The sequence below is a fragment of the Paenibacillus humicola genome (genome assembly GCF_028826105.1).
Classification (GTDB): Bacteria; Bacillota; Bacilli; order Paenibacillales; family Paenibacillaceae; genus Paenibacillus_Z; species Paenibacillus_Z humicola.
The window spans coordinates 887858-1002527 of record NZ_JAQGPL010000001.1 but is presented as its reverse complement, the minus strand read 5'-3'; the positions used below and the strand labels follow the sequence as shown (position 1 = coordinate 1002527).

Sequence of the window (114670 nt, the reverse complement as noted above, 5' to 3'; positions counted from 1 at the left end):
ACTGCCCCTGAAGCTTCGTCATCGCCTCTTTATTGTTCAAATCCATCGCACAATGGACCTCGGTGATATTCCCCGCCTCCTCAACCAAAAGATGGAAAAACGGGCTGCCGTTTCTCATCTCCAGTTTGATGCCCGCCTTGGAATTGACCAGCTCGACGGCGATTTTATCGTTGTTCGATTGAACCGGGCAGTCCAGTTCGACAATCGTGCTTCTGATCTGATTTCGGATCTGCAGGATGCCGACCGCGGCGTCCCCTTTTAACCAGCCGATCATTTTACCCTTTTCAAAAATGGCGATCCGGTCGAATTTCAAGGTGCCCTTTTGTTCGATCCGGATGCCGCTCAGAGCGAAATCCCCCAATCCGCTCAGCGCCGAGACGACCTCCCGGACCTGCATCGTGACGTTATGCGCCCATACCGACTTCGTGACCCGGAGGCGCTTCGCCAATCCATCCGCGGTAACCTTCTCCAGCGGAGTTACTCGCTCCAGTACGTTTTCCGCGGTTGTGCCCTCGGCAACGATGACCGGCGTGTTCAGCCGGAATTCGTGCGCCCGGTCGAAAAAATCGAACAGCTTTTCGATCCCCTGCCTGGCCATATCTTCCCCGACCACGAGCAGCTGGGTGTGAGAAAAAAACAGCTGCCGGGACACCTTCCGGGACGTTTTGCGAAGCGAGCCGAACAACGTATCGCCGTTTTCCGAGTAGACGACGATCGGCTTGTCTCCGGTTCCGCCGCCGCCGTTGACCCCTGTCGAGACGCTTCTCGGATTCACGACTTGAAAGGAGAGCCGGTACTGCTTCGATTGAGGCAGCCAGTCGATGCCCATACCGGTTACGATCGCCAAATCGTTCAGCTCCCTGCCGTTCCAGCAGCCCGAAACCGGAAGCGTCAAACTGAGCAGGGCGATGATGCCGATCACCTTCACCAGCCGCTTCATTGCGGTTCCTTTCCGGAAGGCTCCTGCCGGACCTGATTTTCGCTGTTTGCAATATCGGGCCGTGACAGCAGCTTTCGCCACGGGAGCCGGACGAGCACGTCCTTCTGGTCGTTCAGCTTGAACGGCGTTATAGGCGCGAGATACGGCACTCCGAAGGAACGCAGCGCGCACAGATGGGCAAGGATGATAATGCTCAGAATCGCAACGCCGTAGAAGCCAAGAAAGGCCGAAGCGACCATGAGGGCGAAACGGATGATCCGGGCCGACAAGGCCAAATCGTACGACGCCGTCGCAAAGCTCGAAATGCCCGTAATGGCGACCACGATGACCATAGCGGAGGAGATCAGCCCCGCTTCGACGGCAGCCTGGCCGAGCACAAGCGCGCCGACGATCGAAACCGCCTGGCCGATCGCGCGCGGCATCCGGAGGCCGGCTTCCCGTAAAATTTCAAAGGAAATTTCCATTATGGCCGCTTCGATAAAGGCCGGAAACGGGACGTTCGTCCGCTGGGCCGCCAGGCTGATCACGAGCTGCGTCGGAATCATTTCCTGGTGAAAGGTAATGGCGGCGATATAGATCGAAGGCGCAAACAGCGAAATGAGGTACGCGCCGTAGCGGAGCAGGCGTATGAGCGAGGCGGCCTGGTAATTTTGATAATAATCCTCCGCCGCTTGAAAAAACATGACAAACGAAGCCGGAGCGACCAGCACGAACGGCGTGCCGTCCACAAAAATCGCGATCCGTCCCTCCAGCAGGTTGCCCGCGACCGTGTCCGGCCGTTCGGAGTTGTACATGATCGGAAAAGGCGTGTACGTGCTGTCCTGGATGAGCTGCTCGATATAACCGGATTCGAGAATTGAGTCGGTCTCGATTTTTTTCAGCCGGCTGATGACTTCCTGGACCACTTCATCCTTCGCCAGCCCATTGATATACATAATGGCGACGTCTGTGTGCGTAACTTTGCCGATCTGCATCGTCTCGAGCCAAAGGTTCGAGCTGCGGATTCTGCGGCGGACCTGCGCGATGTTCGTGCCGAGCGTTTCCGTAAAGCCTTCCTTCGATCCGCGAATGACCACCTGGGAGTTCGCTTCGGAAATCGCTCTCACTTTGCCGCCCCTGGAGCCGCAAATCATGGCCTTCTCGCAGCCGTCCACAAAAATGACGGTATCCCCCGACAGAATGGACAGAATCGTTTTGTTCCATTTCGCCTGAACCTCGATTTCGCCGACGGCCGTGCCGTTCGTTTTGATGTAATCGAAGAGATCCTCTCCCGGCTTCATCTTGTCCAGATCATCCTGCTTGTTGGTGATCGCCAGCGGTTTCAAGATGAATTCGTTAACGATTTTTTTATCGGAAATGCCGTCGGCATACACAACGGCGATCTTCTTGCCGGACCGTCCGTATTCGAATTCGCGGATCGTAATGTCGGGGCTCTCGCCGACGATCGCCCGGACGTAATCCAGGTTATCCTTGATTTGCGCGTCGATCGTAATCTTAGCCGGCAGGGCACCCGCAGTTCCCGAAGAACCGCCTCCGGACGGCTGCTTGCGATATCCAAAGCCAAACACAGCTCCCACTCATTTCTGCTTCGTCATAAGATGTCAGGATTGTATTATTATTCCCCGTGCGGTAAAAAACAAAACGGCGGCGGGGACGGCTTATCCGGAAGTATAAGTGCAGCGAGCGGCGGAAACGCCACCTGCCCCGAGCAATACCGGATCTCCTTCTCCGGCATGTCGCCCTGAGCCCCATAGACGGGTTCGAGCCCGATAAAATGAAAAATCGAAGAGGCCCGTCGGTCAGCCTCTTCGATAAGGTGAAAAGCGTGGGTGTTTCGCGGTCTCGTTAAAAATTGAGAATGAGCTTTTCCAGCAGGCTTTGCGGAAGAAATGGCGCGAGCTGGGCCAAATGCCCGGGATGCAGGCCGTCCGGCGAGCTTTCGATCAGCAGGACCAGATCGGACTGCTCGAGAAAAGGAGCCAGGCCCAAAATTTGCTCCAGGTCGATCGTCCCGTCGGCCGCTCTCCTTACGAGCCTGGACAGCGTCTCCCTGGAAAGAAACGGCGCGAGCCCGGAAATGACGTCCCCGTGCAGCACTCCGTCTTCGACCAGATTGACCAGACGGTCCAGCGACTCGTGACCCAGAAACGGAGCAAGAGCGAGCAGCTTGCCCGGCTCGACGATGCCTTCGACCACCTTATCCACGACCTTCTCCAGGGTGGCCCGCTCGAGAAAAGGCGCCAGGCTGCTCACTTGATCTAAAGTCAGCCGCTGCCCGGCCGAAATGGGTTTTTCCAGAGCGGCTGCCGTTTCCATCGGCTCCGCTGCTACTATTTGCTGCGGTGCTGCCGATACCGTCGACTCTGCCGCTGCTACTGGATGCGGCGCTGCCGTTTCCATCGGCTCAACCGCAATGATTGGTTGCGGCACTGCCGTTTCCATTCGCTCCGCAGCTTCCATTTGCTGCGGCGCTGCCGTTTCCGCCCGGTCCGCCGCTCCCGCTGCAGCCGCCTTTTGAACCATGGCGCGTTCCCCGTTTAACAGCTCGTCGACCGTTACGCCGAGCAGCCGGGCCGCCGGCGGCAGCAGGCCGATGTCCGGCAGCGACTCGCCGCGCTCCCATTTCGACACCGCCTGGTGGGTGACGTTCAGCGATTGGGCGAGCTCCGCCTGCGTATAATTGTTGTTTTTTCTTAACTCCGAAATAAAGGCACCGATTTTACGTATATCCATGAACCGTTCCTCCTGCTTCTTCAATTGCAGATCGGCCGATTTGCTGTATTCAACGTATCATAGGCGCAGGCGCCCAGCCAATCGGCGGTTGGTTGAATCGCTTTCATGAATCGCGTGCAACCGGCGGTTGAATGCTCCCGGGGCCGGCAAGCCGGAATCAAAAATCGACCTGCCGCTCCAATCGGATCTCCCGCACTTTTCGTTCGAGATAAGGGGCGCCCGGTACGAACGAAAACGCCAGTCCATCCAGCGATTCCGGCAGCGGCGGCGAAACGATGAACTCCATCTTCGTTTGCGGGCCGCCTCCGTGCATGCCGCGCCGTCTAACGGTATAATCGCCGCCGATAATTGCGAGCATCAAATTGGGCTTTAGCCGAATCTCATCGCAATCCTCGTCCAAATAGTTGAATTCCGCGAAAACGATGCTCGCGCGCTCGTGGTTCATCGCGTGCGTCAGCATATATTCGCAATTTTCTACAACCGTCCGTTTCATGAGCGGCACCACCTGCCGCAGCTCGCCGGGTTCGTGCCAAACCGCTGCGCGTATTTTCTCGTTCATACTATCCAAAATATAACGAATTTCCGCGGCCTCGATTCCCAGCGACGCCGACCATGCTTCCACCGTCTCCGCCGGCGGAAAAAACCGCTTGCCCTTCGCCAGCCGTCTTCGCTCCTGCACCAGGCGCAACAGCTCGGTATCGATTCGTTCGGCCGCTTCGTTATATTCGTTCGGAATTTGTCTCAGCTCCGACCACGCCATTTGAACGTCAGCCCCTTTCGCATCCCGCTGCAATTCGCTACATTTCCCCCGACCACTCGCGGTAAAAACGCTCGACATACTGCTCCATAAACGCATGCCGCTCTTCGGCGATCGCCCGGGCCGACGGCGTGTTGATCAAGGCGCTCAGCTTGAGCAGCTTTTCGTGAAAATGGTTGATCGCCGTGCTCCGGCCGCGCCGGTACTCCTCCGCCGTCATCGTTTCGCGCGGCGGAAGCTGCGGATCGTGGATCGGATCGCCCTTCCAGCCGGCATACAGAAACGTCCGGGCAATGGCGATCGCTCCGATCGCGTCGAGCCGGTCCGCATCCTGGACGACCTTGCCTTCCAGCGTGCGCATTGGCGGGTTGGCGCCGCCGCGATAAGACATCGTCGCAATAATATCCGTCACATGAGCCCTGTCCGCGTCCGTCATCGCCTGCCGCTCCAGCCAGCCGCTCACTTTGCGGAGCCCCGCTTCCTTCGATTCGTTCAGCTTCTCATCCGCCACATCGTGCAGCGCGGCGGCGGCGATGCAGACGAAGACGTCCGCCCCTTCCGCCCGGGCGAGCCGCTCCGCCATCGTGACGACACGGTGAATGTGCCACCAGTCGTGGCCGGTCGCATCATGCTCCAGCTCCGAGCGGGCAAATTGCCTGGCGGCTTCCATGATTCGTTCGCGTTCGTTTTCCATCGTGGTATCCGGTTCCTTCCTGATCGACATAAATATAGGATAACAAGTTCGCGCCCGGCCGGGCCGATTCCTGTTTACTTCCCTAAAAGCGTATGATATCGTATAATTCAATGCATCTAGAAATAACGAAACGACAAGGGTGAGCGGCAATGATGGAAGAAACGGCGGAGATCAGGCAAGCGGTCAAAATCTACAAGGCGCTCGGGGAGCCGACCCGCCTCAAAATCGCCTTGCTGCTCACGGGAGAGCGGACGCTCTGCTGCTCGGATATCGGCAGCAAGCTGGAATCGGTCGCCGGGTCGACGCTGTCCCATCATTTGAAGCAGCTGACGGAGTGCGGCCTGCTCGACCTGCGCAAGGACGGCACCTACATTTATTACAGCATGAACCTCGACGTCGCCCGGAAATACGCGCCGTATTTGCTCCAGTGAATTTTATCAATGCGTTTTTTTCACTCTTGTTTCTATAATTGTAGAAATATAAAATGTAAGCGGCCCGGAAAGGCCGCTTGTTTGCCGTTTTCAACAAATCGGCAAACAAAAGCCCCGTCCTTGGACGGGGCGGAGCTTAACCTCGCAAATATTTAGTCCAGTTTGATCTCCAGCAGCTCGTACTGCAGAGTGCCCACAGGCGCCTCGACGCTGATCGTATCGCCGACCTTCTTGCCCAGGAGCTCCTTGCCGAGCGGGCTTTCGTAGGAAATTTTATTGTCGGCCACGTCCGCCTCTGCCGGGCTGACGATCCGGTACTCGACCTTCTCGGCGAATTCGATGTCGTTCAGCGTGACGACGCACCCGATGTTCACTTCGCTGAGATTCATGCCGGCCGTATCGACGACACGGGCGTTTTTCAGCATCCGCTCCAGCATCTGAATCCGCGATTCCATAAACGCCTGGTCTTCCTTGGCCGAATGGTATTCGCTGTTTTCCTTCAGGTCGCCATAGCTGATCGCCACCTTGAGCCGCTCAGCCAGCTCCCTCCGCCCGGTGCTTTTAAGCACCCGCAGCTCATCCTCGATTTTTTTGAACCCTTCCGGCGTCAAAATGGTTTGTTCGTTCTCCATACGCTCACCCTCGTTTCCTGTCGATCACATCTTGTTCCAGCCTCGATTCGGCACCTGCGGCGCCGGATTAACGGACCATTCCGCCCCGAAGCGCGGCGACGACCACCTGCGTCCGGTCCTCGCAGCCGAATTTCTGCAAAATCCGGTGGACATGCGATTTGACCGTTCCTTCGGCGATCATCAGCTTTCGGGCGATCTGGTCGTTTCGAAGGCCATAAGCCATCTCCTGCAAAATTTCCCGTTCGCGCTCCGTCAGCGGCTCGAGAAGCGGTTCCTGCGGCTCCGAACCGGGGAAAACCAGGCCGGTGGAAACGACGCGCGACAACGCTTCGGCGGCCAGCCCCGTCTTGTAAACAGCTTCGCCGCGGTGCGCCGAGCGGACGGCCGCGAGCATTTCCTCCACATCCGCATCCTTCAGCAGGTAGCCGATCGCCCCCGCTCGGATTCCGAGGTAAATATACTCTTCATCGTCAAAGGTCGTTAAAATGACGATCTTGGCGCCCGAAGCCTTCTTCGCGATTTCGCGCGCCGCTTCGATTCCGGACATGCCGGGCATCCGGATATCCATCAGGATCACGTCGGGACGGCGCCGCTCGGCAAGATGAACCGCTTCTTTCCCGTCGGCCGCTTCGCCGACGAGCGTCATATCCGGCTGCAGGCCAATGACATAGGCAAAACCCTGCCGGATCATCGTCTGATCGTCCGCGAGCAGCACCTTGATCGTGTCGTCCGAAGTCATCGTCATCCATCCTATTCCGTGTCGGCTGACGGCTTCTCCCCGCCGGCCGGAATTTCGGCCGTAATTTCAAAGCCGTGCGGGGGCAGGCTCGCATAACGCAGCCGGCCGCCCTTCTCCTCCAGGCGCGCCTTCATCGTCTTCAGGCCGAAGCCTTCGCGGATCGGCCGGCCGGGCTCGGCGGCGCCGTCGTCGCGAATGCGCAGCACCAGGTATCCCCGCTCCTTCGTCAGACGAACCTCCACAGAGGACGCCCGCGAATGGCGGATAATATTCGTGATCGCTTCCTGCAGCACGCGGAACAGCACGCCGAACACGGCCGGATCTGCGTTGTCCTCCGCCGCTTCGTCTTGAAACGTATACGGAATCGAAGCCGACGCTTCCATTTGCGAGAGCAGCGCCTTCATCGGCGCGGTGCCCGATACCTGGCGGTCGTCCGCCAGCGAATGAACGGACGCGCGGATATCGTGCAGGCCCTCGCGGGCAACGGTCAGCATTCCTTCCAGCGCCTGCTGCGCCCGCTGCGGATCGTTGCCGATCATATACCGCAGCGCCTGCATTTGGACGATCAGCGACGTCAGGCTGTGGCCGACGTCGTCGTGAATCGCCCTGGCGATACGCGTCCGCTCCTCCAGCATCGCCACCTGCATCGCCGCCGCGGACGCCTCCTGCAGCTGCTCGTAGGCTTCCTGGAGCTCGGCCAGGTGCCGCTTATTGAGCTCGTACATTTCGTTTCGCTGCATCCGGCTGCGGATGTTGAGGTACATGACAGCCGCCACGAGAATGAACGAGAGGATGCTGATCAGGTCCGCGCGGCCGAGCCGGCTGTAAACTCCCGCCGTCACGGCCAGCACCGCAAGCGCCGGCAGCGGCGATTTGGACATGGACAGGCGGATGATAGCGGCAAAAACAAGGACTCCCAGAAAATACACCAGCTTCGTCTCGTGAAACCAGATCAAGCCCGCCGCGCACTCGGCCGCGACGATGCCGATTGCCGTCAGCAGCCGCGCCCGGGTCCACCACGATGTCGGGGAAAGCAAAATAAGCGAGAAGGTTGCTCCAACGAGCAGATTCAAGCCGGCTCTCGGCAGCGGTCCGCTGAACAGGCCGCCCAGCTGCATAATCAGCAAAATGATCACGCCGCTGGCAAGCCGTCTTCCAAATGCCAAGACATCTTTCACCGTCCCATTACCCCCATCGGCCGCTGCGAGCAATCGATTGACTGCGCCGGGCGTCTCCCTATCGTTTATTTTAGAGTTGTGCGCCGGGAAATTCAATCGCGGCTGAATGGTACGTTCGTTTTCTATCCGGAGATAGAGGAACGGCGGGGGAAATTGTATCCGGGGTTAGTCGCCGAAGCCGGAGAAAAGCCATAAGCTTAAACCGTCGGATCCGGCAGCGAAAATGAGGCTCATATGCGCAGGCATATCCATCCCTCGCTGCGACCTTGATTATTGTCGACGTCATCGTTGTCCGAATCGGACTTTAGGTTTATCGCAGCAGGAAAAATGAATCGGAAGGCAGGTCCCTTGATGAACTCGCAAAACCTGATCATTGCGCTTATCGGCGCTTTTATCGTCTACCGGCTTTATTTGCGCATCCGCCGGAATCTCGGCTGGCAGCCGCTGAACAGCGGCCGAATGAAATTCGTCATGACGCTTTCAACGGTCGTCGGATGTTTGTTCCTGGCCGCGGGGGCGGGTCACCCCGTCAGTCTCGTGTCGGATCTGGCAGGTATAGCGCTCGGCATCGCTCTCGCCTGTCTCGGCGCGGCCGCCACCCGCTTCGAGCGGCGCGGCGTCCTCTGGCATTACCGGCCGAATACGTGGATAGGCGGCCTCGTTTCCGTGCTGTTCCTCGGGCGGATCCTGTTCCGGATTTATGAAATGACCGCGCTCGGCAGCCCCGATGCGGCGGCTCACGGCGCGGCGGCGGCGGGCGGGCTTTCCGCCGTCGGGTACGATCCTTCCGCTCCCTGGTCATCCGGACTGATGCTCATTATGTTTGCCTATTATACCGTCTACAGCGCCCTCCTTTTTCGTAAAATGAAAAACCGGCCGATGTCCGTGCGATAAGCGCGGCTTCCGCCCGGTCATTTTCGTTTAACGGTCGCTGCATCCCTGCATAAGGTTTCGCCGGGAGCATTTCGGTCAGATCGAGAAAAACGTCAGCGCCGACAGCAGCACCGAGGCGGCGGACAAAGCGGCGAGCGCCTTCAGCTTGCCAGCGCGCAGGCCGCGAAGGTTGACGTTCAGACCGAGGCCCGCCATCGCCATCGTCAGCAAGAACGTCGTCAGCACCGCCAGTCCGTTCATGAACGAGCCCGGAAGCGCTGCGGCTATTCCACCTCCGCCAAAGCCGTATGTGCCGAACAGGCTCATCAGTATAAAGCCGATCAAAAACCACGGAAACTCGATTTTCGCCGCCGGTTCGGCATTCCTCCCTTTCCTTCGCATCCAGGCCATCAGTCCGAAGCTGAGCGGCACGAGCAGGAGCACGCGTCCCAGCTTGGCGAGCATCGCCACCGCCAGCGCATCCGGTCCGGCCGGCGCGGCGGCAAGCGCAACGTGGGCGATTTCATGCAGGCTGACCCCCGACCATATGCCGTACTCCCCGTCCGTCAGCGGCAGCAGGGGGCGGACGACCGTGTAGCCGACCGCAAACACGGTGCCGACAAGGGCGATCAGCCAGGCGCCGACGGCGGTATCCTCCTCCTTCGACCGCAGGATCGGCGATACGGCTGCGATCGCTGCCGCCCCGCAGATGCCGGTGCCGATGCCCAGCAGCAGCGACAAGGGCATATCGGCCCGCAGCTTTTTGGCGATCAGCAGCGTTACGGCAATCGCGAAAGCGACCGTTCCGATATCGCGCAGAAGCAGCCCCAGCCCCTGATGCACGATGACACTGACGTTCAGCTTCAGGCCGTACAGGACAATCGCGGCCCGCAGCAGTCTTTTCCCGGCGAACTGGATGCCGGGGCGCAGCTGCTCGGGGTATCCGAACAGCTGCCGAAACAGCACGGCCAGCAGGATGGCGCATGCGAGCTGACCGACCCGGTCGAGCCCGGGAATCCGGGAGAGCCCGTAGCCGGCCAGTGCGACGAGCAGTGTAAAGGCGATCCCTCCGGCCATTGCGGCCGCTGGCGGATGAAGCCGTTTGCGTTCGAAAGGCAGCCCGGTTTTGGTTGGAACGGCGTCCATGATCATGACCTCGATTCGGTTTGTGATGGGTTGATCTCATGATACGGCGCTCGACCGGATAAGGAAAATAAATTATCATTATATTTATAATAAGCAATAACTTATGATCAAAAGGAGATGAACATCCGGTGCTGGATCAATCACTGGCCGTTTTTATCGCTGTTGCGGAGAAGCGCAATTTCACCCGTGCGGCCGAAGCGCTGCATATGACGCAGCCGGCCGTCAGCCAATATATCCAGGCGCTTGAGCGGACCGCCGGAGCCGCCCTGCTGGAACGGACGAACAAATACGTCCGGCTGACGAAAGCGGGGGAAATCGTGTACCATCATGCGAAGGAAATCGCGGGGCTGCACGAGCGGATGCTCGCGCTTGTGGCGGATTTGATGCACGTGCCGGGCGGGGCGCTGACGATCGGCGCCAGCTACACATTCGGCGAATACGTGCTGCCGCACGTCATCGCCGGGCTGCACGAGCGTTATCCCGCCATCCAACCGGCGATCACAATCGGCAATTCGACCGAAATCGCCGCGGGGGTGCGCGAGCAGCGGCTCGATGTCGGCGTGATCGAAGGCCGCGCGCCGGAGGGCGGCCTGATCACCGAACCGTTTGCCGAGGATCGGCTGGAAATCGTAGCCGCGGCGGACCATCCGCTTGCCGGGGACGAAGCTGCAGCGGCCGGGCGGCTGTCCGCGCAAACCTGGATCGTCCGGGAAAGCGGCTCGGGCACGCGCGAGGCAGCCGACGCCATGCTCCGGGAGCTCGGGATTGTTCCCGAGCGGCTGATGGAATTCGGCAGCACGCAGATCATCAAAGAATCCGTCGAAGCCGGGCTCGGCGTCTCGTTCCTGTCGCAGTGGGCGGTGCGCAAGGAACTGGCGCTCGGCACGCTGCGGATCGTGAAAGCCGCCGGACGGGAGGCTCCGTTCGCGCGCCGATTTTCCATTGTAACGCGGGAAACCCCGTTTCGCACGAAAGCGGCCGAAGCGTTTATCGGGCTGCTGCGAAGCGGGGACTGGCTGGCCAAGGGCCGCCTGCCCTGAGCGCCCGGGAAGCGGCGGCGGTACGGCCTTAAATATCGAACAAGCCCCCTGCGGCGCAGGAGGCTTGTTTTTGCATCAGGGCTGCCGCGCCGTATTGGCGCCGGGGGGCATAGGCATAACGCCGTTTCCGCGGTCAGTCGCGAATTTCGGCGATCAGCTCGATTTCGACGGGCGTATGGAACGGCAGGTCGCTCGTACCGATCGCCGAGCGCGCATGCTTGCCGTTCTCGCCGAAAACGTCGACGAGCAGGTTGGATGCGCCGTTCATGACATAAGGCTGATCGGCGAAGCCCGGGGCGCTGTTGACGAAGCCGAGTATTTTCACGATCCTTACCACCCGGTCCAGATCGCCGAGATAGCCTTTCATGACGGCCAGGCAGTTGATGATCGTCTGGCGCGCGGCTTCCTGGCCTTGTTCGATCGTCAGCCCGGCGCCGAGCTTGCCTTCATACATCAGCTTGCCGTCGATGCGGCAGTCTTGTCCGGACAAATAAATCAGATTCCCCGTGCGGCTGCACGGAATGTAAGTAAAGCGCGGCTCCGGAGATGGCGGCAGTACGATGCCGAGCTCCTGTAAACGTTGTTCGATTTGTCCCATTACGGGCACCTCCTGAATGATAAATGAATTAATGGCTGCAGCGGTGCTGCGCCCGGATGAGATCGCCTTCCCGGGCATGGGTGTGGCCGCCGTTTAGCAGCGTCGGCGAGCCGTTCACGAACACGTGCGAAATGCCTTCGGGATGACGCCTCGGATCCTCGTAAGTCGCCGCGTCCTGGATCGTGTCCGGATCGAACACGACGAGATCGGCCAAATAGCCGGGCACGATCAAGCCGCGTTTGCCGAGCTTGAACCTCTGAACCGGAAACGAAGCGACCTTGCGGACGGCCTGCTCCAGCGTAAGCGTCTTTTCCTCCCGGACATATTTGGCAAAAACGCGCGGAAACGTGCCGTACAGTCTCGGGTGCGGCTTTCCTGTTTCGCAGGTCAGGCTGTCGGAGGCAATCAGCGATTTGTCGTAACCGACCACCTGACGCACGTCCTCGTCCGACATATGAAAATAAACGATGGAAATGCGGCCCTGCTCCTCAAGCAGCAGATCGAGGACGCAGTCCACGGGATGCTGCGAACGCGTTTCGCTGATTTCGGCGATATGCTTGCCTTCCAGCCCGCGGTTCGTTTCGGAATGGACGGACGAAATAAAGACGCTTTGCCAGCCGGTGGAGCAGACGAGATTATCCCAGTCCGTCTGTTCCCGGCCGAGCTCCTCGCGAATCCGCGCGCGGAGGCTTGGGTCCCGGACGATTGCGAGGAGACGGTCGATACCGCCTTCCAGCGTCCACGGCGGCAGCACCGTCGTCAGGCTTGTGGAGCCGGCATTGTACGGGTAGACGTCGCACGTCACATCCATGCCGCGGGCTCTGGCATCCTCAATCAGCTCCAGCGCGTCCAGCACCGTCCCCCAATTACGACGGCCCGCCGCCTTCAAATGGCTGATATGCAGGGAAACGCCGGCCTTCTCGGCGATCCAGATTACCTCGCGGACGGACGGCAGCAGGTTGTTGCCTTCGCCGCGAATATGCGTGGAGAAGAGGCCGCCGTATTTCGGCAGCACCGAGCAGAGCTCGGCGATTTCCTCCTTGGCCGTGTAGCTGCCGGGCGCGTAAAGCAGTCCGATGGACAGCCCGATAGCACCTGCTTCCATGCCTTCCTCAAGCAGCTGCTTCATCTGCTGCAGCTCGGCGGGCGTCGCGGGCCGGTTCTCAAAGCCCATGACGGCGATGCGCAGGGCGCCGTGCGCGACGTAAGTGGCGATATGCTCGGACGGCCGGGACGCGGCGATGATCTCCATATAGTCCCGAACCGATTTCCAGCTCCACTCCCGCGAAGACATGCCCAGCACCGGCTGCACGTAGCTCTGCAGCTGCTCCAGCCTGCCCGGGCCGATCGGGGCGGGGGCAAGGCCGCAGTTGCCGACGACCTCCGCCGTCACGCCCTGTCTGACCTTGATTTCGCTGAGCGGGTAATCGAGGATCATCAGGTCCGAATGGCAGTGACCGTCGATGAAACCCGGCGCGATCACCTGCCGGTTCACGTCAATGACCCGTCCGGCCTCTTCTCCGGCCAATTGGCCGACGGCGGCGATCTGGCCGTCCTTAATGCCGACGTCGCCCGCCTGCCAAGGGTTCCCCGAGCCGTCGACGATCCGCCCGTTTGCAAGAATAATGTCCAGCATGCTGCCTCTGCTCCTCCTATCAAAATGTCATGTACTGCGCGATACGCAGTCAGCTATTCGAGCATGCCCCTCGCGGGAACCGGAACGGCTTCCAGCCGCTCCCCGCTTCGCAGCACAACCCGATTGTGCAGGTTGACGGTGCTGCAAATATGGTTCGGGATAATATGCAGCCGGTCGCCGATCTGAACGCCGGCCGCCTGCGCGGACGGCCCGAGCCGGAGCATGCCGTGCTCCTCGGTCAGCCGCTCGAACAGCGCGTCCTCGCCCAGCTCCTTCACATAACCGAAGCCTGTCAGCCGAAGAGGCTCCGTCCCCGGCTGCACGTCGGTCGCGAACGTTTTACTGCCGCCGTCGATGATCGCGAGATCGGGGGAAGGCCGGCTGACGACCGTCACCGCCACGGCTCCCGCGCAGTCGTCCAGGCTGCAAATGCCGTAGCGGGCCTGCATCCGGTCCTGGAACACATAGGTGCCCGGCCGGATTTCCGTCACGCCCTCGACGGCCCCTGCTTCGGCGGCCGTTGGCGTCGAGCCGACGCTGACGTCAGCGATCGGAACGCCCGCCGCGCGGATCCGGGCCGCGAGCTCCGCCATCAGCCGCCCTTCCTCGGCGCCGGCGGCGCGCAGATCGAGCGTCGGCTTCCCGGACAGCAGCGCCCCGCGAAACGTGTAAATGCCCGTCAGGCGCAGGTTCGCGAAGCCGGCGATTTGGACGGCCAGCTGCGCCGCGTCTTCGTAGGGCACGCCGGTGCGGCGCAGCCCCGTATCGACCTCGAGCCGCACCTCCAGGACGTGCCCGAGCCGCGCGGCGGTTTCCTGAAGCCGCCTCGCCCCTTCGAGGCTGTCGGCAGCGGCGATGAGCCGGATCCGCTCGCTTAAGCGGACAGCCCGTTCGATTTTGGACGGCGAGACGAGCGGATAGGCGATGAAAATATCGCCGATCCCGTGCTCGGCCATTACCTCCGCCTCCGATACCTTCGCGACGGTAATGCCGGCCGCGCCCGCCTCGATTTGCAGCCGGGCGATTTGCGGCAGCTTGTGCGTTTTGGCGTGGGGGCGGAGGTTCACTTTGCAGCGCTGTGCGACCTGCGCCATGCCCGCGATATTACGCTTCATTTTGTCCATATCGATGATCAGACTGGGGGTTTCCGGCTCTGCTGCGGGCACCGTGTCATTCGTCGTTTCCGGCATCGCTTGGTTCACTCCGTTCGGCGTTTTTTTTCGACTCTTCGAGATAGCTGTACAGCGTATATTTGGAAATGTTCAGGTAGCTGCAGATCCGCTCCCCGCCTTTCTTGATGAGGAAAGCCCCTTTGTCGTCGAGCATCCGGATCATGCGAAGTTTATCGTCCCTCGTCATGACGGCGACCGGCTTGCCCACCCGTTCCTGGGCTTCCTGAATCAGGGCGTCGAGCAGATCGCTGACATTCGAAACGAAGGTCTCCCGAACTGCCGGCTGCGCGTCCGGAGCGGTCAGCCCCTGCAGCGTCTTCCCCGCCACCATCAGCTCGGTGATATCGAAATTGACGCAAAGCGAGCCGATCACTTTGCCCTCGGCGTTGCGCATATACCACGAGCTGGAGCGCAATATCCGGCCTTCCTTCGTCTGAGTCACATAGCCGAACTTGTTGCCGTTCACCTCGCTGCCGCGCAAAAGTTCGAGCCCGAGGTTCGTGCCCGGATCGCCGACCTTCCGCCCGGTAACGTGCCCGTTCGCGATGGCCGCGATCGTGCTGTCGTAGGACCCCGTTAAATCGTGCAGCACCACCTCGCAGCTGCCCCCGAACTGAACCGCCAGTCCTTTGACCAAGTCGTTTAAAAACTCGTTTTCGTCGCGAATATGCTCCACCTGTCCGAAAATCCCCCCTTGCGCGCTTATATTTTGATCCTATCACAAAAAACGGTTCAGGCAAACAGAAAGTTTGTTTGGCTGAATAAAAGTATGCTGCCGGAAGCGCTAAGCGCCGCTATCCCGGTAAGCGCGAAACAATCGGACACGGATAAACAACAGGCTTCACGGAATCGGACGACACCTCGAATCGAACAAAAAACGAAAAAGCTCCTTGACCACAAGCGGGTCGAAGGAGCTTTTCGTATATTTTTGATGTGCCCGGGGGCGCTTCAAATTCAGGCACCGGGCTGGCAAAAGATCTGCAGGCCGGGCGTTGAGCGGTGTACGAGTACTGGCGCCGCTTCCGGCGATTCGGCGGATTTTCATCCGCCTTCCGCTATATATCGCGTCCCGCCGACCGTGATCGCCGCCTGACCTTGCGTGACGTCGGTCATCCAGGCCGCAAACCGCTCGGCGTCCGCCGCTTCCGGCAGACAGGAAATCACGACGCGGTCGGTGAACGAAGTCCCGCCGACAAGAATGCCCTTGGCGTGCAGCTCGTTCTCGAGCTTGCCGTACCAGGTGTAGTCGACGTCCACGAGCACCTCGCGGTGCAGAACGTTGACGACCGGCTCCGCCGCCTCGATGGCGGCCGCGGCGCCGTCCGCATACGCGCGGATCAGACCGCCGGCTCCCAGCATGATGCCGCCGAAGTAGCGGGTGACGACGATGACGACATTTTTCAATCCCTGATTTTTAATCACGTCGAGAATCGGTTTGCCTGCCGTGCCGCTCGGCTCCCCGTCGTCGGACTGCTTCTGAATCTCGTCCCGTTCGCCGATGATGTAAGCGGAGCAGTTGTGGCTCGCGTTCCAGTGGAGCTTTTTGATCTCCTCGATGAAGGCGGACGCTTCCGCTTCGCTCTCAACCGGTTTCCCGTACCCGATAAACCGGGATTTCTTGATGACGATCTCCTTGCAGTCCTCCCGCCGCAGCGTTTTGTATCGGTTCAGCATGGAACGTGTACCTCGCGATTAATCGCTTCGAGCCGTTTCGCCTGCGAAGCCAATCGTTCGCCGACTTTCTTACAGCCGCGCTTCGAGCGCCGCTTTTTCCTTCTCGAAGCCCGGTTTGCCGAGGAGTGCGAACATGTTTTTCTTGTACGCCTCAACGCCCGGCTGATCGAACGGGTTGACGCCCAGCAGGTAGCCGCTGATGCCGCACGCCTTCTCGAAGAAATAGACGAGGTAGCCGAACGTATACGGCGTCATATCGGCGATATTGACGATAAAGTTCGGCACTTGACCGTCCGTATGCGCCAGCAGCGTGCCTTCGAACGCTTTTTTATTGACGAAATCCATCGTTTTGCCCGTCAGGAAGTTGAGCCCGTCCAGATCGTCCGGGTCGCTGCCGATCGTAATGTGCTCGGCGACGTTGTTCACCTGGATGACCGTTTCGAAAATGTTCCGGTTGCCCTCCTGGATAAACTGGCCCATCGAGTGCAGGTCGGTCGAGAAGTCCACCGATGCCGGATAAATGCCTTTATAGTCCTTGCCTTCGCTTTCGCCGTAGAGCTGCTTCCACCACTCGGATACAAAATGCAGGCTCGGCTCGTAGTTGACGAGAATTTCCGTCGTTTTGCCTTTGCGGTACAGCGCGTTGCGGGCTGCCGCATATTGGTACGCCTCGTTCTCGGCGAGGTTCGGGTTGCCGTATTCCTTCGATGCATCGGCGGCGCCTTTCATCATCGCTTCGATGTCGATGCCGGCCGCGGCGATCGGCAGCAGGCCGACAGCCGTAAGGACGGAGTAACGTCCGCCGACGTCGTCCGGAATGATGAACGACTCGTAGCCTTCCTCGGTCGCGAGCTTCTTGAGCGCGCCTCTCGCACGGTCGGTCGTCGCATAAATGCGTTTGCGCGCTTCCTCTTTACCGTATTTCGCTTCAAGCGCCTCGCGGAAAATGCGGAACGCGATCGCCGGTTCGGTCGTCGTGCCCGACTTGGAGATTACGTTGATCGACCAGTCGCGTCCTTCAAGCAGCTGCTGCAGATGCGTTACGTAGGTCGAGCTGATGCTGTTTCCGGCGAACAGCACCTGCGGCGTCTTCCGCTGCTCCTTCGGCAGCAGGTTATAGAACGAGTGCGACAGCATTTCAATCGCCGCTCGGGCGCCGAGGTAAGAACCCCCGATGCCGATCACGACGAGCACGTCGGAATCGGATTGAATTTTGGCGGCCGCTTTCCGGATGCGGGAGAACTCTTCCTTATCGTAGCTGTTCGGCAGATCGATCCAGCCAAGGTAGTCCGAGCCTGCGCCTGTACCGTTATGCAGCTGCTCGTGGGCGGTGCGCACCTGCGCGGCCAAATTATCGATTTCATGCTGGCCGATAAACCCCAGCGCTTTGCTGTAGTCGAACTTGACGGCTTTACTCATATGAAAACCTCCTCAAAGTTTTGCGAACCTTCTGTGAGTATTCTTCTCCGCGAGCAAAACTCGCTTCGGAAGCATTTGCTCCATGTTTTGCAATCCTTCTGTGAATAGCCTTCTTCGCGAGCAAAACTCGCTTTGGAAGCATTCGCTCCATGTTTTGCGACACTGCAGCGGAGCCTTCTTCGCGAGCGGAAGCAGCTCCTCTTTTTTTCCCGGGCCGGGGGTTGTCCCCCTGCGATACAGCATTAGAATAATGGATTTTCGAGTCAAAAACAAGGGAATCGGCATTCGGAAAACGCTTTCACGCCATCAACAGTTTTATGCGCGCCCATCAATAATTTCTAGAGCGAAGCTTCACGCCGCCTGTGTTAAAATAAACGAATGGCATCTGATGCGAAAGGAGAGAGGTTACGATGAACAAAATCGGATTTGTCGGTTTGGGCGTCATGGGCTCGCCGATGGCGGCCAATTTGATCGGCAAAGGGTACCGCGTTGCCGTATATAACCGGACCCCCGGCAAAGCGGACAGGCTGCTCGAGCTCGGCGCCGTGCTCGCCGGCACGCCGGCGGAGGCGGCGGACGGCGCGGATGCTGTGGTCACGATGATCAGCAACGACGACGCTGTAAACGAAGTCTACTACGGGGACAACGGGCTTCTCGGGGGGCTCGCGGCCGGCACCGTCGTCGTCGACAGCAGCACGATATCACCGGCGCTTGCCCGGCAGCTCGCAGTGGACTGCGCGGCGAAATCCGCCGATTACCTCGATGCGCCCGTCTCCGGGAGCAAGCCGGCGGCCGAGAGCGGCCAGCTCGTGTTTATGGCCGGCGGCGACGCGAATGCGCTGAAGCGCTGCGAGCCGATACTGCTTGCCATGGGCAGCAAAATCGTCCATCTCGGCCCCAGCGGCTCGGGCGCGACGGCGAAGCTGGCGGTCAATACGGTGCTTGGCATTAATACCGCCGCCTTGATCGAAGGGCTGGCCATCGCGACAAACGGCGGCATCGACGTCGCTTCCTTCCTCGAGCTCGTCCAATCCGGAGGCGCCGCCAGCCGCATCGCCGAGCTGAAAGGAGGCAAGCTGCTCGGCCGCGATTTCAGCGTCCAATTTGCGCTGTCGCTCATGCTGAAGGATTTGCGTCTTGCCTCCGTCCTGTCGGACGGGCTAAAAACGCCGACTCCGGTGCTGGAAGCGGTCAAAAGCGTTTTTCAGATCGCGGAAGCGCATGGTTTCGGCGAGCTCGATTTGTCCGCTTTGGCAAAGTGCTACGAGCAGTTGTCGGGAAAATCCGCCGCAGCGCGCGGTTCAGAAGACCGATGATCCGCAGCCGATTTGGCTATTCGTGAAGGTAAGAGCAAATGTAGTCCGTTACGGCGGCGACCTTCAGCTTGAATTTCGCGTTAGCCGGTACCGTAAACTCGCCTTCTCCGGCGATATGAATCCATTCGGATTCGCCCGGCAGCTGGACCTGCAGGTCGCCCGCAACGATCTCCATCACTTCAATCGTATCGGTACCGAATTCGTATTCGCCCGGCAGCATGATGCCGAGCGTTTTTTTGGTGCCGTCCGGAAAAAGCACCGCGCGGCTAGTCACTTTGCCGTCAAAATAAATGTTCGCTTTCTTCACGACGGAAACGTTATCGAATTGAATCATGTTCGTTTTTCTCCTTTGCGTAAAAGAATAAAGGGCCGGCAGCCCTTGTTGAAAGGGAGCCGGCCCCGCTTGTCAACGTTCATTATTTCGGGTTACAGCAGTTCCTTGACTTTGCCGACCACGTTCTCGACCGTAAAGCCGTATTCGCTGATAACGCGGTCGCCGGGTGCGGAAGCTCCGAACGTCGAGATACCGAGCACCGCGCCTTTGTCGCCGACGTAACGCTCCCAGCCGAACGGGGACGCCATCTCGATCGCCAGGCGCGCTTTTACGTCCGGAAGGATGACCGCATCTTTGTACGATTGCGGCTGCGCTTCGAACAGGTCCCAGCTCGGCATGCTGATGACGCGGACCTGGATGCCTTCGGCCGCGAGCGCCTTTTGCGCCGCTACCGCAAGCTGCACCTCGGAGCCGGTCGCGATGAGCTGCGCCTGCGGTTTGCCGCCGTCCGCATCGGAAACGACATAAGCGCCTTTGGCGATGCCTTCGCGCGCTTTCGTATCCGTGCCTTCGAGGATCGGCAGGTTTTGGCGCGTCAGCACGAGCGCGACCGGGCGGCTCGTATTTTGGAGCGCGAATGCCCATGCCGCCGACGTTTCATTGCCGTCAGCCGGACGGATCACCGTCAGGTGCGGAATGATGCGCAGGGAAGCGAGCTGCTCGATCGGCTCGTGCGTCGGGCCGTCTTCGCCGACCGCGATGCTGTCGTGCGTCAGCACGTATGTGACCGGCAGCTTCATCAGCGCGGACAATCGAACGGCCGGGCGCAGGTAGTCGGTGAAAACGAAGAACGTCGCGCCGTAAATTTTAATACCGGTATGAAGGCTGATGCCGTTCATCGCCGCCGCCATCGCAAACTCGCGAACGCCGAAATAAATGTTGCGGCCTTCGTAGCTGCCCGGCTTGAACACTGGCAGACCTTTCAGATGCGTCATCGTCGAGCTTTCCAGGTCGGCGGAGCCGCCGGCCAGACTCGGCACGTTTTTGGCGAGCCCGTTCAAAGCGTTGCCGGAAGCGACGCGGGTCGAAACCGGCTTGTCCTCGGTCTTATACACCGGCAGATCCTTATCCCATCCTTCAGGCAGCTTGCCGCTGATTGCGGTTTCGAATTGAGCCGCCAGCTCCGGGTGTGCGGATTTATAGGCGGCAAACATGCCGTCCCACTCCGCGTTCGCCTTCTCGCCTTTCGCTTTTACATCGGCAAAATGCGCGCGGACCTCGTCCGGCACCGTAAACGGTTCGTTCTCCCAGCCGTAAAATTCCTTCGTCAGCTTCGTTTCCTCCGCACCGAGAGGCGAACCGTGCGGACCCGCATGGCCGCCCTTGCCGCCTTTGTTCGGCGAGCCGTAGCCGATAATCGTCTTGACTTCGATCAGCGTCGGCTTGCCCGGTTCCGACTGAGCCGCCGCGACCGCTTTGCCAAGAGCCTCCAGATCGTTGCCGTCCTCGACGCGCAGCACCTGCCAGCCATAGGCATCGAAACGCTTCTGCACATTTTCGGAGAACGACAGGTTCAGCTCCCCGTCAAGCGAAATATCGTTCGAATCGTACAGCACGACGAGCTTGCCGAGCTTCAGGTGAGCCGCCAGCGAAGCCGCTTCGCTCGCAACGCCTTCCATCAGATCGCCGTCGCCGCAAATGGCGTACGTAAAATGGTCGACAACGTTAAAGCCGTCCCGGTTATAGACCGCGCCGAGATGGGTTTCCGCCATCGCCATGCCGACCGCCATTGCGATGCCTTGTCCGAGCGGACCGGTCGTCGCGTCAACGCCTGCCGTATGGCCGAACTCCGGATGGCCCGGCGTCTTGGAGCCCCATTGGCGGAACTGCTTCAGCTCGTCGAGCGGCAGGTCGTAGCCGGACAAATGCAGCAGGCTGTACAGCAGCATCGAGCCGTGGCCGGCGGACAGCACGAACCGGTCCCGGTTGATCCAGCCGGGGTTGGACGGATTATGGTTCATCGTTTTCGCGAACAATTGATATCCCATCGGTGCAGAGCCCATCGGCATCCCCGGATGGCCCGATTTCGCTTTCTCAATCGCGTCGATAGCGAGCGTGCGAATCGTGTCGATCGACAGCTGCTCGACGGATTTTTGGGAGACAGTCATAATGTGAAAATCCTCCTAATCCTGTTTTCCGTAAGTTTTTCTCTATCGTCTATAGAGCGGTTTACCCGCACTGGCTGTGAAATATTGTACCATTACCATGCCTCCATTTCCATCCTTAATGCATGTCCGGACAAAAATCGCCATGGCACGGCAAGGTACCGCGGCGGGACTGGCCTTTCAAGCTTGCCGGGCGGCACGGCCGGGTTACGCGGCGGACACGGATCAATAGCTGGCACCGGTTTTTTACAGCGGAATCCGGGTCTTTGCGGCCGATAAAAAAAGTGCGGGCAGCCGGTTTGGGCTGCTCGCACGTCTGAAACCGTAATGTATAAATGCCGAAAATAACGGGTAAGCGGGTCATACACCTGCTGGAAGCGTCCACAGCCGGTTAAAAGACGACCGTTTTGTTCTGATGCACCAGAATCCGGTCCTCGATGTGCCATTTGACGGCACGGGCCAAAACGACCCGCTCGATCGTCCGGCCGATTCGCTTCAAATCGTCGACGTTGTCGCGGTGGCTGACGCGCTGCACGTCCTGTTCGATGATCGGGCCGCCGTCGAGCTCCTCCGTGACGTAATGGGCGGTGGCCCCGATGATTTTCACGCCGCGCTGATAAGCCTGCGCGTATGGCTTTCCGCCTACAAATGCCGGTAGGAACGAATGGTGAATATTAATAACCCGGTTTGGGAACTGCTCGATGAATCTCGGCGTAATGATCTGCATGTAGCGGGCCAGCACGATCAGGTCCGCTTTGCCGGTCACAGCCTCAAGCTGCTTGCGCTCCGCTTCGGCCTTCGTATCCGGAGTGACCGGAATATGATGGTAGGCGATGCCGAAGGATTCGACAAGGCCCTGCATATCGGGATGATTGCTGATCACCATTGCAATTTCAGCGTCCAAATCGCCCGCCTGCCACTGCCACAGCAGCTCCAGCAAGCAGTGGTCTTCCTTCGAAACGAAAATGGCCAGCCGTTTTTTGCGGCTTGCGCGGAACGTGTGCCATTTCATGTCAAACCGGTCGGCCACCCGCAAAAAATCCTCCTGCAGCACCGGAAGCTCTCGTTCCAAATCGTTCAAATCGAATTCGAACCGGATAAAAAACATGCCGCCGCCCGGGTCCATCGAATACTGGTCCGATTGAACGATATTTGCGCCGTGCTCATACAAAAACTGCGAAACGGCCGCAACGATGCCCGGCCGGTCCGGGCAGGAAATGAGCATGCGCGCCCGGTTTAGCTTATCCGGCCGATGCTCGGATTGCTGGGGGGTATAAGTTGTAATCATTACTTGATCCGACTTCCTTCCATCCGCTTGTAGTCATGTGCGGCAGCCGCTTTGACCGCCGTTTGCCCCGGGGCTTGTCCGCATTAGACGCGCGCCAGCAGCGATTTACCCGCGAACCAAGCGGTTATCCGCTTATTGACATCCTCTTCCGACAGCTCGGGAAGCACGCGATGCTCCACAACGAGTTCGTACAGCCGGTCCATCGGCTCGCGCGGATCGGCTTTTTTCGCTTTCGCATCGTTTTTCAGCACGTCCCAGGTCGACAGCACGTATTCGCGATGGTCGATTTCCTGCTTGCCAAAGAAATGGTGCAGCTTCTCCACATGCTCGAAAAAATCGCCGCCGAAACGATCCGAAGCATCGCCGCGGAGCAGCGCGATTTCCGCCTCGTACATCGGGCGCTGCGTTTTGTCGTCCTGCCCGATCCACGGCGTTTCGAGAATGAACGGGCGGTTTTGCAGCGCCTCATGGTGCACGACGCGATTGATCGCCTCATAGCCGATCCAGCCCGCGCCGACCGGCGCGTGCCGGTCCTTGCCTGCGCCGCGCGGGTTTTTGCTGTCGTTGATATGCACGACTGCAACGCGGTCGAGGCCGACAATCCGGTCGAACTCCTCGAGCACACCGTCCAGATCGCCGATCAGATCGTACCCGGCGTCGTGCATGTGGCACGTATCCATACAGACCGTCAGCCGGCCGTTGTCCTGAACTTTATCGATAATAGCTGCAATTTCCTCGAAGCTGCGGCCGATTTCCGTCCCTTTGCCGGCCATCGTTTCCAGGGCGATGTTGACATTCGTTTCTTTCGTGCCGCTCAGCACCTCGTTCAACCCTTCGGCGATCCGGTTGATGCCGAATTCGGCGTCTTTGTCCGTATAAGCGCCCGGATGCAGCACGATGTTCCGAACGCCGATATAATCGGTGCGGCGGATTTCCTCCTGCAGAAAACGGACGGCCAGCTCGAACGTGTCTTCTTTGTAGGAGCCTAAATTGATGATATAAGGAGCGTGAACGACGATCTCGTTAATGTCCGCTTCCTTCATGACCGCTTTGCCTTCCTCGATGTATAAATTTTCAATCGGCTTTCGCCGGGTGTTTTGCGGAGCTCCGGTATAAATCATGAACGAGCTGGAGCCGTAGGAGACCGCTTCGTTTACCGCGTTCAGCAAGCCCTTGTCGGAAAAAGAAACGTGGGATCCAATTTTCAACAATGTTGTCCGCTCCCTTCGACTTGTCCCCTCTTCCGGGGGCGAAGTCTCTCATAATGGCTGTCCCTCCTATTTTACAGGCTATACCGAAATAAATCTAGGTACGCGGGCGCATCCGCGGCTTGTAAAGTCCGGCAGTCCGCCCGCCGAAGTTGCGGCCGGGCCGGGCGTATTTTATAATGAAAGCGATTGTTTAGCGAGGTGATCCGAAAGACCATGGGCCATACGCCGAATTGGTTTATGTACTTTATCGTATTTTGGGCGTTCGTGCTGCTCGGGTTTATGTCGATCGGCGGCTATTTCATGTTTCGCAAATTTCTGAAGGTGCTGCCGATGCGCGATGGAAAATCGAAGCTCGATTGGCAAAATTACTGGGTCGAACGAAGCCGCGGCATGTGGCCGGAGGAATCCAAAGCGTTTCTCGACGAGCTCGTTTCCCCGGTGCCGGGCGCGTTCCGCGACATTGCGAAGCATTCCATCGCTGCAAAAATCGCACAGGTCGCCATGGAAAGCGGCGCGACGGAAGTGACGCGAAGCCACTGCATCGAAGGCTACATCCGTGCAACGCCGAAGCGCGATTACCGAAGCCTGATCGCCTTTCTGGAGAAACAGGGAATCGACTACACGCCTTACCGGCATTTGCTGAACAAATAATCGGTTCAGCAAATGCGCAAAAGGCGCTGCCTGCGTAAGCCGCCGATACGGCGGCTTTCATGCTGCTTGGCCGCCTTGCGGTTTGGCGGAAACTTTACCGGGTATACATTCGTAAAGATAGCTGGAGGTGCTGCACCATGACCAAAACAACCGGAACGAAAAGCAGCAAACGCGCGCTCTGGCTCGCTGCCGGAATCATTGTGTTGACCGTTGCGGCAGCCGGCTGCGCCGGAAGCGGAAACCAAGGAAGCAACAGCGAAGGAAATAACAGCAGCAGTGCTCAGCATCAAAGTGACGGCCAAGCCGGCGGCAGCTCGGCGAACGATGCCGGGTCCGTCAATGGCGGAACCGCAGACAATTCGGCATCCGGAAGCGGCAGCAGCGGCGGGACGGCAAATTCAGGCAGCGGAGCAAACGATTCCTCCAAGCCGGACAACGGCGGCCAAACGGGCCAAAACGGCGGATCGGGCGATTCAGCCGGCGAAGCGGCGAAGAAAGGGCAGGGCGTTTATATCGGTCAAGTGGATACCCATTCGGTCGAAATCGATACCGATCAAGACGCTACCGTCTATCAAATCGACGACAAGATCGCGGATCAGCTTAACGCGCTCGACGACCATACGACCGTCGCTTTTGAATATACCGAGAAAGTCGTCAACGCCGGCGGCAAAAAAGTGACGCAGCTGTGGCTGACAAAAATTGAAGCGGTGAAGAACGCTTAATCGACGACCCTTACGATGCGGCGTTTTCTTCGAAATCGCTTATCCGTTCCTTTCGATGCGGCGTTTTCTTCAAAAAACGCTTAGGAGGTCAAATCATGAAGGTTGCGGTAACCGGCGGGACGGGGTTTATCGGCAGGGCGCTGGTAAAAGCGCTGCTGGAACGCGGCGACGAGGTGCTTGTCATATCCAGGCAGACGGGCGCCTCGTTAGCGGATCCCCAAAATCTGCATCGCATCACATGGTCCATGCTCGAAGCCGCTCCTTCCGGCATGGAAGGGGTCGATGCGGTCGTCAATCTGGCAGGTGAATCGATCAATCAGCGATGGAACGATGCGGCGAAGGCGCTCATTCTTCAGTCCAGACTCGATGCCGCCGAACGGATCGGGAATGCGGTCGCGGCACTTGCTAACAAGCCCTCCGTCGTTGTAAACGCCTCGGGTATTTCCATTTACGGCACTTCGGAAAGCGAGACGTTTGACGAACGAAGCGCACCGAATATAACCGATTTCCTGTCGGAAGTGGTCAAGCATTGGGAAGCGGCCGCGGACATAATCGACGTTCCGCGTCTCGTCAAGGTCCGGGTCGGTGTGGTGCTTGGAACGGAAGGCGGCGCTTTTCCGAAAATGGCTCTGCCGTTCCGGCTGTTTGCCGGAGGCAGGGTCGGCAGCGGCAAGCAATGGCTGTCGTGGATCCATATCCGCGATATGACGCGACTTCTGCTGTTCTGCATCGACAACCCGCGGATGGAAGGCCCCGTTAACGCAGCGGCGCCGGTTCCGGTCACGAACGACCAGTTCGGACGGGCGCTCGCAGCCGCGATGCGAAGACCCTATTTGTTTCCCGTACCCGCTTTCGTCATGAAGGCGATTTTCGGCGAACTGTCCGTTCTGCTCCTGGAGGGTCAACGCGTCGTCCCGGGTAAAGCGCTCGAAGCCGGCTTCGAATTCCGCTACCCGACTATCGAAAGCGCCATTCACCAGCTCACCGGGAAAAGCAGCCCCATGTAGCGGAAGCATCATACGGGCTGCTCCTGATAGCTCATTCATTTTGTTGCCGGAACATTTGGACAGCTTGTTTATTTTAATACGTGGCATTCAGGCAGCCCATTCATTTTGATGCCAGAATATTTGGACAGCCTGGTTATTTCCCGGGCCATAGTTCCTCCCACACCTAAATCCGAGCTGACATACGAAGTTGTCTGCGATGTGTATAGCCTGAACTCGTTCCTCTAAACTTTCAGGCCGGAACCGATATAATTCCCGGACCGAAACCGGTATTGAGGACCGCTGTCACCGGCCAACTGAAACACGTCACCGTCCTGCAAGGGATACGATTTATAGGGAATCATCGCGGTCCCGTTTATCGTGCTCCCGTTCCGGGAGCCGGTATCTTTAATGCTCCAGCTTGTTTGATCCGCTTCCGCCGCCAGTTCGACATGGGTGCGTGAAATACCGTGAACATCGTCGACAAAATCCGCTCCGTTATCCGATCTCCCGATAATAAAACGGTTCGATTCCAGCGGCAGGCGCGTCACTTGTCCGTTCCACTCCCGTTCAAGACAAAAACCTCCTTCGCCTGCGGATTTAATCGAAGCCCCCCCGTCACCGAGTAAAACCGTCGAATCCGAATTTAGCCTTTCGGGCATCCAAGTTGAAGCCGGTGAATCGGGGTCGCGACCGGCGGAATCCCGAGGCTGCGGCTGAAAGCCGGCGAATCTGCCCGCTGCAAGCCGCCCCCCCTCTTCCTCCGGGCGATTGGGATATGGTGAGGCAAATGCGGGAGCCGCAGTTGGAGTTTGATAAACTTCTACGGAATGACCGCCTGCCGAAGGAGCATCCGGGTCCGCATAGCCAGACGCCAATATGTCCATCGCATCGGGATCACCATACGGCATCGACAGCCCGCGCTTTGGAGACGCATGCTTTCTTTCCAGGTTTGCCGAATCCGGGACGAAACTGTCCGAACCGCTCCAATCCGCGTCCGTTCGGGCGGCCTTCACGGCGCTTCCGCTTGTATTTCTGGCCCTTCGGCCAAAATAGATCGCGCCTGCCACGGCCATTAGGGAAAGACTCGAGCTGAGCATCAGACTTGTTTTTGTCGGGGAAGCCAAATACAAAAAGCGCCAAATTACGGCCAGCGCTGCGATGAGACCCGCGGGTACAATCAGCTTGGAGCGTCCTGCAGGCTCTTCCTCTTCCTCACCGGACAATCCGTTTTGAACGGCGGACGCGGACGCTTCGTTTTCAGCGCCAAATTCATAAAGCCGATCGGATTTCATGCCGGATTCTTCTCCATTGAATGGAGTATCCGGCTGGTGTCCGGTATTCCATGCGGGATGCTGGCGATTCCGTTCGAGCAACGATTCTTCCGGTGAACGGAGACGGTCCTCAGACTGCCTCGCCGCGATGACGAAATTGGGTTCGGCCAAGGGAGCCTGAAATTCTAAGCCCCTATCCCGGCCGGCAAACGAGCCGGGAGTAAGCGGAGCCGGTTTAGCGACGGGGGTAATCCCGGCACTTCTTGCCGGGGACATACCTCCGATCAGCGAGAGCAGCGATTGCCGCAGCCCGTTCCACGAACCCGAATTGTCTCTCAAATGCTGGAGCACAAGCTGCAGCCCTTTGCCGTCCGGCTGCTCTACACAGCCGATCCAGCGGACGGCCATTTGCTGCACGGCTTCGCGGGCTGAAGCCGCAGGCGTTCCTTTGGCGCGAAGCGGAACATAAACCAGACCGATATCGTCCCATCGCTCGCCGACAAAAATCGTATGCTCGTCAAGCAGAAACCCGTCCGTTTGCAGCATATAGTGCCGGCTGTCATCGAGCGCCTCCACGACGGACAGCAGCAGCGTATAGAAATCGGCCATCGCGATGGGCTGAGCCTGCAGCCTGTGCGTCAGCATCCGTTTTCCTTTCAAGGGATAACGGAACGTCACACGGCCGTCGATCTCGATCCATCCGATGTCGAGCAGCTTCGGGATCGGCCCGCTTTGGAGCATCTGAATCTCCACTTCGTCAAGCTCCTCCCGGCGAATGCCGGTTTCCCGGTCAACGACCATTTCATGCTCCCGGTTTAACGCAAAATCGATGCGCATCGAATCCGCATTCACTGGCGTATCCTCCTTCTAATTCATCAGCAGCCAGGCCGTTAATGCACCGGGCGTGACGGCGATCATGAACGGGAAGCGTATCCCGCCCGTGGTCCAGGCTCCCCACGCGGCTTTGAGTCTGCCTTGCTGGGGTAAAAGCAGCAATAGCGTCCCCATCACCATCCGTCTGCCGAACGACCTTTTCAAAATCACCATTGCAGCGCCCGCGCCGCCCGCATAAAAAATCGTATACACCAGCACCTGCAGGACGGGGGCTGTCCCGATCCAGGCGCCAAGAGCCGCGAACAGCTTCACATCGCCTGCGCCGATGCCTTTGAACAGATAAAGAACCAAGAGCGGAACAAAGCCCGCCAGCGCTCCGGCCAGCGCGTTCAGACCGCCGTTCCAGCCGTTCGTCAGCAGATGAAACCCGAGACCTGCCGTAAAAAAGCTGCCGGTCAACAGATTCGGAATTCGCATGGCTTTGACATCCGTTATGAGAGCGAATAATAGCAGCGCCGCCGCAGCGCCGAGTGGAATTGAATCGATCATGTAAATGACAGCCCCCTATGGCGTTTGTTGCCCGGAATCGGACTTTTCTACAATAAAATGACGCGATACCTTCGTACCGTCGTTCGCGGAAACGGTCAGCTCCCATACTCCGGGCGTCGTATTGCCCGAAACAAGCCAGCTCCATTCGGCTGCGCCTTCGCTGTCCGCCGCCGTGTCGCCCAAATGTTTCGCCGTGCTGAGACCGCTTTTATAGCGTACCTCGATCGAGACGGTCCGGCCGGGGTCGGTCTTGACCGTTACATGCGCATTCCTTCCCGGTCTTAACGGGTTCGGGGCGATCGAAACGATTTGGATCCGCGCCTTTGAGCCGTCCGATTCCGCTTCGTAGCTTGGAGCGGGAGCGCTATCTGCGATCCACGCCCTTTCTTCGGCTTGTTCTCTTAAGACAATGGAGCGCTTCGTGAACGGAAGGCCCAGCATAAACTCGTACTCCGCTTCCAGCCCGATGTAAGGCTCCGCACCATCCTTCAAATCGGGAAGCGAAAGCTTGCTCAGCCGAACCCGGTCCGGATTCAGCACCGTCTTGTCCGCCTCGCGCCCCAGCATCGGCTCCACGACCGAGCGTCCGATTTCCGTAGCGGCATAATCCTGTAGCGTCTGCTTCCATTCGCCGCGGCTTATTGCGGAAAACAGCGGTCCTGCCGGGTCCGGCAGCCATCCAGCAAGCTTGCCGGCCGCCTCGCCGATGTCGGGAAGCGGCACAAGCCTTTCAGAGGAATCGGGCATGCGGTCGGAAACCTGCTTCACCGCAAGCGCTGCCGGACGGATATCGGCGGCCGCCTGCCGAACCGTTTGAGATACGGCGCCATGAAGCGCCATCTCTGCTGCGGACATACGGATCAAAAAGATAAAAAACAGGATCACCATCATCATAATCGGCATCGTAAGCGACGCCTCCAGCGTAATGCTGCCCGCATCTCCCCGGTCCTTTACGGCGGCGGCCCGACTCCTCCGGGGCCAATTAACCGTAGGACCACCCGATCGTGGTAGTTTCTTCATAACGACCGCCCTTTACATAGCCGCTCAGAACGCCGAATTTGACGAAGCTTTTTATAACGCCGGGCAAAAACCACAAATTGACGCTTGCTTTCAGTTCACCCGATAACCCGGTGGAGGTCCGCGAAAGGTCGAAGCCTGTATTTTGCTCGATAACAGCGATCATCCGGGCCGTCCTGCTTTCGCCTCCGCCGTGCAGCATCAGAAAGAGGCGCAAATAATCCAGATAACTCACTTGAACGGATACATACTTCGAAAACGGCGTCGAACCGGTACGGGCCAGGGTCATCATGTCTTCCAGCGATTTTTCGATCCCGTACAGGACGGCGCTGACAAGCACGAGCAGCGGATTGCCCGTTTTGGCATATTCGATCAGCCCTTCCATCGTGCGGACGGCAAGCCGGACGGAAAAGATTTCGCCGTAAGCGGCGGCGATATTCGCAGACGGGTGATAGAACCCGTATAAGACGTACTCCGCTTCCTGATTGTTAAAGCTGAGCGCATGGGCAAACTCATTTTTATCCCCGTTTTCGAATATTGCCTGCAGCTTCTGCGGATCGAACGTATGAAACCGGTGAACGACATACTCATTCAAGTAAAGCGGATCGCGAATGCCGTCCAGCATATCGGCGATTCCGCCGAAGACGGCACCCATTTGCGACATCGAAGCCTCCGAAGCGTCTTCCGGGTCGTCCACAACGTCAGCCGTTTCACTGCCGTCCGCATCCGCCAGTTGATTGAACGCCAAATTCGCCTCAAACCGTTTGCGGACCTCGTCAAACAACTGCTGATGCTCCTCGAGCTGCGGGACGGCGGTGATGCCGTGCAGCATACTGCGAACCTCGCCCAGCTTCGACTTCGCTTCCGCTTCTTTTTTCTTGTGTTCGGCGTCCGTGGATTGTCTTTCTTTCATCTGCTGCTCCCTGGCATTAATTACAGTGCCGGGTTCAATATATTTTGCCGCATACTGCTCATAGGCGAGACGCAGCTGAGCCGCCCCTTCTGTCAGCAGAGCGGCAGATCCGCCTCCGCCCAGTGAAGCCGAAACGCTCGACTGAAAACCGGCCGCTTCCGAATCGAAGGAAGCGAAAGCGGCCGTTTGCGAGGAAAGTTCGTTCCGATAGCTGTCGAACCATTCCAAAGGCAGTATGAGCTGCTGAACCGCCTGCCTGGACTGCTGCATTTGCGCGAGGTCTCCGGTTGAAGCCCCGGATGGAGAGGCTCCTTTCAACTGGCCGTTGTTTCCCACACGGTCATACCCCGTATTCGTCTTTCCCTCTTCCGCAATCATGTTTCGTACCGCCTGCTGCATCTCGTCGTTGAATTTTCGTGCTTCTTCAAGCTCTTGGTAGGCCTGCTTCTCCAGCTCCTGATGCCGGCTAAGCGCCTTGCGGCTGTTCGACCGCAGTTCGCCCGATACGGAGCGGGCATTGCTTGCAAAAGAAGCAATCGCTTCGGAAAATAACGGCATTTCGCCCTCTTTAAGCGAGGCGTCGTGCCGAATCCAATCGAGATAAGCACCGTAGCCGGCCGCCACGCTGAGTGCCGTATTGCCGGCAATGGCGTGATGCAGCTTGACCGGCACAAGCTCGGCGATCCCGTCTTCGCCCGCTTTCGCCGCTTCGCGCTGAAGGCTCAGCACCTTCGCCAGATGAGCCTCTCTCTTATCGTACAAGCCGCGAATTTGCCCCAGAAGCCGAACGGTCGCCGAAGCTTCCTTCATCGCCGACGCCGCCGGCGCAAAACGGGAAGCGACCTCCAGCGTAAAATCGATCGGAGCCTTGTATTTCATTTCTTCCAGCACTTGACGTTTAAACACGGCATGCGTTCCGAGCACCTCGTAGCTGTTAACATGCGACGACCCGTATTGGATGTCCAGCAGGCGGAACCTGCCGTTCGAAGCTTCCCAATTATGCTGCGCGACGCGTGAAAAAATCGCATTTCGGTCCGTTCCGCCGGCGCCGAACAAGCCGTAACGCTCGTAAAGCGACTCGTCGTAAGCGGACAGCGACGATCGGATTCCCGATTCCGCCGACAGCTCCAGCTGTTTGCGGAAAGCCGCCACTCTGGCAAAATCGACAAGCACGGACATGAGCAATAAAATACCGGTTGCCGCGATAACGAGATAGATTGATACCGCCCCGTCATCGCCGTATATAAACCTGCGCCATTTCTTTCCGGCACCTATTCCGGACGGCTTGTGCCGGTTTTGCCGCAGCATCGCCTCGCTGCCTCCTTTCAAACGGATGTCGCACTCGTTAAGAGGAAGGCTTCGATTCAAGCGCCTTCCGGCTCTCCAGCACTTCGGACGCCTGCTCCCGCTGCTTCCCGGCATCCGGCCCCTCCTTAAACTTGGCCGTATAGTAGCGGACCAAATCGATGTCGCGAATAAATTCGACCGGGTCGACAATGACGGCTCCGGCCTCGGCTTCCGGTTCGGATCGGCCAAGCAGCTTGTTCAAGGCGGGGACCGACATCGGCTCGCGTAGAGTTACCGAAATTTTTTTCTGGAGCAATCCAAAGCTGTAGCGTATTCGCCCTTCGTAAGAATCGGGAACACGGGAGACGGCTTTCTCCATTTTTAAAACCGGGAGTCCGGAAGCACCATCTTCTCCTGCAGGCGCTGCGCCTCCGAAATCGATTGCCGTCTCGCCGGAGTTCTCTCCGCCTCCGGTTTGAAACAGCGATTGAAGCGCGCCGTTCCCGGACATCCGCCAATATAAACCGTCGTATTTGCCCGTAATGCCCATGCCGTTCATCTTCTCCCGGTAGCTGTTGTCCCAGCGAAAAGCGGCTCGTTCCGCTGTAATGGACGCCGCGCTGTATACGATTACCTGCTGGTAAACGTACATGCTGAACAAAATCATCGCCAGCAGCGTGCCGAACACGACGGGCAGGACGAGTGAAGCTTCGACTGCGAAGCCCCCTTCTTCGCTCCGAAGCGGCAGCCGCTTGAGCAGCTTGTGAAATCTAGCTGAAAATTTCATCCGCCTGCTTGCTGGCTTTGCCCGTCAAATTGTTCATCAGCCCGATAATCCAATTTTTGAATAACAGCGCGAGGAGGATGATGACGGCAATGATCAAAACGATTTCCAACGTTCCGATGCCTTCCTCCGATTTCCACAGACGTACTGCTCCATTCCAAAGCTTGCTCATTCGAGTTGTCTCCTCTGCAATTTTTTTCGCCGCACGATACGGCGGTACACTATTTCCCCAGCAGCAAAATAGCCGGCGATGCAACCAGCACCATCAAAACAAGAAACACGCCAACCAGCGGAAAAACAAGCTTCGAGGATGCTTCCTCGCCTCTTGCCCGGGCGACCGACTTCCGTTTCTCCCACAGCGCATACGACAGCTCCTTCAGCGCAAGCGCCAGCCGGTCGCCGCCCCGGCGGGAATTGAGGAGCAGCGTCGTCGTAAATACCGACACCTCCTGGACGGCGCAGCGGCGGCTGAACGCCTCGATCGCAGCCGCGAACGACTCCCCGTTGCGGACGGCTTCAGTCGCGCGGCGCAGCTCCTCGTATAGAGGGTGGGACTGCCCTTTTCGGCGCTCGGCGCATTTGAAGAGCGCCCGCTGTACCGTTTCACCCGCCCCGATGAGCAGCATCAGCTTATCGAGCAGCTCCGGCAGCACCAGCTGAATATCCTGCCTCCGCGTCTCCACTTTTTTGCTGACGTCCCGCCATTTGGCAGCGGGGAAAACGACGCCGACCAGCGCGCCGACGGCAAATACGAGCCGCTCCCCGCTAAGCGCGGCCAGCCATGCGCCGGCAAGCGCAAATCCGTAGCCGGAGCCAATTGTAAACGCCGCATACTGCCTGGTCGACTCGACCGTCCATCGTCCGCCCTGCAGAATGAGGAGCTTGCTATGAAGACCGGACATAAACGGCTGAAGCCGGTCCCAAATGCCGACGCGGTCTAATAACAGCCGGAACGGCATCATGAGGAACCGCCTGCCGTACAGATGATTCATTGCGGCAATCCCGGTCGGCTGCGCAGCCCCGTTGCCCTGACGCTTTGTCCGCTCGGCGACCGCCAAAGCTCCGAGCCATACCGCCGTCATCAAGACGGCGGCGATAAGTACGGCCACGCCGCTCCCCCCTCTAAATGCGAATATTCATAACCTTCGCCATCAGCCAAAAGCAAACGGAGAGCAGCAGGAGCGAAATCGTCAAGACCGCATAGCCGATTCCCGCGTACAGCGGCTTCATATAATCGGGCGCGGCGAAGCCTAGAAAAGCGAGAAAAACGAACGGAACGGCCATCATAATGCGCGATTCGTACCGTTTCTGGGCAATCATAACGGCGATTTCCTGCTGTACCTCAAGCTTCTCGCCGATCGTCTGCGATGTGCGCCGGATGACCTCCACCAAATCTCCTCCGGAGCGCTTGCATGTGACAAACACGTCGCAAAACTGATCGACGTCGTCGATTGCGGCGCGTCTGCTGAAATCGGACAGCGCCTGCTCGAGCGGCTCGCCGTAAGTCAGGCGGGTCCGAATAATCTCGAATTCCTTCAGCACCGCCGTATCCGGATCGGGGTACATCAGCTTCAAATCCTCGAGAGCCGCCGCGAATGCATTTTCGACCGACCGGCCGGCTGCCAGCGATGAGCTGAGCGAATACAACGCCTCTTTAAACTGCAGCGTCAGATTGGCTCTTCTCCGCTCCAGCAGCGCGCGGCGATGAATACGCGGCGCTGCGGCTCCCAGCAGAGACAAGACGAACGCCGCCGCCGCAGAGTGGTAAAACAAGTAAGCCGCCGCGAACACGATTCCGCACCCGCAGCCTGCAGCGGTGAAAAACTGCCGCCTGCTCAGGCGGTAATCCGTATAGTCGGGCAGGCGGTACGTTCTGCCGGAAGCGGCCCCGGCCGTCCCGGGCCAGCCCATCCATTCCAACAGGCGGCTTATCCCGGCGGACTTCTTCATGCCTCCACCTCTTCGAGCCGGGAAATGCCGGCCATTCGCAGCTTCCATATCCGCTGCATCACGTTCGGCGTCCGTTTCAAGCTTCCGATTACCCTTCCGTCCCGCTCGCCCTCTTCTTCAAACCGGTAGAGCGGCTGAAGCCGGGCGCCTTCTTCGCCGGCGCCGATGACCTCGCTGATCTCCAGCACCCGCCGGGAGCGGTCCCGCAGCCTCGACAAATGAACGACGATATCGATCGCCGAACCGATCTGCTGCCGGATAACGGCAAGGGGGAGGTCGGCGCCGGACAGCGCCATCGTTTCCAGCCGGGACATCATGTCGCGCGCGCTGTTGGCATGCCCGGTGCTTAAGGACCCGTCATGCCCCGTGTTCATCGCCTGAAGCATATCGACCGCTTCCGCGCCTCTGACCTCGCCGACGATGATCCGGTCCGGCCTCATCCGAAGCGATGCGCGGATCAGGTCGCGGATGGCGATCTCGCCCCGCCCTTCCGTATTCGCATTGCGCGTCTCAAGCGAAACCAGATTCGGCACGGTGCGAATTTGCAGCTCTGCGGAGTCCTCGATGGTGACGATCCGTTCATCCTCCGGAATGAACTGGGACAACGCGTTCAGAAACGTCGTTTTTCCCGATCCCGTTCCGCCGCTGATAAACAGGTTGTATTTCGCCCGGACGAGCTGACTCAACGTATCGGCCGCCTCTTTCGTCAGTGCGCCAAGCCCGACAAGCTCGTCCATATGAAGCGGCTTCGCGGGAAACTTGCGAATCGTCATCGTCGGCCCTTTCAAAGCGACGGGCGGAAGCACGATATGGACGCGCGAGCCGTCCTTCAGCCTGGCGTCCACGATCGGCGTCGACTCGTTGACGACCCGGTTAACGCCGGCGACGACGGACTGGATAATATCCTCCAGCCGCTCCCGGCTTTCGAACGCGGCCGGCAGCCGGCTCAGTCTGCCGCCGCGCTCGACGAACAGCTCCTCGTGGCTGTTAATCATAATTTCCGTCACCGACGGGTCATCCATCAGGGGCTGAAGCACATCCAGGCCGCGAAACGAATGAAACAGCCGCCGGACAAGCCGCGCCTTCTCGGAAGCCGTCAGCGGGTGATCCCGGCTCCAGGTAAAAACGGCCCTCTCGATCCGTTCCATAAACTCCCCGTCCGGAGCCGCATGGTCCAAATCCAAATCTTGACGGATGGCCGCCTTAAGCGTCTGCACCGCTTCCTCCACTTCGCTTATCCCTCCTTTCGGGAGGCGGCCGCTCTGCCGAGCAGCGCTTCCGCCGCGGTACGATATGCCGCCGAGCCTTGTGCACCGAACGGTTCGCCGGCCCGCCGCCATTCTTCGACAAAGGGGATTTCGCCGTCAAAGCGGATCTTCAGCCGTTCGTCAAAGCCGGATGCGCGCGAGCCTTCTCCCGCCAGCAGGAACCGGAACCGCCGCTTCGCTTCTTCAAAGCTGCGGCCCCATTTCCGTTCGGCATAGCGCAGCGCCGCTTCCGTCTTGCGTCTGGAAACCTCGTCTCGGCCGACCAGCCACAGCGGGTAATCCGCCGCCAGAAGCACCTCAACATGCAGACGGTTCAAGCCCCAGCCCGTATCCGCCACAACGAGATCGTACTGCCCCGATCCGGCAATCGTATCGATCAGAAGGCGTGCGTTGTCCGGTGACAGCTCGAGCAGCTCGTCCGGGTTGCCGCAAGGCGCGAAGTAGTCAAGTCCCATTGCCGGATGCCTTCGCCGAAGCTCCGTCAACCGCAAGGCGGACTTGTCCGGCTGGGTCTGCAGCGTGTAAAGCATGTACGGCAAATCGTCACTGGCTTCATCCCCAAACCACAGCGAGGTCGCATTCCACGGCTCCAGGTTCAAATAAAATACCCGCATGCCCCGCACGCCGGCCAGCTGGGACAGATGCAGCGCCAGCGTTGTCTTGCCGATGCCTCCGGACGCGGAATACACGGCCGCAACGGCCGCTTTCCCGCCCGAAACGCCTCCCTCCGGCCGGACGCCTGCTGCCGCGCAGACGGCAGATACCGCCTGAAGCAGCCGGGGCAGCGGCTGATACTGTAAAATTTCCGGCCGGCCGGGACATTCGCCCGTCCGCATAACAAGCGCCGCCGTCGGAACGCCGAGGTCCCGGTCCTCCAGTTCCTCCAGCATGTGTGACTGGGCCGCAATGAAATGGATGGGATACCCGGCCCGGATAAAATGGCGGAAGGCGGTACGGTTCGTAAAGGCGGTCATTTGCCACTGCTCCCCGAAAGGGGAATGACGAATATATTCGCCCAGCCGTTCAATGTAATCCGCTTCTTTAACAGCGATGACGAACTGCTGCTTGGACATCGGTTCCAACACTCCTTCCCGGCAATGATGCAAGAGAAATAAAACGCAAAAAAGCACCGTAAACGACGCGTGTGAATCCGCGTCCTTTACGGTGCTTCCGTAAATTCATGTTATAAAAGGATGTCCACAATTTACCACATGAGTCCGGATCCGTCAACCGGATTTTTTTACAAAAGAAGTTGCTCCCGGTCAGACATTGTACTATACTTCCGTTAGTTATAATCATGAAGGATTGGAAATTATTCCGGAAGGAAGATGTTAACGATGAACGAATCGCAGATGACTGCCGCAGCAGGCAGTGCTTTGGAGGATATCATTCACGCGCGCCGGTCCGTTCGGCAGTACCAGCCGAATGTCGCCATTCCGGACGAAACGTTAAACGAGATACTGGAGCTGGCCGCGGCGGCCCCTTCCTCGTGGAATTTGCAGCATTGGCGGTTTCTCGTGATTAAAGATCAGGCGCGGAAGGACCGGATCAAAGCGATCGCTTACGGCCAGCAGCAGGTATCCGACGCTTCCGTAATCGTTGTTATTCTGGGCGACCTCGAAGCGAACAAAACCGCCGCCGATCTGTACGAGGCCCAGGTTGCGGCCGGAACGCTCCCGCAGAAGGTTCTCGATACCCTGGTCGGCCAGATCGAAGCCGCCTATCAGAATGCGCAGTTTGCCCGCGACGAAGCGAATAAAAACGCCGGACTCGCAGCCATGCAGCTGATGCTGGCTGCCAAAGCGAAAGGATACGACACGGTACCGATGGGCGGATTCGATCCCGCCGCGCTTGTACGGGAGCTGAACATTCCGCCGCGCTATTTCCCGGTCATGATGATTCCGATCGGGCTTGCGGCCGCTCCGGCCCGCCAAACCGAACGTCTCCCGCTGAGCACGCTCGTCGTAAACGAAACGTTCTAATTTGCTTAAAGGTCGGCCTGCCGCCGCGCTTCTCCAGAAGCGCGGCTTTTTCGATTTCCAGGATAGGCTCACTTTTCGCCCGGATTTCACTGAATCGAAGGGAAACATCTTGTTCCGCCGAAAGACCGCTTCGTCCGTTACTTCCTTCTCCGCCGCAAAAAAAAGAGGTGCGTTTAAGCTGTTTTTAAGCATCCGGTGCTATCTTGAAGTTGGAAGGCATAACCAAGGTGAGTAGAAAGAGGCGGATGGTGCATGAACGTTTATGTTCGCCAAAAATGGCTGATGCTGCTCGGAGCTCTGATCGCCGCGTCGATGATCGTGTTCGGTCTATTCGGACCCCATAAAGCGGCAAGCCATGCGGTCCAGCCGCCGCGGCAGCGGCCGGGCAGCCAGACGAGGCGGTTCCTCGCGGGCGAACAGTCGCCGCCTTTGTCCGGCTCGGACGGCGCGGTGCTGTACAACGGGAAAATCGCCGTGCTGATGTTTCACGACATCGAACCCGTATCGCGCAACAACGATATCATTACTCCTGCGCAATTCGAAGGCGATCTGGACCAGCTCCGGAGCCGCAACATCCATTTTATCTCGCTCCGGCAATTTCGCCAGTTCATGCGGGGCGGCGCCGTGCCGCCCAACGCCGCGCTCGTTACGTTCGACGACGGATACGAAAGCTTTTACAAATACGCGTATCCGGCCCTCAAAAAAAGGGGCATCGGCGGCGTCTGCTTCGTCATTACAGGCGATTTGAGCAAAAATGCGCGGGTCTTCACGCCGCATATGACGGCCGCTCAAATCCGAACGATGACGGAGGACGATCCGGACATCGAGGTCCAGGCGCATACCGATTCGCTTCATTACAAAATCGATTCGAAGCACGATGCGCTGACCGGCTACTTAGTGAAAATGGGCGTCAGGGAATCGCGGGCGGCCTATATCCGGCGCATTTCAAACGACATCAAGTCGTGCATTTCCAAGCTGATGCCGCTGAACAGCCGGCCCATCGATACGTTCGCATACCCGTACGGGCTCCATTCGCCGGACGCCGTGCAGACGCTCAGAAAAGCCGGCATCGCGTATGCCTTTACGACAAAAGCCGGGCTCGCGGCGCGCACGGCCAACCCGATGCTGCTGCCCCGCCTGAACGGCGGCTCGCCGAAAATCGGCCCGGCCGCCCTATATCGCGAGATCGTCAATGCCGCGCTGACCGGCAGCGAACCGCTTGGACCGCGCGCTGTCCCGTTCCGCACCGTAACCGGCAAGCGTCCTTTGCTGAAGGCAGCGCCTCGCACGGACCATACGGACCTTTCCCATGCCGTGCCGCACACCGTCACTCACACCGGGCGGTGGCTGCCTGCCTTAAAACCGCATCAGCCGTCAGCCGGGCTTCGCAGCAAGCCGTCCTTCCCGCACCAGCAAAAAGCGCCGTGGAATCCTCCACAGCGCTTTTTATTTTCGCTCCCGCGGCCTGCTGCCGGACGCTCTCCTACCCGTCTGTCGCCGCCCAAACTGGGCCGTTCTCAGCCGGTATCCGCTCGTCAATGCGTCGGATTGACCTGACCGGCCTCCGCCTGCGCAGCTTCGCCGAACGGAAAAGCGTCCGGCCGGGCTTCGCCGAAAAACAGGCCGATTTCACGCACCGCGCTTTCCGGCGAATCCGATCCGTGCACAATATTGCTCGAAACGTCGAGCGCGAAATCGCCGCGAATGGTGCCCGGCGCCGCTTCGACCGGGTTTGTTTTGCCGATGAGCATGCGGGCGCAGGCAACCGCGTTTTGTCCCTCCCAGACCATCGCGCATACTTCACCCGAGGTCAGGAAGTCGACCAATTCACCGAAAAACGGCTTTTCCCGGTGCTCCCCGTAATGCCGCTCCGCCAGCGGACGATCGATCCGCATCAGCTTGACCGCTCTCAGCTTCAGTCCCTTTTGCTCAAATCGGGCGATAATCGGGCCGATCAAATTGCGGGCTACACCATCGGGCTTTACCATCACAAATGTACGTTCCATGCTGCAGCGCTCCTTTCCTCTACAGCATGCCCAAATTTACCCAATTCTCATTCGCCGGCAAACGCGCGCAAGACGCCTTATTTGTCCGTCAATGCCAGGAAATTCCGTACATCCTGCGTCGTCAGCGACACGGCCCCGCGCCAGAAATCCGGGCCGTCCAGACGCACGCCGAGATGCTTCTGCGCCAAATCCTCGACGTTCATCGAGCCCGTATCGCGAAGAAGCGCGACATAACGCTTCGCAAACGACGGTCCTTCCTGCTTGGCGATCGCATAAATGCCGCAGCTGAACAGGTACCCGAACGTATATGGGAAGTTATAGAAGGGCACGTCGGTCAAATAAAAATGCAGCTTCGACGCCCAGAACGTCGGGTGCGCTTTGCCCAGTACGCCGCAAAAGGCTTCGCGCTGCGCCTCTTCCATCAGCCGGTTCAGCTCGTCCGCGCTCAGCATTCCTTCCCGCCGACGCTCGTAGAACCTCGTTTCGAACAGGAAACGGGCATGGATGTTCATAAAGAAAGCGGTCGAGCTCTGCAGCTTATCTTCGAGCAGAGTAAGCTTCTCCTCCGGATCGGCCGCGGCCTGCAGCGCCGAATCGGCCACGATCATTTCCGCGAAAGTCGAGGCCGTCTCCGCGACGTTCATCGCGTATTCCTGGGCCAGCGGGGGAAGATCGTCCATAACGTGCTGATGATAAGCATGCCCCAGCTCGTGCGCAAGCGTCGAGATATTCGAAGCCGTGCCGGAGTAAGTCATGAAGATGCGCGTCTGGCCGCTCTTCGGGAAAGAGGTGCAGAAGCCCCCGGGACGTTTGCCGGCCCGGTCCTCCGCTTCGATCCAGGCGTCTCGGAACGCTGTTTCGGAGAAGCTCGCCATATCCGGACTGAATGCGCGAAAACGGTCCAGGATAAAGCGCGCCGCTTCGTCGTATGGCACCGTTCTCCCTGCCGAGCCGATCGGCGCTTCCACATCGTGCCAATCCAGCCGCTCGATGCCGAGCATGCCGGCCTTCCGTTCCAAATAGCGGACCAGCTCGGGCTTGCCTTCTCCGACCGCCGACCACATCGCTTCGAGCGTCGCCTCGCTCATCCGGTTCATCAGCAGCGGCTCCTTGAGCGCCGACTGCCAGCCACGCCTGCCGTACAGCTTCAGACGGAACCCGGCCAGCCGGTTCAACGTCTCGGCGCACAGCTCGGCCTGTTCGCCCCATTCGCGCTCCCATTCGGCAAACGAAGCTTCCCGGACGCTCCGGTCGGCGTTCGAAAGCCGGTTGTGCATTTGACCCGCCGACAGCGTCCTGCGGGTCCCGTCCGGCTCCACCGCCTCGAAACGGGCCCGTCCTACGATCGTGTTATAAAAATCTCCCCATCCGTGGTAGCCGTCCACCGCGAGCTCGCCGGCGAGCGCCTCCTGCTCGGGCGGCAGCTTCTCCCTTGCCGCCTCGCGCCGCTCGTTCAGCGCGAAAGCAACCTGCGCCGTATCACCCCCGGCAAGCCAGCTCCGCCAGGCTTGTTCGTCCGTGCGCCGCAGCTGCTCGTCAAAGTCGGTCAGCGCGGCGTTAAATTTCGCGGCCAGCGTCTTCACCTTGTCGTTCAGCCCGATCGCCGCCGAATCTTTCACTTGCTGTGCGAGCAGGCACGCCACGAACGACTCGGACTCGCGCAGGCGCAGCAGGATCGACTGCACCGCCGATGTCCAACGCGACAGCTTCCCGCCGTCCGGTTCCGTCCCGGCGCGCGCCGCTTCCTTCAAATCCGCAGCCAGCGCCTCGATATCCCGCTCGATCCCGCCAAGCTCTTCAGTAAAAGCGGCCGATTGCGACCCGCCTTCATAGATGCCTTCCAAGTCCCACTTCATCGGATAAGTTGACATTCGATTCCTCCTCGGCATGTTGGAATAACGCATCGCAGCCGGATCCTCACTAAAAAATGCGGCTTCTGCGCTTCTTTCGTTAACTGTGCATGGCCTGAAAATCCGCCCCGCGTTGCGTAAAGCGGCCAAGCGGTGTATAACTGAATTATATCGAAACCGGTCCCCGGAATGCCATGCATCCGGAAAAAAAAGGAGCTGATCGACCGTGACGGGCCCGCTGCAAATTTCGCCGGAAACGGCTTTAAAACTTTCCAAGGAACTCCATGTGCCGCTCGAGCACCTGATGCATATGCCCAAGCATATTCTGCTGCAAAAGCTTGCCGAGCTCGCCGCCAAAGAGGACAAGCCCGCCAAATCCGATGCCGGAGACGGCGGCGGAGAGAAGCCCGGAGACCAGGCGCCATGATTCCGTTCGAGCGGGCATGGCCTTACGACATCGTCATGAAAGACGTTTACGTCTCCTTCTGTCCGTTCTGCGGAGCGGAGAACGTGCTGCTTCCGATCAGGCCGAAAGAGCTCGGCGACATTCGCGGCGGCAAGAAGCGGCTGCTCGTTTTCCCGTGCTGCCATAACAAAGTGACGGTGCTCGACGCGGACCAGGATTACCTGCTGACCGATACGAAGCTGAGACGGGCCTAGTGAATCGGCGCATCGCGGCGCACCCTACGGGCAGAGCAAAGAAGCACCCGAGACCTGCGGCATGAGGCAGGTTCCGGGTGCTTCCTTCTTACTACGTTCGTTCCGTCGTTCCGTTTCACCGCTTGCCCGCTTGCTGTCAAGAGCAGCTTCGGGGCTGCCGGCGGTTCCTCCCGTTTTCATGCGCAATCCCATGTCCGCAGGATTTTTGCAAACGGCTTACCCGCCCGCCTGCGGCGAACGCGCGGAGCTGCGGACGGCTCGCGGCACGCTTGAATTGACGGCGCGTCGATCGTGCTTTTCGCCCCTATTCCTGCGTGTTTACAAAATGGTGCGCAGGTCCGGATAGTCTCTCCAATACGAGCTCCTGCAGCGGCTTCGGCAAATCCGTCTCGGCCAGCGCCTCCCGCATGCAGCCGAGCCACGCTTCCGCCCGCTCGGGCGTGACCGGAAACGGCAGATGGCGCGCCCGCATCATCGGGTGCCCGTATTGGTCGGAATAGAGAGCCGGCCCTCCAAAAAATTGGGTCAGAAACATGCGCTGCTTCTCCATAACGGGCCGGATGTCCTTCGGGAACAGCGGACCAAGCAGCGGATGACGCTGCACTTTTGGATAAAAGGCCTCGACAATGCTTCGGATCCCCCGATCCTCCCCAACAGCCTCGTAAATCGTTCGATAGGCGTTCATCAGCTTCAACAACTCCATTTTACGCGTCTATGATAAGATGTCCCGGACGGTTTGACCCGCCCTCAACGTTATTTTATCACAGCCAGCCGAAAACTTTGCCGCAGCCGCAAAAAACAAAAAAATGCCCCGCCAAGGGCATTCGGTCATGGAAAAGGTTACGGAAACGAGCTTCGCGTCAACTTTCGCAATCTTCTTCGCCCGGAGCCAAGAGCGACTCGCGGATCACATACACGAAAGCGCAAACGAGGAGGCCGGCGATAAAGCTCATGTGTCATCACTCCAAACGTTCGATGTTTCTATAGTTTAGCATAGTCATGTCGAAAATCAACCCCATTTTGCAAGCGTTTTCTTTAAAAAATTTCCCAAGTGATGTTTGTCCGACCCCCGTCATATATGTATAAGAAGAGGTTGAACGCATGGGAGGGTCCTTCAGGTGCAAATTGTCCGATTTCTGTTCAGGCCCGCCGTCATCCCGGCATGGTCGGCGGCGCTCATCGTCCTGCTGCTTGCGCTGTTCCCGGCGGAAGCGCTCGAGGCGTCCGTCAAAGGGCTGTCGATCTGGTGGCAGGTGCTCTTCCCGGCTTTATTCCCTTTCTTCGTCATTTCCGAGCTGCTCCTCGGTTTCGGCATCGTCCATTTCTTCGGCACGCTGCTCGACCCGTTCATGCGTCCGCTGTTCCGGCTGCCGGGCATCGGCGGCTTCGTCGTGACGATGGGCTATGCGTCCGGCTATCCGGTCGGCGCCCGGCTGACCGCGCAGCTGTGGGAGCAGGGGCTTATAAACCGCGCCGAAGGCGAGCGGCTCGTCGCCATTACGACCACCTCCGATCCGATTTTTCTGATCGGGGCGGTCTCGGTCGGATTTTTCCACAACGCGGCGCTTGCTCCGCTGCTTGCCGCCGCTCATTACGGCGGCGCGCTCGTAATCGGCCTGCTGATGCGGTTCCACGACCGGAACGCGCCGGCGACGGCGGCGATTCCGGCCGGCACCTCCGGCGGTCCGCCGGGCATGCGCCGGAGCTCGCGCTTCGCGAGGGCGGTCTATGCGATGCATAACGCGCGACTGCTCGACGGCCGGCCTGTCGGCACGCTGCTCCAGGACTCGATTCAAGCGGCGCTGCGGCTGATGATCGTGGTCGGCGGCCTGGTCGTTTTCTTCTCGTGCATCATGGCGCTGCTGACCAAGACAGGCGCGATCGGCGCGATGGCCGGCGGGGTCGAAACGATTCTCTCGGTGCTCGGCATTCCGCCCGCGCTGGCGGAAGCCGTCGTAAACGGGCTGTTCGAGGTGACGCTCGGCGCCAAATCGGCGGGAGCGGCCGCCGGCAGCGGTCTTCTCCATCAAGCCGCGATCGCCGCGTTCGTGCTGTCCTGGGCCGGGCTTTCGGTCCATGCGCAGGTCGTCAGTCTGCTCAGCAGAACGGACCTCCGCTACCGTCCCTTCCTGCTCGCCCGGCTGGCCCACGGGCTTCTCGCCGTTCTGCTCGTCTATGCGCTGTGGCCGTCGCTCGGACCGGCTTCCTGACCCGACGTTGTTTTCATCGACATTTTCCGATATGATCGGTATAAGGAAACGGCGTTAGGAAGGGGAAATGTTCGGCTGTGAATTATGCCGTAATCGATCGAGGCGATCAGCATTCCAAGGAGCTGGCGCATCAATTTCATACGCTTGCAGCGGCGCAGGGCTTTATCCGAAACGAACGGCATCCGGAAACCGTCATTTCGATCGGAGGCGACGGCACGCTGCTTCAGGCTTTTCATTCCTATGTCGACCGGGTGGCGGACGTCGCTTTTGTCGGCGTCCATACCGGCCACCTCGGTTTTTTCGCGGATTGGAAAGCGGACGAGCTGCCGGAGCTGGTGCGCATGATGGCGGAAAACGAGCCCAGAATCGTACGCTACCCGCTGGCGCAAATCGAGCTCGAGACGGCGGAGGGGCCTTCCATCAGGCTCGCGCTTAACGAATTTACCGTAAAAGGCGCGGACAATATGCTCGTCGCGCAAATCGATATCAACGACGAGCTGTTCGAAATGTTCCGCGGCGACGGCGTTGTGTTGTCGACTCCGTCCGGAAGCACGGCTTATAACAAGAGCGTCGGCGGTGCGATTATCCACCCGTCGCTCGAAGCGCTGCAAATCGCCGAAATCGCCTCGATCAACAACAGGGTATACCGTACGCTCGGTTCTTCCGTCGTGCTGCCGCAGCATCACCACTGCGATATCCGGCCGCGGAAAGGCCAGCGCCTGCAGCTGACCTTCGACCATTTGAACGTGACGCGCAGCGACATCCGCTCGATCCGGTGCAGCGTCGCCACAATCAAGGTCAGCTTCGCCCGTTATCGCCCGTTCCCGTTCTGGAACCGGGTGCGGGAAGCGTTTCTCGGGTATGAGGTCAAATAAACCGCCAAGCGTCGGGATGCACATAAAAAACAACAGGCCGGCCATGAATCGCTCATGGCCGGCCTTGCGTATGTTTTTCTTTACTAGAACGTCGTTCTAACGGTTGTTTCCGTGTCCGCCGTTCTGTGTGCCGTTCGGTCCGCCGCCGTTCTGCCGAGATGGCGAACCCGGCTGAACCGGATTTTCCGAGGCCGCGGCCACCGGAGCCTTCGGCGCGGAAAACGGGAATTTCCGCGGGCGCTGCGAACGCTGCTGGCCCTGCGGTTGCCCGGAACGGTCGCGCTCGTGCTGCGCGGCAGCCTGCGGTCCTCCTGCCGGATTCGAGCGGGCGCCGCCGCCGCTTTCCCGTTCTCCCTGCTCGCGCTGGGCATATGGCTTGCGGCCGGCTTGCGGCTGGTCGCGGCCCTCCCTGCGCGGCCCGCGGGCAAAATCGCGGCGGCCGTCCCGCTGCTGATGCTGCCGCGGCTGCTCGCTGCGTTCCGCGGCAGGACGGCCCACCTGCGGCGCCGCCGCGGGCTCGCCGGACGGCCGTTCCGCCGCTGCGGCGCTCTCCGCCTGCCCGCTGCCGTCTTCCGGCTGCGCAGCCGGCACGAGCGCATCCAGGTCGATCATTTCGTCATGCTCGTTCTTTCGGCCGTTCGGCTGTTTTTCCAGCACGAAATAGGCGCATCCGAAATTGCAGTATTCGTTAATGTAATCGGCCGCGCCCGAGATGGCGGAATCGCGTGACGCCTTGGGATGATTGTCGCGGAAGAACCCCTTTAACCGAAGCTGATTGTATCCCCAATCGCCGATCACGTAATCGTACCGCTCCAGCACCTCGCTGTACCGGTCGCGGAACGCCTCGGGATTCCATCCGTTTTTGTTTTCGTATACTAGCGCATAGGTTCTGCCGCCGATATGGTACAAAGCCGCATCCCTCTCTTCTTACAAAATCGCCGACGTCTTCGCCCCGGCCGCCGACTGTACCTGCTCATGCGCATGGTACGAGCTGCGGACCATCGGACCGGATTCCACGTGGCTGAAGCCGCGGGCGAGTCCTTCTTCCTTCAGCTTCGCGAACTCGTCCGGATGGACGTAGCGTTCGATCGGCAGATGGCCCGGCGTCGGCTGCAAATATTGCCCGAGCGTTAAAATATTGCAATCGACCGCGCGCAAATCGTCCATCGCCTGCAAAATTTCATCCCATTCCTCTCCGACCCCAAGCATAATGCTCGACTTGGTCGGAATGTCCGGCTTCATGATTTTCGCCCGCCGCAGCAGCTCGAGCGAACGGCTGTATTTCGCTTTGGCGCGCACCCGGTCCGACAGACGTTCCACCGTCTCGATATTATGGTTCAAAATATCGGGTTTCGCGTCCATCACAACCTGAAGCGCCTCCTGATTCCCCTGAAAATCCGGAATCAGCACCTCGACGCTGCACAGCGGCAGCCGCTTGCGGACCGCTTTGATCGTCTCGGCGAAAATCATCGCCCCGCCGTCCGCCAGGTCGTCTCGCGCCACCGACGTGACGACGCAGTGGCGAAGGCCCATTTGCTCGGCCGCTTCCGCCACGCGCTGCGGCTCCTCCAGATCAAGCTCCGTCGGCTGGCCCGTCTTGACGGCGCAGAACCTGCACGCCCGCGTGCAAATATCGCCGAGGATCATGAACGTCGCCGTCCGATTCGCCCAGCATTCGTATATATTCGGGCAGCGAGCTTCCTCGCATACGGTATGAAGCGTTTTGGAACGCATCATGTCCTTCAGCTCGGCGTAATGGCCGCCCGTTGTCAATTTAATCCGCAGCCAGTCCGGCTTGCGTTCCGGCCTTCGATTCGTCGTCATCCGCGCATACCCGCTTTCTGTCTACTCCATGGGTCTTATTATAACACGTTTCGGATAAAAACCAATCCGCCTACGGATGCTAAGCCATATCCGGAAATACCGATATTAACCGTCAAAATAAAGCTGCGAAGCCCCGCCCGCAAATGGCAAACGGACGGGCTGCCGCGGCGTAACGGAGGTGCTGAGGCTTGAATTTCAAGCGGATACGCTGCGCCGCTCTCGCGGTGTGCGCCGTTTGCCTGCTGCAATCGACGGCGGCGGACCCGGCGCTGGCAAAGGAGCCGGCGCCGAAGGCAATCGGCGAACAGGGAACCGCCGGCCGCCTAAACGGGGCTCCGGCGAACCCGACCAAACCGCTAACGGAAGACCCGCTTGTCAAACGGCGCGAGCTGTACGACCGAATAAGCGAAATCACCGGCATTCCCTGGTTCCGGCTGGCGGCCGTCGACCAATACGAGCGTACAATGACCAAAGCCAGACCGAAAACGAGAAAGCAGCTCGGCGAATACATCGGCGTATTCGTCACGGAAGAGGAATGGGCCGGTCCACTCAATCCGGACAGCCGCGATGAGATTCCGTCCTCGATCCGCTGGTTCAGCGGCATCGGCAAAGACGGCGACGGCGACGGCTTGGCCAAGCGGACGAGCGATTCCGATCTGCTGTATGCGGTCGCGGGCCATCTGATGAAGTTCGGCGGGGCAGAGGACGATTTCGCCATCGGCGTCTGGCAATATTATCATAATTCCAGAGCGGTGCAGCGCATCCGGCAGTTCGCCAAGCTGTACGAGACGTTCGGCACGCTCGATCTGTTCGAGCATGCGTTCCCGCTGCCGATCAGGAGCGACTATTCGTACCGCGATACGTGGGGAGACCGCCGCGGCTGGGGCGGCCGCCGGATTCACGAGGGAACGGATCTGTTCGCCGGCTACGGCGTTCCCGTCCGCAGCACGTGCTACGGCGTCATCGAGGTCAAAGGCTGGAATCCGTACGGAGGCTGGCGGATCGGCATCCGCGATTTGAACAATCTGTATCATTATTACGCGCACCTGTCGGGCTTCGAGAAAAAGCTGACCGTCGGCTCGCCTGTGAAGCCCGGCGAAGTGATCGGATGGGTCGGCAGCTCGGGTTACGGCAAACCGGGCACATCGGGCAAATTCCCGCCTCATCTGCATTACGGCGTCTACCGGGACCAGGGACTGATCGAGTGGTCATTCGACCCGTACCCGCTGCTGCGCCAGTGGGAAGCAGCCGAGAAAAGGAACCGGAAGAAAAAAAGCGGATAACAGAAAAAGCGGCAGCGTTCGGACATGCACCCACGGTTCATGTCCACGCTGCCGTTTTGTATTCGGCGGGATTCCTCAAAACACCGCGGCAGCGCCGGCGGGTGCAGGTCCGGGACGGTGAGGAGGCACCGCTTACAGGCGGTGCATTTCGGGGGGTATCCCTTTGCCTGATGTTTTTGGTTAAGTTTTGCCGCCCGCGTTTCCGGCCGCTGCATTCCCGCCGGACGAACCGGGCGCCGGCGATGAACCGTTTTGATACGGCTGCGCGGAAATGCCGGGCTCGCCCGTAATCCCGAACGTCGTGCCCGCTCCGTTCCCGTCTCCATTTTGCGTGCCGTTCCGGTCCGGCGTCGGGAGCGTGATGCTGGGCGCCTGCGGCGCCGAGTCGCCGACCGGATTGCCTTGGTTGTCGTAATAATACATCGGCACATCGCCGACGACCAGCAAATACGAAATCGGAATTTCCGTATCGACGGTCTCCGGCTGCGTATCGAATGGGATAATAATGGATACTTCGGCGATAACATGCATATAGACTTCAACGAGAATCATGTTGATGCCGGCATTCTGCTGCCTGGTGTTCAGATCCACCTTCACGGCGCCGATCGGCTGGAATTTGACCGGAACGGTTGGCCCGAACGAGGCGATAATCGCACTGCCGAGCGCCTGCCCGACAGGGATATGATCGGGAATTTCACCCATATGATCCAAGGTGGACTGCACCGTTTCGGTCGTATCGGACGTGATTTTCATATATGCGGAGGAATTCAGCATAAAGCCGGAAATTTTGCCTCCTCCGTTCATCTTCCAGTCGATCAAATTTTTCACATCGCTGTCGGACTGATGGCTGACCTGATCCATTATCGCCTTGTTGATCGCCTGCGTCGCCACCTGCTTCACGCGGACCGTCGCGACAGCCATGAGCGGCCCTTTCAGGTTGCGCTCGATGAAAACGAACAAAAACATGCTCAAGGACATGACCGCCAGCAGCACGATCAGCCATGATCTGCGCCTGCTGTACCCTCCGGGTCGGCCGGGCCGGGCGGCCCTGCCCGTCCGGCGGCGGCTGTGCCATTTCCTTCTTCCCCATCGCGGCACGTTGCGGCCCCCTTTCCACCCTTCGTCCGCCTCCCTATTCCCAAGCTTATGCACGGGACGTCCAAAAAAGAAGACCGCTTCCGCATGACGCGGAAGCGGCCGTATATGCAGCGGTCGTCCATTGAATAGGATATGAAGTACTTTTTCATTTTCCGACTTCGTCTTGCCTGCCCCCCGGGTGTTGCATCCTCGATATGGATTGCAATCCCCACCCTAACAGGGGGAATCCGAGGCCCTTATTTGGGGCTTGGACCGGAATGAATCGTAGTCGAAAAATGCCGCTGGCGCATCGCCTCATGGAGCAGCACGGCGGCAGCCATGGCCACATTGAGCGATTCGCTGCGTCCGCGCATCGGAATGACGACGCTGTCGGTCGCCATGGCGAGCGTCGGCGCCGAAAGTCCGTCCGACTCGCTGCCGAGCAGCAGCCAGGTCGGCGCCCGCCAATCGTAGGCATAGCAATTGGCCGAGGCCTGCAGGCTTGTCCCGACAAGCCGGATTCCCCGCTCCTTCGCCGCCGGGAGCAGCTTTGCCAGATCACCTTCGACCACCGGCAGATGAAACAGCGAGCCCATCGTCGACCGCACCGTCTTCGGGTTGTACAGGTCGACGCAGCCGCGGCCGAGCACGACCGCATCGGCGCCGACGGCATCGGCGCTGCGGATAATGGTCCCGGCGTTGCCCGGGTCGCGGACACCGTCCAGTACGACGACAAGCGAATCCGGCCGGAACAGAGCGGCTTCGTCGTATGCCGGCTTGGCGACAACGCCGAAGACCGGCGGCGGCGAATCGGTGCCGGTGCATTTGGCCAGCACCGCGCGCGGCGCTTCGACAAGCTCGCATCCCGCATCCTCAAGCGGCTCTTTCAGCTCGCTTGGCACCCCGCGACCGGCGTCGTAAACGACGGTTTGGACATCAGCTCCCGCATGAAGCGCTTCCTGCACGAGATGGACGCCTTCGACCAGAAAAGCGCCGCTTCGGTCCCGGTGCTTCTTGTCGAGCAGCGCGGCCATCGCTTTCACTTTCTCGTTTTGCAGCGAGGTAATGACCGTTACCGGTTTGCGCACGATTTTAACTCAGCCCTCCGCATAGAAAAATTCCAACGCCGACAAATCCTCGTTTTTGCCCACGAGCACCAGCACGTCGTTCTCCCGGATCAAATCCTCCGCGTACGGGGATATGTTCATATGCCCGTCCGTTTTGATCGCCAGCACGTTGCACTTGAACTTTGCCCGGATGTCGAGCTGCTTCAAGTTTTTGCCTACCGTCCGCGACGGCGCCTTCATTTCGACGATGCTGTAATCGTCCGAAAGCTCGATATAATCCAATATGTTCGGCGAAATCAGATGGTGCGCAACGCGCAGCCCCATATCCCTTTCCGGGAAAATGACCTTATCCGCGCCGATTTTGCTCAGCACCTTGCCGTGCAGCTCGCTTTGGGCTTTGACGATCAGCTTCGGAACGCCGAGATCCTTCAAAATGAGCGTCGTCAGGATGCTCGCCTGAATGTCGGCCCCGATCGCCACGACGACAACGTCGAAATTGCGGATGCCGAGCGCCCGCAGCGCTTCTTCGTCGGTCGTATCGGCCGAAACGGCATGCGTCACCTTCCCGGCCACGTCCTGTATTTTCTGCTCATTCGCATCGATCGCCAGCACTTCGAAGCCGAGCTTGGACAATGCGTTCGCTACGCTCGAACCGAAACGCCCCATCCCGATAACCGCAAACTGTTTTTTCGCCATCTGCCCTGTATCCCTCCGTGTCCATCGGTAAAACGCTCCGCTTATTATACCACAGCTGCCGCCTGCATCCGAACCGGAGCCCGTCTGGATGAAATCAACCTCCGGAGGATATATTAAACGCGACAAACACAGCGATGGAGGGAACGTTACGTGAACAATCTCGATTTGCGGCAAGCCATCATTCAGCGGGTCCATGATAAAAGCAACGCCGAATTGACCGATATCATCGAAGGCTCGATCGGCAGCGACGAGCGCGCGCTACCGGGCCTCGGCGTCTTGTTCGAGCTCATTTGGCAGCAAAGCGCCGCGCCCGAACAGAGCCGGATGGTCGAGACGCTGCACCACTGTCTGAACGACGGGAGTCAACAAGGAGCGGCCGCCAAGCCGGACGCCGGGCCGAAAGGCTGACGAAGGACGAACCGCTTCGCCCCGCTCACGATAGGATAAAAGGGAAAAACAGCCTGCCGTCTTGCGGCAGGCTGCTTCTGTTCTCACCAACGATAAGCGGTTTATCCGTTCGACTGAGCTTCCAGCGCGGGCATCGGTTCGGGACGCTCGCACGTGCTCTGCATGACATAGTGCTTGCCGTCGCGGGAGGCGTCGTGGAAGCCGTGCATCGCCTCGAGCACATGGTAGGCCATTGCGCCGTTTGCGCGATGCTTGCCGCCTTCGCGGATCGCGCGCGCCATGTCGGCGACGCCGATGCCCCGGTTGTTGTCCGTAAAGCCGTGGGTCATCGGAATTTCCTCCCACTCGGTGCTGCCGGCCCGGCGCAGCTTGATCGTACCGCCGAAGCGGTTCGGGTCGGGGACGAGCATCGAGCCCGCGCTGCCGTGAACCTCGATGTTCGGCAGCGACGTTCCGCCTTTTGCGTCGAAGCTGGTAATGAGCGTGCCGACCGCGCCGCTCTCGAAATCGATGACGCCGGAGATCAGCGTCGGCGTCTCGACCTTGATGACCTTGCCGCGCTTTTTCTCGCTCGTAATCGTGCGTTCCGGGTACGAAATGACGGCCGAGCCCGTCACGCGGCGAATCGGACCGAGCAGCGTAATAAACGCCGTCAAGTAATACGGTCCCATATCAAACATCGGACCGCCGCCGACTTCGTAATAAAACTCCGGATCGGGATGCCAGCTCTCGTGGCCGCCGCCAAGCATAAAGCCGGTAATCGATACCGGCTGGCCGATCGCGCCATCGTCGATCAGCTTGCGGCACGTCTGGATGCCGCCGCCGAGGAACGTTTCCGGCGCGCCGGCGACGCGCAGTCCCTTCTCCTTCGCCAGCTCCAGCACCTGCCGCCCTTCCTCCCGGGTGACGGCAAGCGGCTTCTCGACGTAGACGTGCTTGCCGGCTTCCAGCGCCTGCAGGCATACCGAGGCGTGCGCTTTCGGAATCGTCAAGTTGACGACGATTTCGATCTCCGGATCGGCCATCAACTCTTCCACCGTATACGCTTTGGGGAGACCGAACTCTTCCGCGCGCTGCTTCGCCCGCTCCAAATCGATGTCGGCGGCCGCCACAAGCTCGACCTCCGGATAATTTTTCAGGTTCGTAAAATAAATGCGGCTAATATTGCCGCAGCCGACGATTCCGACTTTAACACGGTCCATAAATGACAAAATCCTCCTCGAAGGGCGCCCGGCTTCCGGAAGCCCCGCATAAATGGTAAACGGCCGTTTGCCTTTGCCGTTTGTTTCGGTTCAGCCGCGTGCGGCCCACAGAAAGCCGCGCCGCATCAGCTCGAGCGTTTGCGGCATTTCCACGATGTTCGCCTGATGGCCGAGCGTATTGTGGTATACGCGGCCTTGTCCCCATGTTTTCGTCCAGACGACCGGCATTTTCACGTCGCCAAAGAAAGTCGTGGCATGAACCTTGATGACCGGATCGACATGCATGTAATATTTCTCCGAGCTCACCTCGAAATCGCCGATGCCTTTCGTCAGCGGATCCTCGGCGTCCGTCATGTTGACCTCGTACAGCACGCCGTCGTTGCCCGGATGAGCGACCCACTGGCCGCCGACCATATATTGATATTCCACCTCGTTGCGGAACGAGTCCGACATGCCGCCGTGGCAGCCGGCAATACCGCAGCCCGCATGCACCGTATCGAGCAGGGGACGAAGCTGCTCCTTCTCGATCGTGCCCATCGTCCAAACCGGTACGATCAGGTCCAGCGACGCCATCAGCTCGGCGTCTTTATAGCTGTCCAGCGTATCGGAGACCGTCACGTCGAAGTTTTCCTTGCGGAGCAAGTCGGCGAATATGGCCGCCACTTCTTTCGGCTGGTGTCCGTCCCAGCCTCCCCAAACGATAAGTGCTTTTCTCATTTGATTCTCACCTTTCCGCAATCCGTATTTAAATCGTTCCCGATTATCGAAGCTCGGAAATTTTCACCCAGCGTCGTTCATCAATCGACCGGTCGACCGCTTCCAATACCGCCTGGCAGGCCACGCCGTCGTGAAAGTTCGGAACCGGCTGACGGTTCTCGCTGACGGCCAACATCAGCTCGCGCACCTCGTGCGTAAACGTATGCTCATAGCCGATCGTATGTCCCGGCGGCCACCAGGCTTCGCTGTAAGCGTGAGCCGGATCGGTCGCCACCACGCGGCGGAAGCCCTGTACGTCGGCCGCATCGTCCGAGAAATAAACCTCCAGCTCGTTCACGCGCTCGAAGTCGAACTTGATGCTGCCTTTGCTGCCGTTAATCTCGAACGCGTTCGTGCAGCGATGGCCCGGCGCGAAGCGCGTCGCCTCGATGCTGCCGAGCGCGCCGTTGTCGAACCGGCTGAGAAACAGCGTCGCATCATCGACCGTAACCGGTCCGCGCGGCGCGTCTTTGTCGCCTTTGGCGCTGAGGCCGGTCATCGTCGTCGGCAGCGGGCGCTCCTTGACGAACGTCTCGCTCATGCCGATCACTTCGTCAAATTCGCCGACAAGGAAACGCGCCATGTCGATCACATGGGCGCCGAGATCCCCATGGGAGCCGGAGCCGGCAATTTCCTTCTGCAGGCGCCAGACAAGCGGAAAATCGGGATCGACGATCCAGTCCTGCAAAAACCAGCCGCGGAAATGATAGATTTTGCCGATACGGCCTTCTGCAATCAGTTTTTTCGCCAGCTGTACGGCCGGAGCGAACCGGTAGTTGAAGCCGACCATATGCTTCACGCCGGCCTTCTCCACCGCATTCAGCATCTCGACGGAATCGGCCAGACTCAGCGCAAGGGGCTTCTCGCAAAAAATATGCTTGCCCGCGGCTGCCGCGGCCAGCGCAATCTCCTTATGCGCGTCGCTCGGCGCGTTGATGTCGATCAGATCGATATCGTCGCGTGCGATCAGCTTGCGCCAGTCCGTCTCGGCGCTCTCCCAGCCGAACTGCGTCCGGGCCTGTTCCAGCCCCTGCGCATCGCGGCCGCAAATCGCTTTCATTTCCGGCTTCAGCACGTCCGGGAAAAACATCGGCAGCGCGCGGTACGCGTTGCTGTGCGCTTTTCCCATAAATTTGTACCCGACCATCCCGACTCGTATGTTGCTCATGGTCCTTCGTCCACCTTTCACCCGATGAAATGAGGATTCCTGGTTTGCGCGCCGGATTGGCGCGCGGGTCAATCAATGCTGCATGGAAGACGATCCTCGCGGAACCAGCCGGACGGGCAGCTTATCCTGGAAGCAGGGAAGCCCCTCTTCTTCCCGGTCTGTTTGCTCCAGCTGGTCCAGCAGTCGCGAAGCGGCCTCACGGCCGATGTCGACGAACGGCACCGCGATTGACGACAACGGCGGATCGGTCAGCCGCGCCCCCTCGGAGTCGTCGCAGCCGATCAGCGCCACCTGCCCCGGGACGCTGACGCCCCGTTCCTTCAGTCCCTGCAGCAGACCGATCGCCATCCGGTCGTTGGCGGCAATCACGGCGTCGACCCGGCCGGCGCATACGTGATTTGCAACCGCTTCCGCAAGCGCGTAGCCGCTTGTCCGGCTGTAGTTGCCGTTCAAAACCAGCTCCGGGTCGAATGGAATCCCCGCGTCCGCAAGCGCGCTGCGGTATCCTTCCAGCCGGTCCAGACTGTTGGAGTAGGCCTCCGGTCCCCCAAGCAGCATGATGCGTCTGCAGCCCTGCTGAAGCAGGTGTCCTACGGCTGCCTCGACTCCCATCCGCTGATCGGCGTCGATCGTGCTGTAAGGCGCATGGTCGAACCGCTGGTTCACGAGGCAGAACGGATGCCGGCCCAGCCGCAGCTCTTCAAGCGCTTCCCGCTCGCCGGGCGTATCGTGGGCGCCCAGCACGATGCAGGCGTCGATCTTCTGCGCCCGGAACAGGCCGACGTAGTCCTTCTGCTCCTCCGGTTCCCGAAGCAGCAGGAGCAGGTCGTAGCCGCGCCGTTTGGCCGCGACGCCGATGCCGCTCAGGATTTCGGAGAAGTAATGCGTCGAGAAAACGTTGACCTTCGGCAGCAGCGGAAGGATGACGCCCAAATTACCGCTTTTGCGCCGTGCAAACCGCTGAGCCAGTGCGCTCGGTACATAGTCCAGCCGCTGCGCCGCTTCCAGCACCCGCCGCCGCGTTTCCTCCCGCACCGGCCCGACGCCGTTCAGCACGCGCGAGACCGTCGCTTCCGATACGCCGGCCAGCTTCGCGACTTCTTTTCTGAGAATAGACGTTTCCTCCAATTCCAAGCGGTGATTCCCATCATGTACACGCGTACATTTTCTCACGAACGGGTAATGCTGTCAATGCGAAAGAACGCCGAAATAGCCGGGAAATCGAAATTCCTTTCCAGACGATTCGCGGTGCTTTCCCTATTCATGAAAAAGCCCCCGGTCTGCACGGTATCGTTCCGCGCTGCCGGGGGCTTGCCTTTCACGCCGCTTAGGGCGCCGTCTCCAAGAACTTGGAGGTCGGGTTTTTCTCCATCGCGGTACGCATCGCGTATTCGTTCTCGAACAGCGCGACATAGTTTTCATTCTTGTCTTTTACCAACGTGGAATTGATTCGAAACCGGGACGGGTCGATTTGATCGTCCACGATCCACCGCGCGAACTGGAACGGCGTCCGGTGAAGCTGGATATCCACCCCGTATTCCGCTCGCATCCGGTACTCGAACACTTCGAACTGCAGCTGCCCGACGACGCCGAGAATCGTCTCGTCGAAGCTCGTCGTGCGGAACACCTGAATCGTTCCTTCTTCCGTCAGCTGCGCGATTCCCTTCTGGTACTGCTTATGCTTCAGGGCGTTCTTCACCGTGACCTTGGCGAACAGCTCCGGCGAAAACGTCGGCAGCTCGTCGAATACAACCTCCGAGCCCTGCGAAAGCGAATCCCCGATGCGGAAAATGCCCGGATCGAACAGCCCGATAATATCCCCCGGGTACGCCGATTCGACGATATCGCGGTCCTGCGCCAGAAACTGCTGCGGCTGGGACAGCTTGATCTCCTTTCCCGCCCGCACGTGCTTCACGCTCATGCCGCGGTCGAAGCGGCCGGAGCAGATGCGCAGGAAGGCGATCCGGTCGCGGTGCGCCGGGTTCATATTCGCCTGAATTTTGAAAACGTAGCCGGTGAATTTCTCGTTGATCGGCTCCACCGGACCGCCGGTGCTCATACGCGGCGTCGGGGCCGGCGCCAGCTGCAGGAAATTTTCCAGAAACGTCTGCACGCCGAAGTTGTTGACCGCGCTCCCGAAGAAGACCGGGGTCAGCTCTCCTGCGCGCACCTTTTCGAAATCGAACGGATCGCCGGCGACGTCGAGCAGCTCCAGGTCCTGGATCAGCTGGTCGGCCAAATAATCGCCGGCCATCTCGCGGATGACCGGGTCGCGGTAATCGGCGACCTTGCGCACTTCGATTTTGGAATGGTCATTCCCCTTGAACAGCTCGACCTGGTTTTTCATCCGGTCGTATACGCCGCACAGCTCGCGCCCCATGCCGATCGGCCAGTTCATCGGCACCGAGCGGATGCCGAGCACGCGCTCGATCTCCTCCATGAGGTCGAACGGGCTTTGGCCCTCCCGGTCCAGCTTGTTGATGAACGTGAAGATCGGAATGCCGCGTTTGCTGCAAACCTGGAAAAGCTTGATCGTCTGCGCCTCGACGCCTTTGGCGACGTCGATCAGCATGACCGCGCTGTCCGCGGCCGTCAGCGTCCGGTACGTGTCTTCGCTGAAGTCCTGGTGGCCGGGCGTATCGAGAATGTTGATGCGGTGTCCGCTGTAGTCGAACTGCATCACCGAGGACGTGACGGAAATGCCGCGCTGCTTCTCGATCTCCATCCAGTCGGACGTCGCATGGCGGCTCGCCTTGCGCGCCTTGACCGTGCCCGCTTCGCGGATCGCGCCGCCGAACAGCAGCAGCTTCTCGGTCAGCGTCGTTTTCCCGGCGTCCGGGTGGGAAATGATAGCGAACGTGCGCCGCTTCTCGACCTCTTGTTTCAATTCGTCGGTTAACATTTTACTCATAAGTTTGGCTGATTCTCCTCGTCAATTACATGCCGCCGATCAGAAACGCGCGGGCCGGCGCCGCTTCGATGCCGGTAAGCTTCAAGGGCGCAACGACCATAAAATAGGTGCCCGGAGCAACATCCTTCAGGCGCAGTCCTTCGACGATAATCACCTGGTTGCGGAACAGCGACCGGTGCGTCGGCAGCTCGAGCTGGGCCCTCTCGATACCGAGCGCGTCGGTGCCGACGCCGCGGATGCCGAGCTCGATCAAATACCGGGCGCCGTCCTCTTTCAAATAAACGAAATGCTCGTCAAACGTGTCGCGGAACGAGCTGCTCGTCTTGAACAGCACCCAATCGCCTCGTACGAGGCCAAGCGGCTCCAGGTCGGCCCGCGTGATGCAGTCCCGGCAGTGCGTCAGGTCGACGACACGAGCGTAACCGACGAGCTCCTCCAGCCCGATCGATTCGATCGTTTCGCCGCCCTTCAGCATATGCAGCGGGGCGTCCACATGCGTGCCGCAGTGCACCTCCATGTCGATGCGCGATTCATAAACGGCTTGACCGCTCCCGTGATTGGACACATTGACGATGCTTGGCTGCTTCGACGCGATATTTTCCCACACCTGCATCCCCGGCTTGACGGTCATTGAAATATCGTAAATTTTAAACATAGATCGGGCTCCTATTTCGCGTTCGGGCTGCCGGAAATCCAGATGACGTTGTCTTCATCCTGTCCGTTGACCGGCCACCAGTGGAAGCCGTCCTGTGCGAGCAGCTGCTCCGTCCGCTCCGGTCCCCAGGAGCCTGCCGGATAAAATTGCAGGCTGGAGCTGTTCTCGCGCCAGGCGGCGGCGATCCGGTCGACGAACGCCCATGCCTGCGCCACCTCGTCCCACCGGGTAAAATACGTCGAGTCGCCGCGCGCCGCGTCGTAGATCAATCGCTCGTACGCTTCGGGCGTGTTCAGCCCGACCTGGCAGCTTTGGCAAAATTCCATCGCAACGGGCTGAATGACATTGTCGACGCCCGGTTTTTTCGCGTTAATTTTAATGTAAATTCCTTCCATCGGGTTGACCCGGATAACGAGCAGATTCGGCGCCAGATCGTGATGTCCTGCGAACATGACGTTGTTCGGGACGTTCTTGAACTCCACGACGACCTCCGTCGTTTTCACCGGCAGGCGCTTGCCCGTCCGGAGATAAAACGGGACGCCCGCCCAGCGGAAATTGTCGACAAAAACGCGCGCCGCAAGATACGTCTCCGTGGTCGAATTCGGGTTCACCGAATCCTCCTGACGGTAGCCCGGCAGCGGCTTGCCTTTGAGCGAGCCCTCCGAATATTGGCCGCGGACGACATGCTCGTTCACTTCCTTGCTGCTTTCGAACGGGCGCAGCGAGCGCAGCACCTTCACTTTCTCGTCGCGCAAATCCTCCGGATGGAGCCGGCTCGGCGGCTCCATGGCGATCATCGCCAGCATTTGCAGCATATGGTTCTGGGTCATATCCCGCAGCGCGCCGGATTTGTCGTAGTAGCCGCCGCGTTCTTCAACGCCGACCGTTTCGGACAGCGTGATCTGAACATTGGCGATATGCCGGTTGTTCCAGAGCGGCTCGAAAAAGGCGTTGGCGAACCGGATCACCTGGATGTTCTGCACCATCTCTTTTCCGAGATAATGGTCGATGCGGAAAATTTCTTCTTCTTTAAATACCTGGCTGAGCTGCTCGTTCAGCTTGCGTGCCGATTCCAGATCGTAGCCGAACGGCTTCTCGATCACGAGCCGTTTCCAGCCTTGCGATTCCAGCAGCCCGCCGTCCCGCAGATGAAACGACACCGAGCCGAACAGCTCGGGCGCGAGCGCCAGGTAGAACAAGCGATTGCCCGGAATGCTGAATTTTGCGTCGAGCTTCTTCGTCAGGGCGCTGAGCTCCCGGAAGCCGTCGACGTTGTTGATGTCGAGCGACATGTAGACGAAATGCTCGGCAAATTTGTTCCAAAGCGCTTCGTCGTCGGCCTTGTAGCGGCAAAATTCGCCGATCGATTCGTATACGTCGGCACGGAACTGCTCGTCCGTGCGGGGTCTGCGGGCAAGCCCCACGACGGCAAAATCTTCGGCCAGTTTGCCTTCGCGGTATAAGCTGAACAGCGCAGGAAAAAGCTTCCGCCGCGCCAGATCGCCAGTGGCACCGAATAAGTAATAGACCGCTCCCGCAGCGGCGATTGCGTTCTGCTTGATTTCGTCGGCCATAGTCCCCTCATTCTTTCCTCATATATTTTTTCCGTCTTATTTACCTGGATCATGTTATGTAGTTTAGCATATCAATCCCGGAGATGCTATTCAATCGGCGCGTCAAAAAATAAGAGCGCCCCTTCGTTTCCTTACGAATCCTGCACAGTGTAATCGCCTGTAATCAAAGGTACGCCGACAATGAGCTCCGCTTCCCCGCCGCCGGCCGCCCCGGACTCGGCAATCTGCAGATTGACCGGCTTGCCGGCGCTGGTTACGCCGGTCTTCAGCTTCGGGCTGTAATACGTCACGCTGCGCGTGTGACCGTCGTCGTAGGATTCCCGCCGCTCCGCACCCGCGGCGTCCGCGATTCGGGCAGCGGCGTCCCGGCCGGCCGGTTTGCCGCGGACGGCAAAGCTTCCGTTCAGCGACAGTCCCGCCTCCGCGGCCGCTTCCTCGACCCTGCCGGCATAATTGTGGATCAAAGCGGCCTTCGTCCCCGCCGGCGGCTGCAGCAGCACGACGGCGTCCGCTGCGGAAGCGGATTCCCCGGCCGCCGCCTGCAGCCAAATCGTCAGCTCCATGCCGCCCGCCGTTTTGCGGCCGGTGTAAACGGCGCCGCCGCCACCGCCGGTCAGCGGACCGCCGCTCTGCTCGGCCAGAACGATGCCCAGCAGACCGGCAAGCTTGCGGGCGTCCTCCAGGCTCCAGGCCGCGGCTTCATCCCACCGGATCGTCCACTTGGCGCCGTCCGCACCGCCCGCAAACGACGGCCCGCTCCAGGACCAGACGGCATCGAAATCGCCGATGACGGAGACATGCGCCGGCTTCGCCGCCGCTTCCTCCCTTTTCGCCGCCTGCTCCCGCCAGACCGTCCAGCAGCCCGCCGCAAGCAAGACGGTAATGGCTGCCAATACGCCAAATCGGCCTGAAGGACGGGCGGAACGTCCGGAAACATGCGATCCTGCGCCGCTTCTCAACGCAACCCCTCCTCGAAATACGAACATTTCGCATTATTTGGGTAAACATCCATACGCAAGCGCCCCCGCCCGAATAGACTGTTCCCAGAAGGCCAGGGAGGTGTCAACCACGAGTGGAACCGATTTATCCGCTCCATGAGGAGCATATTCAAAAGTTTTGCGGCAATCTGGTATGTATCGTCACGAAGGAAGGCGAGCGTCACGTCGGCATTTTGAGCGGCTGCCGCGGCGGCCGCGTCCATTTGAACGAGCATGCCGGCGCAGGCGCCCATGCGGAAAACCAGGTCGACCTGACCTATTTGCAGGGCGCGAAGGAAAAAGGGCGCAAATCCCGAAAACCGTCGGCGTCGAAAGCGGCGGCCAAGCAGGTGCAGACCCAGGCATTGGGCCCGTACCCGTACGGCTACGGTCCATACTATCCATTTGCCGAAGCGTTCGCCATCGAATTGGCGGCGATCGCGTTTTTGTTTCTGCTGCTCTAAAGTGCCGCTTCGGCGACGGCCCGCAGGAGGACTGCGAACAGGTTCCTGCGGGCTTTCGGCCGTCTTGGACTTGTCCGCCTGCGGTGCCGGCCAAGCGGCGATGCCGTGCATGCCCGAACGCGAGAATTGTTGACGTCAACCTGCGCAGCTGCTATTGGATGTCGAGAACACCGCAACCGGTTCGGTAAAATAAACCCAATCGCACCCCATGCGGAGGTGGACGAACGATGCCGATCTCTCCCGTCATGCCGGTAACGGGCCTGAGCCGCACATGGCCGTCGGCTCGTTCCGATGAAGAAATTCGGGACTTATACAAACGGAACAAGCGGCCGGGTGATCCTTCCAGCAGCCGCCCGTTTCAGGCCGCTGCCGCCGGCTGCGGCCTCCCTCTTTCCGCCAAGGCTGCGCTTCAAGCGGCGGCCCGAATTGCGGAGAAGGCGCTTAAGAACGACGGCGGGACCGGCGAAGCCGGCGAGGCATTCGCTCGTCTCGTCAAGGAACCGGGCGGCTGTGCGGTTTACGGTTCGAATCAACGGCTTCGGTCGCAGCTCGCTTTGAACGGGTTGTTCCTCGACGCCGGAGTCTGATTTCCTGCAGGCCGGAACGATGAAAATTTTCGGCCGCTGCTTCTCTTGCGTAGTTAGACGAAGGAGCGCGGTAAGAGCAGCACGTCGACAATCGATCCCCTGGCTGCACCGCCCGGCCCGGCAGGAATGCGGATGAGCCCGTCCGCATCCGGCAATGAGGCCATCATGCTTGATTTCCCGAAGGCGAGCGGATCGGCGTACAGAACGCCCTCCCGATCGATCAGCTTCGTCTTGACGAATCGATCGTGCGGGCTGCTTTTGGCATAATCGGACAGAAGCCGGGCGGTCGTCGACTCCGGGTAAGCCTCCTCGCGGCTTGCCCCCTGCAGGCGGCGCAGAGCCGGACGGACGAACAGCTCGAAGCCCACAAAGCAGGCGCCGGGACTGCCGGACAAGGCAATCAGCAGCCTGCCGTCCACGACCGCCGCCGAAGTCGGACTGCCCGGCCGTATGGCGATTTTGTCAAAAAGCAGCCGGCTATTGTCGCCGCCCCGGAGCGCAGCCTCCGGTGAGGCGCCGAAATCAGCCGGATCATCGCCGCGAGGCCGCCCGTCCGATTCTTCCGGCCGCCAATCCGGACGGAACGCGCCGGTTTCGCGGATGCCGCGGAGAAGCGCGGCCATCACGTCATAATCGCCGACCGATACGCCCCCGGTCGTGACGACCAGATCCGCCTGCTGCAGCGCCTGCAGGATGATGCCGCTGACGGCGGCCGGATCGTCAGCGGCGCTGCCGAGCAGCAGCGGCGTTCCGCCGCTTTGCTCCACCATCGCGGCAAGCATCGCGCTGTTGCTGTCGCGGATGCCGCCCGGCGCAAGCGCAGCCGCGACGGGCTGCAGCTCGGCGCCCGTCGCGAGCACCGCGACGCGCGGGCGCGCGAACACCGGCACGTCGGCATAGCCGAACGTGCCGAGCAGCGCCGCATGGCCCGGCCGAATCGGCGTGCCGGGCCCGGCAACCAGGCTGCCGCGGCGGAATTCCTCGCCGCGCTGCGCAATGTTCTGGCCGGGCTCGGCGGCGCGATTCACCCGCACCGCAGGCCGCCCGTCCCGCAGGGCGTCCGCGGTCTGCTCCAGCATGACGACCGCGTCCGCCCCCGCCGGCACCGCCGCGCCGGTCATAATGCGCACGGCGGTGCCGGCTTCGACGTCCGCCGCGGGCAGCTCTCCCGCGGCGACCGTTCCCGCAACGCGCAGCTCCGCCGGCGATTCCGGCGACGCCAGCGCCGTATCCGCGCTGCGGACGGCGTACCCGTCCATGCAGGCGCGAGCGAACGGCGGCCAGTCCGTCGTCGCGGCAAGCGGCTCCGCCAGCCGGCGGCCGCCGGCCTGCCACAGCGGCACCGTCTCCCGCCGCCCGGGCTCCGAAGCCTCGATGACGAGGCGGATCGCTTCGTCCACCTTAATCGCCCGTCTATGAAATCGCGTCGCTCCCTGAAGCTGCCGCACGTTCGTTTTCCTCCCGCCCCGGTGTCCGAGTTCATCAAGTTTATCCTTCATTATACCAAACGAAAACCATTTGCTCTACCGCTCGGGATGCCTGTTTGTCAGCTAATCTGCCACGAAAAATGAAGGTTCCCGTCGAATAAAACCTGCCGCGGTCTTGTCCGGTCTCGTAGTCTGCCGCGATCGCGGTCCACAATGGCCGCGGACAAGCTTCCGCTACCTTGTCCGGTCTCGTTGTCTGCCGCGGCTCCGTCCGCATTGGCAGCGGACAACTTATCGCGGTCTTGCCCAGTCTCGATGTCTGCCACGGCGCCGTCCGCCGGACAAGCTGCCGGACCCGTCCTTTCAAGAGTGCGCTGCATTATGATAAAGTGGGTATACTAACCCTTTCAATCGGCACAACTAAAATATGGAATCCGTCAGGTTCAGAAAGGAGTCTTCGATGATTCCCCCCACTCCCCGCCGGCCCGTCGTCCTGCAAATCGCCGGGTATAAAAACAGCGGAAAAACGACGCTGATTGCCGCGCTCGTCCGGCTGCTGAAGCAGTCGGGCCTCACCGTCGGCACCGTGAAGCACGACGCCCACGATTTTGCAATCGATACGCCCGGCACCGACACGTGGCGTCACCGGGAAGCCGGCGCGGACATAACCGCAATCAGCTCGTCCCGCAGCAGCGCCATTATGCGCGGCGCCCCGGAATCGCTTGACGGCCTGCTTGCCCACATGCGCGGCGTCGATGTCGTACTCGTGGAAGGCTTCAAGCTGGAGCCTTACCCGAAGCTGGTGCTGATTCGCCGCCCGGAAGACGCCGCGCTAGCTAACGAGCTGAAAGCCGTTATCGCCGCTGCCGTGTGGCCGGAAGCCGCAGCCGCCCTAAGCCGGACGCTGCCGGACGAATCCTCCTTCCCGGTTTTTGCGATCGGCGATACCGAAGCGATCGGAGCGTTCGTGATGCATCGCGTTTTCCGCTGACGCCGCGGACCAGCCAGAATTCTTGCGCAGGTTTTCCCCTGCCTACAGCCCCTTCGGTTCAAGGCGTGTAGAGCAAGGCGCACAAAAAAAAGCAGGAGATCCCTCACAATCGAGATCTCCCGCCCGCCGGCCGTCCGCGTCACTCAGAAGCACTCCGGCCTCACTCCATTTATGAACATCAATCCGGCCTTTTCCATACGTTTCTGCCAAAGCGCGGAAACAAATGTACTTGGTGTTGCCTTCGGACTGCCAGCCCGCAAAGGCTGCACCCCGCGTCCGCCTTCTGTCCAAGTCCTTATGTCCTTTTGTCTTCTGTCCTTCTGTCCTTCAGTCCCTGTCCTTCTATAACCGCCACCTATCCGCCTCTATGCTTTACAATTGCCGCCCGATCCGCTCGCCATTCGCCCGCCTTACTCCGCCAATCCGTGTTTATGGGCATAAATTGCGGCCTGGGTCCGGTCCTCGACGCCGAGCTTGGCGAAAATATTCGTTACATGGAACTTGACCGTCTTGATGCCGATAAACAGCCGGTCCGCGATTTCCTGGTTGGAAAGCCCGCTCGCGACGCACTTCAGCACGTCCATTTCCCGCTCCGTCAGCTGCTCGTGCGGCGGCCGTACCGTTTCCGCTTTCGGCTGACGGAAACGGTTCATCATTTTGGCCGCGACTTGCGATTCGAGCACCGACTGTCCCCGCATCGCCGCCCGGATCGCCTCGGCGATTTCCGTCGCCCGCGACGTTTTCAGCAAATAACTGAACGCGCCCGCTTCGATGACCGGATACAGCTTGCTGTCGTCGATAAAGCTGGTCAGCACGATCACTTTGCAGTCCGGGTACAGCTCGAGCAGCCTCCGCGTCGTCTCGACGCCGTCCATTCCGTCCATCACCAAATCCATCAGCACGACGTCGGGCTGATACGCCTGTGCCAGCCGAATGCCTTCGATCCCGTTGCTCGCTTCGCCCACGACCTCGATGCCGTCTTCGGTATCCAGCACCGCCGCCAGACCGATCCGCACCATCTCGTGATCGTCGACCAGCAGTACCTTGATCGGCTGCCCGATTTCCATCCGTTTTACCGCCTCCATCCGCCGGATTTTCCCTCCCCAAGGGGTCCCGCCGCCGGGACCCAAATATCGATTACGGTGCCCTCGCCAGGCGCCGTTATAATTTGCATCCCGCCGCCGAGCACATTGGCCCGCTCCTCGATGGTGAGCAGGCCGTACGACGTCTGCTTTTTCGCCTCCAAATCGAAGCCGACGCCGTTATCCTGAAACAGCAGCCGCACGTCGCCGCCTTGCCGCTGCAGCCGGATGCCCATCTGGTCGGCCTTCGAATGGCGAAGCGAATTGGACAGCGCCTCCTGGACGATCCGGAATAAATGATCCTCCGCTTCCGGTTCGAGGCGAATGGACGGATCCACATCGAGCGAAATGTCCATCGGCACCTTCTGTTTCAATTCGTCCACCAGGCTTTGCAGCGCCTGCGCCAAATTTTTGCCGTCCAGGTGAACGGGACGAAGATGAAGGAGCAGCGCGCGCATCTCCGACTGCGCGACCGCGGCCATTTCCTCGATCAGCTGCACCTGTCTCTTGGCCCTCTCCCAATCCTTCTCCAGCGTACGGCTGACCGCCGTGGCGGTCATCGAAATCGCAAACAGCTGCTGGCTGACCGCATCGTGCAGCTCGCGCGCCAGCCGCTGGCGCTCCTCGATCACCGCGGAGAACCGGACCTGCTCCGTCCAGGCGTCCTCTTCCTCGGTTCGCTCCTTCTCTTCTTCATCCCGGCCCGCTTCCGCGGGAAGCGTCACCCGCTTCTTCCGCTTCTGCTGCTCGGTCAGGCGTTTGATCGCCGCCCGCAGCTTCACGCCCTGCAAATAACTATATGACGTCGCGGCGGCAAGCGCCGCGGCGATTATGATGAGACCGATGACGGCGGCCTGGCTTTGCAGCGAAAACAGCCGGAGCCAGGCGCCCTGCATGACGATCGCGATCAGACCCGAAATGACGAGCAGCCACAGCACCATTTCCGCCGCATTGCCGCCACGTTTGCCCGGTTTACCCGGCGTCCCCTTCTGTCCGCCGCGGTAAGCCGGTACGGGCGGGAGCCGCTCCTCTTTCCTGCCGGCGTCGGCCGCCTGTTCCGGGGCCGTATTTTCCGAAGGCTCCCGATGGTCCATCGCTTTCCGTCCCCCTTTCTATGTACCCGTACAAGAGGAACCGGCCTAACGCCGTCTCTTGGACGCGATGCCATCCCAACGGCTCCTTCCCCGCCGCATAAAAAGCCGTAGGCATGCGGCGCTCCTGTCAAAAAAGCGCCGCACGCCCGTTGATTTTATTATTCTCGCCGCTGCTTCCGATTCATTCGAAAAGCCGCCGAAATCTCGCAGGTTATTCGGCTGCCGGAGGATTCAGCCGGTTTTTGAGCGCCTGAAGCTGTTCTTCGACTTTCAGCTCTTTCGCCGGGTCAACCGTTTTTGGAGCCGCCGAACCGTTAAAGGCGTTATACGGCACGCGCATGACGTCGGCTTCCGCTTCGAGCTGCATAATTTTTTCTTCCATCCGCGAGAAGCCGCGAGACGCATTGCCGCTTTCGATCGAATGCACCGTCGTTACCTGCGCCATCTGCTTTTTCGCCTTGGCCATTTGGGCGCGGGCGGCCAGCTCGTTGCGTTTGTTGCGCAGCTGATAGAACTCTTCCTTCATGCCGTGCAGCTGCTGCATCAGCTCATCCGCCTGCGTTTTGGCCTGCACATGCAGATCGGTGTATTCCGCCGTTTTCTGGTCGAAGAAAATTTTCTCTTCAAGCAGCTTGCGCGCCAGATCCTCCTGGCCGGTGCGGATCGCCGTTTCGGCTTTCGCTTCGCGGTCCGCTCCAGCGCGCACCGCTTCGTCCAAACGCTGCTTCATCGACCGCTCGCTGGCCATCTGTTTGGCCACAGTCAGCTCCGCCTGATGAATCTCCGCTTCCATATCGCGCAAATATTGGTTCAGCATGACGACCGGATCTTCCATTTTATCGAGTACCTCGTGGATCGACGCCTTGGTCATATCTTTCATCCGTTTGAAAATGCTCATGTTAAAAATCTCCCTTCTCGTGTTTAGCCAGTTTTGCTTTCAGTTCTTCAATTTCGCGGCGGAGCGCCTTTTTCTCCAAATCCTCCATCATGGCGTCCAGGTTCGACGCCGTTTGACGCCCTGCCGATCCGCCCGCCGCGGGCGGCGGCGTATTCGTGTACGGACCTCCGGGATTGTAGCTCTGACCTTGCCCGAAGCCGCCTTGGCCGCCTTGGCCGCCGTAGCCTCCGTTCCAGCCGCCGCCATAGCCGCCGGGATACCCGCCGCCGTGTCCGAAGCCTCCGGAACCAAACCCATCATAAATGTTCGGCTCCTTCGGGACGACAAGACCGGCAAGAATGTAAATTACGATAACAAAACCGCTCGTAAAGATCGTCAGCACGATCAGAAGAATCCGCAGCAGCGTCGCATCGACGTTTAACATCTCGGCGATGCCGCCGCATAAGCCGAACAGCTTCTTATCGTGACGCGAACGATACAGCTTCCTCATGACGATTTCCATCCTTCCTGCTGCAATTTGCGCTTCAACTGCTCCATCTCGCGTTCGATGACCGATTGCACGGTGGAGCCGGCCTGGGTAATAAACTCTTGGCCTGCCCGGCGAATCTCGCGCAGGCTTTTGGCCTCGTGCTCAAGATTGCTGATGCGGTCCTCGAGCCTGCGGAACATGCCTTCCGGCTGCTGCCCCGCCTGGACGCCGTGCACGCCGCTGCCGACGTATCGCGCGTTCATCCGCTGCTGCAGACGGAGCGATTCCATCCGCGCCGCGTAATATTCCCGTTTATCGTATACGGTCTGATATTCGCTTCGCAGCTCGCGCAGCTGATCCTCAAGCTCGCTGACATTTTGCAGCGTCTGCTCGTACAGCTCGCGGTACTGGACGGCGCGCTCTTCGCTGGCCGCTTTTTCATGGAGCGCGATGCGAGCCACGTTTTCCTCGCCGGCTCTCAGCGCCGTCATCGCCTGCTGCTCGCGCTTCTCCTTCAGCTGCTCCGCCTGCAGCCACTGCGCCTTCAAGTGGCTGCCGTGCGACATATACTGCTGGTACAGCCGCTCGGCTTGAATGATTTCTTCCCTTGTCGACCAAAGAAACTGGTCGATCAGCTTTACGGGATCTTCGGCTTTCTCCAGCCGTTCGTTCAGCGTCGCGACCGTGATGTCGCGAACACGTCGCATGATACTCATGGGGGAACCTCCTTATATTATCCTGAATAATCCGTGCGCGTCAGACGCGCTTTTCGCGTTTGAACATCGATACGCCCCATACGACCAGGCCGATGGCCAGAATCAGAGGAAGCAGGCCGAGCAGCTTGCCGAACAGCATGAGCGCCCCGACCGCAATCAGAATGCTGCCGATTACCTTGCTGTTGTTTTTTAATCCGACCGCCCCGAGACCGATCAGGATGAACGGCATCAGAAAACTGAAAATCCCTGCCATATGGATGCCGACATACTTCATCACCATCAATCCGCCGATCACAACAAGCACTGCGCCTAAAGCCGTTTTTCCGTTCATTGTGAACCTACACCGCCTCTCGAAATTTCCGTTTCTTTTCCAATACGTCGCCGCGCATGAAATTGTTTCATCGCTTGCTTATGTCTTTATTGTAGGGGTTTTCGCATTTGTTCAAAACCGACCAACGGCGGTTTTTGAACCTAGACCTCGGTCGGGGCGGCTTGGAACGCGGGGCTGATACCGTTTCACCCTTTAGCCCGGGCAGCCGGAACGAATGCGTTCGGGTCAGCCGGCGGCATACTCCTGGACGAAAAAAAGCCGCAGTCCGCTTGCGCGGCTGCAGCCTGATGATTTTCCCGTATTCACACGCTCGCTTTCATCAACCGTTCCCGTTCTTCTTGTTTGCCAGAAACGCGTCGAACTGCTTCTGCTTCTCGGCGATGACCTTATCGACGCCGGCGGCTTTCATCGCGCTCATATATTCCGGCATCACCTTGTCCGGATCGACGGAGCCGGTTTCGATGGCCTTCTGATACTGCTTGATGACGTTCGCCAGCGCGCCGACCTCCGCTTTGACAGGATCGCTGTTAAAGACGAAGCCGAGGCCGGGCGACGGTTTGGCTCCTTCATTAAATTTTTTGAACTGCTCCCATTTGTCCGGCGCTTCCGTATTCCACACATGATTCAGGAACTGGTTGCCGAGCTCCCAGGCGACGCCGGGGGAATAGCGGCTCGTTTTGTCGGTCGGCGTCATAATGTCCCCGTTTAGCGTATAGTGCACCCCTTCGATGCCGAAATTGAGCAGGTTGTTAATGTCTTTATCCGTATGCAGCAGGTTGATCAGCATCATCGCGCGGGCCGGATCCTTCGACGTCGACGAGATAGCCAGCATCGCTCCCGCCGGCTCGGACGTCGCCACCGTTTTGCCGGTCAGCGTAATTTGCGCCAGCTTTCCGGGCATACCGGCGGCGTTCGCGATTTCGTCCGCTTTGCCGGGCTTCATCGGCTCGATGGTGGAGAAGACGTTGCCGGCTTTATAGGCGTCCTGGCTCGACAGCTGCGTCGTCGCGGCGTCCTTATTGATATAACCCTTCAGGAAGAAATCGCGGGCGATCTTGATATACCGCTTGTAAATGTCCAGATCCTCGGCCATCCGCACGGTCGTATCGTCGCCGTTCTTCATAATGACGCCCGGAATCGTGGCATCGCCGAGAAAATCGTATTCCGCGAAATAGTGGGCATTAAACATGCCGCCGCTCGAATACAGCGGGATAATGTCCGGACGCTTCTCCTTCACGATTTTATAGACGGCATCCAGGTCCTCGGGCTTCTTCACTTGACTCATATCGATGCCGAGCTGGTCCGCAATATCCTTGCGGTAGACAATGCCCCCGGCCGAAGCCAGCTCTTTGTTGGTCGGAATGCCGTAGTTTTTCCCGTTAATTTTCGTTCCTTCCAGAAACTTCGGATCCAGCGATTCGAGTATGCCTTGCCCGTACTGCTGCAGCAGATCGTCAAGAGGCAGGTACGCCCCCTTGGCGACGTTTTTCGCAAAGCCGTTCCACTGCGCGGTAAACAGGACGTCCACCGGCTCGCGGGAAGCGATCATCAGGTTGACTTTATCGTCCCACGCCCCCCAGTCGATCGGAGCGATGTCGATGGTCGCATTGATTTTTTTGACCAAAATTTTGTTGATGGCATCCTCGACCAGCGCTTCATCGGGCTGCGGAGGACCTTCATAAACAAGCTTCAGCTTGTACGGCTTCAGCTTGGCCGCGGCGTCCGACGCCCCGTCGCCGCCGGCAGCCGGCTCGTCCGCCTTGGCGTTCGATGCGCCGCTTCCGCTGCCGGCCGCGGGCTCGCTGCCTCCTCCGCCTCCGCAGGCGGATACGATAAGCGCGATCCCGAACAGGAGCGCCATGACCAAAGAAGCTTTCTTGTTCCACTTCGTCATCGAATATTGGACCTCCCTGAAATGAGCATGAATATGCCAAACCGGATAATCCGGTTGAAGCCGGGTGATGGACCGGTGCGGCGGATTATCCTTTTACGGCGCCGACCGTAAGTCCGCGGATGAAATATTTTTGGAAGAACGGGTACGCGAATACGATCGGGCCGACGCCGACAATGACCAGCGCCATCCGCACCGTTTCGCTCGGGAAGTTGAACATCCCGCCCGCTTTGGCAATCTCGGCCGCGGCCGTCGGGTTGCTGGATAAGTACTGGATATTGGCGAGCATTTTATAGAGCAGATACTGCACCGAAATATTGTGATCGTTCGTGATGAATACCAGGCTCAGGAACCAGTCGTTCCAATAGGTCAGCGTTTGAAACAGCGCGACGGTCGCCATAACCGGCATCGACAGCGGCAGCACGATCCGGAGAAAAATGCGCAGCTCGCCGGCTCCGTCGATTTTTGCGGATTCGATTACCGCCCCGGGAATCGTTTCCTTGAAGAACGTCCGCACGATCAGTACCCAGAAGGAGGACATCAGGAGCGGCATGATAAGCGCCCAGAGCGTGTCCTTTAATTCCAGCAGCTGCACGTAAACGAGGTACCACGGAACCAGCCCGCCGGAGAACAGCAGCGTGAAGAAAACGAAAAAGGTAAAAAATTTGGCATGCGGAAAATGGCTCCGGGAAATCGGATACGCATAGAGGGCAATGATCAGCATGCTGAGCACTGTGCCGACGACCGTGACCGTAATCGAGATTCCGTACGAATACGCGATTTGGCCGACGTCCTTATAGAGAAACTGATAGGCCGCCAGGCTGAATTTCTCAGGCAGGAACCGGTAGCCGTTCGTAAGGACTCCTTTCTCGTCGGAGAACGAAACGGAAATGATCAGCAGCAGCGGAACGATGCACATAATCGAATAGATGACGAAAAACACGTTGATGCCAAGCGATGCGAGAAAAGGCAGCTGGTTTTTGGGATTGGATCCCGCGTGTACGTTTTCGGCAATGGCCGCCATCTGATTTCCCTCCTAAAAAAGCGCGTTTTCGCTGTTGAATCGCCGCACGACCCAGTTGGACAAAAAGACGAGCGCGAAGCCGACGACCGACTGGAACAGACCCGCCGCGGATGACAGACCGATATCGCCGACGGTCAGAAACGTCCGATACACGTACGTATCGATGACGTTCGTCACCGGGAACAGCGTGCCCGATTCGCGCGGCACCTGAAAGAACAGTCCGAAATCGGCGTTGAAAATACGCCCGATCTGCAGCAGCGTCATAATCGTAATGACCGGCATAATAAGCGGAACGGTGATGCGCGTCATTTGCTGCCACTTGCTGGCGCCGTCGATTGTCGCCGCCTCGTAATATTCGTCGTCGATGCCGATGATGGCCGCCATATAAACGACGGTGTAATAGCCCATCCCTTTCCATGTATTGATGATCGGCAGAATGAAGGGCCACACTTCCTTCGTAAAATACCAGCGGATCGGTTCGAGCCCCAGCGCCGGCAGCAGCGTGCCGTTCAAATAACCGTGCTCGTCGCTCATAAAGCCGAATACGAGGTAGGCGATAACGGTCATCGACAAAAAATAAGGCAGAAACATAATCGTCTGGTGCAGCTTCGAGAGAAAGCGGTTTTTCATTTCGTTCAGCATAATGGCGAACGCAAGCGGGAAAATCAGGTTCAGCACGATAAAAGCGGAGTTGTACAGCAGCGTGTTGCGGATAATGATATAAGAATCACCGGATTGAAACAAAAACTTGAAGTTCGTGAAGCCCGACCACGGACTGTGCAGAATGCCGATATCGAATCGGACGGTCTTGAAGGCGATGACGATCCCGAGCATGGGGATATAATTGTTGAAAATCAGCAGTATAACGCCCGGAAGCAGCATCAGGTAGAACATCCAGTAATTGCGGATCAGGTAGGCCAGCGTCCATTTGAGCGTCCTGGCCTTCGTTGTTTTCTCCGTATAGACTGTAACCGCTTCCACCTCGGCCATGTCTACGTTCCTCCTTCTACGTCATCTGTATCTTTATGGTATAAAAAAACGACGCCCCTCTCTATCGGCGTCGTTACTCGTTTAATGTTATGGTGACCTGTTTACAGAACATCCTGGTATTTCTTGCGGTATTCCTGCGGCGTCAACCCGGTCGTTCGCTTGAACTGCTTGGAAAAGTGAGAAAAATTGCCGTAGCCGACCGAAATGGAAATATCACTGATTTTGATGTTGGTCTCCTTCAGCTCGCGCATCGAACGCTGCATCCGCAGCTCGACCAAATAGTCGGTCAGCGACTTTCCGGTTTCCTTGCGGAACAGCCGGGACAAATACGCCGGATTCAGATACACGTGCTCCGCAATCGCCTCCCGGTTCAAATCCTGATGCAGATTTGCCTCGACAAACTGCTGCACTTTGGCGATCGCGTTCGACACTTCCTTGACCTGCGTACCTAAATAATCCGCAGCCCTTCCGGTAAACTGAACCGTCCAGGCCTTCATCGCCCCAAGCGATTTCATCGCCTGTTCCCCGCCCCGCCATTCCCCTTCGGAGTAAATGCTCTCCGACGGTATCCCCCGGCGCTGCAGCAGCTGAAAAATCGTATGGACCAGACCGAAATAATAATGGACCATGTACGTGTGGTCCACTTGATCAAGCTGCAAACGCTCAAACAGCTCGTCGATGCGCTGCTTCAGCTCGGCTTTCCTGCCCTGCTCCACAAGCACGGACCATTCCTGAAGGTTCGGCGCAGCCGCGGCCTTCTTTCGTTCCCGGGTTTGCGCGCAAAGGCGAAACACCGTGCCGGTCTGCCCGATATTGGAGCGCTCCATCTCGGCCAAGCTTTGCACGCCGGCCCGGAGCGAGCCGACCGACGCCGCCTCGCCGATATAGCACGACACGACGGCGTACAAATACGCGGAGCATTTGCGGATATATTCCGCACACCGGGATTCGAGTGCCGCACCCTCTTCGGCCGCAGGATTATAGAAGATGACGAACAGCATCCCGTTCGATTCCTGGATGACATGCCCCTCCCGGCCGTCAAGCAAAAGGTCCGAGGCGGCATTTCTGAGCGCATACGTCATAATTTCTTCATCCCGTGCGTTCCATTCCTGCTTCCATTCTTCAACGCTGATGAGCAGCGGCATCACCGGCTTCTCCATATCGAGGTTCATGCCGTACAGCTTGAACATCGGTTCCAGCTGGCGAGCCGTTGCCGGAATCCGCAAATTCAGCACATCCTGCCAAAGCCGCTCCACCAGCAGCGGCAGCTGCCGGTTCCATTGCTCGAAATAAAAGGCATACGTCTTTCGGAACGATTCCTCCCGTTCCCGCTCGCGTACCGATTCCAGAGCCTTTTCCACGCAAAGCTTCAGCTCGTCGTGGTCGATCGGCTTTAGCAGGTAATCGAAGCTGTCGAGCTGGATAGCCTGCTGGGCAAAATTGAAATCGGCGTGTCCGGTCAAAAAAATCGTCTTCGTCGCCGGAGAAGCTTCTTTAACCCATGTCAGCAGCTGAATGCCGTTTTCCCTCGGCATGTCGATATCGGATATAAGCACATGAACCGGATGCTCGCTGAAAATCCGCCGCGCCTCTTCCGCATCGTACGCCGTGTAAATATCGGATATCGGCAGCGCCGACCAGTCAATTCCTTGCACGATGCCGCGAATGGCAATCTCCTCATCATCAACGACCAGCAAGTTGTACACTGCGACCGCTCTCCTCCCGTTCCGCTTCTTTCACAACCGGCAGCGTAATTTTGACGCCGGCGCCCGTCCCCTCGCCGCTTCGATTATAAAAGCTGACGCTTGCCCTGCCCTCGTACCGCAGCTTCAGCCGCTGCATGACATTGAGGATGCCGACGCCGCCCGCGTCGGTGTGAAGCTGAGCTTCGCCTTCCTTCAGCTGCTCCAGCAGACCGTCCGGAAAACCGGTTCCGTTATCCTCGACGGCAAGGACAATGAAGGTTTCGCCTTCATCCTCCACCAGCTCGCCCCTAACGGTAATAGCGAACAGCTTCCGATGGTCCTTAAACCCGTGGATGATCGCGTTCTCCACGAACGGTTGAACCGTCAGCGCAGGCAGCGTCACGTGTTTCAGATCGTCCGGCATGTCGTACGTGCAGTCCAGCTTATTCGGAAAACGGAATTTCTGAATTTGAATATAATTGCCGATATGTTTCAGCTCTTCGTCCAGCGTAATCAGATCGCGGTTGACCCGCATAATGAAGCGGAAATAATCCGCGAGATGAAGCGCCATTTTTTTCACCGAATCCGTATCCTTCAGCGCGGCGAAATTATAAATGATGTTCAGGCTGTTCATATAGAAATGCGGATTGATTTGCGCCTGCAGCTGCTTCAGCTCGATTTTTTGCACGCGCAGCTGTTCTTCGTACATCCCGATCCGCAAATCTTTGATTTGCTCCACCATGTTGTTGAACGTATTGGCCAGAAAAACGAATTCATGCGTCTCGTTCGTCTGCAGCCGGACGTCCAGCATCCCGAGCGAAATCTTTTTCATCCCGGCGATCAGCTGCTGCAGCGGCTTGAACAGCATGTGGCGGATAAAAAACAAATACAAGGCGAATATAAAAATAAGCCCGAAGGTCATGAAATACGTTGCTTTCTGAAAATAAGGCAAAGCCTGCAGCATGTAGCTTTCGGACACGAGAATAATCATCGTAAAATCCGCCTGCTGGCTCGGACGGCTCATCATCAAATAGCGGCGGCCGGTATGCTCGTCCTTCACGAACTGGTATGGATCGCCCGCAAGCTTCGTTATCTGTTCGTCGAACACGGCAGGATTGCCGGACGCAGGATTACCAAGCCGGATACCATTCGTGGAATAAATCGCGCTTTCGCCGATGTCGCCGTCCTTCCACTGAAGGGACAGCTGGGCCTGCAGCTCGGAAATTCGAATGATCGCACCCACATACAGCTCGCTGTTCGAAACCGCCGTAAGCCGCACCAGAAAGTCGCCGCCGGGAACCCTTTTGTCGTGCCACAGCAGCCATTTTCCATCGACCGAGGTGCGGGCTAATTTCACGATAGCTCCCAAATTATCGGACAGCACGTTTTTCATCGCATCATAGCCAGGGCCGGCCGTACTGAAAAAAATGTCTCCCGCATTGTAAACGAACACCGTATCGACCGGATTGTAGAACACAATGTCGCGCTGAAGCTTATTTTGAATCCGGATCTTGGTCAGGATATAGTTGTCGCTTCCGTACGGGAAGGACGGCAGCAGTCCTACGTCGTTATCAAGCACCGCCATTTTATTTAAATAATTGCTGATTTCGCTGAGCGTCCGGTCCGTCTTTTCCCCAAAAATATCGAGTGTGTTCCGGTACGTTTCGGACACCTTGTCCCGCACGACGTTTTTGGCATACAGTGTGTTCATCACCAGAAACAGCACAACAGGCAGCATCACCAAAAAAAAGCTGATAATCAGCTGCGTTTTGATTGATCGCTTCAGCGCAAATCTCCTCCAGTGAGTAGGATAAGTACCACTCTAACAGCTGAAAGCGCCTTCCGCAATAACGAAAACAATTTTTTCCTGGATGATGTCAACAAACGAAAGCTTACACTATAATGAAGTCGCGTGAATACAACAAAAAAACCCAAGAGTGTCGAACTCTTGAGCTTTCATATGCTAGGCGTAAAAAAGATGGTGCCGGTGAGAGGACTCGAACCTCCACGGTTTCCCTCACGATTTTGAGTCGCGCGCGTCTGCCAATTCCGCCACACCGGCAATCATGGCGTGCCCTAAGAGATTCGAACTCCTGACCTTTTGATTCGTAGTCAAACGCTCTATCCAGCTGAGCTAAGGGCACAAAATAAAAAAAGATGGAGGCGCCACCCAGATTCGAACTGGGGGTAAAGCTTTTGCAGAGCTCTGCCTTACCACTTGGCTATGGCGCCGAAAGAATGGAGCGGAAGACGGGAATCGAACCCGCGACCCTCGCCTTGGCAAGGCGATGCTCTACCGCTGAGCCACTTCCGCATAAATGGCTGGGGATCTAGGATTCGAACCTAGGCATGACGGAGTCAAAGTCCGTTGCCTTACCGCTTGGCTAATCCCCAATGGAAAAGATGGGGCGATCGAGGGGAATTGAACCCCCGAATGTCGGAATCACAATCCGATGCGTTAACCACTTCGCCACGACCGCCATATATTCAACTGGCAGGGGCAGCAGGAATTGAACCCACACTAACGGTTTTGGAGACCGCTGTTCTACCTTTAAACTATGCCCCTAAGGTAACTGGTGGAGGATGATGGATTCGAACCACCGAACTCGTCAGAGAACAGATTTACAGTCTGCTGCGTTTGGCCACTTCGCTAATCCTCCATAGTGGTGCCGGCGAGAGGACTTGAACCCCCAACCTACTGATTACAAGTCAGTTGCTCTACCAGTTGAGCTACACCGGCTCTTATGCAGTTAAATGGTGGCTCGGGACGGAATCGAACCGCCGACACGAGGATTTTCAGTCCTCTGCTCTACCAACTGAGCTACCGAGCCGTTTTAGGTTATAATGGCGGAGCCGACGGGATTCGAACCCGCGGTCTCCTGCGTGACAGGCAGGCATGTTAGGCCTCTACACCACGGCTCCACATTATAAGGTCTCGGATTGCTCCGAAGTAAATTTGGTTGCGGGGGCAGGATTTGAACCTGCGGCCTTCGGGTTATGAGCCCGACGAGCTACCGGGCTGCTCCACCCCGCGTCGTTAATAATGCTGCTGTGTTGCCGACTGGCAAAACGTTGACGGGTTCACCGCCGAACTTCATCTACCCAGTCCGCATGAGCGACAATCGATATTGTAACACACGACTTGTCCTCAATGCAAGTTATTTTTGGTGACCCGTAGGGGATTCGAACCCCTGTTACCTCCGTGAAAGGGAGGTGTCTTAACCCCTTGACCAACGGGCCATATAAAACTGGCGGAGAGCGAGGGATTCGAACCCTCGATACGCGGTTAACGTATACACGATTTCCAATCGTGCTCCTTCGACCACTCGGACAGCTCTCCATATGGCTCCCCGAACAGGACTCGAACCTGTGACAACTCGATTAACAGTCGAGTGCTCTACCAACTGAGCTATCAGGGAACAGTATATTCAGGTGTGTTACACCCTGAAAACTGGATACGAACATCCGATCAATTCTTTAGCTGGTCTTCCGAAGCAGCGTTCACGTGTCCGTGAACACCGATAGGATAAGCCCTCGACCGATTAGTATTCGTCAGCTGCACACGTTGCCGCGCTTCCACCTCGAACCTATCAACCTGGTCGTCTTCCAGGGGTCTTACATACTGGGAAATCTCATCTTGAGGGGGGCTTCACGCTTAGATGCTTTCAGCGCTTATCCCGTCCGTACTTGGCTACCCAGCGGTGCTCCTGGCGGAACAACTGGTACACCAGCGGTACGTCCATCCCGGTCCTCTCGTACTAAGGACAGCTCCTCTCAAATTTCCTGCGCCCGCGACAGATAGGGACCGAACTGTCTCACGACGTTCTGAACCCAGCTCGCGTACCGCTTTAATGGGCGAACAGCCCAACCCTTGGGACCTACTTCAGCCCCAGGATGCGATGAGCCGACATCGAGGTGCCAAACCTCCCCGTCGATGTGGACTCTTGGGGGAGATAAGCCTGTTATCCCCAGGGTAGCTTTTATCCGTTGAGCGATGGCCCTTCCATGCGGTACCACCGGATCACTAAGCCCGACTTTCGTCCCTGCTCGACTTGTCGGTCTCGCAGTCAAGCTCCCTTCTGCCTTTACACGCTTCGAATGATTTCCAACCATTCTGAGGGAACCTTTGGGCGCCTCCGTTACGCTTTAGGAGGCGACCGCCCCAGTCAAACTGCCCGCCTGACACGGTCCCTCTACCCGTTTCAGGGTAGCAGGTTAGAACTCCGATACGATCAGGGTGGTATCCCAACGGCGCCTCCACCGAAGCTGGCGCTCCGGCTTCTTAGGCTCCCACCTATCCTGTACAGATCGTACCAAAGTCCAATATCAAGCTGCAGTAAAGCTCCATGGGGTCTTTCCGTCTTGTCGCGGGTAACCTGCATCTTCACAGGTATTAAAATTTCACCGGATCTCTCGTTGAGACAGCGCCCAAGTCGTTACGCCATTCGTGCGGGTCAGAATTTACCTGACAAGGAATTTCGCTACCTTAGGACCGTTATAGTTACGGCCGCCGTTTACTGGGGCTTCGGTTCACAGCTTCGCCTTGCGGCTTACCGCTCCCCTTAACCTTCCAGCACCGGGCAGGCGTCAGCCCGTATACTTCGCCTTACGGCTTCGCACAGACCTGTGTTTTTGCTAAACAGTCGCTTGGGCCTTTTCACTGCGGCCCCCTCGGGCTATTCACCCTACCGAGGCACCCCTTCTCCCGAAGTTACGGGGTCATGTTGCCGAGTTCCTTAACGAGAGTTCTTCCGCGCGCCTTAGCATACTCTGCTCGCCTACCTGTGTCGGTTTGCGGTACGGGCACCTTCACCTGGCTAGAGGCTTTTCTCGGCAGCCGGAGCCCATGACCTTCGGTACTGTAATTTTCCCTCCCCATCACAGCCCAGCCTTACGGTTGACGGATTTGCCGATCAACCAGCCTCACTGCTTGGACGGGGCATTCCATCGCCCCGCGTCACTGCCCTTCTGCGTCACCCCAATCGCTCATAACGGTTTACGGTGGTACAGGAATCTCAACCTGTTGTCCTTCGACTACGCCTTTCGGCCTCGCCTTAGGTCCCGACTTACCCTGAGCGGACGAGCCTTCCTCAGGAACCCTTAGGCTTTCGGCGGACAAGATTCTCACTTGTCTTTTCGTTACTCATACCGGCATTCTCACTTGAATACAGTCCAGCACTCCTTACGGTATACCTTCAACCCGTATTCAACGCTCCCCTACCCCAGGACAATCTTGCGATTGCCTAGCCATAGCTTCGGTGGTGTGTTTAGCCCCGTTACATTTTCGGCGCAGAGTCACTCGACCAGTGAGCTATTACGCACTCTTTCAATGGTGGCTGCTTCTAAGCCAACATCCTGGTTGTCTGGGCAACTCCACATCCTTTCCCACTTAACACACACTTGGGGACCTTAGCTGATGATCTGGGCTGTTTCCCTCTTGACGATGGATCTTAGCACTCACCGTCTGACTCCCGGCGATAAGTCTATGGCATTCGGAGTTTGACGGGACTTGGTAACCCTTGGCGGGCCCCGCACCCCATCCGTGCTCTACCTCCATGACTCTTACGCCGAGGCTAGCCCTAAAGCTATTTCGGGGAGAACCAGCTATCTCCGGGTTCGATTGGAATTTCTCCCCTACCCCCACCTCATCCCCGAACTTTTCAACGTTCGTGGGTTCGGGCCTCCAGTGCGTGTTACCGCACCTTCACCCTGGACAGGGGTAGATCACCCGGTTTCGGGTCTACGTCCACGTACTAACTCGCCCTATTCAGACTCGCTTTCGCTGCGGCTGCGGCTCTTCACCTTAACCTTGCACGGGAACGTAACTCGCCGGTTCATTCTACAAAAGGCACGCCATCACCCCTAAATTGGGCTCTGACTTCTTGTAAGCGCACGGTTTCAGGTTCTGTTTCACTCCGCTTCCGCGGTGCTTTTCACCTTTCCCTCACGGTACTGCTTCGCTATCGGTCACTAGGGAGTATTTAGCCTTGGCAGATGGTCCTGCCGGATTCCGACGGGGTTTCTCGTGTCCCGCCGTACTCAGGATCCGTCTCGGAGAGCGCTGACTTTGGGTTACAGGGCTTTTACCTTCTTTGGCCGGCCTTTCCAGACCGCTTCGCCTAACCAACGCTTTTGTAACTCCATGTGAGACGTCCTACAACCCCAAGGGGCAAGCCCCTTGGTTTGGGCTAATCCGCGTTCGCTCGCCGCTACTGACGGAATCACTATTGTTTTCTCTTCCTCAGGGTACTGAGATGTTTCAGTTCCCCTGGTATGCCTCCACGCTGCCTATGGATTCAGCAACGGGTGACTGGGCATTGCCCCAGCCGGGTTTCCCCATTCGGACATCCCCGGATCGACGCCTGCTTACGGCTCCCCGAGGCATTTCGTTGTTCGCCACGTCCTTCGTCGGCTCCTAGTGCCTAGGCATCCTCCGTGCGCTCTTAGTAGCTTAACCTAGTCGTTTTCCAAAGAAAACGGGCTTCGTAAGCTTAAACTCAGCTAAAGGATGTTTCATTTGTTCGTATCCAGTTTTCAAGGTGCAATTCGCACATGATATTGTATCATCTGCGGCTTGTGGATGGCAATGCTTTTGGTGGAGCCAAGGAGGATCGAACTCCTGACCTCCTGCTTGCAAGGCAGGCGCTCTCCCAGCTGAGCTATGGCCCCATAATAAAGTTTGGTCAAATGGTGGGCCTTAGTGGACTCGAACCACCGACCTCACCCTTATCAGGGGTGCGCTCTAACCAGCTGAGCTAAAGGCCCCGGCACCATATCGCGGCAAAAAACCGCCTGCTTGGCGACGCCCAACTCTCTCCAACGGTCCAAGTACCAGCATTGCAATTTGCCCATCGTTTCCATCCGGGTCAATTGCAATACCGCTGGAGGGCTTAACGGTCGTGTTCGGGATGGGTACGCGTGGTTCCCCTCCGCCATCGCCACCAAACGGATTGTCTCTTGAGGGTTTGTTCCCTCAAAACTGAACATGAGCGATTCCTGTCGGTGCAAGCCTTTCGGCTCGCTTTCGTTTCCGCTGCGGGAAACGGTATTCCTTAGAAAGGAGGTGATCCAGCCGCACCTTCCGATACGGCTACCTTGTTACGACTTCACCCCAATCATCTACCCCACCTTCGGCGGCTGGCTCCTTGCGGTTACCCCACCGACTTCGGGTGTTGTAAACTCTCGTGGTGTGACGGGCGGTGTGTACAAGACCCGGGAACGTATTCACCGCGGCATGCTGATCCGCGATTACTAGCAATTCCGACTTCATGCAGGCGAGTTGCAGCCTGCAATCCGAACTGAGACCGGCTTTTCTAGGATTCGCTCCGGATCGCTCCTTCGCTTCCCGTTGTACCGGCCATTGTAGTACGTGTGTAGCCCAGGTCATAAGGGGCATGATGATTTGACGTCATCCCCGCCTTCCTCCGGTTTGTCACCGGCAGTCATTTTAGAGGGCCCACCACGACGTGCTGGCAACTAAAATCAAGGGTTGCGCTCGTTGCGGGACTTAACCCAACATCTCACGACACGAGCTGACGACAACCATGCACCACCTGTCTCCTCTGTCCCGAAGGAAAGGCCTATCTCTAGACCGGTCAGAGGGATGTCAAGACCTGGTAAGGTTCTTCGCGTTGCTTCGAATTAAACCACATACTCCACTGCTTGTGCGGGTCCCCGTCAATTCCTTTGAGTTTCACTCTTGCGAGCGTACTCCCCAGGCGGAATGCTTAATGTGTTAACTTCGGCACCAAGGGTATCGAAACCCCTAACACCTAGCATTCATCGTTTACGGCGTGGACTACCAGGGTATCTAATCCTGTTTGCTCCCCACGCTTTCGCGCCTCAGCGTCAGTTACAGCCCAGAAAGTCGCCTTCGCCACTGGTGTTCCTCCACATCTCTACGCATTTCACCGCTACACGTGGAATTCCACTTTCCTCTTCTGCACTCAAGCCTCGCAGTTCCCAGTGCGTATCGGAGTTGAGCTCCGAGCTTAAACACTGGGCTTACGATGCCGCCTGCGCGCGCTTTACGCCCAATAATTCCGGACAACGCTTGCCCCCTACGTATTACCGCGGCTGCTGGCACGTAGTTAGCCGGGGCTTTCTTCTCAGGTACCGTCATGATCGAAGCAGTGACTCTTCGACCCATTCTTCCCTGGCAACAGAGCTTTACGATCCGAAAACCTTCTTCACTCACGCGGCGTTGCTCCGTCAGACTTGCGTCCATTGCGGAAGATTCCCTACTGCTGCCTCCCGTAGGAGTCTGGGCCGTGTCTCAGTCCCAGTGTGGCCGATCACCCTCTCAGGTCGGCTACGCATCGTCGCCTTGGTAGGCCGTTACCCCACCAACTAGCTAATGCGCCGCAGGCCCATCTGCAAGTGACAGCTTGCGCCGCCTTTCCCGGCTCCCCCATGCGGGAAAGCCGCGTATCCGGTATTAGCATCCGTTTCCGGATGTTATCCCGGTCTTGCAGGCAGGTTGCCTACGTGTTACTCACCCGTCCGCCGCTAAGCTTTTCCCGAAGGAAAAGCTCCGCTCGACTTGCATGTATTAGGCACGCCGCCAGCGTTCGTCCTGAGCCAGGATCAAACTCTCCATAAAAGAAGCGCTCACCGAGGTGAAGCTCTTCATGAATTAGCTTGTCTTGCTCATAATTTAAACCTTTTGACAGGTCGCTCATTGTTCAGTTTTCAAGGAACAAATACTTCGTTTTCTCGTCGGCCGCCTCTCAGCGGCGACTTAAATAATATAACACAAATGCCTAGATCAATGCAAGAACTTTTTTATTTATCTCGAGTGTCCGAATGCCTGCGCCCGAAAGACGGCAAGATGTAATGTAGCACAACGGTGAAAAGATCGTCAAGCCAAAAATTCGAAAGGAGTTTCTTCGTTTCTTCTATACAATAGAATCGACAATAGGATCGCGTATACAAGAGCTATGCAAGACGCTAAACGAATTCACACCTGTATTTAAGCTCCAGCGCTTCTGTGTCGCCCGACGGGGGCAGAACCGCCACCTCGGCGATATATCCCCGGTTGACGAGCTTTTGAAGCAGAAGCGACAAATCGAGAAGCAGCCCGGACAACAGCGGATGCCGCTGCAGGTCCATGACGCTCCAAGGCTCCTCCCTGCTTCCCATGATCGCAAACAGCAGCTCGCAGCTGCTTTTCATTTTGCTCATCACGGAAAATTCACAGGCCAGCAACACGAGCTGAACGCGCTGCTCCAACGTCTCCGGGCTGATCGTCAGCTCTTCGTAGAGTTTGTAAATTCCCGGATGGAATCTGCGCATCTGCCGCCAAACGGTCAATTCCGGATGAACGCCCTCTTCGATCAACGCAATGTGAGCCCAGTGATGAAGCGCCGTCAAAATGCTGCTGTAGGCATCGAGCAAATTGTGATCCTTCAAATCCTGTTTTGCCTGCAAGTAGGTTCGAATAAAGGCCGCGAATTCCACAAGCTGTTTCTGCTCACGCATCGCTCCCGGAAACTTCAGCAGGCGATCGCGGATTTGAAACAAGTAGTTATCCCGGTCCAACAGGATTTCCCCCCGAACGAGCCATAATATAATGCTGCGGTTTCTGCCGCCGGTCATCCACTGTTCCAGCGTGCTTGGACTTGCGATTTTAATGAGCACCCGTTCGCCTTCGATCATCAGGTGTTCCGTTTCGACCGCCTCTTCAACGCTCCTCGATACTACGAGCAGCAGCAGATCAAGCCCGTCGATCAGCGGGTTGTACCGGTACGGATTTTCGATGGCGGCGACGCTGACGAGCCGATTGTCTTGCTCGAACTGTTTGATGAAATGCTCTTTTATATGTTTCACAACGATCCCCCATATAGCTTCATCCATCACTTTGAGCTATAATGATTTGGCAAGTTACATTCTCTTTGTTCGACAATGTCCGCCCGGTTTCCTGCTTAACCGTCTTAAATCCCGGAACGATATGTCAGAAAGGATCGAGAAAATGTTTTTCAAATCCAGTAAAATCAATGAATTCCGCTTATGGGGACTAATGTTTACACTCATCGGCATGGGGCTGATGATTTTGGGTACCGCAGGAATCGTCTTTTGGGGCCAGGCCGGTAAAATATTCGCTGCCATTTTCATGGTCATCGGGATGATCGCCATGCTGCTCAGCGTAGGCGTTTATTTCTGGGCCGGCATGCTGTCGACGAGCGCCGTGATGCTGGTCTGCCCGGAATGCGGCCGCCAGACTAAAATGCTCGGCCGGACGGACCGCTGCATGTTTTGCAAAACGATGCTGACGCTCGATCCGGATAAAGCGACGAATTCTCCCGTAGACGGCGGCGAGTCGCATGTATGATTTTTTTCGGCAGCCGAATAGGAAAGCGCCCGGCATCATAATGTCCGGGCGCTCAGCTTTTTATTAGGGGAATTTGGTTAACGATTGCTGGATGACATTCCAGATCGAATCGGTTTGAAATGCCCGCTGCCAGGTGGCTACTCCGGCAAGACCGTATTTCTTGGCGATGGCGATTCGAGCCTGGATGGAAAAGCCGTCTTCGATCCATATGCGCTGCAAAGCGCCGTTCACCGTATATTCCACGTAATGCTGGCCGGACTTCGCGTCATACGCCGGCTTCAAATTGCGGTCCTTGATGATCTGAGCGACCGCGTCCATCCCGAGCGCCTTGGATGACACCTTGACGGCGCCCGATGCGTCCTTCTTCTCGGTCCAAACCCGCGTATACAGCGGCATTCCTAATACAAGCTTGGCCGGAGGAACCAAATCCTCCTGCAGGATGCGGTTCAGCGACTGCTCGACCCAAGGCAGAGAAGCGACCGAGCCTGCCGTAGGACTGGAGGCCCAGTGCTCGTCATAAGCCATCAGCATCATATAATCAACCACTTGACCCAGCGCAGCTCGGTCTAAAAATTTCGACCACAGCTCGCTGCCCGATTTCGGGGTGACGTCAATGGAAACGACCAGTCCCTGTTCATGCAGCAGCGGGGTAAGCTCCCTCACAAATTGAACAAAATGGTCTTTGTCGGACGTCTTTACATTTTCGAAATCGAGATTGATGCCCTGCAAATGATACATTTCGGCAAAGGCGAGAATTTGCTGAATCATCTGGAACCGGGTCGTCTCCGAGGCGAGCGCGGCGGTTGTCCGGTCCGGCTCGAAGCCGTTGCTGACGACGGCCCATACCTGTTTCCCCTGGCTGTGCGCCCAATTGACATACGTCATATCCGCCTTGCTCTGCAGATGGCCGGCGTTGTCGATTAATTCGAACCACGTTGGACTGACCACGTTCACGCCGGGCAGGCTGCCGATCTGTGCCGGGGTCGGCGTCTTCTGGTAGACCGCTTCCCAGGTCATATTGATTTTCGATCCGATCAGCTTCCACGCCGTAAAAGCGGGCGGCTCCTGCGGGAGCGCGGTCTGTTCGACGGTCGTCAGGGTCAAATCGTTTTTCGCGGCATAACCGATCTGCCCGTCCGCGCTTTGGACCCGGTACCAGCCTTCCCGCTCTCCCCATATCCGGACCTTGGCGTCCGCCGTTATACGTTCCACGATAGGCGCCCTGATCGTCGGCTCGCTGCGGATCACCGTATCGGCGGGAGCCGCAGCTTGCTGTACCGCATCGCCCGCCTGCATCACCGTAACCAGACCGGTAGCCTGGTTCACGTCGATCCGGATGCCGTACAATTGTTCCAGCGGTGTAGACGGGATATAGGCGGTCCCGTCCTTTACCTCGGCTGCAACGCGCAGGGCGTAGGGGCTGCCGTTCAGCTTGGCCGTAAGCGCGTTCGTACGGAAACGAAGTACTTGATTGTCGTTCGTCAGCACGATCGAGCCGGTGGCTTGTTCATAAACGACTTTATTTTTCAGTCCCAAAGTATCCTGTATGACCGGGAAGGGAAGCTTAACGGTATCTCCCTCCACGATGGCCCCTGCTTTCATCACCTCGCCTCGGTATACGATCGGATGGTCCATTCCGTAATTGGGTTTGATCACGCTGCCGTTCGGAACAAATCGCAGCCAGCCGGCCCACATTCCGGCGGCCATCGCGATGAGTCCGCTGGCCAGTACCAGCCATTTCAGCCACCCGCCGCTTCGGCGACGGCGCGGTCTTATATATGCAGTGTGCACGTCCGCCTTCCTCCTGTCACGGATTGCATGCCTAGGAACGATCATGAAATAAAAAAACGTGCGGGAAAGCGGGATTCCCCCACCTCCTGCACGCTTGGCATGCGCCTGTTATCTCTACTTATTCGATTCGGTCAAGTCAGGAATGCTTCCCGGCGCAATCGGCACATTGTCCGTAAATCTCCATCCGATGCCCTTCCACGCGAAAACCGGTCTCGCGCGAAGCGGCGGACTCCACTTCGGTAAGCGGCGGATAATCGAAATCGACGATTTTGCCGCAGGAACGGCATATCGCATGGTAATGCTCGGATAAATCAGCGTCAAACCGGCTTGAGTCGTCGCCGTATGTCAGCTCGCGTACGAGCCCGGCATCGACGAACAGCCGCAGGTTATTATAGATCGTCGCCACACTCATGCTCGGAAAAGCGGGAGAGAGCGCTTTATAAATCTCATCGGCGGTCGGATGGGTCATGGAACCCATAAGAAAACTCAAGATCGCATGACGCTGAGGGGTCATACGTACGCCGGTGCTTTTCAGCTGCTCCAGTGCTTGCTCTACGGTCGCGCCCATGCCCTTCACGTCCTTTCTGCTTCGTTAGAACCATTGTACGTGCTGGCTTTTCATTTTGTCAATGAAGGCGGGTCGTTCAATTCGGCCGGTAACGGTTGATTGAAATGCTGCTGTTGGCGTCGACGTCGATCCGGTAAGTGCCGGTTCCCAATGTGCCGCCGATTTTCTTTTTGCTCACTTCAAGCGGAAGGTCCGTTGTGATCGTGCCGAACGTGACGGAGCCGTTGACCGAAAAATCTCCGTTCTCCGGCACGAACAGATGGATCTCGCCGATCGAGCTGTCGGTATCCCAGTCCCCGCCGACGACGGCGCTGCGAATGGTAATGTCGCCATTAAGCGTGTCGGCCGAAATCGAACCGCTTGCTTCGGAAACGGAAATTTTTCCGTTTTTCGTTTCCAGCTCCGCATTGCCTGTAATCCCGTTCAGCGTCATGTCGCCGCTTAAGGTCGAGCCATCCACATCCCCTTCGATGTGACCGGCTTTAATCGCACCGTTATAGGTTTCCAGCTTGACTGCGCCCCGAATGCCGGATACGGAAATACCGCCATTTTTCGTTTCCACGTTGATGTCGCCGGCAATATCGTCCAGCTTGGCTTCGCCGTTCATCAATTGAACATGCACGCCGCCCGGCAGCGAAAGACCGGAAATGTCGACCGCTCCGTTGCTGATTTGGACGTTCAGCTTCGTTTCAACCGGCTGATCGCCGCCAGTTTTCTCGTCGCTGCCGACGGAGGAGTTCGAAGCTTCATTCACGGCCGTATCGCTGCCGACGGAAGAGTTCGAAGCTTCGTTCGCGCCCGAATTTACACTTGCGTTACCGGCGTTGTCCGTTCCCGAGCCTTCGTTCGCGGCCCTATTCGGATTCGCATTCTCCCCACCTGCGCTATTCGAGCCCGAGCCCGAATTCAAGGTCCCGTTATCGGAGCTCTCCAAAGGTATAGACGAGTCCGGCGTCCCGGAAGTTTCATTATTTTCGGGCGGCGTCGGCCGGCCGAGGCTGGAATTTTCCGGAACGGTGACGACAAGGTTGATGCGGGGCTTCCGGTTGTGATCTTCGCCGTACGTTTTTCCCTTCGCTTCAATTTTCAGCTTGTCGCCGCCGGAAGCTTCTACTCCAGATTCCGCGGCGACCTGATCGGCCGTCTGCTTGACGGGCACGTCGACCCATACGACGGATGCGATCTGCACGCCGCTGACCTCGCCCTTGCGGATCGTCACCGTCCCGTTCGGATTGTCGATGTCGATCGAGGCCGTCTCCGCGCCGAACGGAACGGAGACCGTCTCTTTCGTATATTTAAACCCTTTCTCTTCGCCGTATACGCTTAAATTGCCGGCAAAATTAACCTTGAACTCGTCCAGCCATTTAAACGGCATCGCCGAATATTGCGTCACGGTGTAGGCCGCCGCTGTCACGACGACGGCGATAAAAACGCCGCCAATGTCGAACGTCAGCCGTTTGGTTCCGCGCCGGTTGGCGAGACTGCAGCCGATCACTTCCAAGCCAAGCAGCACAAAAGCGGCGGGCCACCATTGACCGAGCAGCCGGATATCGTTGCTGTCCCGAATTTGGTCTGACAGAAGCAGGCCGCCGACTGCGATCAGGACGATGGCCGCCGTAATCCGTCCCATTCTGTACATCGTTTTCCCCCTCCAAACGGCCAGCAGCACGGCGAACGCCAGAAGCCCGGCTCCCGGCGCGTACGTTCCGGCCAGATCCAGCCAGGGCGTGAAGATGGATTTTGCGCGGACAAGCGCCAAAAGCAGCAAACCGGCGGCAATAACCGTCGCACCTTGAAGCCACGTCCCCGCAGCCGGCGTTCGATCCTGCCGGCCGCCGTATGGGGAAGCGTTCAAATGTGCCCGCTGCTGCAGCGTATCGAAAACGCTGTAAAACCAGAACGCCGGCAGCGCCAGCCCAAGCAGGACGAGCAGCAGCGCGTACTTGCCGCCGGCGTCGTCGGCAAACCGGACCATCGCGACAATATCCGTTAAGGTTCCGATCAGAAGCAATAAACCTTTCAGGTGCAGCCCGAGCGCCAAATGGCCGGCCCCCGGAACGAAAAAGGCCAGTACAGGCGCAAGCAAGCGGCTTTTGGACTGCTGCAGGTTCACGGTCACCGCCTCCCTGTTGCGGCTGATGGCTGCTCTTATTCGGCGCTGACCCCATGAACGCCCTCGATCCCGCGAATATCCTCCAGCAGTGAAACGAGCGTCTCCGTTTTGGGCAGCGTGACGTAAAGCTGGAGCGTCAGCTGTGAGCCGCGCTCCCGGTCTCTCGCTTCATGAATCGATATTTTACGCATCTGCACGTCCCGCTCGGAGAGCAGCGAGCTGATTGCGAGCACGAGTACGGATTGGTCGTCGGCGTCGATTTTGAGCAGCTGTTGTTTTTTGTTGTTGACGAACCGCTTTTCTATTTTGTTGAATGCCCATAAAATAAGCAGCACCAGCAAGGTCGAAGAAACCGAAGCGAAATAAAAGCCGGCTCCGATCGCAAGCCCGATGGCGGCTACGACCCATAGCGATGCGGCGGTCGTGAGGCCGGTGATCGATTTGCCGGTATACAAGATCGTCCCCGCTCCCAGAAAGCCGATGCCGGTAATGACCGCCGCCGCCAGGCGGGCCGGGTCGACCCGGACGTTCACCTCGTTGATAAAATCGGAGAAGCCGTACATCGATAACAGCATGAGCAGGCAGGAACCGAGACAAACGAGGATATTCGTCCGAAGACCCGCCGCATGATTGGATTGTTCGCGCTCGAAGCCGATCAAGCCGCCGAGGCAGATCGACAGCAGCAGCCGGAGAAAAATATGCGTTTCATCGATAATCCACGGATTTACGGCGTCGACAGCGGTTTCCAAGCGTACTCCCGTCCTTTCCTCGGCTTAGAATTATATTGTAACACATTCTATGCGGATTTTTTCCGGATAACACGGGAAAAACGCGTTCGCGCCGCAGCGCGGACCGAAACGCCGGCCGCATCGTCGGGGGCTGCTGAAAACAAAAAAAGCATGCCTTCGTCACCGCCGATAGGCATGCTTCTTAATTGAATGGCTGATCGGTTACGACTTCAGCCGCTCCACAAGCAGTTTATTGACAAGCGCGGGATTCGCTTTGCCTTTCGTATCTTTCATCACCTGGCCGACCAGGAAGCCGATCGCCTTCTCCTTGCCCGCCTTGAAATCCTCGACGGACTGCGGGTTGGCGTCGAAGATGCGGCCGACGACCTCGGCGATCGCGCCTTCGTCGCTGATCTGCACGAGCCCTTGTTCCTCGACGATCTGCTGCGGCAGCTTGCCCGTTTCGAGCATCGCCTTGAATACCGTCTTGGCGATTTTGCTGCTGATCGTGCCTTTCTCCAGCAGACCGATCATTTCGCCAAGCCCCCGGCCCGTAATCTTCACGTCCTCCAGCTCCAGCCCGTTCGCGTTCAAGTAACCGAGCAGGTCGCCCATAATCCAGTTCGAGACCGCCTTCGCATCCTTTGTATACTGCAGGCTTTCCTCGAAAAAGTCGGCCAGCTTCTTGGAAGCCGTCAGGACGCCGGCGTCATACGAAGGAAGCCCGAGCTCGCTCGTATAGCGCGCTTTGCGGGCTTCCGGCAGCTCCGGAATGGAGGCGCGGACCCTCCCCTTCCACTCCTCGTCGATGTGGAGCCGGACCAGGTCCGGGTCCGGGAAATAGCGGTAGTCGTGCGCTTCTTCTTTGCCGCGCATCGAGAACGTTTTGCCCTGGGACTCGTCCCAGCGGCGCGTCTCCTGCACGACCTCTCCGCCGCCGTCCAGAATGTCCGCCTGCCGCATCTGCTCGTATTCCAGCCCGCGCTGCACGCCGCGGAAGGAATTCATGTTCTTGAGCTCGGCGCGGATGCCGAACTTCTCCTGCCCGTAGGGCCGCAGACTGACGTTCGCGTCGCAGCGCATCGACCCTTCTTCCATTTTCACGTCGGACACATCGCAGTACAGCATAATCGCGCGCAGCTTCTCAAGATAAGCCTTTGCTTCCTCGGGCGAGCGCAGGTCCGGCTCGGAGACGATCTCCACGAGCGGCGTGCCTACACGGTTGAAATCGACCAGCGAAGCGTATCCGCCGTCGACATGCGTCAGCTTGCCCGCATCCTCTTCGAGATGCAGCCGCGTGATGCCGATCCGCTTCGTCTCGCCGTTCACTTCGATATCGATCCAGCCGTTCTCGCCGATCGGCTTGTCATATTGGGAGATTTGGTACGCCTTCGGCGAATCGGGATAAAAATAGTTTTTGCGGTCGAACTTGCTTTCGTCCGCGATGGTGCAGTTGAGCGCCATCGCCGCCTTCATCGCGTATTCGACGGCCTGCCGGTTCAGCACCGGCAGCACGCCGGGGTGTCCGAGGCAGATCGGACACGTATGGGTATTCGGCGGGGCGCCGAAGGACGTGGAGCAGCCGCAGAAGATTTTGCTCTTCGTATGCAGCTCGACGTGCACTTCCAGCCCGATCACCGTTTCGTATTTATTCGGTTCAAACATCGCTTCGCCCTCCTGCTTCTATCGCTGCCGGCTACAGCTGCGGCCGCCGCTTGTGATGGTCGGTATGCTGCTCGAACGCATGCGCCGCGCGCAGCACGGTCCGCTCGTCGAACGCTTTGCCGATGATTTGCAGGCCGACAGGCAGCCCGTTCGCCATGCCGCAGGGCACGCTGATCGCCGGCACGCCCGCCAGGCTCACCGGAATCGTGCAAATATCGTTCAAATACATCGTCAGCGGATCGCCGACCTGCTCGCCGATGCGGAAAGCCGTCGTCGGCGCCGTCGGTCCGACGATCAGGTCGCAGCTTTGGAACGCCTTGTCGAAATCCTGCTTGATGAGCGTGCGCGCCTTTTGCGCCTTCAAATAATAGGCGTCGTAATAGCCCGAGCTGAGCGCATACGTGCCGAGCATGATGCGGCGCTTCACTTCCGGCCCGAGGCCTTCGCTGCGCGACTTGCGGTACAGGTCGAGCAAATTGTCGGGATCGTCCGTGCGGACGCCGTAGCGAACGCCGTCGAAACGGGCCAGGTTCGACGAGGCTTCCGAGGAAGCCAGCAGGTAATAGGTTGCAACCGCGTATTCGGTATGCGGAAGCGAGATTTCCTCCCACGACGCGCCGAGCTCCTCGAGCTTCTTCAGCGCTTCGAGCACTGCTTCCTTCACCTTCGGATCGATGCCTTGATCGATATATTCCTTCGGCACGCCGATTTTAAGGCCTTTGATGTCGCCCGTCAGCGAACCGATGTAATCGGGAATGTCCACGTTCGCCGATGTCGAATCCATTGGGTCGTGACCGGCGATCGCCTGCAGCACGTAGGCGGCGTCCTCGACGTTCTTCGTCAGCGGACCGATCTGGTCGAGCGACGAAGCGAAGGCGACCAGCCCGAAGCGGGAGATGAGGCCGTAGGTCGGCTTCAGCCCGACGATGCCGCAGTAAGCGGCCGGCTGGCGGATCGAGCCGCCGGTGTCGGAGCCGAGCGCGAAATAAACCTGGCCTGCGGCGACCGATGCGGCCGACCCGCCGCTGGAGCCGCCCGGCACGTACTCCGTATTCCACGGATTGCGCGTCGGGTAAAAGCTTGAATTTTCGTTGGAGCCGCCCATAGCGAACTCGTCCATATTGAGCTTGCCGATCGTGACGGACTGCGCCGCTTTCAGCTTTTTCACAGCCGTCGCATCGTAGATCGGGTCATAGTTGCGCAGGAACTGGCTGCCGCACGTCGTCAGCAGCCCCTCGGTTACGATATTGTCTTTAATGCCGGCCGGAAGGCCGAACAGCAGCCCGCGCTCGCCGCCGTCCCGCAGCTGCTTGTCCAGATCGGCGGCTGCCGTGCGGGCTCCTTCCTCATCCAGCGTCAGAAACGCCTTGACCCTTTCGTCCGTCTCGGCGATCCGGCCGAAAGACGCGTCGACCAGCTCGGAAACCGACAGCTCCCCGCCCGCAAGCCGGTTATGTACATCCTGAAGGCGCAAATCAAAAAGTGCCAACCGTCTTATCCTCCTTTCAACATCCGCCGCCCCACCCGGGCAGGCGGTCCAAATCCGTTAATCCAGTACAGCCGGCACCTTGAACTGGCCGTCCTCTTCGTCAGGCGCGTTTCGGAGCGCCGTCTCGACCGGCAGCGACGCGCGGACCTCGTCCTCGCGCATGACATTGGTTACCTGCAGCACATGGCTGGTCGGCTCCACATCGTCCGTATTCAATTCACCGAGCTTGTCCACATATTTTAAAATATCGTTCAGCTGGACGGTAAACTGCTCTTTCTCCGCATCCGAAAGCGCAAGCCGCGCCAAATTGGCGACATGCTCGACGTCCTTGATCGTTATGCTCATGGGCGCATGCCCCTCCCCTCGCTGACTTTTGCTCATTCTTCATATTATAGCGTAAGAGATCGATCAAACTCAACGGATACCGGCGATGCCGGGTGATTGAACATTCCCCATAGGCTACCGCATCGAATGCGGAGTTTTATTTTTGTGTCCGAAAGCTGTTGTAAGCAGCAGCATAAAAGCAAGGCCTCTTGACAACACTGAGGGAAAAACTTATGGTTGTTATGTTCAATTAATCTATTGAATGGTTGATTGAACATCGTGTAAACTTAAGGAGAGGCAGATTCGAATGAAAAAAGTATTGATTACAGCTGCTGCCGGCGACACCGGACGTCCGGCGGTTGCAGCCCTGCTGGAAAAAGGATTTCAAGTTCGCGCGCTGGTCCGCAGAGACGACGCGCGTGCACAAAAACTGCGCGATCTCGGCGCAGAGGTTATGATCGGCGACATGACCAGTCTCCGCGACATCCGTGCAGCGATGGCGGGCATGCAGCTGGCGTACTTCTGCTACCCGGTGCAAGAGGGACTGGTTGAAAATGCCGTTATTTTCGCGCAGGCCGCCAAGGAACAAAATTTGGAGCTCATCGTCAATATGTCGCAAAAACAATCCCGTCCGTATGCACACAGTAAAACAACTCAAAATCACTGGCTGAGCGAACAAGTTTTCAATTGGTCCGGCGTGCCGACGGTCCACCTTCGCGTCACGTTCTTTATGGAGTGGCTGCTCTATATTTCTTCGAAAATCAAGTACGGCCGTTATATGATGCCTTTTAACCGTGAGAATCGTTTTGCGCCGCTGGCCGCTAAAGACACCGGTGCGATCATTGCCGGCATGATGGAACACCCCGAGAAATATGCAGGTCAGGCGATTGCGCTTCATGGTCCGGTGGAGTACAGCCACGAACAATTGGCGGCGGAAGTAAGCCGCGTGCTCGGCAAGGATCTGCCTTATGAGCGTGTTACGGTTTCGGTATTTTTGGAAGCAATCGGCCTGCAGGACCAAACGGCTTTGCGGAAACACATTGAAGCCGTGACGATCGACCAGCAAGAAGGCTTGCTCGCCGGGCTGGATCCAATCGGCGCGGCGATCCTCGGCCGTCCGCTGACGACGGTCGAAGCGTTTATCCATGAAAATCGTTCCGCGTTCGAACTGCATTACCCCATGAAATCGAGCTGATTACAAGTCACGGTGAATGGACAGAAGACGGGATAGCAAAATGAGGTATGCAGCTCGTATAAAGCGGCCTCCAGCCCTCATGGGTATAGGCTGCAAATTATGATTTGATCATCTCTAAAACCGGAATCCGTCATGAATAATGGGAGCTTGACACGATTTTGCTGTCGATGTAACATAGACCCATTCAACGATGCAATTGAATAGTTTGGATGTGGTAGTCGTGAACGAAGATCGTCAATGGAAAGATCATTTATACCTTGAATTCGCTCGAATCGGCAAATGTTTGTCCAGCCCCAAACGTTTAGAGCTGATTGATTTGCTTGCGCAAGGACCTAAATCGGTCGAGCAGCTTTCAAAAAGCACCGGGATGAGCGTCGCAAATGTATCGCAGCATTTACAGACGCTGCATGATTCCAAGCTGGTTCGTTTTCATAAGAAGGGAAACTATGTCATTTATCAGGTCGCGGACTATTCCGTCGCCGATTTCATGGTGTCTTTTCACCGATTAAGCGAAAAGCAGCTGACGACCCTTCAACAGCTCAAGTCTGAAATTTTCCAAGAGCATGCCGATTCGGCGATGACGTTAGATGAGTTGAACAAAATGGAGATCGGGGACGTTTTGCTGGTAGACGTCAGACCGGAGGATGAATACCGATCGGATCACATTCCAGGAGCCGTTTCCGTCCCCATCGGTGATTTGGAAGCCAGCCTCCAGACTTTACCGGCGGATAAGGAGATCGTCGTTTACTGTCGGGGTCCATACTGCTCGTTGTCCGTGCAAGCGGTTGAAATCTTGAAGGATCATGGATTCCGCGCCTCCCGGATCGAAGAAGGCGTTTTGGAGTGGAAACGGCATAGAGAGCAGAGCCAGCGCAAATCGCCACAATAAAGTGGCGTTTTTTTTTGCCGTCGGGGACGGGTAACCGGCAGCAGACCGCAGGTCATACCGGTTCGCCCCAAATCTGCATTTATATGAAGAAAAAATTCATTTTGCGCTAAGGTTCGTTTAAAGGGGATTTCATTTCCATTTAAGGAACGGCGGACATACTTGAAGATGCAGCACATAACCCATCACTGCACAAGGAGGAATGTGGATGAAAAAGGTCATGAAAGCGGTTGGGCTCACAGCGGCGCTCGCCGTCATGATTCCGCTGAGCGCCTTTGCGGCTTCGCCCGGCACTTCCGGACAAACGAGCACAGCCGCGCACACGCGCCCGGCCGGCAGCGCTTTCGGTCATCGCGGCTTCGGCGGCCCCGGCATCGTCTCCCAGGATGTGCTCGATCTGCTGAAGCTCGACAAGCAAACGCTGAATCAAAAGCTGGCTTCAGGCGAATCGCTTGCGCAAATCGCCCAGGATCAGGGCGTCACCCGCGACCAGCTGAAGCAGGCGCTGACCGACGCGTTCGACAAACAGCAGGCGCAGCAAAAGCAGCAGTTTACCGATAATCTGGACAAGCTTGTCGACGGGCAGATGAAGATGAAGCCGGGCAAGGGCGGCATGGGCAAACGCATGATGGGCGTCCAATTCGACCTGAGCGCCATCTCCAGCCAGCTGGGCCTCACGCAACAGGAGCTGAAGGACGACCTGAAATCCGGCAAAACGATCGCCGATCTGGCAGCCGATAAAAGCATCGACGTCCAGCAGCTGATCGACGCCGAGAAGACGGCGATCGTGGATCAGATCAATCAGGCCGTCACGGACGGCAAGCTGACGCAGGCTCAGGCCGACAAGCAAATCGCAAATGCCGAAGCGATCGCCGAAAAAATCGTGAACGGGGCAGGCACAAGCAAATGGCCCGGCCACTGGAAGTCTGCAGGCGGTCAGCAAGGCGCAAGCAGCCAGCAAGACTCAAGCGCTCCGCAAAACGCAGCGTCGTAAGTCCATTTTAAACCGTCCTGCCTCCCACACGCCAAGACGGAAAATCGCCTGAAAGTCTAAAGTTAGCAGAGCCTCCTTTCAGCCGGGAGGCTTTGCCCATTTTCGGCCCGGCCGGGCGGGCGCAAGCGCAAAAACCCGTCCCCGCGCTGGTTAGGCTGCGGTAACGGGTCTCCGTGAAGGCTCTTCAATTCCCCGCGGCTAGGGTTAAATCCACGCCTTCAAATTGACCTGTCGAATGAAATCCTCCCGGCTCTGCACCTCGTTGCCGCCGCTCTCTTCCTGGTCGTCAACGTCGCCGTTCATGATCCGGCGGAACAAGGATTCGTTATACGTCGCAAGCGCAAAATCGATCAGCGCTTCGCGTTCGATTTTCTCGGCCTCCAGCTTCAGCAGCACTTCTTCAAGCTCGATATCGGCCGCCGGAACATAAAAGTTGCGGTTCGCCTTCGGCACGCGGATCACATAATCGAATGCGTTATCAGCATTGCGGTCGTACGCGATAATATATCCGTAATCTCCGATAGGGAGGTTCTGTTCGAACTGGTCGGAAACGATAATTACTTTCTGCCCTAATTTGAGCATGTGCTCCACCCCTGTCTCTACCAGACATCGTTATTATTTCTATCCTACTAAAAAAAAGTAGGGAAGTCCAATCATAGAGACAGATTCCGGGGGCAAAGCCATAAATTATTTCCTCCTGTTTTTCCAGTCCGCCCTGACGATCAGCCAATAAAAGAGCAGCGGGAGCGGGAATTGAATCAGTCCCCATACGCCCCAAAACCATGGATAGCGGCTCCTTCTCCGCGCATCGGCGAACAGCCAGGTGGATTGGCTGAGCAAAATGGCGGCAATAAGCAAAAATCCCCACATCGTAAGCTCGTTCATTCCGGATTCACCTCCTTTTCCTTTTTGGCGGTTGCAGCCAGAAACAGCGCCGCTCCGGCGAGCACGGCGGCCTGCAGTCCGGCAAACCACGCGACCCCGCTGCTCAGCAGCATCCAAAGCCCGCTGATGACGACTGCGCCGATCGTCCACAGGAGCAGCAGCTCCCGCAGAAGACTGGCGTGTATCGCTTTTTTCTTCCCGGCGACGAGCTGCTCCAGCGCATCCAAGGAAGGCTGCGGCGGCTGCATCCGCTCGTCCCAGCGGCGAAGATGCCCGCCGAGCAGCGCCTGGAATTCCGCTTCCATCGAAGCATCCATTTCCCCGGCGTCCGGACGGCTGTTATCGCCGTTGTGCGAGCCTTTTCCGTCAGCCGCGCCGTACCCTTCTCTTAATCGATCATGGCGTTTCCCGCCCCGTCGCTTCATCCTCGCTCAGCTCCTTTCGCAACTGCTTAAGCCCGTTGTGCAGCCTCGATTTTACCGTTCCAACCGGAATATCGAGCCACCGGGCGATTTCCTCATACGCATAGCCGTAGTAATACTTCAGCAAAATCGGCACGCGCACGTCATAAGGCAGCTCGCCGAGCGCATCGAGCGCCCGCGGCCAATCCTCCCGCTGCATCGCCGCCTCGAAACGAATTGCCTGCAGCGCCTGCTCGCCGGACTGCCATTTGCGCTCGCGCCCTTTCTTGCACATTTCGTCGATATAAAGCCGCGTGCCGATCGAAATGAGCCAGGTGGAAAATTTCGCCGAACCTTTGTACGTCCCGATCCGCTCAATCGCCTTCAGCATCGTCTCCTGCGCCAGATCCTCCGCCATCGCCTTATGCATCGTCACTTTCAGCAGGTAACGGTACAGCATCGGATAATGCTTCTGCAGCAGCCGGGCAAGCGCCTGTTCGTCTCCCCGGACGGCGAGCCGGATCGTGCGCCGCTCTTCTTCCGCCAGCAGCTCGCTTGTACTCATGCCCAGCCGGCTCCTTTCCCCCTGGTAGATGTGGTTTCACTTAGGATATCCCGTAATCGAATTCGGCAATAGGACGCCACAGGAAGGCAAAAAGTTCACGTCCATCGAAAAAATTGTTTTCCCGGCCCAGCGGAAACGGCCTCCGGCATCCTTACGCACGGCGCAGGCTATCCCCGGTTTGACAAGCGAGAGCAGCGATTCCTTCCGGCGGAAAATAAAAAAGCCGTCCGCCGCAGTATCTCACTGCGGTGAACAGCTTTTCATGGGTTGCCCGGCCAGTCCGAAACCGGCGCACGAACGGCAGCTTATTCGGCCGCAGCCAGCATCCGTTTGCGGTACATTTCCGGACTGACGCCGACCGTCGCCTTAAACAGGCGGCTGAAATGCGCCGGATGGCCGAAACCGACCGCCTGACAGACGTCGGACACCTGGCGGTGCGGCTCGAGCCGGAACAAAATTTTCGCCTGATTGATGCGCCGGTTATACAAATATTTAAAGACGGTCGTTCCCGTCACTTCCTTGAACAGGCTGGATAAATACGGCTTGGTCAGATGAAGCGCCCCGGCGATCGTATCCAGCGAAAGATCCTCCGTATAATGCTCTTCCAGGTAGGTAATGACGCTTTGAACGTGAGCCTCTTTGCCCGACCGGTGGCCGCGCTCGAGCACGGGCTCCCGGCACCACTCCCGGATCAGATGCAGCAGCTCGAGAAAACGCAGAACGAATCGGTCGTAGGCCGCTCCCGGATCGGACGCGCTGCGCCTGGCGTACAGCCGGCCGAGCTCCGACAGCAGCGTCTCTATCTCCGCGCGGTCTTCGCCCGCAAGGCTGATCCGAATATTGCGCAGCTCCTCGAACGGCTTCAGGAGGAGCGACGCCGGCTCCGGCTGCAGCACTTTATGCACGTACGCCGGATCAAAATGCAGAATCGTCCGCACATACGGCATTTGCGGCGACGGATTCGGACAATGCAGCGTCATGCCGTGCATCAGGATAAGGTCGCCCGGCTGCAGCGTCATCAGCTTGTCGCCGATCAGGTAGTTGCATACGCCCGAATCGAAATAATAGATTTCGTAAAACGCGTGCGAATGAAAATGCGCGCCTTCCATCGGGCTGTCGTTCCGGTACGTCATTTCGATCGGATACTTCCACTGCATCGTGAGCGGCATGCTCGTCTCTCCCGGCCAGGATACCGGCTGCATCCGCCATGCGGGCGCCGGCATCCCCGTTTGAGACGATTGTATCATGCCCCCCGGCGGCGCCGCATCCTCCGCGGTCATTACACGATGCGAACGGCCGCGTTCTGCGCCTTCAAGCACAGCTCGGCCGCTTTGAACGCATGCGCCTGGGTCATGGCGTTCTCCGTCCGGTTCAGGCAGTCGAGAATCAGCTCGCCGAAGAACGGATAGCCGATCTGTCCGTTTACGGCAAAATGATACTCGCCTTCGCCGTTCGCCAAGTAAACGTGCCCGCCCTGCTTATCCCGTCCGATATCGATATATTTCCGCAGCTCGATAAAGCCGTCGGTACCGAGAATGATCGTCCGGCCGTCGCCCCAGGTCCCGAGCCCGTCCGGCGTGAACCAGTCGACGCGAAAATAGTTCGTCGCCCCGTTGTCGCCGATCAGCGTCGCATCCCCGAAATCCTCGAGCTCCGGCACGTCCGGATTGTTATAGTTCGCTACCTTGCTGTGCGCCACCGTCGCGTCCTTGCAGCCGGCAAAGAACAGAAACTGCTCGATCTGGTGGCTGCCGATATCGCACAGGATGCCGCCGTACTGCTCCTTGCGGAAAAACCAGTCCGGGCGCGAAGGCTTGTTCAGCCGGTGCGGTCCGGTGCCGAGCACCTGCAGCACGCGGCCGATCGCGCCCTCGGCGATCAGCTGCCCTGCGTAAACCGCGCTCTCCACATGGAGGCGCTCACTGTAGTAAACCATATATTTTTTGCCCGTTTCGTCCGCTTTCCGCCTTGCGGCATCCAGCTGCTCCAGCGTCGTAAACGGCGTTTTATCGGTAAAATAGTCTTTGCCGTGGTCCATAACCCGCATACCGAGCGCGGCTCGTTCGTTGGGAATGGCGGCGGCAGCGACAAGCCGCACTTCTTTGTCCTCCAGAACGACTTCCGGGCTGGAAGCGACCTGGACGGAAGGGTACGCTTTTACAAACGCCTCGACCTTCGCCGGATCGGGATCGTATACCCATTTCAGCGTGCCGCCCGCTTCGAGGAGGCCGTTGGTCTGGCCGTAAATATGGCCGTGATCGAGCGCCATCACCGCAAATATGAATTCGCCCGGTCCGCATACCGGCTTCGGCTTGACGACGGACACCGGCGCGTAATTCATGCCGTCGGCGCGGTTGAAATCTGCTGCTGCCATGTTCGTTCACACTCTCCTTATCGTGGTCGTATCTCGTCAGTGCGTGCCCGTCAAATCGGCAGGTGCAGCCGTCTGTTCGGTTTCCGGCTTCTTGAAGCTCGAAGCGGCGATCCGCTTGTTAAGCTCGGCTTCGTGCAGATCTTCGTTAAACGGCAGATCGACCCAATCGTCGAGCCAGGTGGACAGATGCATCGCATTGGAAATCGTCAGTCCGTAGATGCCTTCCTCGCCAGGCGCCACAAGCTTCTCGCCCTTCAGCACCGCGTTGGTGAAATTTTGCAAAATGCCCCGGTGCTCCGGGCTCTTTCCGCTGCTCGGGATGTCGATCTTCCAGCATTCCGGCGAAGCGAACGAGGCTTTGTTGCGGGCATTGAATTCCTGCTCGGATTCGCGCAGGCGCCAGAACGTCATTTTGCCGTCCTCGATGACGATTTTGCCGCGATCGCCGGTGACCTCGAACCGGTTCGTTCCCGGAGCGTCGGCCGTCGAAGTGATAAATACCCCGGTTGCGCCGTTATCGTATTCGACATAAGCCGTCACGTCGTTCTCCACCTCGATGCTGCGGTGTTTGCCGAACTGGCAAAACGCGCGGACGCGGACCGGCATAAGGCCGCCGACGGCCCACTGCCACAAATCGAGATTGTGCGGGCACTGGTTGATCAGCACGCCGCCGCCTTCACCGGCCCACGTCGCCCGCCACGAGCCGGAATCGTAATAAGCCTGCGAACGGTACCAGTTCGTAATGATCCAGTTCGTGCGGCGAATTTCGCCGAGCTCGCCGGAAACGACCAGCTCGCGAAGCTTCTGATACAAAGGGTTCATGCGCTGGTTATACATGATGCCGAACGTTTTGCCGCTGGCCGCAGCCGCTTCGTTCATCTTCCGCACCTGCTTGACGTACACGCCGGCCGGCTTCTCGATCAGCACGTGCATGCCTTTGGCGAACGCCTGAATCGCCTCGGTCGGATGATCGTAATGCGGCGTCGCCACGACGACCGCGTCGACCAGGCCCGAATCGATCATCGAGGCCGAATCCTCGAACACGGGCAGCCCCGGCCATTCCTTTTTCGCCCACTCGCGCTTCGGCTCGAAGCCATCGCACACCGCGGTGAGCTCCGCTCCCTCGACCTGCCCCGCAAGCAGCGTTTTCACGTGTCCGGAGCCCATGTTCCCTACACCGATAATGCCGAACCTCAGCTTGTTCTCACTCATGTTTACAACTCCTCCATCCAAGTTTTCATTTGTTTGGCGTAAGTGTGCAGCATCTCCGCGGATCCGTATGCGCCGCTGAAATCCTCCAGCCCGAACCAGCCGTCGTAGTTGACCGATTTCAGATCGGCCAGCACCTGCTTCCACGGCACGATGCCGCTTGCGATCGGCCGCCAGCCGGATTTCCAGTCGGCGGGCTGAAGCGGATCGGCTTCCGCGCCGCCTGCGCCCATCGCCTGCGGCGTATTCGGCTGCGACTCGGACGGCGACCAGCCGGCGTTCTTCACATGCACGTGCGCCAGATGCGGGCCGAGCAGTTCCAGACCCATCCGGTAATTTTCGAAGCCTTCGTGCACCATGTTTCCCGGATCGTACAAGACGCCGACATGCTCGGGATTATACCGGCTGACGAGCCGGTGCGCCAGGCCGGCGCTGGGCGCGATCGTCACATGATGCGTCTCGATCAGTGCCTTGATCCCGTAGTCCCGCGCGAGCGGCTCGACCTCGTTCAAATAAGCGATCGCTTCTTCAAACAGCTCGCCGTACGGGCGCGTCCGGTTATAGCCGGGGACGCCGACGCGCACCATCGATGCGCCGAGCCGCTTCGCCAGGCGGAAGACCCGGTCGGTGCTTTCGAGATCGCCGCAGGCCAAGTACGGCGTCAGCGCCAGTACTTTTCTGCCGCTGCCTGACGCCGCCCGCTCGAACCGGGCGATTTCGTCTTCGCCCGCATCCGGCGAAATCGTGCATATGTTATGCCCCCAGAAGGAGGGCTTCTCCTTGCGCAGCTCTTCCGGCGTTTCCTTGCAGCGCCATTCCAAGCCTTCAATGCCCGCCGAAGCGGCCGCCCGGCACAGCTCCTCCGGCGTTAAATCCGGCGTCGCCACCGTAAAAACGGATAATTTCACGCTCATCGACTTCGTCCACATCCTTTGCATTCGTATAAGGGAAACGTATTACGACAGAAGGAATTCGAACAGGCAGCCGCGAGAAATCGCTTACATGAACCTTTCGCAGCGCAACTCGTTATTGAACGCATCAAGTATTTTTAGAAAGTTCTGCCGGACCCCGGTTCGACAGGAATGAGATTCAGCTCGCATATGCGATCGGCGTTGCGAATCCGATTTCGACCCGCGTTGATACCTGCTGCACCGGCAAGGTGTCCGAAAAAAAAGCGGATCGCTTACTCTGCGATCAATTCGCGGCTCCGAAAACTTGACTGTAGTTTAAGTGTGCGGCTCCTGGGAGCAGCCGATTCCCTTAATTTCCGATATACCGGTTTACCGGAATTATATCTTGCCGCATCGCCGTCCGGTACGTCCGGGTTACGCTCGTTTGTCGCCTCCTTCGTTGCCGTGCCGATTATTTCTTTGGAGTCCGCCGCCGCTTTGCGAATGCCGGGTACGCCTCGATTTACGGCTTGTCGGCTTGTCTTTCCGGCCAGGATGCGCCCGAAGAAGCGGTGTGCCGTTTTGAAGCGCCGGGTCGCCTGGACAGCGGCGGAGCTTCACCGCTTACCGCTTGACCTGTAAACCTATGCCCCATTGTAGCACAGTCAAAATTAAGCCGGAGCTTGATTCTGATTTCGCTTAATGACAATCAAATAATTGAGGAAACTGATGTGCCAGAGTTAAAAAACAAAAGGACAAGGTCCGGTTCAACCGTTTCTTGTCCTGTCTCCGTCACGTATGTACGGCGGCCGTCAGACGATCCGCCGCGCTCCCTTATAATCCACAGCGGATTCGGCAGCCGCAAGCTGCGCTCCGCCGGGCAAACCATCCGGTGCCTGCCGTCTGCCGGCGGCCAGTCTCAGCATCCCCGAGTCCCGGAGCAGGGAAATGCCTTCCGCCGCTTCGGCCAGCTGGTCGTTGCGCTCCCGCACGATATCGGCGATCGTCAGCGTGACGCGAGCCCGTCTCGCATTGGCTTCCATCGTTCATTCCCCCCGGCGCATAATATAAATCGGATTAATTCCAGAATATCACTGTTTGCTTTAATGTTCAATAAACCGGCGTACAGGTCATCCGTCCGCCCGTCCAAAAACGCCGCGTCCACCGCCTGATCCTCGATCGGGAAATGAATCGTAAACACGAAACGTCCAAAAACGTGGCACAAATAAATCGTTTGATCGGTATAAAAAATTTCCGTGGACGGCGGCCTGTTTCCGTCGTCCGGATTAAACGCGATCGCCTCGCGGTAAGCGGAAGCCACATAGGAGCCCGGATCGTGAAGCGGGATGGACGTTTGCCGCGGATGCGCCAGGCCGGACAGCGCGACGAGCTCAAAGCGGCCTTCGCCGTCGAAATAATACAGCGAGGTGGCATCGCAGTTGCCGACCGTCACCAGCTCGGAGATGATGCCCGCCCCTTCGTCGTAGCAAATGGTGCCGCCCTTCAGGTGACTTTGCGTCTTGCGCAGCAATTCTTCAAAACGGGTCAGCCGGATTTCGTCGACCAGCGGAAAAAAATCCTCCATAAACCGATTGTATTGCTCGAACCGCTCCGCAGCCAGCATGACTTTGTCGAGCGATTGCAGCTGCTTGCTGTTGCGCAGCGCGATATGCGCCTCGAGCGAGGCGCTGAGCTCCTGCTTCAAGATGCGTACGATATCATCGGAGCTTTGAAAGCCGAACACCCACGGCACGACCTGGTATGCGTCGTTCAAGATGTTCAGCACCTCCCGCTTGACCGACATGCTCCCGATCTGCCGGATCACCGCTTCGAACGACGGCGGCTTATCCGAGTCGGCGTCTTCGCTGTCACGCAGCTGGCGGTAAATGCGCAAATACTCCTTGAAGTAAAAATTTTTGATATATTCTTCGGCAAAAACATAGATCGTCTTGCCGGCCGCAATCGCCTTTCTCAGCTCGAGGTGCGTCACGCTTTTGCCGGCATCGTGGACGAAATAACCGACCTCGTAGCCGATGATGAGAATGTAGATATGAGCCTGCTCGACCGCGCGCAGACAGGTGGCGATCATGGTACCGGCCTGATTTTTGGCGAAGGCGTCGGCTTCGAACAGGATCGGCTCGTGTCCCGCTTTGGCAATAAACGAAGCCACCTGCTGCCGAATTTCCTCAAGGCCGCCGGATACCGAGCTGATAAACATTTTGGTCGCCATACGGCGCTGCCTCCTTCCCTTGACGATATTCGTGCATCTGCCGCCGATTACCGAAATCGAAAGAAACGTTGGGCTTCTGTACAAAATGAATCGCTCTCCGTCAAGCTCCCCCGCATCGCGGCCGGACAAACGGCGAAAGCCGGATAGCGCCAGCCGCTCGCCGGTTCCATGAAACATACGTCCCGCAGCCCGAAGTTATGCGCCGGAAAAATGCGTCTCGAACGGCCGTATCCGGCGGCGCGTTACGGAAGCGTAATCAGTCCTTCGGGCGACCGGGTCAGCGCCCGCGGTCCTTCCGGCGCCACCAGATAGCTGTTCTCGATGCCGACGACGCCCCGGCCGGGAAAGGTGAATTTCGGTTCGACCGCCAGAACCATGCCGGCTGCAAGCGGTTCGCGGAAGCCCCTGGCCAGCACCGGCCATTCATCCACTTCAAGCCCGATGCCGTGGCCAAGAAATTTTACCCGGTCGTCGCCATACCCCATAAAATGCTCGGACAGCCCGGCTTCCGCCGCCTGCTCCAGCGCCGCCGCATAGAGCGCTTCGGGCGAAACGCCCGGTTTCATGAGCTGCTCGGACCTATGGACGATCGCTTCCGTTATGGCGTATGCCGCGGCCAAATCGTCCGGCAGCTCGCCGATGACAGCTGTACGCGTCTGGTCGATAACGTAGCCGTCGATGCAGCAGCCGACGTCGAGCAGAATCGGCTCGTTCCGTCCGATCGGCCTCATGCTGACGCTTTGCGCAGCAGCCGAGCCGAGCCCGCGCCCGCCGGCCGGGCCGTCGAACGCGCTGGGCTCGGCCGCCGCTTCTCCGGCTCCGATCATACCGGTCAAAATTTCCATGTTGTACCCGCGGGTGCGCATGATGCCGATATGGCCCCGCAGCCGAAGCTCGAATTCGATGCGGCCCATCAGCTTCTGCTCGGTCATGCCTGCCCGCAAATCGTTCAGCGCGGCAAAAAGCGCTTCGTGCGCCGCCTGCGCCGCCGCTTCGATCCGGCCGATTTCCCACGGCGATTTGATCATCCGCATGGCGCGCAGCAGCGCAGAGCCGTCGACGAGCTTAGCTGCGCCGGCCAGCTGATCTTCCAGCTTCCTGCACAATTGTGCCGGAAGCACATCCATATCGGCCGCAATGCGAAGATCGCCTGCGTCTGCGCCGGAAAACAACCCGGGGAAGTCCCGCTCCAGCATCAGCCGCAGCGACCGGAGCGATGGCAGCGGCTCGACACGCACCGCCGATTCCGACTGCGCGCGCGAGACGCTCCGGCGCACGTAGAAAACCGGGTTTCCGTCGGCCGGCACAAACGCGTAGCCGGCCTGCATCGAGCCGATAAGGTAATAGAGGCCGAGATGCTGCGTCACGAGAAAACCGGACAGCCCTTCCCGCCGCAGCGACTGCTGCAGGCGCGCGATGCGCGATTCGAGCTCGCTGCGCAGCAATGGTTCATGAAGCATACAAGGGTTCACCGCTTTCCTATTTTCCAATCCATGGCTTCATTATACCAAATTAGGACGGCTGCCGGTCTCCTGCGGAAGAAGCAAACAGCAAAACAGCCGGCTCGTCAGTAGTCGACGAGCTCGGCCGTTCCTTTAATGTCCCATTCAATCGGTTCCATAACGGAAAAGACCCGGGGGTATACCAGCTTCACGATCATGACGACGCCGGGCTTTCGGAGCGTGACTTCGTAATCGTATGCCGCATTTCGATACACGTAGGGAAACGATTGATCGTCATTGACGACATCGCATACGAGCACCTCCACCCGGTCACGCAAGTAAGCGCCGGGCAGCGGCATGCCGTCTTTGTCCAGCTGCAAATTGGCCTGCAAATAATGCGCGGCTTCCCTGGCGGCCGCGTCCTCGTCAATATGAAGCCTGCCGTCGGCAAGCGCCGCGGGGTCGAGCTGCTGCGCAGCCGCATGGGCGGCCCGGTTGACCGCATGCTTGCCTTGAAACAAGGCGGCCGCCGCCATTTCCTCGTCCGTCTGCAGCGCATGCATCGACATCCAGACGACCATCATGAGAAGGATCAAAACGAGCTTATACATACTTCACCCACCGTGCGTCAACTAAGGTACATACTCGCTCATTTTCATACCTGCCGCACGCAGCCGGGAGTCCGCCGGGAGCGGCTCGATACCGATCAGCCGGTCGATGTCGAGCAGTCCCTCCACCGGATAGGAAATCGTCAGGCTAAGTCCCGTTCCTCGCGGCAGCGGTGCGGCGGCACTGGTCGCAAGCGCGCTGTTCGAACCCGTCACCTCGTAACGGATTTCGTCCGGATGCAGCCCGAAGCCGGCGAGCCGCAGTCTGGACTGCTCCATCATCGTTTCGTCGATATAACCGTGATCCGCGTTGGAGCCGATTTCGAGCAAATAGTCGACCTCCGCCTGAAGAACGGCCTGCCGAACGACAAGCACATGCTTGTATATCGGCGAAAACAAAAACCAGCAGATCGTCGCGGCAAAAAGCACAAACACGAGCAGGCTTCTCAAGGGTTCATCCTCCGGATGGAATTGGCCATATGGCTTCCCGATCGCTCAAGCAGCGCTTTTGTCCCTTCATCGCCCCCGGTTATATTCGTATACAGGGTAATCACGACGACAACCAGCAGCATCGTCATCAGCAGTGCGCGCATTCGATCACCTCCCGAGAAGATTAAGACAGGGCTCATTTGTAACCGGCCGGCGCGTAACCGGCCAAGCAAACGCCGCCTGCGCAGGCCTGCCGCCGCTTACGGATTCAATTCGCCGATTTTCGTATTGGCCGCGTCGCCTTGCGCCTGAATTTGGGCCTTCGTGCCGGTCGTATCCTTCGTTACGATCGCATTAAACAACAGCACGACCACGACGATCATCATCACCGTCATCAAAATATTCCGCATTATCTCACCTCCTACACGTTCTCGGACCATTCATGACATGGTCAACCGGCGAAACGGCACCGGCCCGCTTCAATGAAGCGATTCAAAAAGCTTCTGTCCTTCCCGCACCCAGGGATAAATAAAAATCTGGAACGTATACAGGATCGGGATGCCGGCCAGTACGAACAGCACGTAAGACGTCGATTCCTTCCGGCTCTCCTTCGCCAGATCAAGCTTCTCCTTATAGTCCTGAATCCGCTCGCGCAGCAGTACGTAATATTCCTCGCTTTCGTGGAGGCGCAGCGAGTCGATCGTTTCGACGAAGCTCATTCCGTCCTCGGTTCCCAGACGAAGCTTGAAACGCCTCAGCGCACCTTCGGCGTCGTGGTACCATTCCCCGAGCATCGTCTGCATATCGGCCCGCATCGTTCGGGTATACGGCAGGCAGCGCATCAGCTTCGTATGGATGTGCAGCGAGGATCCGGAAAGGTACAGCAGCTGACTGCTGACGACGTAAATTTCCTTTGTCATGCGTTCCGAACGGTGCTTGCGCAGCGCCTCCAGCCATACCTTGTCCCCCATCATGAACAGCATGGCGATGCCTAATGCAAGGAGCGGGGCATAAGAGGGAAACGGAGCTTTCGGCAGCCCGGCAAGTCCGTAAGCAGCCGCGGCCCAAAGCGGAAATCCGGCAAGGAACGCCCTTCGCACCAGCACATAAACCGCCGCGTCGCCGGAGTAGCCGCATCCGGCCAGCAGGCGCTCCCGCTCTTTAAAGACCGGGTCGGTGCGGCGAAGCCGCGCAAGGCGGAGCACCCGCTCCGGAACCTCCTTCCCGCCCCATCGCAGGGAAGCAAGGTGCGCCCATCTTGGCCTGCGGGCGAAAATCGCGCGAAGCAGCGCGATGCCAAACACCATGCCAAGCGCATACTGGCCGGCAAGCGCCGCCCAAACGACCGCTCGCGACAGTGTGTCGTCCATCGCGAACCCTCCCTTCATTCTCCCTATTGAAAATCGCTTCGCTCCGGTCAGCCCGGCATAGGCGTTACATTTTTTTACGCGACAACCACAGTCCCATCAAGAACGAGATGAAAATCAGAACAAACGCGTTCAGCAGCAGGTCCCGGCCCTTCGGATCGACGACGTAGTACAAATAGGCGTTATGCCGGTTGAACTTGACATTGATGCCGACAAACAAGCCGAGAAACAGGAGAGGCGAAAAATTGGCCAGCCGGATCTCCAGCAGCTTGTTGCGCTCCTGTTGATTGGCTCTTCGCGCTTTGCGCATATCGGAGATCAGGTCTTTCAGGTTGCTTTCGACCGGATGGCCTTCAGCCAGTCCCGCCCGGACGATGTTCACGAAATAATCAGCCCAGACATGCCCGAGCGAGGCCGAAAAAATGCGCAGGCTCGCCTCGTCGTCGCCCCTCACCGACAAATTGCGATACAGCTGCTCGAATACCGACTGCATCGGGCCAAGCAGCCGCTTCTCCTCGACCGTCCGCTGCAACGCGGTGCGAATCTGTCTCCCGCCGCTGACTAGGCAGCATTGGTAAAACAGCTCCACCGCAGGCAAGAAGTCGATTCTCGTCTTCATCTGCCGGTGGACGAGCATCATGCGCAGCAGCGTATACGGGAAAGCTCCCATCACGCCGCCAAGGAGAACCGTGCCCTTTACGCTTTGGAACAGATACGCGCCCGCCAATAGGCCGCCGAGTAGCAGCAGCGCCGTCGTCAGGACGACGGGAGCGGGACCGCCGGCAAGCTGCAGCGACTCCATGAGCTCCGATAAATGACGGTACAGGGCTTCGCGCTTCATAAGAAAACGCTCGAACCTGCGGCTCAGCCGCCGCTCCTGCCGGTAGCCCAGCCGGCTTGTCAACTGCATTCGGGCGACCCCGAGCTGAAGCAGGAAATAGATCGCTGTAAAAAGCGTCAGGAAGAGCGCACCGGCCAGCAAATAAGCTGCGTTATCCATCATGCCCCTCTCTCTTCCTGCTTCGCTAGGTCCCGAACCTTGCAGCCGCTTAGGAGCGAAGGATCGGCTCCTTCCTTCAGCCTTGCAAGTACCCGGCTGGATGGAGCCGCCGGATAGCTCCATTCACCCGCGCCGGCGTCGAACCGCGCCCAATCCCGGACCTTGACTGCGCCGTCCGACCAATCGAGCTCCGCTAAGCGGACAAGCCTTCTTCGTCCTCCGATATTGCGCATCTCGATGCCCATCTGCGTCACATATTCGGCGACGCGTTTCGTCAGCCGGACCGGGTCCATCCCGCGGCCGTCAAGCATGCACATATCGGCGATCGCTTCGGGCACATCCTCCAGCGCGCTCGCATGCACCGTCGTCATGCTGCCGGAATGCCCGCGCGTGCAGGCGCGGACGTAAATATTCGCATCCTCGTCCCGAATCTCCGCGTGAATAATTCGCTGGGGCGACTGCCGCAGCGCCAGCTTAAACGCCTGCGCCGGCCGATGCATGGGGTCCTCCTCGTCCGTCTCGTATTCGATGACGTTTTTGGCCGGGAAATCCCGCCGCAGCATCATCTCGTGCCGCCCTTCGATCGTAACGATCCGCTCCTCGTCCGGCAGCTCGGCGATTAGCGCCTTGATCAGGTGCGTCTTGCCGGAGTTGGTCGGGCCGATCACGACCAGATTCAAACGAGCCTGCAGCACAGCCAGCAGCATATCCCGGATCCGCTCGTTCATCGTGCCGTATTCCGCGCGGCATAACGTGTCCAGCCGGAACTGCCGCACCGTATAAAACCGCAGCGTCAGCGTCGGCTGCGCCGTAAAGCCGTAGCCGGTCATCGTCACGCGCGTTCCGTCACGCAGCATGACCTCCGCCCACCGCTTTCGCGGGTTGATACGGTCGTTGTTGTACAGCACCAGGTTTTGCTGAATGCGCTCGACGTCCCGCTCCGATTCGAACCGGAAGGCGGAGGGCCGGCTGAGCCCGTCCCGCACTTCGAAAATCCGCGTCCCGACGACCTGGATTTCCTCCAGCCCCTCGCGGCCGCGCAGCACCAACTCGAGCACGTTCAGTCCGATGACCTCGGCGAACAGCGCTTCGGCCAGCGAAGCATACGGATGGTTCAGTCCGGGAAGCTCGTGAATCCGCTGCCGCATCAGCCGGTCCGCGATTACGGCCATTATATGCTCCCGTTCCTCCGGGAAGCCGAGCACCGCGCGGTTCAGCCGTTCGTTATACTGCCTGCGCTCTTCCTCCGTCACCCCGCGCGGCATCGCGAGGTACGTCCGGATATCTTCCGCCAGCCGCTGAAAGTCGCGAACCGCATCGTTCTCCCGCTCAAGCGGCACCGCTCCGTCCGCGTCTCCCGCTCTCAGCCGGGCCGAATAGGCTGCCGGGGAAAAACGTCCTCCCCCCGCCATCAGCCGTTCACCCCGCCGCGATGCGCAAGCAGCTTCCGGTACCAAGGCTGGGCGGCAATCGCGGATCGCCGCGGCAGACCGAGACGACGGACGATGCGTTCCGCCGGCTCCGCCATCACCCGTCTGCCCTGTTCACTGCGGACGAAATACTCGCCGAGCGTCCCGCCGTCCAGCTGAGATAACATCGACTCCGACAATTTCAGTTCGCCGATCAGCGGCATGCCAAGCTCTTTGCCGATTTCCTTCACGTGAAAGCCTCCGTTTCTCCATGGTGGGTGAACGACTATCGCTTCGAATCCGTCTTCCGCGATGCCGTAGACCGGCGAAAGCTGCTTGATCCAGCGCGTGCCGTCCTCCTGAAAATGGGACAGGGCCGCGGTCGTGGCGGCAACGCGGACATCCGCGCGCCTCAAGGCGCACAGCGTTGCGGCATTATCCCAGTATGCGCCGACATCCGCGATAACGACGTCGAACGTCAGCACCGCCTTATCCAGCAAATGGTCGACTTCCTCCGGCGTAAAATACTCGGCTTGGTCGCGCAGTGTATTGCCGAACAAAATCCGCACTCCGGCTCGCCCCGCCGCCGGGTGCATCGAGCGAAAAAGCTTGTCCGGCAGCAGCGTGCCGGTCCGCAGCTCGGGCCGAAGCGAGTCCACCGTCGTCTCCGGCCGGTCGATGCCCAGGTAGCGGTGCGTTTTCGAGCTTTTCAAATTCAGGCACAGGAAGCCGACGGACGCTTCGCTCTCTTCGGAAATCCGGTACGCCGCCGCAAGCGCGGCGATCGTCGTGCCGATATTCGGCGTCGTGCCGATAAACGTGACGAGCGGCGATGAAGCGGTCAAGGCCCGGCACCTTCCCCGGAGGCGGTGTCCCCGACATCCATCGACTCGGGAGAAAAGGCGACGACCAGCTGAATTTTTCCATCCCGGCATAAATTGTCCAGCTTCAGCCACTGCGCTTCCGTCAGGTTCAAATTGACGAAATCGATCATGCCGTTGGCATCCCGCCGCGACGCGTACATCTTCTCCTTGTCGCCTTCCGCAAGCGACAATAAATTCGGATTCGCCGGATCGTCGATTTCGATATTTGCGGACGATTTGACCGAAGCGACCGTGACCGGTTCGTCGAACAAGCGAGCAGATGCCGTAGACTGTCCGGTCACGTACAATAAGACTTTGTCTCCGGCGCGAATGCCGTTCGAAATCGATTTGACGTATTCCCGCGGAATCTGGAACGTCGATTGCGAACGGTCAGGCAGCAGCCGGTACTTGTCTATTTTCCAGTCGAGCAGCGGTTCTCCGGAACCGAGCGGCACGACCGCCTCCTGCCCGGCCGCTTCCTCCGGATCGAGCACCATATCCGGCTCGTACGACGCTTTCGAAATTTGTTTCACGGTCAGCACATCGGCCGTCAGCCGTTCACCCGCGTCGACAAACCGCTTCGGCACAACGACCGGCAGCGTCTCCTGAAACCGGATTTGTCGCAGCTGCACCGTATACACGCCGTACACGAGCATGCCGGACATCACTGCTGCCGCTGCGCTGATCAGCATATTTTTCTTTCTGTTCAACCGGTCCCGCCCCCCAATTTCATGGCAATAAAAAAAAACGCATACCGGGGCATTATGCCCAAGCATGCGTTCTTCGCATCGCCTTAAGGATCAAACAATTCCATATAATGACCTCATAATAGCAGACCAACGACAAGCTGTCTATATGCCGCGCAAAATTTTTAAAGTTCCTTAACCTTTCCCGGGTTCTTCTCTTCGAACGACCGAGAAAAGGCGAAATGTTAACCTTCATTCCCATACGACAAAAAACAGGGCATCCGCCCTGTTCCGCTTCCGGCGCCGCCGGACGATTTAAAAATCGATCAAACCGACGCTGATTTGCAGCGCTTCGTCCACCTTGCGCATCATTTCGTCGTCAAGGTGCGTGATTTTATCGGTCAGCCGCTGTTTGTCGATTGTCCGAATCTGCTCCAGCAGCAGCACGGAATCTCGGTCGAAGCCGTGCGAAGCCGCATCGATTTCCACATGCGTCGGCAATTTGGCCTTCTGAATTTGCGCCGTAATGGCGGCCACAATCACCGTCGGACTGAACCGGTTGCCGATGTCGTTCTGAATGACGAGAACGGGACGGACTCCTCCCTGCTCCGAACCGACGACAGGAGACAAATCCGCGAAAAACACATCGCCGCGTTTTACGATCAAGCTCTACACCCCGCTTACGAGTCGGCCGAGCGTGCTGTCGGCATCTTCCTCCGCTTGAAAAGCTTCCGATGCCATTCCCAAATTGATTTTTGCCATTTCCAAATATCCGCGCTGCATCGATTCGCGGATTTGACGTTTTTTGCGCTCGACCAAGTACAATTTCATCGCTTGTCGAATAAATTCGCTTCGGTTCGAGTTTTCTTTGGCGACGATCCCGTCGACTTCCTCCAGTAAATGATCCGGCAAACTGATCATAATCCTCTTGGTGTTTTGCATATTGGCCACCGAACTCGCACCCCCAAAACATTTCCAGCAAAAACGCAGTAACAGTATGTCAAAGTTTTCAGCGAATTATACTCCATCATATCTATGCAGAGCGTATAGCAAGTATGCTGCATCGTTACTCCGCTTTCAAGCCGTACTGTCCGCATCTTGACTAATTCGCGAAAAATCGCAAAAATCCTCTAATCCGATCGTAAAAAGATCTGGTAAATTGCCCCGCGCGCGGCGAATGCTGGAGACGGAAAAACCATGCGTTTACCCGCCAAGCCCGTTGACGATCGAGACGATTTCTCCGCCGCGCAC

At 58.4% G+C, this 114670-nt stretch carries 110 protein-coding genes, 17 tRNA genes, 3 rRNA genes and 1 pseudogene (2 of these 131 cut by a window edge); 23 read left to right on the top strand and 108 right to left on the bottom strand.

What is annotated here, in order from left to right:
* The 5 genes from PD282_RS04870 to PD282_RS04850 all read right to left on the bottom strand — a co-directional run.
* Positions 1–940 carry the 5' portion of a Ger(x)C family spore germination protein gene (locus tag PD282_RS04870; protein WP_274649221.1) on the bottom strand. It extends 236 nt beyond the left edge of the window, so 940 of the gene's 1176 nt are visible here — the first part of the coding sequence; it begins with the start codon at positions 938–940; the stop codon falls past the left edge of the window.
* Positions 937–2517 carry a spore germination protein gene (locus tag PD282_RS04865; RefSeq protein ID WP_274649220.1) on the bottom strand — a complete coding sequence of 527 codons (1581 nt, stop codon included), beginning with the start codon at positions 2515–2517 and terminating at the stop codon, positions 937–939. The genes PD282_RS04870 and PD282_RS04865 overlap by 4 nt, the downstream gene beginning before the upstream one ends.
* 268 nt (positions 2518–2785) lie before the next feature.
* Positions 2786–3673, bottom strand: a complete 888-nt coding sequence (locus tag PD282_RS04860; protein WP_274649219.1) for a helix-turn-helix domain-containing protein — start codon at positions 3671–3673, stop codon at positions 2786–2788.
* A 157-nt stretch (positions 3674–3830) separates the two neighbouring features.
* A complete protein-coding gene (locus PD282_RS04855) occupies positions 3831–4433 on the bottom strand; it encodes a hypothetical protein (protein ID WP_274649218.1) in 603 nt (200 codons plus the stop codon).
* A gap of 37 nt (positions 4434–4470) precedes the next feature.
* Entirely contained in the window at positions 4471–5124 is a 654-nt protein-coding gene (locus PD282_RS04850; protein ID WP_274649217.1) for an HD domain-containing protein, read from the bottom strand.
* Positions 5125–5273: 149 nt separating this feature from the next.
* Between PD282_RS04850 and PD282_RS04845 the strand changes: the two genes are divergently transcribed.
* Positions 5274–5555 carry an ArsR/SmtB family transcription factor gene (locus PD282_RS04845; protein WP_274649216.1) on the top strand — a complete coding sequence of 94 codons (282 nt, stop codon included), beginning with the start codon at positions 5274–5276 and terminating at the stop codon, positions 5553–5555.
* Positions 5556–5707: 152 nt separating this feature from the next.
* Here the strand turns inward: PD282_RS04845 and greA are convergent, their stop codons facing one another.
* The 3 genes from greA to PD282_RS04830 form a co-directional block, all read right to left on the bottom strand.
* A complete protein-coding gene (gene greA / locus PD282_RS04840; protein WP_274649215.1) occupies positions 5708–6187 on the bottom strand; it encodes a transcription elongation factor GreA in 480 nt (159 codons plus the stop codon).
* Between the two features lie 67 nt (positions 6188–6254).
* Entirely contained in the window at positions 6255–6926 is a 672-nt protein-coding gene (locus PD282_RS04835) for a response regulator (protein ID WP_274649214.1), read from the bottom strand.
* An 11-nt stretch (positions 6927–6937) separates the two neighbouring features.
* Complete coding sequence (locus PD282_RS04830) at positions 6938–8104, bottom strand: sensor histidine kinase (RefSeq protein ID WP_274649213.1); 1167 nt, start codon at positions 8102–8104, stop codon at positions 6938–6940.
* A gap of 351 nt (positions 8105–8455) precedes the next feature.
* On the opposite strand from PD282_RS04830, the gene PD282_RS04825 reads away from it, so the two are divergent.
* Complete coding sequence (locus PD282_RS04825) at positions 8456–8998, top strand: CcdC protein domain-containing protein (protein WP_274649212.1); 543 nt, start codon at positions 8456–8458, stop codon at positions 8996–8998.
* A 75-nt stretch (positions 8999–9073) separates the two neighbouring features.
* Here PD282_RS04825 and PD282_RS04820 read toward each other — a convergent pair whose 3' ends face one another.
* Positions 9074–10054, bottom strand: a complete 981-nt coding sequence (locus PD282_RS04820) for a YeiH family protein (RefSeq protein ID WP_274655030.1) — start codon at positions 10052–10054, stop codon at positions 9074–9076.
* A 200-nt stretch (positions 10055–10254) separates the two neighbouring features.
* On the opposite strand from PD282_RS04820, the gene PD282_RS04815 reads away from it, so the two are divergent.
* The gene (locus PD282_RS04815) at positions 10255–11163 is read left to right on the top strand and encodes a LysR family transcriptional regulator (RefSeq protein ID WP_274655028.1); all 909 of its coding nucleotides are present in this window, start codon (positions 10255–10257) and stop codon (positions 11161–11163) included.
* Positions 11164–11296: 133 nt separating this feature from the next.
* Here PD282_RS04815 and PD282_RS04810 read toward each other — a convergent pair whose 3' ends face one another.
* The 6 genes from PD282_RS04810 to PD282_RS04785 form a co-directional block, all read right to left on the bottom strand.
* A complete protein-coding gene (locus PD282_RS04810; protein ID WP_274649211.1) occupies positions 11297–11761 on the bottom strand; it encodes a RidA family protein in 465 nt (154 codons plus the stop codon).
* A gap of 28 nt (positions 11762–11789) precedes the next feature.
* Positions 11790–13397, bottom strand: coding sequence for an N-acyl-D-amino-acid deacylase family protein (locus tag PD282_RS04805; protein WP_274649210.1), 1608 nt, complete (start codon positions 13395–13397; stop codon positions 11790–11792).
* Between the two features lie 53 nt (positions 13398–13450).
* On the bottom strand, positions 13451–14587 hold the full coding sequence (locus tag PD282_RS04800; RefSeq protein ID WP_274649209.1) for an alanine racemase: 1137 nt from the start codon (positions 14585–14587) through the stop codon (positions 13451–13453).
* Positions 14568–15245 (bottom strand): helix-turn-helix transcriptional regulator, encoded by a 678-nt coding sequence (locus PD282_RS04795; RefSeq protein WP_274649208.1) that lies wholly within the window; start codon positions 15243–15245, stop codon positions 14568–14570. Before PD282_RS04795 ends, PD282_RS04800 begins: the two co-directional genes overlap by 20 nt.
* Positions 15246–15610: 365 nt before the next feature.
* Entirely contained in the window at positions 15611–16243 is a 633-nt protein-coding gene (locus PD282_RS04790) for a YigZ family protein (protein WP_274649207.1), read from the bottom strand.
* Positions 16244–16312: 69 nt separating this feature from the next.
* Positions 16313–17662 (bottom strand): glucose-6-phosphate isomerase, encoded by a 1350-nt coding sequence (locus tag PD282_RS04785; RefSeq protein ID WP_274649206.1) that lies wholly within the window; start codon positions 17660–17662, stop codon positions 16313–16315.
* A gap of 410 nt (positions 17663–18072) precedes the next feature.
* Here PD282_RS04785 and PD282_RS04780 point away from each other — a divergent pair, with 410 nt between their 5' ends.
* Positions 18073–18978 (top strand): NAD(P)-dependent oxidoreductase, encoded by a 906-nt coding sequence (locus tag PD282_RS04780; RefSeq protein WP_274649205.1) that lies wholly within the window; start codon positions 18073–18075, stop codon positions 18976–18978.
* Between the two features lie 16 nt (positions 18979–18994).
* Here PD282_RS04780 and ppnP read toward each other — a convergent pair whose 3' ends face one another.
* The 4 genes from ppnP to PD282_RS04760 all read right to left on the bottom strand — a co-directional run bounded on the left by ppnP (position 18995) and on the right by PD282_RS04760 (position 23916).
* The gene (gene ppnP / locus PD282_RS04775; RefSeq protein ID WP_274649204.1) at positions 18995–19312 is read right to left on the bottom strand and encodes a pyrimidine/purine nucleoside phosphorylase; all 318 of its coding nucleotides are present in this window, start codon (positions 19310–19312) and stop codon (positions 18995–18997) included.
* 92 nt (positions 19313–19404) lie between these two features.
* Positions 19405–21420 carry a transketolase gene (gene tkt, locus PD282_RS04770; protein ID WP_274649203.1) on the bottom strand — a complete coding sequence of 672 codons (2016 nt, stop codon included), beginning with the start codon at positions 21418–21420 and terminating at the stop codon, positions 19405–19407.
* A gap of 388 nt (positions 21421–21808) precedes the next feature.
* On the bottom strand, positions 21809–22705 hold the full coding sequence (gene purU / locus PD282_RS04765; RefSeq protein ID WP_274649202.1) for a formyltetrahydrofolate deformylase: 897 nt from the start codon (positions 22703–22705) through the stop codon (positions 21809–21811).
* Positions 22706–22788: 83 nt separating this feature from the next.
* The gene (locus PD282_RS04760; protein WP_274649201.1) at positions 22789–23916 is read right to left on the bottom strand and encodes a deoxyribonuclease IV; all 1128 of its coding nucleotides are present in this window, start codon (positions 23914–23916) and stop codon (positions 22789–22791) included.
* A gap of 213 nt (positions 23917–24129) precedes the next feature.
* Here PD282_RS04760 and PD282_RS04755 point away from each other — a divergent pair, with 213 nt between their 5' ends.
* The 3 genes from PD282_RS04755 to PD282_RS04745 all read left to right on the top strand — a co-directional run bounded on the left by PD282_RS04755 (position 24130) and on the right by PD282_RS04745 (position 26296).
* Positions 24130–24567, top strand: a complete 438-nt coding sequence (locus PD282_RS04755) for a DUF2621 domain-containing protein (protein ID WP_274649200.1) — start codon at positions 24130–24132, stop codon at positions 24565–24567.
* Positions 24568–24704: 137 nt separating this feature from the next.
* A complete protein-coding gene (locus PD282_RS04750) occupies positions 24705–25289 on the top strand; it encodes a hypothetical protein (RefSeq protein ID WP_274649199.1) in 585 nt (194 codons plus the stop codon).
* A gap of 95 nt (positions 25290–25384) precedes the next feature.
* A complete protein-coding gene (locus tag PD282_RS04745) occupies positions 25385–26296 on the top strand; it encodes a TIGR01777 family oxidoreductase (protein WP_274649198.1) in 912 nt (303 codons plus the stop codon).
* 221 nt (positions 26297–26517) lie between these two features.
* On the opposite strand, the gene PD282_RS04740 is transcribed toward PD282_RS04745, so the two are convergent.
* The 10 genes from PD282_RS04740 to PD282_RS04695 form a co-directional block, all read right to left on the bottom strand.
* Complete coding sequence (locus PD282_RS04740) at positions 26518–28398, bottom strand: DUF6382 domain-containing protein (RefSeq protein WP_274649197.1); 1881 nt, start codon at positions 28396–28398, stop codon at positions 26518–26520.
* A 15-nt stretch (positions 28399–28413) separates the two neighbouring features.
* Complete coding sequence (locus PD282_RS04735; protein ID WP_274649196.1) at positions 28414–28929, bottom strand: A24 family peptidase; 516 nt, start codon at positions 28927–28929, stop codon at positions 28414–28416.
* A 15-nt stretch (positions 28930–28944) separates the two neighbouring features.
* On the bottom strand, positions 28945–29832 hold the full coding sequence (locus PD282_RS04730) for a hypothetical protein (protein ID WP_274649195.1): 888 nt from the start codon (positions 29830–29832) through the stop codon (positions 28945–28947).
* A 79-nt stretch (positions 29833–29911) separates the two neighbouring features.
* Positions 29912–32167 carry a hypothetical protein gene (locus tag PD282_RS04725; RefSeq protein WP_274649194.1) on the bottom strand — a complete coding sequence of 752 codons (2256 nt, stop codon included), beginning with the start codon at positions 32165–32167 and terminating at the stop codon, positions 29912–29914.
* A 37-nt stretch (positions 32168–32204) separates the two neighbouring features.
* The gene (locus PD282_RS04720; protein ID WP_274649193.1) at positions 32205–32933 is read right to left on the bottom strand and encodes a TadE/TadG family type IV pilus assembly protein; all 729 of its coding nucleotides are present in this window, start codon (positions 32931–32933) and stop codon (positions 32205–32207) included.
* Positions 32917–33102, bottom strand: a complete 186-nt coding sequence (locus PD282_RS04715; RefSeq protein WP_274649192.1) for a Flp1 family type IVb pilin — start codon at positions 33100–33102, stop codon at positions 32917–32919. Before PD282_RS04715 ends, PD282_RS04720 begins: the two co-directional genes overlap by 17 nt.
* A gap of 49 nt (positions 33103–33151) precedes the next feature.
* On the bottom strand, positions 33152–34039 hold the full coding sequence (locus PD282_RS04710) for a type II secretion system F family protein (protein WP_274649191.1): 888 nt from the start codon (positions 34037–34039) through the stop codon (positions 33152–33154).
* 13 nt (positions 34040–34052) lie between these two features.
* Complete coding sequence (locus PD282_RS04705) at positions 34053–34880, bottom strand: type II secretion system F family protein (RefSeq protein ID WP_274649190.1); 828 nt, start codon at positions 34878–34880, stop codon at positions 34053–34055.
* A complete protein-coding gene (locus PD282_RS04700) occupies positions 34877–36109 on the bottom strand; it encodes a TadA family conjugal transfer-associated ATPase (RefSeq protein WP_420832269.1) in 1233 nt (410 codons plus the stop codon). The genes PD282_RS04705 and PD282_RS04700 overlap by 4 nt, the downstream gene beginning before the upstream one ends.
* Before the next feature lie 5 nt (positions 36110–36114).
* Positions 36115–37221, bottom strand: coding sequence for a P-loop NTPase family protein (locus PD282_RS04695; protein WP_274649189.1), 1107 nt, complete (start codon positions 37219–37221; stop codon positions 36115–36117).
* Between the two features lie 264 nt (positions 37222–37485).
* On the opposite strand from PD282_RS04695, the gene PD282_RS04690 reads away from it, so the two are divergent.
* Both PD282_RS04690 and PD282_RS04685 read left to right on the top strand, forming a co-directional pair.
* Positions 37486–38130, top strand: coding sequence for a nitroreductase family protein (locus tag PD282_RS04690; protein WP_274649188.1), 645 nt, complete (start codon positions 37486–37488; stop codon positions 38128–38130).
* 252 nt (positions 38131–38382) lie between these two features.
* Entirely contained in the window at positions 38383–39687 is a 1305-nt protein-coding gene (locus PD282_RS04685; RefSeq protein WP_274649187.1) for a polysaccharide deacetylase family protein, read from the top strand.
* Here PD282_RS04685 and ndk read toward each other — a convergent pair.
* Complete coding sequence (gene ndk, locus PD282_RS04680; RefSeq protein ID WP_274649186.1) at positions 39666–40136, bottom strand: nucleoside-diphosphate kinase; 471 nt, start codon at positions 40134–40136, stop codon at positions 39666–39668. The genes PD282_RS04685 and ndk overlap by 22 nt on opposite strands.
* A gap of 77 nt (positions 40137–40213) precedes the next feature.
* On the bottom strand, positions 40214–42007 hold the full coding sequence (locus PD282_RS04675) for a M3 family oligoendopeptidase (RefSeq protein WP_274649185.1): 1794 nt from the start codon (positions 42005–42007) through the stop codon (positions 40214–40216).
* A 205-nt stretch (positions 42008–42212) separates the two neighbouring features.
* Between PD282_RS04675 and PD282_RS04670 the strand changes: the two genes are divergently transcribed.
* Both PD282_RS04670 and PD282_RS04665 read left to right on the top strand, forming a co-directional pair.
* The gene (locus PD282_RS04670; protein WP_274649184.1) at positions 42213–42413 is read left to right on the top strand and encodes a YycC family protein; all 201 of its coding nucleotides are present in this window, start codon (positions 42213–42215) and stop codon (positions 42411–42413) included.
* A complete protein-coding gene (locus PD282_RS04665) occupies positions 42410–42646 on the top strand; it encodes a hypothetical protein (protein WP_274649183.1) in 237 nt (78 codons plus the stop codon). Before PD282_RS04670 ends, PD282_RS04665 begins: the two co-directional genes overlap by 4 nt.
* Positions 42647–42950: 304 nt before the next feature.
* Here PD282_RS04665 and PD282_RS04660 read toward each other — a convergent pair whose 3' ends face one another.
* The gene (locus tag PD282_RS04660; protein WP_274649182.1) at positions 42951–43331 is read right to left on the bottom strand and encodes a globin domain-containing protein; all 381 of its coding nucleotides are present in this window, start codon (positions 43329–43331) and stop codon (positions 42951–42953) included.
* A 439-nt stretch (positions 43332–43770) separates the two neighbouring features.
* Here PD282_RS04660 and ylbJ point away from each other — a divergent pair, with 439 nt between their 5' ends.
* Together ylbJ and PD282_RS04650 are read left to right on the top strand one after the other, a co-directional pair.
* Positions 43771–44856 (top strand): sporulation integral membrane protein YlbJ, encoded by a 1086-nt coding sequence (ylbJ, locus tag PD282_RS04655; protein WP_274655023.1) that lies wholly within the window; start codon positions 43771–43773, stop codon positions 44854–44856.
* 77 nt (positions 44857–44933) lie between these two features.
* On the top strand, positions 44934–45731 hold the full coding sequence (locus PD282_RS04650; protein WP_274649181.1) for an NAD kinase: 798 nt from the start codon (positions 44934–44936) through the stop codon (positions 45729–45731).
* 96 nt (positions 45732–45827) lie between these two features.
* Here PD282_RS04650 and PD282_RS04645 read toward each other — a convergent pair whose 3' ends face one another.
* Positions 45828–46640 (bottom strand): YutD family protein, encoded by an 813-nt coding sequence (locus PD282_RS04645; protein ID WP_274649180.1) that lies wholly within the window; start codon positions 46638–46640, stop codon positions 45828–45830.
* 18 nt (positions 46641–46658) lie between these two features.
* Positions 46659–47555 carry a lipoyl synthase gene (lipA, locus tag PD282_RS04640; RefSeq protein ID WP_274649179.1) on the bottom strand — a complete coding sequence of 299 codons (897 nt, stop codon included), beginning with the start codon at positions 47553–47555 and terminating at the stop codon, positions 46659–46661.
* Positions 47556–47743: 188 nt separating this feature from the next.
* On the opposite strand from lipA, the gene PD282_RS04635 reads away from it, so the two are divergent.
* A complete protein-coding gene (locus PD282_RS04635) occupies positions 47744–48838 on the top strand; it encodes a M23 family metallopeptidase (protein WP_274649178.1) in 1095 nt (364 codons plus the stop codon).
* 180 nt (positions 48839–49018) lie between these two features.
* Here the strand turns inward: PD282_RS04635 and yunB are convergent, their stop codons facing one another.
* The 3 genes from yunB to PD282_RS04620 all read right to left on the bottom strand — a co-directional run bounded on the left by yunB (position 49019) and on the right by PD282_RS04620 (position 51873).
* On the bottom strand, positions 49019–49936 hold the full coding sequence (yunB, locus tag PD282_RS04630) for a sporulation protein YunB (RefSeq protein WP_274649177.1): 918 nt from the start codon (positions 49934–49936) through the stop codon (positions 49019–49021).
* Between the two features lie 236 nt (positions 49937–50172).
* On the bottom strand, positions 50173–51006 hold the full coding sequence (locus PD282_RS04625) for a TrmH family RNA methyltransferase (RefSeq protein ID WP_420832345.1): 834 nt from the start codon (positions 51004–51006) through the stop codon (positions 50173–50175).
* Between the two features lie 6 nt (positions 51007–51012).
* On the bottom strand, positions 51013–51873 hold the full coding sequence (locus tag PD282_RS04620) for a potassium channel family protein (protein WP_338045159.1): 861 nt from the start codon (positions 51871–51873) through the stop codon (positions 51013–51015).
* Here PD282_RS04620 and PD282_RS04615 point away from each other — a divergent pair.
* Positions 51829–52086 (top strand): small acid-soluble spore protein SspI, encoded by a 258-nt coding sequence (locus tag PD282_RS04615; protein WP_274649176.1) that lies wholly within the window; start codon positions 51829–51831, stop codon positions 52084–52086. The genes PD282_RS04620 and PD282_RS04615 overlap by 45 nt on opposite strands.
* Before the next feature lie 101 nt (positions 52087–52187).
* Here PD282_RS04615 and PD282_RS04610 read toward each other — a convergent pair whose 3' ends face one another.
* From PD282_RS04610 to PD282_RS04575, 8 genes are all read right to left on the bottom strand, one after another.
* Positions 52188–53288 carry a Gfo/Idh/MocA family protein gene (locus PD282_RS04610; protein WP_274649175.1) on the bottom strand — a complete coding sequence of 367 codons (1101 nt, stop codon included), beginning with the start codon at positions 53286–53288 and terminating at the stop codon, positions 52188–52190.
* 90 nt (positions 53289–53378) lie between these two features.
* Positions 53379–54005 carry a ThuA domain-containing protein gene (locus tag PD282_RS04605; RefSeq protein WP_274649174.1) on the bottom strand — a complete coding sequence of 209 codons (627 nt, stop codon included), beginning with the start codon at positions 54003–54005 and terminating at the stop codon, positions 53379–53381.
* Between the two features lie 43 nt (positions 54006–54048).
* Complete coding sequence (locus tag PD282_RS04600) at positions 54049–55212, bottom strand: Gfo/Idh/MocA family protein (RefSeq protein WP_274649173.1); 1164 nt, start codon at positions 55210–55212, stop codon at positions 54049–54051.
* 72 nt (positions 55213–55284) lie between these two features.
* Complete coding sequence (locus PD282_RS04595; protein WP_274649172.1) at positions 55285–56346, bottom strand: LacI family DNA-binding transcriptional regulator; 1062 nt, start codon at positions 56344–56346, stop codon at positions 55285–55287.
* 193 nt (positions 56347–56539) lie between these two features.
* Positions 56540–58123: a peptide chain release factor 3 gene (locus tag PD282_RS04590; RefSeq protein WP_274649171.1), complete on the bottom strand. Its 1584-nt coding sequence runs from the start codon at positions 58121–58123 to the stop codon at positions 56540–56542.
* Between the two features lie 25 nt (positions 58124–58148).
* Positions 58149–58778, bottom strand: coding sequence for a cyclase family protein (locus PD282_RS04585; RefSeq protein WP_274649170.1), 630 nt, complete (start codon positions 58776–58778; stop codon positions 58149–58151).
* A gap of 11 nt (positions 58779–58789) precedes the next feature.
* Entirely contained in the window at positions 58790–60352 is a 1563-nt protein-coding gene (zwf, locus tag PD282_RS04580) for a glucose-6-phosphate dehydrogenase (RefSeq protein ID WP_274649169.1), read from the bottom strand.
* 131 nt (positions 60353–60483) lie between these two features.
* Positions 60484–61311, bottom strand: a complete 828-nt coding sequence (locus PD282_RS04575; RefSeq protein ID WP_274649168.1) for a YwmB family TATA-box binding protein — start codon at positions 61309–61311, stop codon at positions 60484–60486.
* Positions 61312–61424: 113 nt separating this feature from the next.
* On the opposite strand from PD282_RS04575, the gene PD282_RS04570 reads away from it, so the two are divergent.
* Both PD282_RS04570 and PD282_RS04565 read left to right on the top strand, forming a co-directional pair.
* On the top strand, positions 61425–61793 hold the full coding sequence (locus tag PD282_RS04570) for a hypothetical protein (protein ID WP_274649167.1): 369 nt from the start codon (positions 61425–61427) through the stop codon (positions 61791–61793).
* Between the two features lie 227 nt (positions 61794–62020).
* A complete protein-coding gene (locus PD282_RS04565) occupies positions 62021–62380 on the top strand; it encodes a hypothetical protein (protein ID WP_274649166.1) in 360 nt (119 codons plus the stop codon).
* Between the two features lie 53 nt (positions 62381–62433).
* On the opposite strand, the gene PD282_RS04560 is transcribed toward PD282_RS04565, so the two are convergent.
* A complete protein-coding gene (locus tag PD282_RS04560; RefSeq protein WP_274649165.1) occupies positions 62434–63828 on the bottom strand; it encodes a molybdopterin molybdotransferase MoeA in 1395 nt (464 codons plus the stop codon).
* 439 nt (positions 63829–64267) lie between these two features.
* Between PD282_RS04560 and mobB the strand changes: the two genes are divergently transcribed.
* Entirely contained in the window at positions 64268–64798 is a 531-nt protein-coding gene (gene mobB / locus PD282_RS04555; protein WP_274649164.1) for a molybdopterin-guanine dinucleotide biosynthesis protein B, read from the top strand.
* A gap of 410 nt (positions 64799–65208) precedes the next feature.
* Here the strand turns inward: mobB and PD282_RS04550 are convergent, their stop codons facing one another.
* From PD282_RS04550 to PD282_RS04395, 32 genes are all read right to left on the bottom strand, one after another.
* Positions 65209–65883: a response regulator gene (locus PD282_RS04550; protein WP_274649163.1), complete on the bottom strand. Its 675-nt coding sequence runs from the start codon at positions 65881–65883 to the stop codon at positions 65209–65211.
* The gene (locus PD282_RS04545; protein ID WP_274649162.1) at positions 65871–66974 is read right to left on the bottom strand and encodes a sensor histidine kinase; all 1104 of its coding nucleotides are present in this window, start codon (positions 66972–66974) and stop codon (positions 65871–65873) included. The genes PD282_RS04550 and PD282_RS04545 overlap by 13 nt, the downstream gene beginning before the upstream one ends.
* A 211-nt stretch (positions 66975–67185) precedes the next feature.
* Positions 67186–67872 (bottom strand): PspA/IM30 family protein, encoded by a 687-nt coding sequence (locus PD282_RS04540; RefSeq protein WP_274649161.1) that lies wholly within the window; start codon positions 67870–67872, stop codon positions 67186–67188.
* A 1-nt stretch (position 67873) separates the two neighbouring features.
* Positions 67874–68362 (bottom strand): PspC domain-containing protein, encoded by a 489-nt coding sequence (locus PD282_RS04535; protein WP_274649160.1) that lies wholly within the window; start codon positions 68360–68362, stop codon positions 67874–67876.
* The gene (locus tag PD282_RS04530) at positions 68359–69057 is read right to left on the bottom strand and encodes a PspA/IM30 family protein (RefSeq protein ID WP_274649159.1); all 699 of its coding nucleotides are present in this window, start codon (positions 69055–69057) and stop codon (positions 68359–68361) included. The genes PD282_RS04535 and PD282_RS04530 overlap by 4 nt, the downstream gene beginning before the upstream one ends.
* A 40-nt stretch (positions 69058–69097) precedes the next feature.
* A complete protein-coding gene (locus tag PD282_RS04525; protein WP_274649158.1) occupies positions 69098–69388 on the bottom strand; it encodes a LiaF transmembrane domain-containing protein in 291 nt (96 codons plus the stop codon).
* 319 nt (positions 69389–69707) lie between these two features.
* Positions 69708–71282 carry an ABC transporter substrate-binding protein gene (locus PD282_RS04520; protein ID WP_274649157.1) on the bottom strand — a complete coding sequence of 525 codons (1575 nt, stop codon included), beginning with the start codon at positions 71280–71282 and terminating at the stop codon, positions 69708–69710.
* 85 nt (positions 71283–71367) lie between these two features.
* Complete coding sequence (locus PD282_RS04515; protein WP_274649156.1) at positions 71368–72303, bottom strand: carbohydrate ABC transporter permease; 936 nt, start codon at positions 72301–72303, stop codon at positions 71368–71370.
* A 12-nt stretch (positions 72304–72315) separates the two neighbouring features.
* Positions 72316–73293: an ABC transporter permease gene (locus PD282_RS04510; protein ID WP_338045158.1), complete on the bottom strand. Its 978-nt coding sequence runs from the start codon at positions 73291–73293 to the stop codon at positions 72316–72318.
* Between the two features lie 101 nt (positions 73294–73394).
* A complete protein-coding gene (locus tag PD282_RS04505) occupies positions 73395–74999 on the bottom strand; it encodes a response regulator transcription factor (protein WP_274649155.1) in 1605 nt (534 codons plus the stop codon).
* Positions 74977–76716, bottom strand: coding sequence for a sensor histidine kinase (locus tag PD282_RS04500; protein WP_274655016.1), 1740 nt, complete (start codon positions 76714–76716; stop codon positions 74977–74979). Before PD282_RS04500 ends, PD282_RS04505 begins: the two co-directional genes overlap by 23 nt.
* A gap of 241 nt (positions 76717–76957) precedes the next feature.
* Positions 76958–77040, bottom strand: a tRNA-Leu gene (locus PD282_RS04495).
* 5 nt (positions 77041–77045) lie between these two features.
* Positions 77046–77122 (bottom strand) — tRNA-Arg (locus PD282_RS04490).
* 14 nt (positions 77123–77136) lie between these two features.
* Positions 77137–77210: transfer RNA gene (locus PD282_RS04485), tRNA-Cys, on the bottom strand.
* Between the two features lie 7 nt (positions 77211–77217).
* A tRNA-Gly gene (locus tag PD282_RS04480) sits at positions 77218–77292 on the bottom strand.
* Positions 77293–77297: 5 nt separating this feature from the next.
* Positions 77298–77372: transfer RNA gene (locus PD282_RS04475), tRNA-Gln, on the bottom strand.
* A gap of 10 nt (positions 77373–77382) precedes the next feature.
* Positions 77383–77458: transfer RNA gene (locus tag PD282_RS04470), tRNA-His, on the bottom strand.
* A gap of 12 nt (positions 77459–77470) precedes the next feature.
* Positions 77471–77544, bottom strand: a tRNA-Trp gene (locus PD282_RS04465).
* A gap of 8 nt (positions 77545–77552) precedes the next feature.
* A tRNA-Tyr gene (locus tag PD282_RS04460) sits at positions 77553–77638 on the bottom strand.
* 4 nt (positions 77639–77642) lie between these two features.
* Positions 77643–77718: transfer RNA gene (locus PD282_RS04455), tRNA-Thr, on the bottom strand.
* A gap of 15 nt (positions 77719–77733) precedes the next feature.
* Positions 77734–77809: transfer RNA gene (locus PD282_RS04450), tRNA-Phe, on the bottom strand.
* Positions 77810–77823: 14 nt separating this feature from the next.
* A tRNA-Asp gene (locus PD282_RS04445) sits at positions 77824–77900 on the bottom strand.
* 35 nt (positions 77901–77935) lie between these two features.
* Positions 77936–78012 (bottom strand) — tRNA-Met (locus PD282_RS04440).
* A gap of 131 nt (positions 78013–78143) precedes the next feature.
* A tRNA-Glu gene (locus tag PD282_RS04435) sits at positions 78144–78218 on the bottom strand.
* Positions 78219–78227: 9 nt separating this feature from the next.
* A tRNA-Ser gene (locus PD282_RS04430) sits at positions 78228–78318 on the bottom strand.
* Positions 78319–78321: 3 nt separating this feature from the next.
* Positions 78322–78397 (bottom strand) — tRNA-Asn (locus PD282_RS04425).
* A 103-nt stretch (positions 78398–78500) separates the two neighbouring features.
* A 23S ribosomal RNA gene (locus PD282_RS04420) occupies positions 78501–81435 on the bottom strand.
* A 136-nt stretch (positions 81436–81571) separates the two neighbouring features.
* Positions 81572–81647, bottom strand: a tRNA-Ala gene (locus PD282_RS04415).
* A 19-nt stretch (positions 81648–81666) separates the two neighbouring features.
* A tRNA-Ile gene (locus PD282_RS04410) sits at positions 81667–81743 on the bottom strand.
* A gap of 29 nt (positions 81744–81772) precedes the next feature.
* Positions 81773–81924, bottom strand: a 5S ribosomal RNA gene (gene rrf, locus PD282_RS04405).
* 110 nt (positions 81925–82034) lie between these two features.
* Positions 82035–83580 (bottom strand): 16S ribosomal RNA (locus PD282_RS04400).
* The 16S, 23S and 5S rRNA genes sit together here with 17 tRNA genes alongside, the layout of an rRNA operon.
* A 347-nt stretch (positions 83581–83927) precedes the next feature.
* Positions 83928–84806, bottom strand: coding sequence for a nucleotidyltransferase-like protein (locus tag PD282_RS04395; RefSeq protein WP_274649154.1), 879 nt, complete (start codon positions 84804–84806; stop codon positions 83928–83930).
* Between the two features lie 142 nt (positions 84807–84948).
* On the opposite strand from PD282_RS04395, the gene PD282_RS04390 reads away from it, so the two are divergent.
* On the top strand, positions 84949–85308 hold the full coding sequence (locus tag PD282_RS04390; protein WP_274649153.1) for a YgzB family protein: 360 nt from the start codon (positions 84949–84951) through the stop codon (positions 85306–85308).
* Between the two features lie 63 nt (positions 85309–85371).
* Here the strand turns inward: PD282_RS04390 and PD282_RS04385 are convergent, their stop codons facing one another.
* From PD282_RS04385 to gatC, 7 genes are all read right to left on the bottom strand, one after another.
* Positions 85372–87099 carry a glycosyl hydrolase family 18 protein gene (locus PD282_RS04385; protein WP_274649152.1) on the bottom strand — a complete coding sequence of 576 codons (1728 nt, stop codon included), beginning with the start codon at positions 87097–87099 and terminating at the stop codon, positions 85372–85374.
* 136 nt (positions 87100–87235) lie between these two features.
* Positions 87236–87667 carry a peroxide-responsive transcriptional repressor PerR gene (gene perR / locus PD282_RS04380; protein WP_274649151.1) on the bottom strand — a complete coding sequence of 144 codons (432 nt, stop codon included), beginning with the start codon at positions 87665–87667 and terminating at the stop codon, positions 87236–87238.
* A gap of 76 nt (positions 87668–87743) precedes the next feature.
* A complete protein-coding gene (locus PD282_RS04375; RefSeq protein WP_274649150.1) occupies positions 87744–89780 on the bottom strand; it encodes a DUF4097 family beta strand repeat-containing protein in 2037 nt (678 codons plus the stop codon).
* A 35-nt stretch (positions 89781–89815) separates the two neighbouring features.
* Complete coding sequence (locus PD282_RS04370) at positions 89816–90529, bottom strand: MgtC/SapB family protein (protein WP_274649149.1); 714 nt, start codon at positions 90527–90529, stop codon at positions 89816–89818.
* A gap of 201 nt (positions 90530–90730) precedes the next feature.
* Positions 90731–92173 carry an Asp-tRNA(Asn)/Glu-tRNA(Gln) amidotransferase subunit GatB gene (gatB, locus tag PD282_RS04365; RefSeq protein WP_274649148.1) on the bottom strand — a complete coding sequence of 481 codons (1443 nt, stop codon included), beginning with the start codon at positions 92171–92173 and terminating at the stop codon, positions 90731–90733.
* 31 nt (positions 92174–92204) lie between these two features.
* Entirely contained in the window at positions 92205–93662 is a 1458-nt protein-coding gene (gatA, locus tag PD282_RS04360) for an Asp-tRNA(Asn)/Glu-tRNA(Gln) amidotransferase subunit GatA (RefSeq protein WP_274649147.1), read from the bottom strand.
* 57 nt (positions 93663–93719) lie between these two features.
* A complete protein-coding gene (gene gatC, locus PD282_RS04355) occupies positions 93720–94007 on the bottom strand; it encodes an Asp-tRNA(Asn)/Glu-tRNA(Gln) amidotransferase subunit GatC (RefSeq protein ID WP_274649146.1) in 288 nt (95 codons plus the stop codon).
* A 286-nt stretch (positions 94008–94293) separates the two neighbouring features.
* Here gatC and PD282_RS04350 point away from each other — a divergent pair, with 286 nt between their 5' ends.
* The 3 genes from PD282_RS04350 to PD282_RS04340 all read left to right on the top strand — a co-directional run bounded on the left by PD282_RS04350 (position 94294) and on the right by PD282_RS04340 (position 97061).
* Complete coding sequence (locus tag PD282_RS04350; protein WP_274649145.1) at positions 94294–95181, top strand: NmrA family NAD(P)-binding protein; 888 nt, start codon at positions 94294–94296, stop codon at positions 95179–95181.
* A gap of 220 nt (positions 95182–95401) precedes the next feature.
* A complete protein-coding gene (locus tag PD282_RS04345) occupies positions 95402–96070 on the top strand; it encodes a metalloregulator ArsR/SmtB family transcription factor (protein ID WP_274649144.1) in 669 nt (222 codons plus the stop codon).
* Between the two features lie 205 nt (positions 96071–96275).
* Positions 96276–97061 (top strand): hypothetical protein, encoded by a 786-nt coding sequence (locus PD282_RS04340; protein WP_274649143.1) that lies wholly within the window; start codon positions 96276–96278, stop codon positions 97059–97061.
* Positions 97062–97265: 204 nt separating this feature from the next.
* Here the strand turns inward: PD282_RS04340 and PD282_RS04335 are convergent, their stop codons facing one another.
* The 8 genes from PD282_RS04335 to PD282_RS04300 all read right to left on the bottom strand — a co-directional run bounded on the left by PD282_RS04335 (position 97266) and on the right by PD282_RS04300 (position 103403).
* Positions 97266–97643: an ATPase gene (locus PD282_RS04335; RefSeq protein WP_274649142.1), complete on the bottom strand. Its 378-nt coding sequence runs from the start codon at positions 97641–97643 to the stop codon at positions 97266–97268.
* Positions 97644–97748: 105 nt separating this feature from the next.
* Positions 97749–97946 carry a sigmaY antisigma factor component gene (locus tag PD282_RS04330; protein WP_274649141.1) on the bottom strand — a complete coding sequence of 66 codons (198 nt, stop codon included), beginning with the start codon at positions 97944–97946 and terminating at the stop codon, positions 97749–97751.
* Positions 97943–98371 carry a DUF5345 family protein gene (locus PD282_RS04325; protein WP_274649140.1) on the bottom strand — a complete coding sequence of 143 codons (429 nt, stop codon included), beginning with the start codon at positions 98369–98371 and terminating at the stop codon, positions 97943–97945. The genes PD282_RS04330 and PD282_RS04325 overlap by 4 nt, the downstream gene beginning before the upstream one ends.
* Positions 98343–98912, bottom strand: coding sequence for an RNA polymerase sigma factor SigY (sigY, locus tag PD282_RS04320; protein ID WP_274649139.1), 570 nt, complete (start codon positions 98910–98912; stop codon positions 98343–98345). Before sigY ends, PD282_RS04325 begins: the two co-directional genes overlap by 29 nt.
* 305 nt (positions 98913–99217) lie before the next feature.
* The gene (locus tag PD282_RS04315) at positions 99218–100081 is read right to left on the bottom strand and encodes an AraC family transcriptional regulator (RefSeq protein WP_274649138.1); all 864 of its coding nucleotides are present in this window, start codon (positions 100079–100081) and stop codon (positions 99218–99220) included.
* A 110-nt stretch (positions 100082–100191) separates the two neighbouring features.
* On the bottom strand, positions 100192–101286 hold the full coding sequence (locus tag PD282_RS04310; protein ID WP_274649137.1) for a Gfo/Idh/MocA family protein: 1095 nt from the start codon (positions 101284–101286) through the stop codon (positions 100192–100194).
* Between the two features lie 36 nt (positions 101287–101322).
* Positions 101323–102498 (bottom strand): Gfo/Idh/MocA family protein, encoded by a 1176-nt coding sequence (locus PD282_RS04305; RefSeq protein WP_274649136.1) that lies wholly within the window; start codon positions 102496–102498, stop codon positions 101323–101325.
* Between the two features lie 2 nt (positions 102499–102500).
* The gene (locus PD282_RS04300) at positions 102501–103403 is read right to left on the bottom strand and encodes a sugar phosphate isomerase/epimerase family protein (RefSeq protein ID WP_274655014.1); all 903 of its coding nucleotides are present in this window, start codon (positions 103401–103403) and stop codon (positions 102501–102503) included.
* Positions 103404–103570: 167 nt separating this feature from the next.
* Here PD282_RS04300 and PD282_RS04295 point away from each other — a divergent pair.
* A pseudogene (locus tag PD282_RS04295) lies at positions 103571–103696 on the top strand (methionine adenosyltransferase domain-containing protein); the annotation flags it as partial.
* 501 nt (positions 103697–104197) lie between these two features.
* Here the strand turns inward: PD282_RS04295 and PD282_RS04290 are convergent.
* The 15 genes from PD282_RS04290 to alr all read right to left on the bottom strand — a co-directional run.
* The gene (locus tag PD282_RS04290) at positions 104198–104428 is read right to left on the bottom strand and encodes a hypothetical protein (protein ID WP_274649135.1); all 231 of its coding nucleotides are present in this window, start codon (positions 104426–104428) and stop codon (positions 104198–104200) included.
* Entirely contained in the window at positions 104392–105615 is a 1224-nt protein-coding gene (locus PD282_RS04285) for a DUF4062 domain-containing protein (protein WP_274649134.1), read from the bottom strand. Before PD282_RS04285 ends, PD282_RS04290 begins: the two co-directional genes overlap by 37 nt.
* A 242-nt stretch (positions 105616–105857) precedes the next feature.
* On the bottom strand, positions 105858–107075 hold the full coding sequence (locus PD282_RS04280) for a M24 family metallopeptidase (protein ID WP_274649133.1): 1218 nt from the start codon (positions 107073–107075) through the stop codon (positions 105858–105860).
* A 107-nt stretch (positions 107076–107182) separates the two neighbouring features.
* On the bottom strand, positions 107183–107668 hold the full coding sequence (locus PD282_RS04275) for a hypothetical protein (RefSeq protein WP_274649132.1): 486 nt from the start codon (positions 107666–107668) through the stop codon (positions 107183–107185).
* A gap of 21 nt (positions 107669–107689) precedes the next feature.
* Complete coding sequence (locus PD282_RS04270) at positions 107690–108115, bottom strand: hypothetical protein (protein WP_274649131.1); 426 nt, start codon at positions 108113–108115, stop codon at positions 107690–107692.
* Positions 108112–108258 carry a hypothetical protein gene (locus PD282_RS04265; protein ID WP_274649130.1) on the bottom strand — a complete coding sequence of 49 codons (147 nt, stop codon included), beginning with the start codon at positions 108256–108258 and terminating at the stop codon, positions 108112–108114. Before PD282_RS04265 ends, PD282_RS04270 begins: the two co-directional genes overlap by 4 nt.
* A 96-nt stretch (positions 108259–108354) precedes the next feature.
* Entirely contained in the window at positions 108355–108504 is a 150-nt protein-coding gene (locus tag PD282_RS04260) for a hypothetical protein (protein WP_274649129.1), read from the bottom strand.
* A gap of 69 nt (positions 108505–108573) precedes the next feature.
* Complete coding sequence (locus PD282_RS04255) at positions 108574–109464, bottom strand: hypothetical protein (RefSeq protein ID WP_274649128.1); 891 nt, start codon at positions 109462–109464, stop codon at positions 108574–108576.
* 64 nt (positions 109465–109528) lie between these two features.
* Positions 109529–110464, bottom strand: a complete 936-nt coding sequence (locus PD282_RS04250; RefSeq protein ID WP_274649127.1) for a type II secretion system F family protein — start codon at positions 110462–110464, stop codon at positions 109529–109531.
* A complete protein-coding gene (locus PD282_RS04245) occupies positions 110461–111873 on the bottom strand; it encodes an ATPase, T2SS/T4P/T4SS family (RefSeq protein WP_274649126.1) in 1413 nt (470 codons plus the stop codon). Before PD282_RS04245 ends, PD282_RS04250 begins: the two co-directional genes overlap by 4 nt.
* A complete protein-coding gene (locus tag PD282_RS04240) occupies positions 111873–112715 on the bottom strand; it encodes a CpaE/TadZ family protein (protein WP_274649125.1) in 843 nt (280 codons plus the stop codon). Before PD282_RS04240 ends, PD282_RS04245 begins: the two co-directional genes overlap by 1 nt.
* Positions 112712–113443 (bottom strand): SAF domain-containing protein, encoded by a 732-nt coding sequence (locus PD282_RS04235; RefSeq protein ID WP_274649124.1) that lies wholly within the window; start codon positions 113441–113443, stop codon positions 112712–112714. Before PD282_RS04235 ends, PD282_RS04240 begins: the two co-directional genes overlap by 4 nt.
* 291 nt (positions 113444–113734) lie before the next feature.
* Entirely contained in the window at positions 113735–114085 is a 351-nt protein-coding gene (locus tag PD282_RS04230; protein WP_090644310.1) for a type II toxin-antitoxin system PemK/MazF family toxin, read from the bottom strand.
* A 3-nt stretch (positions 114086–114088) separates the two neighbouring features.
* Positions 114089–114370, bottom strand: a complete 282-nt coding sequence (locus tag PD282_RS04225) for a CopG family ribbon-helix-helix protein (RefSeq protein WP_274649123.1) — start codon at positions 114368–114370, stop codon at positions 114089–114091.
* 252 nt (positions 114371–114622) lie between these two features.
* On the bottom strand, positions 114623–114670 hold the 3' portion of the coding sequence (alr, locus tag PD282_RS04220; RefSeq protein ID WP_274649122.1) for an alanine racemase. It continues 1134 nt past the right edge of the window; the window shows 48 of its 1182 coding nt (coding positions 1135–1182); its start codon lies off the right edge, out of view; it ends in the stop codon at positions 114623–114625.

What these genes read in the sequence shown, in the direction of transcription:
- PD282_RS04510 (WP_338045158.1), bottom strand. Translation starts at nt 73,293, where the DNA reads ATGGCCGAGGTGGAAGCGGTTACAGTCTATACGGAGAAAACAACGAAG.
- greA (WP_274649215.1), bottom strand. Translation starts at nt 6,187, where the DNA reads ATGGAGAACGAACAAACCATTTTGACGCCGGAAGGGTTCAAAAAAATC.
- PD282_RS04535 (WP_274649160.1), bottom strand. Translation starts at nt 68,362, where the DNA reads ATGAGGAAGCTGTATCGTTCGCGTCACGATAAGAAGCTGTTCGGCTTA.
- PD282_RS04685 (WP_274649187.1), top strand. Translation starts at nt 38,383, where the DNA reads ATGAACGTTTATGTTCGCCAAAAATGGCTGATGCTGCTCGGAGCTCTG.
- PD282_RS04705 (WP_274649190.1), bottom strand. Translation starts at nt 34,880, where the DNA reads ATGAAGAAGTCCGCCGGGATAAGCCGCCTGTTGGAATGGATGGGCTGG.
- PD282_RS04290 (WP_274649135.1), bottom strand. Translation starts at nt 104,428, where the DNA reads ATGGAAGCCAATGCGAGACGGGCTCGCGTCACGCTGACGATCGCCGAT.
- PD282_RS04335 (WP_274649142.1), bottom strand. Translation starts at nt 97,643, where the DNA reads ATGCTCAAATTAGGGCAGAAAGTAATTATCGTTTCCGACCAGTTCGAA.
- PD282_RS04325 (WP_274649140.1), bottom strand. Translation starts at nt 98,371, where the DNA reads ATGAAGCGACGGGGCGGGAAACGCCATGATCGATTAAGAGAAGGGTAC.
- PD282_RS04855 (WP_274649218.1), bottom strand. Translation starts at nt 4,433, where the DNA reads ATGGCGTGGTCGGAGCTGAGACAAATTCCGAACGAATATAACGAAGCG.
- PD282_RS04695 (WP_274649189.1), bottom strand. Translation starts at nt 37,221, where the DNA reads ATGTCCAAGCAGCAGTTCGTCATCGCTGTTAAAGAAGCGGATTACATT.
- zwf (WP_274649169.1), bottom strand. Translation starts at nt 60,352, where the DNA reads ATGGCCGACGAAATCAAGCAGAACGCAATCGCCGCTGCGGGAGCGGTC.
- PD282_RS04750 (WP_274649199.1), top strand. Translation starts at nt 24,705, where the DNA reads ATGACCAAAACAACCGGAACGAAAAGCAGCAAACGCGCGCTCTGGCTC.
- PD282_RS04860 (WP_274649219.1), bottom strand. Translation starts at nt 3,673, where the DNA reads ATGGATATACGTAAAATCGGTGCCTTTATTTCGGAGTTAAGAAAAAAC.
- PD282_RS04755 (WP_274649200.1), top strand. Translation starts at nt 24,130, where the DNA reads ATGGGCCATACGCCGAATTGGTTTATGTACTTTATCGTATTTTGGGCG.
- PD282_RS04720 (WP_274649193.1), bottom strand. Translation starts at nt 32,933, where the DNA reads ATGAAATTTTCAGCTAGATTTCACAAGCTGCTCAAGCGGCTGCCGCTT.
- PD282_RS04525 (WP_274649158.1), bottom strand. Translation starts at nt 69,388, where the DNA reads ATGAACGGAAAAACGGCTTTAGGCGCAGTGCTTGTTGTGATCGGCGGA.
- PD282_RS04690 (WP_274649188.1), top strand. Translation starts at nt 37,486, where the DNA reads ATGAACGAATCGCAGATGACTGCCGCAGCAGGCAGTGCTTTGGAGGAT.
- gatB (WP_274649148.1), bottom strand. Translation starts at nt 92,173, where the DNA reads ATGTTTGAACCGAATAAATACGAAACGGTGATCGGGCTGGAAGTGCAC.
- PD282_RS04600 (WP_274649173.1), bottom strand. Translation starts at nt 55,212, where the DNA reads ATGAGCAACATACGAGTCGGGATGGTCGGGTACAAATTTATGGGAAAA.
- PD282_RS04835 (WP_274649214.1), bottom strand. Translation starts at nt 6,926, where the DNA reads ATGACTTCGGACGACACGATCAAGGTGCTGCTCGCGGACGATCAGACG.
- PD282_RS04265 (WP_274649130.1), bottom strand. Translation starts at nt 108,258, where the DNA reads ATGCGCGCACTGCTGATGACGATGCTGCTGGTTGTCGTCGTGATTACC.
- PD282_RS04825 (WP_274649212.1), top strand. Translation starts at nt 8,456, where the DNA reads ATGAACTCGCAAAACCTGATCATTGCGCTTATCGGCGCTTTTATCGTC.
- PD282_RS04305 (WP_274649136.1), bottom strand. Translation starts at nt 102,498, where the DNA reads ATGAGTGAGAACAAGCTGAGGTTCGGCATTATCGGTGTAGGGAACATG.
- tkt (WP_274649203.1), bottom strand. Translation starts at nt 21,420, where the DNA reads ATGACTGTCTCCCAAAAATCCGTCGAGCAGCTGTCGATCGACACGATT.
- ndk (WP_274649186.1), bottom strand. Translation starts at nt 40,136, where the DNA reads ATGGAACGTACATTTGTGATGGTAAAGCCCGATGGTGTAGCCCGCAAT.
- PD282_RS04800 (WP_274649209.1), bottom strand. Translation starts at nt 14,587, where the DNA reads ATGCCGGAAACGACGAATGACACGGTGCCCGCAGCAGAGCCGGAAACC.
- gatC (WP_274649146.1), bottom strand. Translation starts at nt 94,007, where the DNA reads ATGAGCATAACGATCAAGGACGTCGAGCATGTCGCCAATTTGGCGCGG.
- sigY (WP_274649139.1), bottom strand. Translation starts at nt 98,912, where the DNA reads ATGAGTACAAGCGAGCTGCTGGCGGAAGAAGAGCGGCGCACGATCCGG.
- PD282_RS04850 (WP_274649217.1), bottom strand. Translation starts at nt 5,124, where the DNA reads ATGGAAAACGAACGCGAACGAATCATGGAAGCCGCCAGGCAATTTGCC.
- PD282_RS04530 (WP_274649159.1), bottom strand. Translation starts at nt 69,057, where the DNA reads ATGAGTATCATGCGACGTGTTCGCGACATCACGGTCGCGACGCTGAAC.
- PD282_RS04810 (WP_274649211.1), bottom strand. Translation starts at nt 11,761, where the DNA reads ATGGGACAAATCGAACAACGTTTACAGGAGCTCGGCATCGTACTGCCG.
- PD282_RS04340 (WP_274649143.1), top strand. Translation starts at nt 96,276, where the DNA reads ATGAAAAAGGTCATGAAAGCGGTTGGGCTCACAGCGGCGCTCGCCGTC.
- PD282_RS04735 (WP_274649196.1), bottom strand. Translation starts at nt 28,929, where the DNA reads ATGATCGATTCAATTCCACTCGGCGCTGCGGCGGCGCTGCTATTATTC.
- PD282_RS04350 (WP_274649145.1), top strand. Translation starts at nt 94,294, where the DNA reads ATGAAAAAAGTATTGATTACAGCTGCTGCCGGCGACACCGGACGTCCG.
- PD282_RS04725 (WP_274649194.1), bottom strand. Translation starts at nt 32,167, where the DNA reads ATGCTGCGGCAAAACCGGCACAAGCCGTCCGGAATAGGTGCCGGAAAG.
- PD282_RS04250 (WP_274649127.1), bottom strand. Translation starts at nt 110,464, where the DNA reads ATGATGGATAACGCAGCTTATTTGCTGGCCGGTGCGCTCTTCCTGACG.
- PD282_RS04790 (WP_274649207.1), bottom strand. Translation starts at nt 16,243, where the DNA reads ATGCTGAACCGATACAAAACGCTGCGGCGGGAGGACTGCAAGGAGATC.
- PD282_RS04315 (WP_274649138.1), bottom strand. Translation starts at nt 100,081, where the DNA reads ATGCCGCTCACGATGCAGTGGAAGTATCCGATCGAAATGACGTACCGG.
- mobB (WP_274649164.1), top strand. Translation starts at nt 64,268, where the DNA reads ATGATTCCCCCCACTCCCCGCCGGCCCGTCGTCCTGCAAATCGCCGGG.
- PD282_RS04715 (WP_274649192.1), bottom strand. Translation starts at nt 33,102, where the DNA reads ATGAGCAAGCTTTGGAATGGAGCAGTACGTCTGTGGAAATCGGAGGAA.
- purU (WP_274649202.1), bottom strand. Translation starts at nt 22,705, where the DNA reads ATGATTACAACTTATACCCCCCAGCAATCCGAGCATCGGCCGGATAAG.
- PD282_RS04660 (WP_274649182.1), bottom strand. Translation starts at nt 43,331, where the DNA reads ATGAACGCCTATCGAACGATTTACGAGGCTGTTGGGGAGGATCGGGGG.
- PD282_RS04245 (WP_274649126.1), bottom strand. Translation starts at nt 111,873, where the DNA reads ATGGCGGGGGGAGGACGTTTTTCCCCGGCAGCCTATTCGGCCCGGCTG.
- PD282_RS04285 (WP_274649134.1), bottom strand. Translation starts at nt 105,615, where the DNA reads ATGGCGACCAAAATGTTTATCAGCTCGGTATCCGGCGGCCTTGAGGAA.
- PD282_RS04310 (WP_274649137.1), bottom strand. Translation starts at nt 101,286, where the DNA reads ATGGCAGCAGCAGATTTCAACCGCGCCGACGGCATGAATTACGCGCCG.
- PD282_RS04540 (WP_274649161.1), bottom strand. Translation starts at nt 67,872, where the DNA reads ATGAGCATTTTCAAACGGATGAAAGATATGACCAAGGCGTCGATCCAC.
- PD282_RS04805 (WP_274649210.1), bottom strand. Translation starts at nt 13,397, where the DNA reads ATGCTGGACATTATTCTTGCAAACGGGCGGATCGTCGACGGCTCGGGG.
- lipA (WP_274649179.1), bottom strand. Translation starts at nt 47,555, where the DNA reads ATGACGACGAATCGAAGGCCGGAACGCAAGCCGGACTGGCTGCGGATT.
- PD282_RS04605 (WP_274649174.1), bottom strand. Translation starts at nt 54,005, where the DNA reads ATGAGAAAAGCACTTATCGTTTGGGGAGGCTGGGACGGACACCAGCCG.
- PD282_RS04665 (WP_274649183.1), top strand. Translation starts at nt 42,410, where the DNA reads ATGATTCCGTTCGAGCGGGCATGGCCTTACGACATCGTCATGAAAGAC.
- PD282_RS04820 (WP_274655030.1), bottom strand. Translation starts at nt 10,054, where the DNA reads ATGGCCGGAGGGATCGCCTTTACACTGCTCGTCGCACTGGCCGGCTAC.
- PD282_RS04260 (WP_274649129.1), bottom strand. Translation starts at nt 108,504, where the DNA reads ATGCGGAATATTTTGATGACGGTGATGATGATCGTCGTGGTCGTGCTG.
- PD282_RS04730 (WP_274649195.1), bottom strand. Translation starts at nt 29,832, where the DNA reads ATGCCGATTATGATGATGGTGATCCTGTTTTTTATCTTTTTGATCCGT.
- PD282_RS04590 (WP_274649171.1), bottom strand. Translation starts at nt 58,123, where the DNA reads ATGAGTAAAATGTTAACCGACGAATTGAAACAAGAGGTCGAGAAGCGG.
- PD282_RS04785 (WP_274649206.1), bottom strand. Translation starts at nt 17,662, where the DNA reads ATGAGTAAAGCCGTCAAGTTCGACTACAGCAAAGCGCTGGGGTTTATC.
- PD282_RS04520 (WP_274649157.1), bottom strand. Translation starts at nt 71,282, where the DNA reads ATGACGAAGTGGAACAAGAAAGCTTCTTTGGTCATGGCGCTCCTGTTC.
- PD282_RS04620 (WP_338045159.1), bottom strand. Translation starts at nt 51,873, where the DNA reads ATGGACCCGCTGAATGATGGCTTGCCGCAAATCGAGATTGTTCACGTA.
- ppnP (WP_274649204.1), bottom strand. Translation starts at nt 19,312, where the DNA reads ATGATTCAATTCGATAACGTTTCCGTCGTGAAGAAAGCGAACATTTAT.
- PD282_RS04745 (WP_274649198.1), top strand. Translation starts at nt 25,385, where the DNA reads ATGAAGGTTGCGGTAACCGGCGGGACGGGGTTTATCGGCAGGGCGCTG.
- PD282_RS04565 (WP_274649166.1), top strand. Translation starts at nt 62,021, where the DNA reads ATGCCGATCTCTCCCGTCATGCCGGTAACGGGCCTGAGCCGCACATGG.
- PD282_RS04330 (WP_274649141.1), bottom strand. Translation starts at nt 97,946, where the DNA reads ATGAACGAGCTTACGATGTGGGGATTTTTGCTTATTGCCGCCATTTTG.
- PD282_RS04610 (WP_274649175.1), bottom strand. Translation starts at nt 53,288, where the DNA reads ATGGACCGTGTTAAAGTCGGAATCGTCGGCTGCGGCAATATTAGCCGC.
- PD282_RS04390 (WP_274649153.1), top strand. Translation starts at nt 84,949, where the DNA reads ATGTTTTTCAAATCCAGTAAAATCAATGAATTCCGCTTATGGGGACTA.
- PD282_RS04675 (WP_274649185.1), bottom strand. Translation starts at nt 42,007, where the DNA reads ATGTCAACTTATCCGATGAAGTGGGACTTGGAAGGCATCTATGAAGGC.
- PD282_RS04545 (WP_274649162.1), bottom strand. Translation starts at nt 66,974, where the DNA reads ATGGACCATCGGGAGCCTTCGGAAAATACGGCCCCGGAACAGGCGGCC.
- perR (WP_274649151.1), bottom strand. Translation starts at nt 87,667, where the DNA reads ATGGGCGCGACCGTAGAGCAAGCACTGGAGCAGCTGAAAAGCACCGGC.
- PD282_RS04275 (WP_274649132.1), bottom strand. Translation starts at nt 107,668, where the DNA reads ATGTATAAGCTCGTTTTGATCCTTCTCATGATGGTCGTCTGGATGTCG.
- PD282_RS04500 (WP_274655016.1), bottom strand. Translation starts at nt 76,716, where the DNA reads ATGCTGCCTGTTGTGCTGTTTCTGGTGATGAACACACTGTATGCCAAA.
- PD282_RS04585 (WP_274649170.1), bottom strand. Translation starts at nt 58,778, where the DNA reads ATGTTTAAAATTTACGATATTTCAATGACCGTCAAGCCGGGGATGCAG.
- PD282_RS04780 (WP_274649205.1), top strand. Translation starts at nt 18,073, where the DNA reads ATGAACAAAATCGGATTTGTCGGTTTGGGCGTCATGGGCTCGCCGATG.
- PD282_RS04515 (WP_274649156.1), bottom strand. Translation starts at nt 72,303, where the DNA reads ATGGCGGCCATTGCCGAAAACGTACACGCGGGATCCAATCCCAAAAAC.
- PD282_RS04280 (WP_274649133.1), bottom strand. Translation starts at nt 107,075, where the DNA reads ATGCTTCATGAACCATTGCTGCGCAGCGAGCTCGAATCGCGCATCGCG.
- PD282_RS04550 (WP_274649163.1), bottom strand. Translation starts at nt 65,883, where the DNA reads ATGGAGGCGGTAAAACGGATGGAAATCGGGCAGCCGATCAAGGTACTG.
- PD282_RS04845 (WP_274649216.1), top strand. Translation starts at nt 5,274, where the DNA reads ATGATGGAAGAAACGGCGGAGATCAGGCAAGCGGTCAAAATCTACAAG.
- PD282_RS04255 (WP_274649128.1), bottom strand. Translation starts at nt 109,464, where the DNA reads ATGGACGACACACTGTCGCGAGCGGTCGTTTGGGCGGCGCTTGCCGGC.